The following is an 82,342-nucleotide window of genomic DNA, read 5'->3' as shown; positions in this document are numbered from 1 at the left end:
GAGATGCCCCTGAAGAGCCCCGAGATGTTCGAGGACGTGGGCATCGACCCGCCGAGCGGCGTCCTGTTGCACGGTCCGCCCGGCACCGGGAAGACAATGCTTGCGAAAGCCGTCGCCAACGAAACCGACGCGACCTTCATTAAGATGGCCGGCTCCGAACTGGTCCACAAGTTCATCGGCGAGGGTGCGAAGCTCGTCCGCGACCTGTTCGAACTGGCCCGTCAGGAAGAGCCTGCCGTCGTCTTCATCGACGAGATCGACGCTATCGCGGCCAAGCGAACGGAGTCGAAAACCTCCGGTGACGCCGAGGTCCAGCGGACGATGATGCAGCTGCTCTCGGAGATGGACGGCTTCGACGACCGCGGTGACATCCGAATCATCGCCGCGACGAACCGCTTTGACATGCTCGATCGGGCCATTCTCCGCCCCGGCCGCTTCGACCGCCTCATCGAGGTTCCGAACCCCGATGTCGAGGGTCGCAAGCAGATCTTCCAGATCCACACCCGCAGCATGAACGTCTCCGACGACGTGGAGTTCGAGGCCCTGGCCGAGGAGATAACGGATGCCTCCGGTGCTGACGTGAAGGCAATCTGTACCGAGGCCGGGATGTTCGCCATCCGCGACGACCGCACCGAGGTCACGATGGCAGACTTCCACAACGCTTGGGAGAAGATCCAGCAGGAAGAGACCGACGACGAGGACGTCTCCCGGACGTTCGCCTGATTTCGGTTAGCGCTTCTCTCCGATTCTCCGCGCTTTTGCAGGTCAGTAGTCACTGCTTCGACCCGCAGTTGCGCTGCTGTCCCCGCCCATTTCAGAACACAGTTACCACTCCGGTCCCGAATTACTAGTATGGCCGTCGCAGACACACTCCAGTCGCGTGCCCGCGCTCGTCCGCGGCTTGTCACCGCTGTTGTCTCGGTCGTTGGCTACGCGCTCGTGTTCGGCGCGTTCGGCGGCGTGTTACCGCTGCCGGAGTTCTCGAAGGACATCGTTATTCTGCTGGGTGATGCAATCGCTGTCGTCAACAGTATCGCCCTGCTCGCAATCATCGCTGGCGTCTACTTCATCAAGAACAACCAGGTGCGGAAACACCGCGCGGCGATGTTGACCGCGTTCACGCTCATCATGGTGTTCCTGACGCTGTACATCCTCAAGGTCGGCGGCGGCTTCGAGAAGGAAATCGTCGCCGAAGGGTTCGTCTGGACGGCGTACATCGCGATGCTCGCCATCCACATCCTGCTGTCCGCGGTTTCCGTGCCCGTCGTCGTTCACGCCGTCGTCCTCGGGCTGACTCACTCTCCCGCCGAGCTCAGAGAGACGATCCACGCCCGTGTTGGTCGCATCGCCGTTTCCGCCTGGGGGTTGAGCCTGTTCCTCGGGCTCGTCACCTACGTCATGCTGAACCACATCTACGGCTGGGTCCCCCGGTAGGCGACCGCTGTTGTGGCGCGTTCGGTGGCGAACGATTTTGCCGGCCGCCGCCGTAGGCCACGGCAATGACCACAATCAAGGACAGCGTCCACGACCACATCGAGGTCCAGGGCGTCGCGGCGGCGTTGCTCGACACGCCGCCGGTCCAGCGGCTCCGGCACATCTCACAGCTCGGCACGGTGACGCTCGTCTACCCCTCGGCGAACCACACCCGGTTCGAACACTCGCTTGGCGTCTATCACCTCGCGGACCGGGCTCTGTCCCACCTCGGCATCGAAGGCCAGCAGGCCGAACGGGTCCGAGCCGCGGCGTTGCTCCACGACGTGGGGCATTCGCCCTACAGCCACAACGTCGAGGCACTCATCCATCGCCGGACGGGTAAGTACCACGACGATGTGGACGAACTACTCGGCGACGGCCCCGTCGCGCGCGTGCTCGCCGACCACGGCCTCAATCCGGACCGCGTGGCCGGCCTCGTCGCCGGCGAGGGCGAACTGGGCCAACTCGTCTCCGGCGAACTGGATGTCGACCGGATGGACTATCTCGTCCGCGACGCCCACCACACGGGCGTTCCGTACGGGACGATTGACCACGAGCGGCTGGTCCGGGAGCTGTGTTTCGTCGACGGCGAACTCGTCTTAGACGAAGGGAACGTCCAGACGGCCGAGTCGCTCCTGCTCGCGCGGGCGCTGATGAACCCGACCGTCTACCAGCACCACGTCGCCCGCATCGCTAAATCGATGCTGCGGCGCGGGACCGAGGAACTGCTCGCAGCGACTGATACGACCGCCGAGACACTTCGCCGGTGGGACGACAACGACCTGCTCGTGGCGTTGCGGCAGTGCGAAGCGACGGCGGCGTACGCGCGGCGGCTGACCCAGCGGGACCTGTACAAGCGCGCCGTCTGGGCGGAGTGGCAGTCCGTGCCCGACGAGGTGCTGGCGGCCGACCACGACACGGTCGGCGCGATGGAACAAGCTATCGCCGAGGAAGCGAACGTCGACAGCGACGCCGTTGTACTCGACATTCCGCCCGAACCGTCGATGACCGAATCCAGCAGCCGCGTCCTCGTCAACGGTGAGGTCCGCCGGCTCGGCGAGCAGTCGACGCTGGTCAACGCCATCCGCGCCGCCCAGCGCGACCAGTGGCGGCTCGGCGTCTATGCGCCGGAAGACGAGAGCGAGCGGGTCGGTGCGGCGGCGATCCGCGAACTCGGACTCGACCTCGACGGGGCCAGAGTCCGGGACGTGCGGACGGGTATCCATGCGACCCTCGATGAGTTTAACTGAGCGAGCGGGCGAACAGGGAACATGATTCTTGAAGGGACGATTCTGACGGGACGGTCGTTCGAGGCTATCGAGGGCCGCGTCGTGGTCGAAGACGGAGACATAGTCGCCATCGAGGAAGCTGCGGTCGACAGCGACGACATCGTAGCGCCGGCGTTCGTCAACGCCCACACGCATATCGGCGATTCCATCGCCAAGGAGGCCGGCGAGGGGCTCTCGCTGGAGGAACTGGTCGCGCCCCCGGACGGTCTGAAACACCAGTTGCTCCGCGATGCGAGCCGGGACGAACTGGTGGCCGCGATGGAGCGGACGCTGTCGTTCATGGAACAGTCGGGAACCGGCGCGTTCATCGAGTTCCGGGAAGGCGGCGTGGAGGGCGTCCGCGCGATACGGGACGCGCTAACCGGCGCGGACCTCGAAAGCGTAATTCTCGGGCGCGAGACGACCGACGCGATGGAGCTGGCCGACGGGTTCGGCGCGAGCGGGGCCAACGACAGTGAGTTCGGGGCGGAGCGACGCGCGACGCGACAGGCTGGGAAGCTGTTCGGCATCCACGCGGGCGAGGTCGATAGCTCCGATATCAATCCCGCCCTCGACCTAGACCCGGACTTCCTCGTCCACATGGTTCACGCCGAGTCGCTGCATCTCGAACGGGTCGCCGACAGTGAGATCCCCGTCGTCGTCTGTCCCCGGTCGAACATCGTCACCGACGTGGGCCGCCCGCCGGTCGAAGAACTGGCGGACCGGACGACGGTCGCGCTCGGGACGGACAACGTCATGCTCAACAGCCCGTCGATGTTCCGCGAGATGGAGTTCACCGCGAAGCTGTACGACCTTTCGGCTCGCGAGGTGTTGCGGATGGCGACGGTCAACGGGGCCGAGATCGCGGGGCTTGGCGGCGGGCTCATAAAGACTGGACAGCCAGCGCGCCTGCTGGTGCTCGATGGAGACTCTGACAATCTCTCAGGAGCACGGAACCCCGTTCGGGCTGTCGTTCGCCGGGCGGACACGGCTGATGTCCGGCACGTCGTCCACTCCGGGGCGGAATAATTCTTATCACTGCGGGAATAGTATTCTCGGGTAATGCCCTCCACCACTGACCGCGCCCTGAGTACACCACTGAAAATACTCCTGTATGGCCTGCTAGGGCTCGTCTCGTTCCTTGTTCTTATCGCGGCTGTGAGACTTGCGTTCGGACTGTTCTTCGGCCTCATCGGCATCATACTGGGGCTTCTCTCTCTGGCCGCCACCATCGGGTTTCTGGCGGCTGTCGGCTACGCCGTGTACTGGGTCGTGTCGAACGTCTTCGGTCAGGACGAGACGACGGCATCGACTACTGATGTGTCACGAACGCAGGTCACCCGCGCGACAGATGCGGCCAGTGACAGCGAGACAGACCCCGTCGAACGGCTCTCAGAGCGCTACGCCAACGGGGAGATAACCGAAGCTGAACTCGAACAACGGCTCGAACAGGCCCTCGATGGGACCTCTCTGGACGGCTCCGAGGCACCAGAGTCAGAACGGAACCGGGAGCTGAACTGAGCCGCCCCTCGATTGGTTGTTGTATGTTATCTGTTACCAAACTATATCCTTACAGCCAGTCAATAGTACAGTATGTACGACAGGATACTGGTGCCGACGGACGGATCGCCGGGGTCGCGTGCAGTACTCACACACGCTGAAACGCTCGCAAAGACGCACGACAGCGAGATTCACGCGCTGTACGTCATCGATACCGGCCGGTTCTCCACGCTCCCGAACGAACCGACATGGGAGGGCGTTACCGACTCGCTCCACCGCGAGGGCGAGATGGCGCTGGACATGGTCGAGCGTCTCGTTGCCGACGCTGTGACTGTCACGCGAGCTACGGCTGAGGGAAGCCCGAGCCAGGAAATCGTCGACTACGCGAGCCAGCACGGCTGTGACCTCATCGTGATGGGGACCCACGGACGTGGCGGCATCGACCGACTGCTCCTGGGAAGCGTCGCCGAGCGGGTCGTCCGGTCGGCCCACGTCCCAGTCGTCACCGTTCCGGTGGAGACGACGATACAAGACATCTTGGAGGACGAGCAGCCCGCCGGCGTCCCACGGTAACGTATCCCTCGTCGTAGCGCTCACTCCGCAATCGGGCGGAGGTGCTCACAGTCCCCCGCCGAGACGACTTCTCTCCCTGATTCTGTCTCGATGACGAGCGCGCCCGGGAACTGGATATCCACGGCTTCGCCCTCGATGGAGCCGCCCGGCGTCTCGACCCGGACCTGTTTGCCCAGCGTCGTCGCGTACTCCCGCCATGCTTCGACGACGTTCGCTGAGTCCTGACGGAGTGCGTCGAACTCCTCCAGTAGCCGCTGTGCGAACAGCCGCCTGTCGACCGGCTCGTCCCGTTCGGCCGAGAGGCTGGTCGGATTCGCGTCGTCGGGCAAGTCCGCGGGGTCGACGTTCGCGTTGACACCGATGCCGACGACGACCCAGGAGACGCGGTCGGCCTCACCCTCCATCTCGGTGAGGATGCCGACCAGTTTGCGCTCCTCGTCGCTGTGGCGGACGAGCACGTCGTTGGGCCACTTGATGCCGGCCTCGACGCCGGCCTCGCGGGCCGCCCGCGTTACCGCGACAGCGGCCGCGAGCGTGAACACCGGCGCGTGGGCCATCGGCACGTCCGGCCGGAACAGCACAGAGAGCCAGATTCCGCCGCTCGGCGAGTGCCACTCGCGGTCGAGTCGCCCCCGGCCGCCGGTCTGTTCGTCGGCAAGCACCACGGTATCTGACGCCCCATCTGCCGCAAGGTCTCGGGCGCGGGCGTTCGTACTCGGGATGCTGTCGTGGTACTCGACCGAGAAGGGTGCGTCAAGGCCGTATTCGACCGCGCTCGCCCCGAACTCCGGGACCGAGTCGAGGCCGTAGCCTGCGTCGTCGCTACGGATCTCAAACCCCTCGTCGCGAAGGGCTTCGACGTGCTTCCAAACTCCGGAGCGAGAGATGTCCAGTTCGTCGGCGAGGGTCGGCCCCGAGACAGGGCCGTCAGCCAGTGCGTCGAGTACCCGGTGACGTGTTTCGTTCATAGACGGGGCTTCGACCGGCCGGAATAAAAGGCGTCTGTCGCGCGGCGGTCAGTCCGCTCGCTCACCCGATCACGAAGAGCAAGTCGCCCATGTCGACAGACTCGCCCTCGCTGACGGCCACATCGTTGATCGTGCCGCCGCGCTCGGCGACGATGTCGTTCTCCATCTTCATCGCTTCGAGCACACAGAGGACGTCGCCGGCCTCGACCTCGTCGCCTTCCTCAACGTTGACCTCCAGAATCGTCCCCTGCATCTCCGCAGCGACTTCCTGCCCTTCTGCAGTGCTGGCACTGCCGCCGCCGCTGTCAGAACTACTGCCGCCCCGTGGCCGCTGTGGCTGGTTCCCGCCGTCGGCGTCCACGTCGCCGACGTTGATCGGGGGTGCGCCGCGCTCTTCGAGATCGACCTGGAAGCGCTTGCCGTTGACCTCCACGGTAAACTCACGTTCGACGACCTCCTCGTCTTCGTCGCCGTCGGATTCGGTGACAGTACCCCACTTCTCCTGTGCCTCTTCGATACGCGTCCTGTCGAGTTGTTCGTCGAGGTACTTCGTCGTGTGTGTGCCACCGACGAACTTCTCGTCGGTGAGCATCAGGCGGTGGAACGGAATGACGGTCGGGATGCCCTCGATGTCGAAATCTTTGAGCGCCCGTTTCCCGCGCTCGATACACTCCTCGCGGTCCTCGCCGTAGGTGATGAGTTTCGCGATCATCGAGTCGTAATCGGTGACGAGGTCGTCGCCCTGCCGGAGCGCATCGTCGAGGCGGACGCCGATACCGCCCGGCGGGTCGTATGTGTCGAGGCTGCCGCCGGTTGCGGGCGCGAAGTCGTCAGCGGCGTTCTCGGCGTTGATGCGGAACTCCATCGCGTGACCCTCGATTTCCACGTCGTCCTGATCGAAGGTGATCTCCTCGTCCATCGCCACCCGCAGTTGCCACTTGACGATATCGATGTCGGTGATCTCCTCGGTGACGCAGTGCTCGACCTGAATGCGGGTGTTGACTTCGAGGAAGTAGAAGTTCGCCTCCTCGCCGAGCAGTTCACCCTGCTCCCGGTCGGTGTCCTCTTCGACGAGGAACTCGACAGTGCCGGCGTTGTAGTAGTCTGATTCGCGGACGCCACGGCGGGCGGCGTCGCCGATCTTCTCGCGGAGCGCGTCGTTCAGGGCCGGCGACGGCCCCTCCTCGATGACCTTCTGATGGCGGCGCTGGAGCGAACAGTCACGCTCGCCCAGGTGCCTGACGTTACCGTGGTGGTCGGCGATGATCTGAACCTCGATGTGCCGGGGGTTCTCCAGATAGCGTTCGAGATAGACGGAGTCGTTCGAGAAGTACGCTTCTCCCTCCCGCTTTGCGCTTTCGAGTTGCTCTTCGGCTTCCTCGGGGTCGTGGACGATCTTCATCCCGCGGCCACCGCCACCGCCCTCGGCCTTGATGGCGACCGGGAAGCCGTTCTCCTCGCCGAACTCGATGACTTCCTCGGGGTCCTCGACGGGGTCGGTTGTCCCCGGGACGATGGGCACGTCGGCCGACTGCATGATCTTGCGAGCCTTTGTTTTCTCGCCCAGTGCTTCCATCGACTCGCTTTCGGGGCCGACCCAGGTGACGCCCTCCGTCTCTTGGACGCGTTCGGCGAAGTCGGCGTTCTCCGCGAGGAAGCCGTATCCGGGGTGGATGGCGTCGGCGTCGGCCTGCTTGGCCGCGTCGATAATCGCTTCTTGATCGAGATAGGAGTCTGCGGCACGGGCCGGGCCGACGTTGTACGCCTCGTCCGCATACCGGACGTGCCCGGCGTGCTTGTCGGCGTCAGAGTAGACGGCCACTGTGCCGATGCCCAACTCCTCGCATGCGCGCATCACGCGCACCGCTATCTCCCCGCGATTAGCGACGAGCACCTTATCGAACATACGCCCTCATACTGAGAGTCGGCCCATAAAACTATGCGCAGATAGTGGTAATCTTACATATATAATTATGTTAGTATGGAACATGACCACAAATTCAGTCAGAGCGCCGCCGATCAACTGACAGAAGAACTGTCCGCAGTTAGAACCGTTCGGTGCGCCCGGCGGCACTCCAGGGATCGGTTGGCGCATCCGAGCGAACCCGAACAGACCGCTTCTGCGTGGCTTCCACGCGCCCGGAGAACGACCACTGCTTGCCATCCCAAGAGTCACCGTCGTCTGCCGCCGCAGCCGCCGCGGCCGCTGCCGCCGCGCGCTGGCGGTCTGTGAGGTGTGCCCCGATAGCGACGGCGATCGCAGCCGCCTCATCCGTCGACGCATCGTCGAGTTGGGCGGCGATCTCCGCGATCAGGTCCGTATCGACAGCCGAGTCAGTGTCAGCCGCCATCGTCACAGTGGGATGTTGCCGTGCTTGCGGTCGGGCTGGTCCTTTCGTTTCCCCCGGAGGAGGTCCAGATCGTCGATGAGCCGCGGGCGGGTCTCCTGGGGTTCGATGACGTCGTCGACGAAGCCCCGTTTGGCCGCGGTGTAGGGGTTCGCGAAGGCGTCGCGGTACTCGTCGATGAGTTGCTGCCGGCGGGCCTCCACGTCGTCTGCGTCCTCCAGTTCGTCGTCGTAGAGGACGTTGACCGCGCCCTTCGGCCCCATTACGGCGATTTCGGCGGTCGGCCAGGCGTAGTTCATGTCCGCGCCGATGTGCTTCGACGCCATCACGTCGTAGGCACCGCCGTACGCCTTCCGCGTGATGACGGTCACCAGCGGCACGGTGGCCTCGGAGTAGGCGTACAGGAGCTTCGCGCCGTGGTTGATGATGGCGTTGGTCTCTTGATCTTTGCCGGGCATGAACCCGGGTACGTCGACGAACGTGAGAATCGGGATGTTGAACGCGTCACAGAACCGGACGAAGCGCGCGCCCTTCCGCGAGGCATTGATGTCGAGCGTGCCGGCGTTGACCCGCGGCTGGTTGCCGACGACGCCGACGCTGTGGCCGTCCATGCGGGCGAACCCGATGACGATGTTGCGCGCGAAGTCCTCGGCGACCTCGAAGAACGAGTCCTCGTCGACGATGCGCCCGACGACGTCCGTCATGTCGTAGGGTTTCTGTGGCGCGTCGGGCACAGCCGTCTTCAGCGCTTCGTCCCGCCGTTTGGGGTCGTCCCAGGGTTCGACCCGCGGCGGGTCCTCGACGTTGTTCTGGGGGAGATACGAGAGGAGATAGCGAATGTCGTCCATCGCGTCCTTCTCGTCGGCGGCCGTGAAATGGGCCACCCCGGACTCGGAGGCGTGGGTCTTCGCCCCGCCGAGTTCGTCGAAGCCGACCTCCTCGCCGGTCACCGTCTCGATGACGTCCGGCCCAGTGATGAACATGTGGCTGGTCTCCTCGACCATGTAGACGAAGTCCGTGATGGACGGGGAGTACACCGCGCCGCCGGCACACGGCCCCATGATGGCCGAGATCTGTGGGACGACACCGCTGGCCTGCTGATTGCGGTGGAAGATGTCGGCGTAGCCCGCCAGCGAGTCGATGCCCTCCTGAATCCGTGCGCCGGCGGAGTCGTTCAGCCCGATGATGGGCGCGCCCGTCTCGATGGCCTTGTCCATCACCTTACAGACCTTCTGTGCGAACGCCTCGCCCAGCGACCCGCCGAAGACGGTGAAGTCGTGGGCAAAGACGTACACCCGGCGGCCGTCGACTTTGCCATAGCCGACGACGACGCCGTCTCCCGGTACTTTCTTGTCGGCCATGTCGAAGTTCGTCGAGCGATGTTCACGGAGCGAGTCGATCTCGACGAAGGTGCCGTCGTCGAGGAAGTAGTCGATGCGCTCACGCGCGGTGAGTTTCCCGCGGTCGTGTTGCGCCTCGATTCGTTCCTCGCCACCGCCTCGTTCGGCCTCGGCTTTTCGTTCCCGAAGGTCCTCGACACGGTCATCGTGGCTCACGCGATATCACTTCTCCCGGACCGGAGCATATCCGACTCCTTGCGGGCATCCGAGAAAAGCGTTATCAAACTTAACCATTATTTCTCGTATTCGATAACCGAAACCGGCGGAGTTTTGAGCGATGGCCTATTGAATCCGCGCGTGAAGAACGTCACGGCCCGCCAGCACAACCCCTTCGGCTTCGACGCCCCGTGTGAGCCGTTTGTGCCGGGGTACGGCGACGCCAATGCCCACTTCCACGTCATCGGGGACCACCCCGGCGTCCACGGTGGCGCGACGTCCGGCATTCCCTTTACCGACAACCCCGCGGGCGAACGTCTCCAGCGGGCGCTTGTCGAGGCCGGACTGCTCGCCGAGGTCGGCACTCCGCCGACCGTCGAAAAGACGTATCTGTCGTACCTGTACATGTGCGGCGGCGACCCGCCGACAGAGGCGGACTACGACGACCTGGAGCCGCTGTTCGACACGGAACTCCGGGCCATCACTGCTCACGTCCTCCTACCCGTCGGCGAGCGCGCCACGCGACACGTGTTCGCGAACACGACATCGGAGCCGACCGAGTCGGTCGACATGGACGCGCGGCACGCCACGGAGGTCGTCGGCAGCGGCTGGCTCGTCTATCCAATCAAGGAGCCCGCGGAGTGGAGCGCTGAGGACGAGGACGCCCTCGTCGACGCGCTGACTGCGCTGCTGAAGACCGACTATCGCCGCGAGGCGGACCTCGGGCGGTTCCTGCCGAACGACGATCCGTATCTGGTCCGGTAGCTGCGTCGCAGCTGATTTTTACAGCGGTAACGGCTTCGGCGGTTCGAAACAGGGGTGTTACAGCGACCACTCGTCCGACAGCGGCTCCGCGGACGCCCAGTACGCGTCGAACGTCTCGATAGCCCACTCGCGGACGGCCGGCGCGGTCGTATCGATCGACGCCTGCAGGACACCGTTGTTGTCCCGCAACAGCAGATGCACCACGTCGTCGGCGATCATCACGGCGAGTGGCACACCGTCGTTTCGGACTTGGACTGACGCATCCGGTTCGGCACGCAGCGATTCGAGCCGATTCCGGAGCCGGTCGTCTGCTGCTAGTGCGTCTATCGCGCCGGGTGAGAACACGCCCGAGAACCGCTGCTCGCCGGCGGTGACCCGCTCCTGCACGACTCGAATCGCCTGGTCGTTGAACGCATGGGAGAACGTTCGCACTTCCTCGGCGTCCCGAAGCAGGTCGAGCAGTCGCTGGACCGGCGCGTTCGGGCGCGTCTGGCTCGGGACGGTTATCCTCGCGTCGGCCAGGTGTTGCAGGTCGAAGTCCATCGCATCGGTAGGCAGATACTGGACGATGTCGCGCAGCCGCCGCTCGGTTTCGAGGCTGCCGAGCAGGTCGGTGAACCCGTCAGCGACGATGCGACCCGTCGCCGTGGCGACGTATTCGCCCCCTGTTCGGCGAATCCACGACCGCTCTTCGAAGTCGGCGATGATACGCCCGAGCGTCGCCTGTGACGCGCCGGTTTCGGCCGCCAGTTCCCCGCGTGAGTGCGGTTCCGATGCCAGAAGTCGTAACACCTCGACCCGGTTCGAGGAGAGCGCGAGGAACTCGATCTCTTCGAGCGCCGATTCCATACCGCCGTGTTGGGAGTTCCATCCTAAAGCGCTTTCGCACTATGAAACAATTTCATACCGTGCATATCCGCCATGGGTGTTCGTCCGTTTCGCGTTATGTAAGATTTTCTAAACGGGCCTATAAGTCCCGATATCATACTGTAGAGTACGATGACTCAGGTTTCTCAACGTGCTTTCTCTGTCGGCTGTGAAGTTGTTTCAGAAAAAATATACGAGGTGGTGGTATGATTTCGCGCCGGACGTTCGCCCTCGCTGCCGTTGCCAGTGTTCTGCTTGGCGGGACCTTCGTCGGCGCGAAGGCCGGACTGTCGTACCTCCCGCCGCTTCTGTTCGTCTCCCTCCGGTTCGACATCGCCGCCGTCGTGCTCCTCGGCTACGTCGTCGTGACGCGGTCCCGGGACGAACTACTCCCACGGACCCGCGGCGATGTGCTGGGGATTCTCTCGACGGGCCTGTTCGCGCTCGGTCTCGCGAACGCACTGATATTCGTGGGCCAGCAGTCTGCCACCAGCGCGGTTGCCGCTATCATCTTCAGCCTCAATCCGATACTGACGCCGGTGTTCGCCGCTCTCCTGCTCTCCGACGAACGACTTTCGGCCCGCGGCGGTCTCGGGATGGTCATCGGCCTGCTCGGCGTCGGTCTCGTCGTCAGTCCCGACCCGGCGATGCTCCTGAGCGGGGGCATCGGCAAGCTCATCCTGTTCGCTGGCGCGACCAGCGCGGCGCTGGGTAGCGTCCTCATCCGGTGGTCCGGCGGTGGCCTGTCGAGTACGGTCCGGACCGCGTGGGCGCTCCCCGTCGCCGCTGCGCTCTGTCACTCGCTGAGCATCGGCATGGGCGAATCAGCGGCCACGGCGGTATGGTCCCCGACTGCGATTGCGGCTCTGCTGTACGTCGGAATATTTGCCGGAGCAATCGCTTACATCGCCTACTTCGGCCTGCTCGATGTCACCGGCGCAATTCAGGCCAACCTCATCTTCTACGTGGTTCCCGTCGTGTCGACGCTCGGCGGGTGGGCCTTGCTTGGCGAGGCGATCACCCCGACTGCAGTGGCAGGCTTCCTGATTATCTTCACCGGGTTCGTGGTACTCGGCAGCGAATCGGTCGACATCCGCGCACTGCTCCCGGGTACTACCGACGAGGCTGACACTGTGTCCGAGAGTCTCGGGATGGCGGACGAACCGCGCGGGTTCGAGTCCGACTGAGATGGACGTAGGGCTTCATATACTTGCTATCACCCTCGTTTAGACTGGACAGTACACTGTGCCCGCCGGCCACAGAGATTCGGTAAAGTATTCACCACGCCGTCATGTATACCCAAGAACATGAGTGTCGGGGAAAATACACGCATTCGGCGACTATTGATACCGATAGGCGGATTGGTGCTCGTGTTTCAGTCGATAGCGTTTGAAGGGACCTTCGGACTTGTGGAGAGTCCCGGTGTTTCCGGGATCCTCAGGGACGTGTTGAGCGGTGGTCTATTGCTGGTGGCAACGGTCTGTCTTTTCGGTGGCGTGTATCTACGCCTACGCGATCTGTGAGAGACATGCAGCCCTACTCCACGTCCGCGCAGTCTGCCACGGCTGAAAAATCCCACGACGACCACACATATCGAGCGGTCATCGCGAACTGCCGAGAAGTAGGTCCGCGGGAAACCAACTCCGTTCGTCGTTTATATCGGCGGGATGATCGCGGGGTCCTCAGCGAGGAACAGTGTCTGCAGGCCGAGGGCCAGCGTCAGGATGACGCCGAGGATGACCACCGTTCGGACCATCCAGAGCCAGGTCGGACCGAACGCCCGGAGCCCGCCCGTCCCCTGCCGGAGTTCTGCAACTGCGTCGGAGGAGAGCACCCAGCCGACGAACACCAGAATGAGCAGCACTGACAGCGGGAGGAACAGCTTGTACGCGAGCGTGTCGAACCAGCCGAACCACGCCAGGTCCCAGGCCGACGGCAGCCCCAGAACGAACAGTCCAATCCCGAGCATTGCCGACAGTGACACCCGTGAGTACGACGTGTTGTCGACACCGTAGGAGACTGCGACCTCAAGGAGGCTGATGGCAGAGGATATCGCGGCGATGAGGACAACGCCGAAGAACACGACGCCGAGGAGTCGCCCTCCGGGAAGCTGTGGGAACGCCGACGCCATCGCAACGAAGATAGCCGACGGACCGCTGGTGTCGGGGCTGACGTTGATGGCGAAGAGAATCGGGAACACGACCAGCCCGGCCAGCACACCGACCATCGTGTTCGTCACGACGATGATGCCGCCGTCGACCGGGAGGCTCTCGTCGTCACCGATGTACGAGGAGTAGGTAATCATGGCCGCCATCCCCAGCGAGAGGGTGAAAAACGCCTGTCCAACTGCGAACGGGATCAGGTCGCCGGCGTTCGCCGCCAGCGTGGAGAAGTCCGGTGAGAGGAAGTAGCTGTAGCCAGCCCCTGCACCCTCAAGCGTGGTGACCCAGGCCGCCATCCCGAGCATGAGGAGGACGATGCTGGGGACCATCACCTTTGTCGCCTTCTCGATACCGTCCTCGACACCCACTGCGACGATGCCGACACAGATCAGCAGGAACAGCGCCTGTCCGGCGACAGCTTCGGGGCCACTGGAAATAGCGCCGAAGTACTCCGCGGAGTTCCCGAAGTATGCGCCCGTCGCGCTTCCGAGAATATACCGCATGACCCACCCACCGACGACGTTGTAATACGAGAGAATCCAGAAGCCTGTAAAGACCCCGAGGCCACCGACGACCCGCCACTGCTTGAATCCGAGTTCAGCGAACGCGTCGACGGCGTTACGGTTCGTTCGCCGTCCGATGATGAACTCTGCCAGCATTGCCGGGAAGCCGATGAGCAACACGGCGACGAGGTAAAAGACGAGGAACACTGCCCCGCCGTTTGTCGCCGTCTTGAACGGGAACTGCCAGATGTTTCCGAGACCGACTGCGCTACCGATCGCTGCGAGAAGGAACCCGAGCCGTGAGGCCCACGTTTCTCTGTCACTCATTGTGATGCGGCATATTCTTTTGGGGTATAAAAACCACCATGATTCAGGTTCGCAATACCACCCTGTGATATCAGTATAAAGACACTATCTGTGAAGCCAAACAGCAGCAGTCGGGAGATTCGCGCTGATCCCGCTCTGTTCGCCGTTTCTCGACAATACGGATACGTAATTACGAGAAACGCGTGATTGTGGCCGAACAGTAGGCAGACCAGATACAGCCAACAATATCAGACCTCGCCGTACACCGGCACCACCGCACCGCTGGTCACGGTTGCGGCGTCAGAACAGAGGAACAACAGCACGCCGGCGATATCTTTCGGATCGACCCACGTCTCGAAGTCAGCATCGGGCATTATCTCGCGGTTCATCGGGGTGTCGATGACGCTGGGCATGACGGCGTTGGCTCGCACGGACCCGAGGTTCTCCGCCGCGATGGTCTCCGTTAACAGTCGGACGCCGGCTTTCGACGCTCGGTAGATCCCGTCACCTTCACCACCCTCTAGCGACGACCGCGCGGAGACGGAGACGATAGCGCCCTCGCTAGCCCGCAAGTGTGGAATCGCGTGTTTCGACGCCAGAAACATCGTCTTCAGGTTCACGTCGAACAGGAAATCGAACGTGTCCGCATCCGTCTCGTGGATCGGTGTGCCGCCGCGCCACGTTCCGGCGATGTTCAGCAAGTAGTCCAGTTGCCCGTGTTCGTCGACGACCGCGTCGATGGTGTCAACGACGTCGTCTTCGTCGCTGAAGTCCGCTTGGTAGAAATCCACACTTTCGGGGTCGGAAAGCAGGAAATCCTCGGTGTTCGGTTCGATAATATCACCGCCACAGACGGTCGTTCCGGCTTCGACGAAGGCGTTTGCGACCGCACTGCCCAGCGCTCCGCCGACGCCCGTAATCAGTGCTACCTTACCGTCGAAATTAAATTCTACTGACATGCCTGTGTCGACGGATGGCAGGGAAATAAAAGCTCATCCCCAGAAACCCGAAATCTGAGTCCGTGACCCGATGACGAGCGTTAGCGCCGGCCGGACGACGGCGTGACAATGAGTTTGCCGAGGAAACTGTCGTTGAGTACGTCGTCGTGAGCGGCTGAGACCTCCGCAAGGTCGTAGCGGCGGGCGATGACCGGCGTCAGCTCGTCGTCGGCCATGAGCGTCGCTAGCCGGTCCAGCACCGCGCCGAACTTGGGCGTGTTGAACATCGAGACGTGGTGGACGCTGAGTGCTTTCGCCCGGCAGCGAGGGACGTCCTCGAACGTCGCCGCGAGGTCGGTGTTTCCGATGGCGGCGATTCGCGCGCCCTGGGCGGCCACCTCGGCGTCGAACGCGAGGTAGTCGTCGAGGCGGTGGTCGAGAATCACGTCCGGCGCGCCGGCATCGACCACGGCGTCGGCGAGGTCGTCCCGGCTGTAGTCGAACACGTCGTCCGCGCCGAGGTCGGCCAGCCGGTTGTGGTAGGCCGGTGATGCTGTCGTCGTCACCTGTGCCCCGTTCGCCGCAGCCAACTGGACCGCAACGTGGCCGACACCGCCGCTCCCGCCGTGAATCAGCGCCCGCTCAGCCGGCTCCAGCGCGCAGGCGTCGACGAGCGTCTGCCAGCCGGTGACGCCGATGAGCGCGACGGCCGCGCCTGCCTCGGCGGACACTCCTTCGGGGAGCTGTGCCAGATGCGATTCGGGAACAGTGACGTACTCCGCACAGGTCCCTTGGAGCCAGTTGCCCAGTCCGGTCGCGAACGCCCGGTCGCCCTCGGTGACGGTAGCCACGCGTTCGCCGGTCGCGGTGACGGTCCCGGCACAGTCAGAGCCCGGTATCCAGGGCAGTTCAGCTGGTTCGTAGTCACCGGTCCGGAAGTACGTATCGACCGGATTGACCGCCGCTGCCTCGACTTCGAGCAGGACCTCCTCCGGACCTGGTGTAGGCCGTTCGATGTCGTCGACGCGAAGCACACCCGGTCCGCCGTATTCGTGGAATCGTACAGCACGCATTGGGACAGGAGTCAGGTGGCATCGGCAAAACCTTTCCCCACAGACCGGACGGCCCCGAATATGGGACTCAACATATCACGGTACGTTGAGTGACATCGCCGACAGCGAACAAGCTCGGTCACTGTTCACTTCGGCGACTATAGGTGTGTTATCAGAGCAACAGAAAGCCCCCATGGTAGCTGTTCAGAGGCGATAGATGTCCACAGTTGGGTGCAGTGCTTATCATCGGTGAGAATTGCGTAACAACCCTTTATTAGCATGTTTGTGTAAAATTGGATGATGGAATCAGATAGGGACTCGCCACTCCCAAGTTTTATTGCTGGCAGTTACGCTGCTAGGCTCGGGTTGGCGCTTTCATTCGCGATAATTGTCATTATCGCCGCCGGAGTCCTGACAAGCGCACAGGCGTCCGCCACTCTCGAGGAAGACGTTGCGGACGACATCACGGCGCTGTCAGAGACGCAGGCCGCACAGTTAGATGATTGGCTGACGACATCGCGCCGGGATGCCCGGTCGGTGTCGCGACTCCCAGTGTTCACTGATGGGACGAACACGGAGAAACAGCAACGACTGGAGGAGTTACGGTCCAACGAGGAACTACCGCCCGGTGTCGTCGCAGTGCACTACTTCGACACCGAGACAAACGAGATTCGCGCCAGTTCGAATCAGGACTTCATCGGGGTCAACGCTGCTGAGCAGGGCGCACCGTTTGCTACGGACCCGCCGCAGTTCGACGGTCCCGACGACACGCACGTGACGGAACCGTTCTCTGTCTCGGTCGTGGACCATCCGATAGTTGCCGTCGTTTCGCCGGTCCCCGGAGACGACGACAGAGCGCTCGTGTATATGATCGACCTCCGCGAAAAGGCTGATCAGATATCGAACCAGCGCGATGGGTCGTTTACTACGGTCGTCAACACTGACGGCAAGTTCGTTTCCCATCCCAACACCTCGACGATCGGGTCGACAGCTCCGATCTCGGAGATGGAGTCCAACCCGTTGGGTACGCTCGAACCCGGCGAGAGCGCCTTTCACGAAACAGACAGTATGCTGATGGGACTGAGCCGACTCAAATCACAGGACTGGGTCGTTATGGTTCACGCTGATCGCCAGAACGCGTACGCCCTGAGCGAGCAAATCAACTCCGACCTCATCGGGCTCATTTTGCTTGCCGTCGTCAATCTCGGACTCATCGGAGTCACAATCGGTGGGAACACGATCGCCTCGCTGCGGCGGCTTTCGGTGAAGGCCGAAGCGATGGCAGAAGGTGACCTCGATGTCGACCTCGATACGTCGCGTGAAGACGAGTTCGGAACGCTGTACGCGGCCTTCGATAATATGCGGGCGAACCTCCGGACACAGATATCCGAAGCCGAAACTGCCAAGCAGGAAGCCGAGGAGGCCAAAGAGCAGGCACAGGCCGCCCGTGAGGATGTCGAATCCGAACGCAACGAGATGGAGGCGCTGACCGGCCACCTCGAACTCAAGGCACAGCAGTACAGCGACGCGCTTGAGGCCGCCGCAAACGGCGATCTCACAGCACGGGTGGACACGGACAGTATGAACGATGCGATGGCGGAGGTCGGCGAGGACATCAACACGACGCTGGATGCGCTCGAAGACACTATTGCCGACATGAAGACGTTCGCGACCAACGTCATCCAGTCCAGCGACCGCGTCAACTCGAACGCGGAACGAGTTGACCGGGCCAGCAAGCAGGTGTCGAAGTCGATCAACGAGATTTTCGAGGGCACGACCGAACAGAACGAAGGCCTCGAATCGGCGGCCGCCGAGATGCAGAACCTCTCTGCGACCGCACAGCAAGTCGCGTCCTCCGCCCAGCAGGTCGCCGACACGTCCCAGTCGGCCGCAGAGGTTGGTGAGGACGGCCGCGAAGCCGCACAGGAAGCTATCGCGGAGATGAGCGCCATCGAAGATGAGACCGGCGAGACCGTCGAGGAGATCAACGCGCTTGACGACGAACTCGATGAAATCGGCGAGATCGTCGGCGTCATCACGAGCATCGTCGAGCAGACGAACATGCTCGCGCTGAACGCGTCTATCGAGGCCGCCCACGCCGACGGGGATGGGGAAGGCTTCGCCGTCGTCGCTGACGAGATCAAGGGCCTCGCAGAGGAGACCAAAGAGGCTGCTGCCGACATCGAACAGCGAATCGAAGGCATCCAGGAGCAGGCCGGCGACACCGTCGAGACGATGGAGTCGACCAGTAACCGGATTACTGAAGGCGTCTCGACGGTCGAGGAGACTGTCGACGCGCTGGAGACCATTGTCGAGTACACGGAAGAGGTCGACACCGGCATTCAAGAGATCGACCGGGCGACCGAGGAGCAGGCCCGGACTGCACAGGACGTGATGGGGACCATCGACGATCTGACGACGATCAGTCAGCAGACGGCGACGGAGGCCGACACCGTGGCCGGTGCGGCACAGGACCAGTCCGCGTCCATCGACGAAGTGTCGGACTCCGCGACGGAGCTCCGTCAGCGTGCTGACGACCTCGACTCGCTACTGGACCGCTTCACCGTCGAAAACACCGCCGGGACGGGTACTGATAGCACGGCTGCGCTGGGGGACGACTAACAATGGCAACGATAACGACCTGGTTCACGCTGGGACTACTGGGTGAACTGCTCGGGACGGCGGTGCTGGCGTACGGCTACACGCTCGTCCCCGAAAAGGTACGGAAGCGGTATCTGCTGCTGATCGCGATTCCGGGTATCGCCATTGTCGCCTACGCGTTGATGGCCCTTGGCTTCGGGTCGATACAGAGTGAGGGCCACGCTGTGTACGTAATCCGTTACGTTGACTGGCTGTTGACGACGCCGCTCAACGTCTGGTTCCTGGCGCTACTCGCTGGCGCGAGTCGGCAGGATACGGTGAAGCTCGTTGTATTGCAGGCATTGACCATCGTCTTCGGATTCGCCGGTGCAGTCACTTCGTCGCCGGTTAGCTACGCGTTGTTTGCAGTCGGTGGAGCGCTGTTCGGCGGCGTCATCTATCTCCTCTACCGGAACATCGCAGCGGCTGCGAAGTCGACCCTGTCCGACATAGAAATCAGCCTGTACCGCACCCTCCGAAACTTCGTCGTCGTCCTCTGGCTCGTGTATCCGGTCGTGTGGCTGCTCGGTGCGGCAGGACTGGGGCTCATGGACGTCGAGACTGCGACACTCGTGATCGTGTACCTCGATGTGGTCACGAAGGTCGGCTTCGGCGTCATTGCCTTGCTGGCGATGATGGACCTCGGCTCAGTCGGCGAGACTGCTGAGGAGCCGACGGCGGTTGCGGGAGACTAGCGAGGGGTGCGACCGCAGGGAGCGGCCCTCGTTGGTGTGAACGACCTTCTTGCTGTGAAGTCCAGTTTTGTATGAGGCGCTACACGCGTATACGACGACACCAGTGGCCTGTCAGGACTGTTCTTCACTGCCGGTCCCAGTAGTCTCTGCCTCGTCAGTCGCGCCGGCCGCCTCGGCCGCATCGACGGTATCGAGTGTGTCTGGAAGCCGGTCTTTGATCAGCCAGAACGTCAGCCGGTAGACGCCGTACCCGAGCAGGACGAACAGCACGAGGTCGATAAGATACAACTCGACGATTTCGAGGAGCGAGACCTCGCTGAGCGCGAGGTTCCCGGTCAGGATGAGAAACTCAAGCGTGGCGAGGATGAATAACGCGGGTGCAAAGAGGATCACCAGTCCGATGACGAGCAGTGCAATCCGTTTCTGCGAGGGGGAAGCAGGCATATCTACAGTTCGCTGCCCAGACAGATAGCTCTACACGTTACTTGCTACCAGTCCTGTACTGACTTCCTATGTTATAGCTGGCAGTACCGTGGAGTGAACGGCGGACAGCGAGGCTATCGAGTGAAAAGAAGCGCGCCGGTCAGTGAATGCCCATCGCTTCGATCTGCTCCTGATACCGGTTCCGGATGGTGACTTCCGTTACCTGCGCCACGTCAGCGACCTCGCGCTGGGTCTTCTTTTCGTTACACAGCAGCGAAGCGGCGTAGATGGCCGCGGCGGCGTAGCCGGTGGGTGATTTCCCCGAGAGCAGGCCCTGCTCGGCGGTCGTATCGATGATTTCGTTGGCCTTCGACTGGACCTCCTCGGAGAGTTCCAGTTCGGAGGCAAAGCGCGGGACGTACTGCTTGGGGTCGACCGGTTCCATCTTCAGCTCGAGTTCCTGGGCGACGTACCGATACGTCCGCCCGATTTCTTTCTGCTCGACCCGGGAAACGTCCGAAACCTCCTCTAAGCTGCGTGGGATGCCTTCCTGTCGACAGGCCGCGTACAGGCAGGCTGTGGCGACGCCCTCGATGGAGCGACCGCGGATGAGGTCCTCGTTGAGCGCACGCCGGTAGATGACCGAGGCCACCTCCCGAACCGACCGAGGGACGCCGAGCGCGCTGGCCATGCGGTCGATCTCTGAGAGCGCGAACTGCAGGTTCCGTTCGCCGGCGTCTTTGGTTCGGATGCGCTCCTGCCACTTCCGGAGGCGGTGCATCTGGCTTCGTTTCTCAGAGGAGAGCGACCGACCGTAGGCGTCCTTGTCCTTCCAGTCGATCTGTGTGGTCAGCCCCTTGTCGTGCATCGTCTGGGTCGTGGGGGCTCCGACGCGTGACTTGGACTGGCGTTCGGAGTGATTGAACGCCCGCCACTCCGGCCCGCGGTCGATGTTCTCGTCCTCGATGACCAGACCACAGTCCTCGCAGACGAGTTCACCACCGCCGTCGCTAGATATGGACTCCGACTCACACTCGGGGCAGGTCTGCTGGCCCGTGCTCTCGGACTCCTCCTCGCGTTCCTCCTGTTCAGAATCCCGCTGGCGCGTCGGCCGTTCCATGTGTTCTTTTACGGAGAAAAGCCAATCACTTATAAATGTTTGGGCGAGCATGATACTTTTGCCTGATTTGGACACCGACTGCGAATGCTAGGTGGAATAATTATGTTAAATTTACCTAGAACTGTCTACGTTTCGAGTCACTGCAGAGTGTAACGGGATAGGGAACCCGCCTCGCTCTTGAGACAACGATGGAGCGCAGACGGCCGGCGCTGTTCGCCCGGCACATCGCGCTCTTTTAGTCCGGGACTCTCCCATCGTGAGATATGAGCAAAGTCAATATCGGGCTTCGGGGCTGGCGTTTCGACGAGGGCGTACTCGGGCCGGACGGGCGAGTTCGCCCGCTCAAGACGATGGAGCCGGAGACCCGACAGCGGTTGCTGGTGCTTGCAGAACGAGTGGTCGACCCCTGTGACGCCTGCTGGCTGATTCACGGGGACGAAGACATCGAGCAGTGCAACGTCGCGGACGCTATTTACGGGGAGCCGATGGGCGAGGTTGTCGTCTGCTCGGCCCACGAGACGGACTTCATCTACTGGTTCCGCGAGGAAGGTGGCGAGGCCTACGCCGGTGATACTGACCTGGCCTCGGCCTTCCACGAGTGGTTCCTCGACGGGAACCGCGCCCCTGAGGGGTACGTGGGCCTCGAACACGTCGATGAGGACCCGACGGCGCTGCCGGAGGCCCCCGACAGGGACGAAGCGATCCCGGGGCTCGAAGAGGAGGTCGAGCAGATGGACGAGGACGACCTCGACACGATCGATATGGATCTCAGCGATCTGGACGTATGATTTCAGTCGCCGTCGTCGATGCGGAGACACCGGGCAACGTCGGCACTATCGCCAGGTCGATGAAGAACTTCGGCCTGTCGGAGTTGCTACTTGTCGACCCGCCGGAACTGGACCCCGATGGCGAGGCGTACGGTTTTGCCGGACAGGCCCGCGACGACATCCTCCCGAACGCCCGGACGGTGACGTTCGACGACATCGTCGAGAACTACCACACCGTCGCGTGCACGGCGACAACGAACGAGGACCCGGCAAACCACGTCCGGTATCCGGCGACGACGCCGGCTGACCTGGCTGACTCGCTCCGGGACGTCGAGGGCGATATCTGCGTCGTTTTCGGCCGCGAACGGGTCGGGCTCTCCAACGACGAACTCGCACGGCTGGACGTCATCTGCTCTATCCCGGCCAGCGCGTCGTATCCGGTGTTGAATCTTGGCCAGGCAGCTACCATCGTTCTCTACGAACTCCGCGAGCTGACTGTCGCGGAGACCCAGCACCCCGAGGAACTGCATACGCTCGCCGAGACGCCGGCCGTCGAGGGACTACACGAGGAGTTCGACCGGTTCCTCGGCGCTATCGGTCACCCCGAAGAGAAACAACACAAGGCCCGGCGGCTGTTCCGTCGGGTGCTCGGGCGTGCGCAACCGACCGGTCGAGAGACGAAGACGCTTCGCGGCCTGTTCCGGCAGGCCCGACAGCGAATCGAGCGTGCCGAAGACGACTAGCGTTCAGTCGAGTTTCTCGGGGCCAGTTCCGGAGTCAAACAGCGCGCCGATGACGGCGTCGTGGGCCTTCCGCAATCGGTAGTGCAAGGTCGGCGCGGAGATGTCGAGTGTCTCAGCCAGTTCCTCCGCAGCGCTCCCCCGTGGCCAGTCGTAGTAGCCGCGTGCGTAGGCGGTCTTGAGCGCGGCGGCCTGTTTCGGTGTCAGCCGGTCGCGTATCCGTGTCCGAAAGTCAGTCACGGTCGAGACCGGCTGGTCGACGTACTGCTTGCTCCGGAGTTCTGTCCCGGGCGTCCCCTCCTGAATCGCCTCAACGACGGCACGGACGTTGATATCCGGGGCCATCTCCGCTGTGAACCGCAGATCGCCGTCCGCTGCGACGGCCCGCCGCACGGCCCCGCCGTAGTCGACGAGCGTGTCAAGCGGCGATGCGGATATCTCGTCGAGCGCGACTTCGAGCAGGGGCGCTCGGTTCTCCGCCACCGTCTCGACAACAGCACAGGACTCGACCGATGGCGTTTCAGTGAGCGCCTGACACACCCGCTCAGTGTCTACGCCACTGACCCGAACGTAGTGGAGGCTGCTTCCGGAACTGGTCGGGACGCGCCGTTCGAGTGTGAACGAACAATCGAGCATTGCGGAGAGTCCGGCGAAAACGTCGTCGGAATCCGGCGTCAGGAACTCTAGCTTGACGGTCGTCGCCGCCTGTAGTGACTGCTGACTGTGGACGCGCTGGATAGAAAGCGCGATAAGTCGCCCCAGATCGGCCAGGATGTCCGATTCACGACAGCCAATCGTGGCGTCGGTCGATGCGTACACCATCAGTACGCCGTACGTGGTCCCGCCAGTTGCTAGGGGAACTGCCGCGACGGAGCTGTGGTCTGCGATCAGTGGGCGGTCTGTCCCGGTGTCCGACTGGGTCGACACGTCGGCGATGTCCTCGACGACCTGGACCTCGCCGGTGTCGATAGCGTCTATGGCGAGTCTGTGCTCGCCGGGCGAAATCTGCTCCGGCGTCGCCGTGTCAATCCCAGCAGCGGCACCCAGTGTTACCTGCGCGGCATTCCTACGGCTCCCGGCCCACACGGCCTGATATAGATCCGATTCAGTGAGGTGTGCACACACTGCTGATTCGATTTCCTCGCGGGTCTGTGTGTCCTGTAGCGCCTTCGCTATCTCTCGGCCCAGGACGTTGAGCCGCTGTGCCTGTCTGAGTTCGTCTCGCTGGCGTTCGAGTTCGGCCTGGCGGTCCTTGTGCGCAGTGATGTCTCGCGCGACGAAGATGACGGTATCGAGGTCGTACGCACGACTTTCCAGCGGTGCGACCCGCGCTTCGAACCACCGCGTACCACCGGGAGCCTGCAGTTCGTACTCCACGGACTGGAACGACGCGGTCCGCAGGGCTTCACGGACGGTCGACAGTAGCGAATCAGCAGTGTTGCGGGGAAGAAACTCGTGCAGCGTCTGCCCGACAAGCGTGTCTGTATCGTCTACCTTCATCATCGTCTCGGGATCGGTCAGACAGTCGAGAAACCGCCCTTCCGCGTCGATGATGAAACTGGGGTCCGGAAGAGCGGTGTTCAACGCATCACGCTGTTCCGTGTGGCGCTGTCGTTCGAGTTCATAGCCCGCCCAGTCGGAGAGCAACCGGACGAACGTCAGGTCCCACTGCGTGAACTCCGCTGTGCGCGGCTCCAGTCCGTAGAAGCAGAGTGTTCCGTACACTGCCCCATCGACGACGACGGGCGCACCGATGTAGTTCGCAATGCCCCACTCAGGATCAGCGAGGTCCGGGGCATCCGCCTCGATGTCCTTGATCGCGAGCGGCTCGCGGTGTTCGACGACGTGCCTGCAGTTCGGGAGGTCATTGATGCTAGTCGTTCTGCCGGCTTCGAGGTCGGCAGCCGCCGGTGCACTGACTGCCTCGAACACATACTCGTCGCCGTGGACTCGGGAGAACGTCCCAAACGGCGAGCCGAGTGTCTCACAGCCGAGCTCTAACAGCGCGTTGAGTTGTTCCGTGAACGTCCGGCTCGAATCGGTACAGATGCCGTAGGCCGCTTCGAGCACCCACTCCCGTTGCTTCCGGGCCGTGATATCGATATGTGCGATGGACGCGAACGTCGACCCATCGATGGTGAACGGGGCAGCGTACAACCGGAACCACCGTTTCGACGATGGGGCGTGACACGGATATTCGAGTTCGAACGAGGATTGCTCGCCAGCGAGGACGGCCCTGATCCCGTCGGCTGCTTGTTCCCCGGTCGTGTCATCAGCCATGTCCGCAATGTCGAGATAGTTCACGCCGAGCGTATTCGGTGTCACCTCTGTGCCGTTTGCCCGGCCGAACTCACTCCATGTCTCGTTCGTCGAGAGAATCACCCCGGACGCATCTACGATCGCAAACATGAGGGGCAGTGTATCCATGGCTGGCCCGTACAGGGCTGGGATATCATGGCAATCCATGACACTTGTGACCATGAGACAAGTGTGGCGGCAAGCTACTTAACGCCCGGTGTCGAGTTAGAATAGTAATATTTGGTCGGGGAACACGTCTACGATGAATACTATGAAGAGACCGACTTCCAGTGCTGTATTCGGGCTGATTTGAACACAGGCTTGGTAAACCAACTACCAGCTGTCCACATACTAACCAATTATCGATTGCCCCGGATATATCATCCATGAATCCGATTCGCCCCGATTTATTCTAGGGACCTAGAGAGAGTGCTTAGGACAGTTACCGCTGTAGCGGCGCACAGGATACTCAACATTTCACTATGGATTCCACTGCCAATCCAGTTCGCGTCGAACTGTTCGTCCGGTCCCTCTGTCCGAAAGACGCAACGCAACAACAACACTACGTGCTTGACCGGTTACAGGCGCTCGAGGACGCAGGTCGTATCGAGGACCTGTCGATACTGATCTGGGGACGCCGGATCGAACCGCGACTCGCACAGCGGACTGCGGAGGGACGACACCTGCTGGAACGGCTTTCCATGTTCGAACAGTGGGAGCGCGACTCCGATGCCTCGCTTGACGCCTTCGACTGGGAGCACCCGCTGACGAACATGGTTTCTGACGACTCGGTCAGCGTCATCACGCTGCCGACGCTTGCCCTCGCTGAATACGTTGACGGTGACCTCCAGCACGTCGCCCCTTGTACGCGGGATGGAACGGTTCACCGCGTCGCCGACCGTGTCAACCGTCTTGCGGATACCGCAGACCTAGCCGATACGCTTGAACATGAGCATACCGTGGTACAATAGCGTTCGAACTGCTCCCACACCAGACACACTACTCGTCCCCCTCCCAACTAAAATGAATACGAAGCAAACCGAGATTCCGGACTCGCTTCCACTGGACGACCGACTGTCGCTCCTGTCGTCGCACTACCGGCGGTACCTCTTGTACGGGCTTTCACAGTATACGACACCAGTTTCACTGGCTGTGCTTACGGACACGGTGACCGAATTCGAACACGGGACACCGGCCGAACAGTACCGCGACGAGCGGCTCAAAATTTACACGTCCCTCTATCACAACCACCTTCCGCGGCTGGTCGATGCTGGTGTCGTCCAGTACAACCAGTCGGAAGATCTGGTCGATATCGGGCCGAACGCGCCGGCCCTCGTCCCGCTGCTCGAATCGACAATCGACCATGACCTGTCGGCGAGCGGTAACGGGCTGACACCGAACGCCGTCGATGTCGACGCCTTACAGCGCGAGCAAAGCCATTAAGCCCGCTTCTGTATCTCCGAGCGCAGCACGTCGCTCACCGTATCGCCGTCAGCTTTGCCACGGAGTGCGCCCATGCACTCGCCCATCAGCGCCGAGAACGCGCCCATGCCTTCCTCGGCGACTTGGTCCTCGTGGCGCTTGACGACCTCGGCAACGGCGTCACGGACCTCTGACTCGTCGACACCGCCCAGTCCTTCCTGCTCGACTGCCGCCTCCGCCGTCAGAGACGGGTTCTCGGCGAGTGCCGTCAGGAGGTCTTCTATCCCCTCACGGGGCACATCTCCGTCGTCGACCAGCAGGATAGCCCCTTTGAGGTGTTCGTCAGTGAGGTTTCCGACGGGCACGTCGTCGCGGCGGAGTTCGGTCAGCGTCGACTCAAGCGTGCCGGCGGCCAGCGTCGGGTCGACACCTTCGCCCGCCACCAGTGCCTCGAACAGCGGCCACCGCTGGCCGTAGGCGACCTGTTCTGCGAGGCCGGAGCCGAGGTCGAACTCGTGCTCGTACCGGTCGACCTTCTCGGTGAGCAGCTCCGGGGTCTCGACTTCGGTTACGTCGGGCTCCACCGGCGGCACGTCCGTCTCGGGATACATCCGTGCCGCCCCGGGGAGCGGGCGGAGGTACCGCGACGTGGCGTCCTCGTTCGCGTCTCGCGTTTCCTCCGGGACGCCTGCAAGCGCCGTCTCAGCGCGCTCCGCAACGGCGTCGATGGCCAGCTCGGCGGTCTCCGGGTCATCAGCGACGATAGCGACAGCGTCCTCGGGGCCGGCCCCAACAGCGTCCCGTAGCGCCTCGACTTCCGCCTCGGTGACGCCGTAGGCCGGGAGTTCGTCGGTGTGGAAGATGCCGCCAGCGCCGTGGCGCTTGGCGTGGTCGGACAGTTCGGTCCCGAGCCGGCGGTCGGGCTGGATCTCTCGGCCGACGAGCCCGTCGAAGCCGGACAACAGGAGGCCCTGTACTTTGCCGCCCGAGGAGAGTGCGCCTTCGATGACGCCCGAATCCGTGTCTTCGAACACCTCGGTCACGTCCTGTGACTCGCCGACGGTAGCGTTGCGCTCGGCGAGTTCCTCGGCGATGTCAAGCAGTTCGACCTGCCGGCGAACCTCGTTGCGGACGAGGTCGTCGATGTCGTCGAGACTCTGGACGCCTTTCAGCTCGATCCGTGCGCCGTCCTCGATGGAGACGTTCACGTCCTGTCGGATGGTCCCGAGGCCGCGCTTGACTTTCCCAGTCGAACGCAGCAACATCCCGATCCGCTCGGCGGCCTCGCGGGCCTGCTCGGGCGACCTGATGTCCGGCTTCGTGCCGATTTCGACTAGGGGGATGCCCAGTCGGTCGAGCGAGAAGCGGACGCCGTCGTCGGTTTCCTCGATGCGCTGGCAGGACTCCTCCTCCAGTAGCATATCCTCGATGCCGACCGGGCCGGCGCTCGTCTCGATGGCTCCATCGTTGGCGACCAGCATCGAGCGCTGGAACCCTGTGGTGTTCGATCCGTCGACCACAATCTTTCGCATAACGTTCACCTGGTCGACGACGGACATATCGAGTAGCTGGGCGATTTCGAGCGTCGTCTCCATCGCCTCGCGGTCGACGCGGTGGGGTGGCTCGTCGTCCTCCTCAACGAGACAGGTCGTGTCGTAGGCCAGGTACTCGAACTCCCGGTCGACCATGCTCTCCTCCAGCGCCGCCTCGTCGATCTCCCCGAGTTCGCTCTTGGTCGGGTGCAGATAGCGGGTAAAGGAGCGCTCGCTCTCCTCCGGTTCGCGGATCGTCGTCGGACAGTCACAGAACAGTTTCGTCGCGGTATCGAGTTGCTGGTGGATCTCCAGACCGGCGACGAGCCCCAGCTCCTCGTAGTCGTATTCGGTCATTGTCGAGGTGTCCGGGACCGGGGGCCAAAAAACGCACCCTTCCCGCGCTCGCCGCCGCGCTTTTGGCTGTCTCGCCCTCACCGCCTGTATGCGCTGGCTGTCGACAGCCGCGGTGGCCGTCCTTCTCCTGACAGCCGGCTGTAACGCCTTCGTCGGCGCTGACACCGCCGATCAGGGCACTGTCACGCCGGCCCCGGTCCCGACAGCAGCGGAGTCGGGTACGGCGACGACGCTGACCCCGCCGCCCGGCGTCACGACAGAGCGCCTCGAAAACGTCGCGCTCCTGTCGGCCGCCCACCGGCAGGCGCTCAACGGCACCACCTACACCCTGCACGAACGCTACAGCGAGTTCACAATCGGGAACGACAGCAGTTCTGTCCGGCGCGAAGAGACTGTCGCCGTCGAATCACCGACGCGGTACCGCGACGAGATGGTAAGAATGACGACTGACTCGAACGGGGCCGTCGAGCGGTACGAACAGTCGACCTACGCCGACGGCACCAACTGGTACGAGCGCCGTGACAACGGCACCGTCGAGCGCCAGCGCGGCGAGGTCCGGTTCAGCCGCGATAAGTACGCCTACAGGACCGCGTTCTACCTGAATCGCTACGCCGTGGTTAACCGGAGTGCTACGGCCGTCGTCACACGGGACGGCAGCCGAGCCTATCGGATTCGTGGTTCCGGCGGCGAGATTCCGACGACGGAACGGCTAGAGGAGTTCCACATCGAACTAGTAGTCGAACCCGATGGCCTCGTGAGTCGATTCGATGTCCGGTATCGTACAGCGGACCGCCTCGTCGAATACACCTTCTGGTACGAGGATGTCGGCGAGACGACGGTGAAGCGGCCGGCGTGGCTCAACGAATCTACCCCGGCAGGCTGAATGGGGTCGGCACGCGACAGTGCACGCCAGCGGCTACAGGCGGTCCGTCTCGGTTCGAACTTCGTCGGCCCCGGACGTGCTCCCGGCCCGGTCGTCGTAGTACTTCCGACCGATGAAATCGTCGTCGAGGTTCCCGACGAGGGAGTTGTATAGCCCCTCTGAGGACTGATACGTGGCTTCGCTGGTCCGAGCCAACACCTCACTCATCTCTACGGAATCGCCGTTCTGGGCGACCAACTCGACATCGCCGAGCTGCTGGACGATAGTGGCGTGGTCCGCCGGGAACTCACAGGCCTGGTCAAACAACTGCAACGTTTCGGAGTAACGCATCTGTGTGATAAACAGCGTATTCATAATTAAAAAAGATTATGAATATGCACTGTCCAGTCGCGCCTTTGGCGACCAAACGGGGTTCACAGGGTGGGACATGACGTTTCAACCCACTTGAGCGGGGAAAGCATATCCGAATCTATGACATATGTTTTCACATGTTAGTCAGGACGGCAACGCCGAACGACGTGACGGCCATCAGTCGGATCGCCACGGCGGCATGGGAGACGGATTACCCGGACATCCTTTCGCGCGAAACGGCCGAAGACGGCGTTCGTGACTGGTACGGCCCCGAACAGCTCGAATCGGAACTGGTCGAATCGCAAACTATCCTGCTCGTCGCCGAGCGCGACGGGAGCGTCGTCGGATTCGCGCACGCGACGTGGCACGAGACCGACCGTGAAGGGTACATCCTCCGGCTGTACGTCCATCCCGACCACCGTCGGAAGGGTATCGGCCAGACCCTCTTGGAGCGGACCTGCGACGAACTGTTCGAGCACGACATCGACCGGATCAACGCGATGGTTCTCTCGGCGAACGAGCCGGGAGCCGAGTTCTACGAGGGGTTCGGGTTCGAGTTCGCCGACGAGAGCGAAACCGAAATCGGCGGCGATCACTACCCCGAAAGCCGCTACGTCCTCGACGACGAGTCGCGGGTCTAGACGTATCGGTCGCGGCGGCCGGGTGCTGTTTCCCCGCGATGACGGTTGTCCGTCAGTACAGAACCGATCAGAAAACAGAGACGCAGCGGACCACGCTATTGTTCGCTGCTCGCGTTACCGAGGGTCTCGCCCTTCGCTACTGCTTCATGGTGTCGTTCCGGGACGAGATCCCGCACTCCGTTCGGTCTTTCGCTGCTCACAGGTCACTCCGTTCCTTGCTCCACTAACGAGGGCCGCGCTTCGCGCGCCCCTCGCTACTCCTCCACGGCACCTCACGGTGCCGTTCCGGTACGAGAGCCCTCACTCTGTTCGGCCTCTCGCTACTCGTCGCCCAGGATGCCACGCTTCGTCATCTTCTCGGGGTCAAGCACGTCGTCGACCTCGTCCTCGTCGAGATAGCCCTCTTCGAGGACGACTTCGCGGATGGTCTTCTCCTCGGCGAGCGCCTTTTTCGCTACCTTGCTCGCCTTGTCGTAGCCGATGGCGGGGTTGAGCGCCGTCGCCAGCGCCATGCTCTGTTCGACGCGCTCTGCGCAGTGGTCGGCGTCGGCTTCGAGCTTGGCGACGAACTTCTCGCCGAACACCGCGCTGCTGTTGGCGATGAGCTTGGCCGACTGCAGGAAGTTCGAAGCCAGCACGGGCTTGTAGAGGTTCAGGTCGATCTGTCCCTCTGCGGCACCAGCCGAGATGGCGGCGTCGTTACCGACGACCTGCTTGTGGACCTGATTGACCGCTTCGGCGACGACAGGATTGATCTTCCCGGGCATGATCGAGGAGCCGGGCTGGTTCTCCGGCTGGTCGATCTCGCCGAGGCCGTTGCGGGGCCCGGACGCGAGCAAGCGGAGGTCGTTGGCGATCTTATTCAGTGAGCCGGCGACCGTCCGGAGCGCGCCGTGGGCTTCCGACATCGCGTCGTGGGCGGCCTGCGCCTCGAAGTGGTTGTCCGCCTCGCGGAAGTTGAGGTCGGTCTCCTCGCTGATGTACTCTGCCGCTTTCGCCGGGAACTCGGGATGAGTGTTCAGGCCAGTCCCGACCGCAGTTCCGCCAAGTGCGAGTTCGGCGAGGCGACCGTGAACGTCCTGAACGCGGGAGATGCCCTTCTCGACCTGCGTTCGGTAGCCGGAGAACTCCTGGCCCAGCGTCACCGGCGTCGCGTCCTGCAGGTGGGTTCGTCCGGTCTTGACGACGTTGTCGAACTCGTCTTCTTTCGCTTCGAGCTCGTCACGCAGCGTCTTCAGGCCCGGAATCACGTCTTTCTCGACCGCTTCGAGAGAGGCGACGTGCATCGCCGTCGGAATCACGTCGTTGCTGGACTGGCCGAAGTTGACGTGGTCGTTCGGGTGGATCTCGCGGGTCCCGATTTCCCCGCCGTACAGCTCCGTAGCGCGGTTGGAAATGACCTCGTTGGCGTTCATGTTCGACGACGTGCCTGACCCGGTCTGGAACACGTCGACGGGGAACTGGTCGTCGTGTTCGCCAGCGATGACCTCGTCGGCGGCCTCGACGATACAGTCCGCCTTGTCCGCCGGGATCGTTCCGAGGTCGCGGTTCGCCTGCGCGGCCGCTTTCTTGACGACGCCGAGCGCTCGGACGAACCGTCGCCCGAAGGTCACGTCGCTGATCGGGAAGTTCTCGACGGCGCGCTGTGTCTGTGCGCCCCAGTACGCGTCGGCTGGCACCTGCATCTCACCGAGGCTGTCCTGCTCTGTCCGGTACTCGTCGGTCATACGTCCGGGGGGTGGACCGCCCGGTCGTAAAACCCACCGGTACGAGTCGGGACACCACTCGGCACAGCCCTGTAACCGCCGGGACAGTCACTCACGGGGCACCACGAGTCCTCAATCGGATGGCGGAGACCGTGGGGCTCAGAACTCAGGACTTGGATAAACGTGTATTATCATTCGGAAATATTAAGTAGAATCTCTCTCCACTTACCATGAGTTCGACGCCACAGCGACGTTCATGACCAATGCCCCCACAATACCCGGTGACGGTGGTGTGTTGCTGCCGTCGTCGGCTGTCGGGGCCCGATGGGACACCGACGGACGTGACACCTCGCAATCGATCGCAGCCGGTGTACCCGCCGCGTTGCAACCGCTCGCCCGCTCGGCACGACGACGGGATGGCACACCCGTCACCTGGCGTTCCCACGCCGTCTGCCAGCCTGTGTTGGTGCGACAGGCTGGAGAAGTCGCGTGGTCTCCACGCGTGCTGGCTGGCGAGCCTATGTGACTGACGACACATCCGTCGGGACGATGGACGGCGAACTCACGTCGGCGAACACTGACCAACCATGCGCGAGATACTCAGTAGACTCCTCGCCACCGGGGGTAGGCTCCGGTCGGCGGTATCGAGAGACGAATCGGACGGCGACCAACTGGCAACAGACGGCGGGGCGACGGTGAAGACGACCCGGCGGGACTCGCTCCGGAACTCACTGCCGGTCGAGTGGGAACTCATCGAATCCGCCCCGTTCTGGCTGCCGCCAGTCCTGTTTGCGGGCTTTTTTGTCTACGGCGCTATCGCCTGGAACTTCCTCCTGTCGCTGACCGACTACAGCGGCCTGGGTGGTGCGCAGTACGAGAACCTCGATTTCAGCATGTACACTCGCATGCTGAACGATGGGGCGTTCTGGCAGGCGGCACAGAACACGGTGGTGTTACTCGTCGTGTTCACCGTTCTCTGCCTGGCGCTTGGCCTGTTCGTGGCCATCCTCATCGATCAGCAGATACGCTTCGAGAACACGTTCCGGACCATCTACCTGCTCCCGATGAGCCTCTCGTTTGTCGTCACGGCGACGATGTGGGCGTGGGTGTACAACGCCCGCAACGGCGTACTCAACCAATTCTTCCGACTGTTCAACCTCGAAGGGGCCATCGTGGGACTGCTCCGGCCGGCCGGGGTCAACGCCGAGGTCATTCAGTGGCTCTCCTGGAACACGACCGCACTGGCAGCGGTCATTTTCGCACTCATCTGGCAGTTCAGCGGCTACGCGATGGTGGTCTTCCTCGCCGGCCTCCGAGCGATTCCAACCGAGCACTACGAGGCTGCGCGGGTCGACGGCGCTTCGACGGTTCGCATGTACGCGCGGGTCATCATCCCACAACTCCGCGCCTCTGCGGTGTCGGCGTCGGTGGTGCTGATGGTGTTCGCGCTGAAGGCGTTCGACTTCATCTACGCGCTTCGTGGCTCACAGCCGGGGTCGAACATGGACATCTTGGCGACGATGATGTATCGGGTCGCGTTCGACAGCACCCAGTGGGCGTACGGGTCAGCCGTCGCTATCGTGCTGTTTGCCCTCGCACTGCTGGTCATCGGGCCGTACCTTTACAGCGAATACCGACGGGGTGAACTATGAGTATCAGCGACGGGAATTTCATCGACAAACTCCGCAGTACAGAGAACAGCCGTATCGGCCTGTATGCCCTCCTGCTGGCGGGCATCGTCTTCTATCTCTTCCCGGTGGAGACCGCCGTGATGACGATGTTCAAGACCGAGAGCGCGTTCGCTAGGACGCTCCCGTTCGCGCCGCCGGGCGCTGACGGCTTCACGCTCGACGCACTTGCCACCGCTTGGAACACACTCCGACCGGGACTGGTGAACTCGCTACTGATGGCGATTCCGGCGACGATCATGTCGGCGCTGCTCGGGAGCCTGACCGCGTACGGACTGACGACAATTAGCTGGCGCGGCCAGGTCGGCGTGGTCGTCCTCATTATCGCGGGCATCTTCATCCCCTATCAGGCCGTGCTGGTCCCGCTGTCACAGTTCTGGTTCCGGGTGCTTCCGGGGCTGCTTGAAGGGTTCATCAACACTGTCTTCGGTCTCATCACGGGCGGCAACTGGCAGTATCCGAGCCGTAACGGGTACGTACAGTTGCTGCAGCTCTCGGTCACCCACGCCGCGTACGGGATTCCGATCTGTACGCTGCTGTTCCGGTCGTACTATCAGAGCATCTCCGACGAGATGATCGAGGCTGCTCGCCTCGACGGCGCGAGCGCGTTCAGCATCTACCGCAACATCATCCTTCCGCTGTCGCTGCCGATGTTCGCGGTGACGCTCATCTACCAGTTCACGCAGGTGTACAACGACCTGCTGTTCGCGCTCGTACTCGTCAACGAACCGGGTTCGCAGGTGGCGACCCAGCGCCTCGCGGCGCTCACTGGTGGGGTCGTCCAGTCGTTTAACACCACGATGGCAGGGGCCATCGTCGCAGCACTTCCGACGCTGCTCGTCTACATCGTGTTCGGCGAACAGTTCGCGAAAGGCGTCGCTGGAGAGTAATCACGGAGGTATTCACAATGGCACAACTCACACTGGACGAGGTAACGAAGACGTTCCAAGACGACGACGGCGAAATCATCGCGGTCGACGAGGTATCGGTCGACATCGAGGACGGCGAGTTCCTCTGTGTCGTCGGCCCATCGGGCTGTGGGAAATCGACGACGCTGCGGATGATTGCCGGGCTCGAAGATATCACGCGCGGGGAAATCAGGCTGGACGGCCAGATCATCAACGACCAGCCGCCGGCCCGCCGAAACGTGGCCATGGTGTTCCAGTCCTACGCCCTGTATCCACACATGACTGTGCGGGAGAACATGGCGTTCGGGCTGGAGGAGTCGACGGACATGCCCGACGACGAGATCAACGAGCGTGTCGAGAAGGCCTGCAAGGACATGGGCATTTTCGAGCTCATCGACCGCAAACCCGGCGAACTCTCCGGCGGCCAGCAACAGCGCGTGGCGCTCGGTCGTGCTATCGTTCGAGACCCCGAAGTGTTCCTGATGGACGAGCCGCTGGCGAACCTGGACGCGAAGCTCAAAGCCGAGATGCGGACCGAACTCCAGGAACTCCAGCAGGATCTCGATGTGACGACGGTGTACGTCACCCACGACCAGACGGAGGCGATGACGATGTCCGACCGCATCGCAATCCTCAACGACGGCGTCCTCCAGCAATGTGCGACGCCGCTCGAGTGTTACCACGAGCCGAACAACCTCTTCGTCGCCGGCTTCATCGGCGAGCCGTCGATGAACTTCTTCCCGACGACGCTGGAGGGGTCGACGCTCAAGGGCGAGTGGTTCGAGTACGAACTCAGCGACGAGACGGTCGCCGCTGTCGAGGGGACGACCGACATTACCCTCGGCATCAGACCCGAAGACATCGAGTTCGTCCAGAGCGATACGGGTTCGAACGTGTTCGATTCGACTGTCCACGTTGTCGAGCCACGCGGGAACGAGAACACGGCCCACCTGCAGTTCGACGAGTCGATGGATGATCAGTTCATCGCGACGGTCGGCGGGATGAAACAGCTCAAATCCGGCCAGCGCGTCAAGGTTCGATTCCCCGAAAACGCCATCCACCTCTTCGATACGGCCAGCGGAGAGGCCATCCGGAACCGCACGCTCGACGAGATCGAAACGGTCGAATCAGTCGTCTGAACTGAAACCGTCGTGGCCGTCCTTATTCTGCTGTTGGTCGCTCGTGAGCGTCTGCTGTCACGCCCAGCGGTCGAGTCCGGTCTGGACAACCGAGTCATCAATACGTTCGAACCCGCGAGCGACCTCGTCAGCGTCGACCTCCCACTGCTCGGTGACGAACGCTCGGGCGGCATCGATATCCGGCTCGATGCTGTCCGGAATCTCGTAGTCGTCAGTCACTGCGGGGTCGAGAAACAGGTCCCGGATGCGGTCGGCGTGGTCGATGTGCTCCCCACGGGCCTCAAGCACCGCGTAGAGGTCGCCATGCTCGTGGAGATCTTTGACGGCTGTTTTGGGGCCGATACCGGAGATACCCTCGTTGAAGTCCGTCCCCATCAGAATCGCCGCGTCGACCAGTTGCTCCCAGGAGAGGTCGTGTCGTTCAAGCGTGGCCGCAAAGTCCATCAGCTCGGGGTCACCCTTCGACGTGATCTGCCGGAGCGTCATCGGCGCACCGAACAGGAGCGCGTCGTAGTCTTCAGTTCCGACGTAGTCTACGTCGCCCCGCCGGGCCATCACCGACGCCTGCCCCTCGCCTTCTGCCGGGGCGTCGACGATAGGGACGTCGAGCAGTTCCAGCAGGTCCCGCGTCGTGTCGACGATAGTGTCGGTCAGCCGCTGCGTGCGTGAGTCAAGCTTGGCGACGCGGGTGCTGTCGCCCGCTTCCCGGGCCGCCTCCAGCTCGGATTCGTATTTCTCGCGTTGCTCCCGCCGCTTCTCGACCTCGTCGTCTTTGAGGTCCGTGACCGCGCCGTCGAAGACGAACACCGGCGTGAGGTCGTGCTCGAAGAACTTCGGCAAGCCCTGCACGACGCCGATGAGGTTCGCCACCTCCTCGCCGTCGCTGGTGGTGTATTTCGACTCACTGGTGAACTTCACCGTCGTCGTCAGATAGCGATAGAGCCAGTTGTGGGCGTCAACGGCAACGACACTCCCGCCGAGGTCGTCGAACGACACGTCCGACAGGGCCGCGAGCGACCGTAAATCAGCGTTTCCCATTGGCAGGCCTTTGGCCGACAGCGGTTTGAATCTCTCGGAGACGACGTATTACTCCGTGATGGCGCAGTCGGTGCCGGTCGGGCGACTCAGTCGGTCCGTGGGGACGGCTGTTCGGCCCAGTCGTCGAGGACTGATGGCGGGTCGGCGTCGGCCTTCGTCGCGAGAAACGACTCCTCTTCGGGCGAGAGGTCGCGCTCTCGAAACAGGTCCAGCCCGTCCTGATACCGCTCGGTGCTACGGTCGCCCGGCCAGACGAGATCGAGTTCGGCCATCCCCGACTCCGCGCCGCTGAAACAGAACCCGGCCCGATAGGCGGCCTGATACGAAAACGGATTGTTGACGCCGATGGACACGCGCTCGAAGCCCCGATCCGTGGCCCGTTCCCGGACGAACCGGAGAAGACGGGCACCGAGCCGGTCGCCCTGCCGGTCCTGCCGAACGGTGATGTACCGGACACAGAGGGTATCTGCATCTGTCCGGTCGGCATCGAACGCGGCCGCGGCTACGACCCCATCGTCCCCGACGACAGCCTTTCCGGTCGAGGTCATCACGAACTTGCCCGCATACGCGAACTGCTCGTGGTCCAGCCGGAGCCGATGCCCGTTCTCGGGCCAGCCGAGCAGCGTGAACTCCATAGTCCAACTGGACGGGCCGCCCACTGTAATCAGTACTGGTCCCTGTTTTATCACACCAACCGCCGTCGTCGTTGAATCCGGGAGAGCGAAGTGCCCGGAGCCGAAACTGCCTGTATGAGCGTCTCGACGGTGGGGAACGGTCGTATCGAACTGTCCACTCGGACGGCACTGCTCGCTGTCGGCGACCTGCTGGCGATTGCCGTGTTCGTTGGCGTTGGCGAGCTGACCCACGGTATCAATCCGATACTCAATCCGGGTCGGTTCGCCGGGACGCTGACGCCCTTTTACGTCGGCTGGCTCCTCGTCGCGGGACTTGGGGGACTGTACACCGCCGGCGCGACCGCGACGATTCGAGCGGCTCTCGGCCGCACTATCGTGGGGTGGGTACTAGCGGTCGGGATCGCGCAGGGGCTCCGGTCAACGGCGGTGTTCCCTGGTAGTGCGGCGCTGACGTTCGCACTCGTCTCGGTGTTCGTTGGTGGGACGCTGTTGTTGCTCTGGCGCAGTGCAGTTACAATCGTAAAATAGGCGGCCCGTAGTAGAACTGGGGTGTCGATGACGGACTATCGCAGGTCGGCGACTTCGAGCGACTCTGTCGACTGAATCCATGCCTGATGGTTCTCCCGGTCGTAAATTACGAACTCTTCGTCTCCGATGTTCAGCTCGGCGTATCGTCGTTCTTGATCGTCGGTCGCGGCGTCCGTCGTGTTGTCCGTTGCGTTCGTGCTCATTGTCTCGTTTGGAATCGGTGTTCCGTTTTTCTCCGGTTCAACGTATTCTGGCGTACGTAATAAGGACATGGACCCAGTTATCACCGGAGAAAATAGCCCCCCTTACGACACCACGTATCCTCTAATCTAGTTCTCAAATTCTGAAAACGACTGTTTTGGTGGGTCCTATCCCGAGGAGCGGAGAGTGGTTGCAGTGGTTCCGATATGCCGATTTATAGCCACTTGATTTCATCTTTATGGGGAGATAGTACAGTCTGCCTGTGACCGCGGGCCAGCGATAGCAGGCCGTCCCCGTCCTTATATTGTGAGATGGTCACAAGGACAAGAGTATATTAATCTTTTCCCCGTATCCAACTCATAACTTATGAAGTTGTTACTCAGCGGCTACCAAATAAATTTGCAGGGGCCATTACGTGTATTATGCCGTATTTTAGGGAAACATTCATATACCCCTCCACCGTAGAATAATTCATACTTATGACGGGTTATTACGACATCATTCTCGGACTCATTCCGCTCGCCATGGCCGGCATCACCGCAACTCTGTTCGTTGCCGGCTTCGAACTGACGACGGCGATTCCGATGGCTTCTGTCGTAACAGTCGGTCTCATCGGCCATGCGATGTTCGTCCGTGCCCCCGTCGACCCGGTTCCGAACGACGCGTCGACTCAGCAGGGCGCGCAGTCGGACCCGCTACAGACTGCGGACTGAGCGCTGTCCCACCCGTCTACTTTCGTATTTTCGATAGATATCCAGTGACCGGTCCCGGGTCGAACAGATTGGCACTGCCGGGCAGTATAAGAGTCGCTCGCCCAAACGACGGAGTATGACGACAGATGCGACAGCGCTGTTCTTGCAGAGTGACGAGGTCGCCGACCTCGCTGAACCCACCGAGTACGTCGACGCCGTCAGAGAGGGGTATCGCCAGCGTGGCGAGGGTGCCCCGGCGACGCCCAGAACAACGCTGTTCTCGGACGAGCCCGCCGGCATGTTGACGGGCTATCTCGCGATTCTTCCCGACACCGGTGCGATGGGCGGGTACACCTACGCGGCCGGTTTCAGCGGGCAAGACGCACACTTCACGCTCCCGATATTCGACTCCGACAGCGGCGACCCGCTCGCTGTCCTCGACGGTGCGAGCATGAACCCGCACAAGACCGGCGCGGCCGGGGCGGTCGGTGTCGACGCACTGGCCCGCCGTGACGCCAGCGACCTCGCAGTGATCGGCAGCGGTGCACAGGCTCGCGGCCAGGTCCGTGCGACGGCGACAGTCCGTGATTTCGATCGCATCGAAGTGTACTCCCCGACGGCCGGTAGCCGGGAGTCCTTTGCCGCGGAGATGAACGATGCACTGGACCCGACAGTGGCTGCCGTCGCGTCCCCGTCCGCAGCAATCGAAGGCTCCGATGTCGTTATCACGGCTACCAGTGCGAGCGAACCGGTGTTCGACGGCGACCTACTCGAACCGGGAACCCACGTGACTGCGATGGGCCAGTACCACCCCGAGAAGAACGAACTGGACGCAACGACAATCGAACGCGCAACGTACGTTCCGGACCTGCGCGAGCGGGTGACACAGGACGCCGGGTCGTTCATCAACGCCCTCGATGCGGGCGTCATCGACGAGGACCACGTCCACGCCGAGCTAGGTGATATCGTCGCCGGCAACGCACCCGGGCGGCAGTCTCCCGAAGAGGTCACCGTGTTTGATTCGGGCGGCACGGCCATCGAAACCGTCGCTGCGGGCCACATGCTGTATGAGCGGGCGAAGGCCGAGGGCCGCGGTGAGGAGATCGATTTCGCGCCCGCGAGCAAAGCCCTGACTGGGCGGTAACGGTCGCTGGAACGCCGATTAGAGGTACGGTCCGAGACCGAGGGCGTCGATCAGACTGATACCGGCGGCGAGCGCGCCGACGATGTAGCCGGCGATAGTTCCACCGTTCAATAGCGGGAGTCCCGCGTGTGCGCGCCCTTTCAGCACCATCCACAGTAGTACTGTCAGACCGACGTAGGACCCGATCATCGCGGTCAGCGCCGGCAACGGGACGCCGAATACCGACAGTACGTCCGACGAGGCGAAGAACGCAGCGCTGGCGACGAGTATCGACGGGATGATGGCGTCACCGAGACCGATAAACAGCGCATCGCGCTCTAGCGGGTCGGCGTGAACGTCAGCACTTTCGTCTGCTTTGCCAGTCTCTGTCGCTTCGTCGGGACGTTCCGCCGGCTGGCTCCCATCCGCAACTGTCGGACCGTCCGCGTCGGTTCCGGATTCTGTGGTCACCGGCTCCTCGGTCGCGTCGTCCGCTGCTGGGGGACCGTCGCTCGTCTCGTCTTCCGCCGTCGGGTCCGGCGCCGTTGCGTCGAGATAGGAGTACGACAGCGTCATCGGGATCACGAGGACGACAGGGACCTTGAGGTCCATGACGCCCGAAGCCAGCGTGAGCATGTGCTCAGTCCCGTAGACGCTGATCGCATCGTACACGGCGAGGACTGTCAACAGGACGAGCGCTGGCAACACCCCGAAACTGATACCGAACAGGCCGGCGGCGGCAGCCCCCATCACGGCACCGGCGCTGTCGATAACGTACCACTCCGGATAGATCAGCAGCGCCGTTCCCAGACCCAGCGCTAACAGGACGGCGACGACGTTGAGGCCGGCGAACGTGAACACCGGCGGCACCAGCACCTGAAACACGTACAGAGAGAGCCAGGCCGCTGAGAAGACGATGAGCCCGCGAATGAGCTGATCCACGTCGTAGCGGAAGGCAAGCAACATAACCGCCGTCGCGACCAGAATCGCCCCGATGTACATGAGGCTGTTCGTGGGGTCAGACGGGTCCTCGACGGCCTGGTAGCCAGCCGATTCGAAGGGCTGGACTAGCGCCAGCGCGCCGAGCTGGACGAACAGGAAGATACCAGCGATGAGGCCACACCCGCCGAGGATTCGCCACCGTCGCTCCATGCACACACGTGCTGCAGGAACCGGTTTGAGCGTTACGAAGCAGAGGTGGATAGGCGCCAGCGGTTCGGAGGACTGTTACCGCGCGTACAGGACCGTGCCGACCAGCACCGGGAGATGCACGCTGTCGTTCGGCGAGACTGCGAGGTACGGGCGCTCGACCGGACCGAACACGTCGACGACGGAGCCAACCGTCTGGAGTTCCTCGTCGACCACGTCGGTCCCCACAGCCGCGTACTCGTCGTCGGGCGCCCGAACGACGGCCAGTCCCTGTGCGACCCGCGAGACAGTGCCGATGCGTTTCATTCACGGAGCGCCTGCATATAGGCCGCCACGGCCCCGAGCAGGTCGCTTTTGGTCGCATCGTCCGCGTCCTTGACGACGACCCGCCCGCGGGCCTCGTACTCGCGTGGATACGTCTTGTCCCGTTCGATGACTGCGTCGTAACCGACCTGCTGGACGGCCTTGGCGATCTCGTCGACAGTCGGCTCTTCGACGGCCAGGTTAAGTGACACGCGACGCCCGTCGCTGCGCGAGTGGTTGGCGTCGAGTGCCACCGGCCAGATAACGTTCTCGACCATACCGGGAGTGGCCGCCCGTGGCATATATGGGTTATCGTCACCGTCGATAGGAGATGAAATGATAATTAGACTAAATATATGAAGAATCAAGCTTACATACCTCTGTAATCTATCCGTGGCATATGGTAAAGAAAGGGTTACTCGCTATCGCCGCCGTGGTGCTCCTCGTAGTTTTAGGGACGGGAGTCCTTATCGGAGCACAGTTCGCGGGCGGGACAGCGGATACGTCGACACAGACAGCTGATTCACAGAGCGACGACGGCGGCGGCGGTAATGGCGGTAGTTCAACGGCGACGGCAACAGCCGGTAACAGTACGACGCCAACACCAGCGGCGGAACCAAATGGAACAGTGACCGAGACAGCAACTCCACGGCAGGAGTCGATCCCGGCACGGGAGTTCAACGAACAGAACGTCTCGAAATACGTCCGGCAGTTCCTCAATGAGGAACGCGAGGCCGCAGATGTCCCGCCGTTCGAATCGGGACTTCGGACAGAAGAAGACCTCAACGAGATGGCAAAGAACCACAGCGAGCAGATGGCCATCGAAGGGAATGCGATCCACAAGATCGACGGCGTCTCCAGTAAAGACCGGTACGAAGACACCGGCCTCTACGACCGGTGTACGTTCGACTCTGCAGAGGGCGAGTACATCGAGCAGCCGGGCCGAAATCGATTCGAAGCGGTTGGGAAGACAGTCGCCGGACAAACATATGAGGAGGGCGGCGAGGAGCGATTCCACGCCACCGACAAGGAAGTCGCCAGAAAGATTGTGGATGACTGGATGACGTGGCCGGACTACCGCGAACGACTTACGCTCCGCAACGCCAATCTCGTCGGCATCGGCGTGGAGATAACCGATACCGGCAACGTGTACGCGACTGCCAACATCTGCGGCTAACGGCTGGACGGGCGTACCGAGACACTGACAGCCGGGTCGTTTGTGAGCGCTGTGTGCTGCCACTGACACCTCTGTCTAAGTTCTACATTTCCCCAAGCGAACAGTGCCGTCGGTACCTCGCTACTCTCTGTGGCGACCCGTTTGGAAACCACTGGTGGCAGAACTCGATCAATCAACGGAACTCCACTAATACTATCTCCTGTGGCTAAGCCGGGTACAGCCGTCATACCGCTCACAAAACACTTAGATATACCATTTCACCACTTATTATGAATCGCCGACAACTCCTCTCACTCTCAGCACTTTCCATACCTCTCTCCGGTTGCGCCGAGTGGGATGGTAATGGCACAACCGAAAGTAACTCCCCAGCACCGGAGGCGACAGAAACGCCGGGCAAAACCGCCACTGAAACCGGGACGTCGCCTTCCACGGTATCGACACCGGAGTGTTGGCCATCGATGTGTGATGGGTCAAAGCTCGTAGAAGTCCAAGTCGTTGGTGCGTTCTCGGGTACTGTTGTCCTACTAGCCACATGCCAGGACAAAGAAGTTTCAATTCCACCGGGGGGATCAGTCCAGATTAACCGCGATACGGGCACTCAGACCTGTCGAATTGTGCTCTCTGTCGACGGCAAGCAGGAATTCAGTGATACGGTTACGGCCACCAGAGCGTGGATCTGACAGTCGGTTCAGACGGCGAAGTAACTGACAGATAGATTGTTCAGTAACGGACTGGCGGGCCGCTTTGGCTCTCTTACTCGACTTGGTCTGACTCCCAGTCACCGCACCGAAATACATGGTCTGCTGGACGGGTGGAATGGTCCGCAGTTCGGTCAGTTCTCGGACGGAAAAAGCCGCTCAGTTACGCGTTACTCGCCGCTGCTTTCGGAGTCGCCACCGCTCTTCTGCTCTGCCAGCCAATCCTCGTATTCGTCCTGCGGGACGACCTCAACGGTCCCGAGCATCTGTGAGTGTCCAGAGCCACAGTATTCAGCACAGTAGAGCTGATAGGTGCCAGTGTTATCTGCGTTGGTCCGGAGGCGGTTGTACTGGCCGGGGAACGCGTCTGATTTCAGTCCAAGTCCAGGCACGTGGAACGCGTGTAGCCAGTCCTTCGACGTAACCCGCAAGGATACGTCCTGATTGGCCGGTATCTTCAGGTCCGTCGTGGTGGTCACTTCCGCTTCACCGTCCCAGCTCGACTCGTTGTAGTAGAACGTCCAGCCGTACCGCTGGGCTTCGACGGTGATGAGTTCAGTGTCCTGTTCCTGCAGTGCGGCTTGGTCACCGGCCTCGGCGGTGACGTACGGGCTCGCCATCACCTGGTAGGAGGTGACGCCGACGAACAGAAGAATGATCGCCGTCGCGATGGTCCAAGTGACTTCGAGTCGGCGGTTCTCCTGCGTCGGAAGCGCCTCTTCCTGATTACGGAATCGCCAGACGGTGTAGATCAGAATCCCTTCGACGAGGACCGTAATCGGGATCGCCACGTACAGGAGGTTCATGTTCAGCCCCCAGATGAGGCTATCCGTCGTCGAGTCCTGAATCTGTGCGGCGGCGGCCGGCTCGGCGGCGAGCGCGAGCAACGCAGCACCGAACAGAGCGACCAGACCGGCGCGTTTCCGGGTCATGGATGCGGCTTAGGATTTCGGGGATAAATAACTGCTGTCTTCGCCGCAGGCCCCCGATTTGCAGCGATAGGGCAGCGGAGCGGCTCCGGACAGAGACAGCGGAATCGCGAGGTCTAAGTGGCCAGCATCGAAGGATACAATAATGGCAGAGAGCCGGACCTTCACCGGGCTGCTCGCCGCGACCGCCGTCGGCGTGTACTTGCTAGTTCTCGCCGGCGCGACAACGACGCTTACGGATGCGGCGGCAGCCTGTACTACATGGCCGCTGTGTGACGGACCGGTCGACGTAACGAACACGGCCCTATTAGTCGCCTGGGGACATCGACTCGTCGCAGCCGCCGTCGGACTCCTCGTTGTGGCTGTGGCCCTTATCGGGCTCCGATCCGGCTGCCGCGGCCGTGTCAAGGCAGCTATCCTCCTTGGCACCGCGCTGTACCCGGTCCAGATAGCGCTCGGCGCCGTCGTCGCGACGAGCACCGAGACGGCACTCCCCGGTGCCCACCTCGCTCTAGGAATGGGCATCTTCGGCTCGTTCGTGCTGGCTCTCGCGTGGCACCTCGAAGCTGAGACGGGCAGTGATGACGAGACTCCAGTGAAGAACCCGACGCCCGCGCCGGAACCGACCGGAGACGAAATCGGTGGCCGGACCACCACACTCTCTCTCCGCGAACGGCTCATCGGGACCGCATCCGCGTACTTCCGCCTGATGAAGCCCCGGCTGATGTGGCTCTTGTGTCTGGTCGCTGCGGCCGGAATGGCACTCGCCGCCGGGCAGACGCTCACTGTTCGGACGGTGTTGCTCACGCTCGGGGGCGGCGTCCTCTCTATCGGCGCGTCGGGGACGTTCAACCACGTCCTCGAACGCGACATCGACAAGCGCATGGACCGGACCTCGGACCGTCCCATCGCAACCCACCAGATCCCGGTCCGGAACGCGCTGGCTTTCGGCCTGCTCCTGTCGCTTGCGTCACTGTGGCTGTTCTGGCAGGTGAACGCGCTCGTAGCGGTCCTCGGGCTGACTGCGATTGTGTTCTACAGCGTCATCTACACGCTCGTGTTGAAGCCCAACACCGTCCAGAACACTGTCATCGGCGGAGCCGCCGGCGCACTGCCGGCGCTTATCGGCTGGGTCGCCGCTGACGGGTCGGTCGGTCTTCCGGGCGTCGTCCTCGCCGTGGTCATCTTCCTTTGGACGCCAGCGCACTTCTACAACCTCGCGCTCGCGTACAAGGACGACTACGAGGCGGGCGGCTTCCCGATGATGCCGGTTGTCCGCGGCGAGACGGAGACGCGCAAGCACATCGTCTACTATCTCGGGGCGACGCTCATCTCAGCAGGTGTTCTGGGTGTGCTCACGCCGCTTGGCTGGCTGTACGCCGTCACGTCGGTGTTGCTGGGTGCGGTGTTCCTCTGGGCCGTCATCCTGCTCCACCGCGAGCAGACCGAAGCGGCGGCGTTCCGGGCGTTCCACGCGTCGAACGCCTACCTCGGGGCGGTCCTGATCGCCATCGTCGTCGACGCACTGGCACTATGAGCACCACGACAGCGACTCTCAGAGATGCAGTCCCGGACACGCGCTCGCTGGTGACCTGGGCAGCCGTGTTGAACGCGGAGTTCATCCTCGTTCTGGGCTACGTCCTCAACACGGCCCAACCCGCGACGGACCCATTCCTGCTGGTGTTCCCGTTCATCTGGCTCAACATCGCCGGTCTCGTGTTTCTGCGAGTGCGGCCGGAACTGACCGACCGTCGTCGGACAATCGGCAGTGCGGTTATCGCTCTCGGCTATCTGCTCGTACTGGGGTACGTTGGCGGTGTGTACGGCACGGGTGGCCAGGGAACTGGTCTCCGATTGGTCACGCAGGCCCCGCCCGGGTTCTCGCCGACGGTCGTGTTCAGCGGTGCGACCCTCAGCGTAGTGCTCATCCCCTGGAAGATCGCCGGCTATCTGGCGCTCTCGTATCTGGTGTTCGTGACTGCCGTCGACGCGAGCGGCGGCGCGGTAGGCGGTATCGTCGGCCTCTTTTCGTGTGTCTCCTGTGTCCTCCCGATCATTGCGTCGATACTGGGTGGGTTCGTGGGCGTCGGGGCAACGCTGTCGCAGGCGGCCCTGTCCCAGTCGTATGGGCTCTCGACGATGGTGTTCGTCACCTCGGTCGGACTGCTGTACGGCGTCCACCGTTTCGACGTGACACTCGTTGGTCGGCTCCGAACACTGATCGACCGATCATAGAGCTTTCAGGCCAACGGACCTGAAGACCGGTATGAGCACCGTCGAAATCGAATACTGTGTTCCATGTGGATTCCGCGAGCGAGCAGTAAACGTCCAGCAAGCGATTTTATCCGGACTTGAGCGTGAACTCGACAGCGTCCGACTGGTCATGGGCGACCACGGCGTGTTCAGAATTAGTGTCGACGACGAGACCGTCTACGACAAAGCCGAGGCTGGCGACGAGTTCGACGTGGACGCCATCGTGCGTGAGATCAGATCACACGTTATGTAGCAAGTCACAGTGTACTGTCAGCGGACCCCTGCGGTGAAGCTGCCATTCGTGTGTGACGCTACACCTCACAACAAACTATTTATTGTTTTGCTGTGACATCTTCGGCAAATGGCGACGAAAACCGAGTTCTGTGACCACTGTGAAGAGACGAACCCAGTCGTCACGGACAAGCCGTGGCTCCCCGCTGTCTGTCTTGAGTGTGGCCGCAACGTGTAGCCGATAGTCGCGCGAGAACGGAACTGCTTTCGGCCACCCGACCGGACGAGGGCGCATGGACGAGGTACTGGTCGCGTCGGATGTCGGGCGGCGCTACGGCGAGACGGTCGCACTTGACGGCGTGTCGCTGACGGCGACCGCTGGAGAAGTGCTCGCGCTGGTCGGTCCCAACGGGGCTGGCAAGACCACGCTGGTACGAGCGTTGACCGGAACGACGGACGCGACTGGCGAGGTACAGCTGTTCGGCCAGTCGCCCAGAACGGTCGCCCGCGACCGAATCGGGCTGTTGCCACAGTCGTTTTCGCCCCACGAGCGACTGACGGCGCGGGAACTGCTCGAATACTACGCCGGCCTGTACGACGATACCCGCGATGTCGAGGCCGTCCTCGACGATGTCGGTCTGGCCGACACCGCGAGCACCACATACGAGAATCTCTCGGGCGGGCAGCAGCGACGGACCTGCGTCGCGACGGCGCTCATCAACGACCCGGATCTGCTCGTACTGGACGAGCCGACGACCGGTATCGATCCGGCCGGTCGGCGTGACCTCTGGCGACTGTTGGAGGGACTCGCCGACCGCGGCGTGACGATACTCGTCACGACCCACTACATGGAGGAGGCCCAGCGGCTCGCGGACCGCGTTGGCCTCCTCGCAGACGGGACGCTCATCGCACTCGACTCGCCGGAGCAGCTCGTGGCCGAGCACGGTGGCGACAGCCAGCTCATCGTCGATGGCTCCTTCGGCGACGCTGCCGTCTCAGCCATCGACTACCCGGCGGAGACAGCGATCCGGAACGGCCGGCTGGTCGTCTACGGCATCCGCCCGGAGTCTATCGGCAACATCACTGAGCAACTGGGGCAGGCGGGCATCGAGTACGACAGTCTGACCTGGAAACAGCCGGACTTGGAGGACGTGTACCTCGAACTCACCGGGACGGCCGTCGGCCAGCGCGGTGAACCGCAGCAGACGGAGCCGGTCGCAGGTGGTGCACAATGAGCCGGTTGGGGCGACTCACGGCAGAGACGCGCGCGGCGTCGCTGGCCTTCCTCCGGCGACGGACGGCCGTCTTCTTCACGTTCTTCTTCCCGGTCATCATCGTCGTTATCTTCGGCGTGCTGGTCCAGACCCAGCCGGGCGGCGGCGGGCTGTTCACCGAGCCGCCGAGCTTCTACGCGCCGGGGTATCTGGCCGTCGTCGTCCTGTTTACCCCGCTTTCGCGCGTCGGGAGCGAGGTGGCGCGACATCGGGACGGCAACCGCTTCGAGAAGCTGGCGACGACGCCACTGACCCGGACCGAGTGGCTGCTGGCACAGACGCTCGTCAACGTCGTCATCATCGGTATCGCCGGTCTCCTGATTCTAGGCCTGATGGTGTGGCTCACCGGCGCGACCATCCGACCGTCCGGCCTGTTACTCCCCTTTGTCGGCCTCGGCGTCGCGCTGTTCTGTGCCGTCGGGGCGATGTTGGGGAGCCTCGCGGACTCACAGGACGGCGTCATCGCAGCGAGCAACGGCCTTGCACTTCCGCTGCTCTTCCTCTCGGAGACGTTCGTCCCACAGACTCTCCTGCCTGCGTGGCTGCCGACGTGGCTCTCGCCGCTGACATACTTCTCGCGTGGCGTCCGTGCGGCGACGACCGGCACTGGTGATGCGCTCGGCCCGCTTGCCGTTCTCACCGCCTGCGCTGTCGTCGGCTTTGTGATCGGTGCGCGGTTGCTCCCACGGACAGACTGAGCGCCGACCGAACTTTTCTATAGGCGCGCGACCGACGACAGCAGGTCGGACAGTTCCGCCGCAGTCGCGTTCCCCGCTTCGATAGCGTCTCTGGGGTCACGACCCATCTCCTGCACGGTCTCGATGGCGCGGTCGGGGCCGTAGTCGTAATGATACACCAGCCATGCGGCGAGCACCTGTCCGGTCCGGCCGATGCCGGCCAGACAGTGAACGACGACTCGCTCCTCTGACTCGCAGGCGTCAACCAGAAACGGCAGGATCTCGTCGTGAAGGCGGTCTCGGGGGATAAGTCGGTGGTCGGGAACCGGTACGTGGCGGACTGATGACGCTCCGAAGGCCTCCCGATAGCGCCGGAGGTTAGCCCCAGCGTCGTCGAGCTGTTGGCCGGGAAGCAGACAGCAAATCCGCTCGATGTCGTGTGCCTGCATGTGTTCGATCCAATCATCGATAGCGTCCTGCTGCGTGGCGGCCGTATGCCAGCCGGGCGCACAGGAGCCGTAGACGTACTCTTCGTTGGAGGTTGCAGGCGCGAAGCGGTGTGGATTCACGATGGGCATAGCACCCGTTATCCTGCCTATCCTACCGACCCCCTTCACTCTACCCTCCCAGTTCTCAGCTGTGATTCTCCGAATAGAAGTCGGTCTCTGCGAGATCACATTTCGGCCCTATCCGGTTTCAGTGACCACGTTTATACTGTCAGTTCCCCCTACGTCGAGACATGGTGACGTTTCTTGCCGGCGGGACGGGAACGCCGAAGCTCCTCGCCGGTGCCGACGACGTGTTTTCGCCGACGGCGACGACTGTCGTCGCCAACACCGGTGACGATATCGAACTGGGGGGGCACCTCGTCTGTCCGGACCTCGATACCGTCCTGTTTCTTGACGGTGAGGTCCTCGACCGAAAGACGTGGTGGGGGATCGCCGACGACACCGCCGAGACACACACTGAACTGACGCGGCTGGCCGACGCCGCCGGGCTCGACGGTGGCCCACGATACCTCCCTGATGACGCACAGACTGCGGGCCGAGACATCGCCCGCTGGCGACGGTTCTCCGGTGTCGCAGAGTTCATGCACATCGGCGATCGGGACCGCGCAGTCCACGTCACGCGCACCTCGCTGCTTGACGAAGGGTGCTCACTGACAGACGCGACGCGGACGCTTGCGGACGCGTTCGAGCTGGAGCGGACGCTGTTACCGATGAGCGACGACCCTGTCGCGTCTATCATTCACACCCCGAACGGCCCAATGCACTTTCAGGAGTGGTGGGTAGGACACAACGGAGAACCCTTGGTCGAAGACGTGGAGTTCCGAGGCTCTGAGACGGCCAGCGCAACCGACGCAGTCCTGACTGCACTCGACGATACTGTGGTCATTGGTCCGTCGAACCCTGTGACTTCGCTCGGGCCAATGCTCGCTATCGACGACATCGAACAGGCACTGCACGAGACAACGGTGGTCGCCGTCTCGCCGTTCATCGAAGACACAGTGTTCTCGGGGCCGGCGGCTGACCTGATGGCCGGCGTTGGACTTGAGCCAAGCACCGCCGGTGTGGCCGAGGCCTACCCCTTCGCTGACGCGTTCGTACTTGACGACGACGATTCGACGCCGCTTGACGTACCGGCCGTCCGAACTGACACGACCCTCAACGACGCGGCCGACGCCGAGCGGGTGAACCGCACGGTCGAGACTGCTCTTTCGGAGGTGGCCTGATGTTCGAGCCGCGCGTCGCCCTCGCAAGTCTGAGCGGGGAGGCCGACGCTTCGTGGGCCCGCGCGGTCGAATCCCACGTCGGGTGTGCGGTCCTCGGCGGTATCGCGCTCGATGACCGGACCCGCGAGGCCGCCCGAGCGATGACGGACCGCGACCGCTCCGAGTTCCTGCCGGACGAGCCGATCGCGTTCGTCGACGACCAGTTGGCTGCGCTCGCAGACGCACCGCTGCGTCCGGCGTTCAACGTCCGGAGCGCGACACTTGATCCTGTGTCGCGTGCCGCTGCCGTCTGTCAGCGCCACGGGGCAATCGTCGAAATCAATGCCCACTGCCGGCAAGACGAGATGTGCGCCGCCGGTGCCGGCGAGTCGCTGCTCCGGGAACCGGACCGACTGGCGGCGTTCGTGGAAGCAGCAGCGTCGACAGGGGCGACAGTCTCGGTGAAGGGGCGTGCCGAACTCGATGGCGTTTCGCTCCCAGGCGTTGCACAGACTATCGAAGATGCCGGCGGTGACATGTTCCACGTCGATGCAATGGACACGGAACCGGTCATCGCCGACGTGGCCGACGCCACCGACCTGTTCGTCGTGGCGAACAACGGCGTTCGCGGGACGGCGACCACACGAGAGTACCTCTCGTATGGTGCTGACGCCGTCAGCGTCGGTCGTGCGAGCGACAGGCCGGAGCTACTCGGCGAAGTCCAACAAACGACAGCGGAGTGGTTCACGTCGGAGGTGTCACCGTGACCGGGCGGTCTGTTGCACAGAACGCCCAGCTGGCACTGTTACTGGAGGTCTCCGGCACGCCGAAACCGGGTAACGTCGACCGCGAGCGAGAGTACGACGACCTCCGGTTCGAGCACTTCATGGCCGGCGCTGTGGGGGCGCGTTCGGGACTAGACCAGGCCGCCGCGGGCGACTCCATCGGCCCCGCGTTCGAGACAGCCGTCGAAGGAATGGCAGGCCAATCGGGTGGGAATACACAATTCGGGGCGCTGCTGGTGCTCACACCGTTAGTGGCCACGGCCGCTGACGGGCGACTGTCACCGTCCGGCGCGGACGCTGTGGTCCGTGAGACGACCGTCGAGGATGCGGCGGCGTTCTACCGCGCGTTCGAGCACGTCGATGTGGCTGTCGACGACCCGCCAGACGGGCTGGAACCGCTCGACGTTCGCCGTGGAAGCGATGCGGTTCCCGAACTCCGGGCGCGCGATATGGCGCTGTTCGACGTGATGGAGTCCAGTGCCGATATCGACGGCGTGGCCGCGGAGTGGGTCTCCGGCTTCGAGCGCGTCTTCGAGGCTAGCGAGTGGCTACTGGACAGGTCTGGTCCGGTCGCCAACCGCGCGTCCGAGGTCTTCCTCGAACTGCTCGCGGCGGAACCGGACACGTTCGTCGTCACGCGTCAGGACCGCGAAACCGCCGAGGAGGTCCAAGAGCGGGCACAGGCTGTTCTCGACGGCGACGGAGACGCAACCGATCTCGCCGAGGAGTTCGTCAGGCGTGACATCAATCCCGGAACGACTGCCGACCTCGTTGCGGGTTCGCTGTTCGTCGCGCTGGAACGGGGGCTCGACGTGTGACGGGGGACTCCACTGAGGATGGTAGCATGGACACCGGTGGCTCTGGGACGGAGTGGCCCGTCACGCTCGCTGGCGTCTCCGAGACAGTCGTCACAACACTGGGCCCGAACGAGCGCTGGAACGTGGCTGCGCTGGGCGTTCATGCACCAGATGGCGATGGGCCAGCCACGGCGACGACGTGGGGCCGAACCCGGACTTGGCGGAACTTCCGGGAGCGAGAGTGTGGCTACGTTCAGTTCACACGCGATCCGGTTGACTTCGCCGAGGCGGCGCTGTCGGTCCGCGAGGAGGACGACCCCGTCCTCGACAGCGCGGACGCCTGGGTACAGGTTAATATCGAACAGCGTGACTTCGGGACGGAGGGCGACACACAGTGGGTCGAGTGGGCGTTGCACCCCGTCGACAGCGCTGTTGAGCGCCGTGTCGTCCCGACGACGAACCGCGGCCACGCCGCCGTCGTCGAGGCGACCGTCGCGGCCTCACGGCTGGATGTACCGAGCTACGACCGAGAGACGCTGCTGGATCGTCTCGCGTACTTCGAGTCCGTGGTCGAAACAGCCGGTGGTGAGCGCGAGCGCGCGGCCTTCGAGCGCGTCCGCGACCTAGTCGACGCTGACTGGTAGGGGACTCCGAACGGAATTTGGGGCATGCAGGCGACACACAACGGTCCGAGACAGGCTGTGTCGCACTCTTGCGGGACCTGCCACGGCGACGATCAGCGCACGGTTGCGGGTCGTCGCCCCCCTACTGATAAACATTCGCGTGCGTGGTCCGTTCCGAACCCTTTTTGAGTGCGACCAAGCAAGTAGCGCGCATGGCAATCAAACCCGCCTACGTCAAGAAGACCGGGACGCTCCTCATGGAGCGATACCCTGACGCCTTCGGTGCAGACTTCGAACACAACAAAGACGTCGTCGAGGAACTGACCAACATCGAGTCCAAGGGTGTCCGCAACCGCATCGCAGGCTACGTGACCCGGAAGATGAACAACCCGGTCGAAGCGTAACTCGGTTCTTTCTCTCTGTCTCCCGCGGCATCTGAGCTGCTGCTCCCTCCAGCCACTGCCCGCTACTGTTCGGGCTGGGCGCGCTGGCTGTCGCTCTGGCGCTTCCGGTGGATGATGCCCTGCATGTTCGCGGTGCGGGCAGCGATGTCGCGGAACGACTCGCCGACGTCGCTGTCCTCGTCGAGCACGAGCGGCTCGCCGGTGGCTCCGCCCTCCCTGACTTCGGGGTCAAGCGGGATCTCGCCAAGGAACGGCATCTCCGTTTCGTCGGCGAACTCGCGGCCGCCACCGCTGCCGAAGATGTCGTGCGTGCCACCACAGTCCGGACAGACGAACGACGACATGTTCTCGACGATGCCCAGCACGGGGGTTTCGTGGCGACCGAACATCCGGAGTCCCTTCCGGGCGTCGTCGAGGGCGACTTCCTCCGGCGTGGTGACGATGACAGCCCCGGAGACGGGCACCTGCTGGAGCATCGTCAGCTGCGTGTCGCCGGTCCCCGGCGGCAGGTCCACGACCATGTAGTCGAGTTCGCCCCAGAGCACGTCGTCCCACAGTTGCGTGAGGACGTTGTCGACCATCGGGCCGCGGAAGATGACCGGGTCGTCCTTGCCCACGAGGAAGTCCATGCTCATCAGCCGCATCCCGTGTTTCTCGACGGGAATTATCTCTTCGTCCTCTGTCGCTTGCGGCTGTTCGTCAGCATCGAGCATCCGTGGGACGTTCGGCCCGTACACGTCGGCGTCGAACAGTCCCACACGGGCACCGAGCCGTGAGAGGCCGGCAGCGAGGTTCACCGCGACGGTGGACTTGCCGACGCCGCCCTTGCCCGAGGCGACCGCGATGACGTTTTTGACCTTCGGGAGCGGGTCCTCCGCTTCCGGGACGCCGCGGTCGACACTCGCCGAGAGGTCGATCTCGCGGTCCATGTCACCCAGCGCCTCGCGGACCTCGTTCGCGATGCTCGTCTCCGTCGGCGAATACGGCGCACCGAGCGCCAGGTCGATGCTGACCTCGTCGTCAGTCACGTCGATGCTGTTGATCAGCCCGAGCGAGACGATATCGTCGCCAAGATCCGGGTCCTCGACCGCTTGCAGGCGCTCGCGTACGTCATCTGTATTCATGCACAGGGTTAGGCTCTGGAGGTGCGATAAGGATTGTGACACCGCCGGACACGGCAGTAACCGAATTGGCGGCATCGAGATGTGCTGGCTCCAGTTATCGTAGCTCTCGCGTGCGCAAGCGCATGAGATCAAATACAAAAATCGGTACAGCAGCCGTCTCGGACTCAAGGCCGTCGAAACACGTAGATGCTGCCGTCGTCAAGTTCGGCGCGTAGCTCACCGCTGTCGTGGTCGAACACGAGCCGCTCCGGCGTCCCGGCAAAGGAGTGTAGCGGCATGCCGGTGTCTATCGCGCCGTCGGGGGCCACTGTGACGTGTGTGCGGCCGCCGAAGTCGGCCCGGAGCGTCCCGTCGTCCGCCTCGGTCACGGCGTTCGGTCCCGCGAACCGTTCCAGCTGGCCGCGAACCGCCGTTCGGTCGGTCGGGTCGATGCCACCGCCACCGTCGGTGATATGCCGGCGCATACGTTGACATGTGGTCCCAGTGACGAGTGTATTGTGCCGGCCCCACCAACGACCTGAGGCCTGTTACTCCATGCCTCAGTGGGTATGCCTTACAATGACGCGCCCGGCCCCCTTCGTTGCGTTTAAATACAACCCCGGAATAGAATCGAATAGACTCGTGTAGGGGGACCGGCCCCCGAGTCCGCGTGCTGCGGGCGCGAGTGTCATAGAACGCGTGTCGTGGTAGCCAAGCCTGGCCCAAGGCGCAGGGTTGCTAACTCTGTGGCGTACAGCCTCCGGGGTTCGAATCCCCGCCACGACGCTCACCCATCAGTACCTACATATGAGTGCAGAAGACCCCAACGCGGGCGAGGACGCGGATGCCGAAGAGGAGGAGGACATCCGCTATTTCGTCCGTATCGGACAGACAGACCTCGACGGGACGAAATCCGTCGAGCGAGCACTGACAGAACTGAACGGTATCGGCCACCGGGCCGCCCGAATTATCGCCCAGAAGGCGGACGTCGACCGGCGCGCTGTCTTCGGCAAGCTCGACGACGACGTCATCGAGCGCGTCGTCGACCGTGTCGAGAACTTCGCCGACGATGTGCCCGAGTGGATGACCAACCACCAGAAGGACTACTTCACCGGTGAGACCACCCACGAGACCGGCAACGACCTCCAGCTTACCCGCCGGCAGGACATCAACCGCATGAAGATGATCGACTCCTACCGCGGTGTCCGCCACAAGCGCGGCCAGAAGGTCCGTGGACAGCGTACCAAGTCCACCGGCCGAACGGAGGGGACCATCGGCGTCAACGTCGAGGCGATCAAGGAAGAGCAGGCTGAGGAAGCCGCTGCGGAGGATGACGAATAATGGCGCTTGGTTCAAACACGAAGTTCTACGAGACGCCGAATCATCCCTTCCAGGGCGAACGCATCGCCGACGAGGCCAACCTCATCGGCCGCTACGGCCTGAAGAACAAAGAAGAGCTCTGGCGCGCACAGTCCGAGCTTCGTGGCTACCGCCGTGAGGCCCGGAAGCTGCTGGGCAGCGCCGGCGAGCACGAGACTGAGTCTGCGGAGTTCCTCGCTCGGCTCAAGCGCTACGGCATCCTCAACGAGCAGGACCAGCTCGACGACGTGCTGTCGCTCGACGTGACCGACGTGCTGGAACGTCGCCTGCAGACGGTCGTTTACCGCAAGGGCTACGCGAACACGCCCGAACAGGCCCGTCAGTTCATCGTCCACGGACACATCGTGCTGGACGACGCTCGCGTCACCCGACCCGGCATGACGGTCGAAACCGCCGTCGAGAGCTCGGTCGGCTTCGACGAGCACAGCTCGCTGTCGGACGAACTCCATCCTGAGCGCGCGGAGGCCCAAGAATGAGCGAAGACACCGAAGACATCTGGGGCATCGCCCACGTGCACGCATCGTTCAACAACACGATCATCACCATCACCGACCAGACCGGCGCGGAGACGCTCGCGAAGAGCTCCGGCGGGACGGTCGTCAAGCAGAACCGCGACGAAGCGTCGCCGTACGCGGCGATGCAGATGGCCGAGGTCGTTGCGGAGAAGGCCCTCGACCGTGGCGTCGAAGGCGTCGATGTTCGGGTCCGCGGTCCCGGCGGCAACCTCCAGACTTCGCCCGGTCCGGGTGCGCAGGCGACGATCCGCGCACTCGCCCGAGCAGGCCTGGAGATTGGTCGCATCGAGGACGTTACGCCGACCCCGCACGACGGCACTCGTGCACCCAAGAACTCCGGATTCTAACCAATGACACAGGACTACGAGGTTGAGTTCGTCGAACGCGGCGAGCGCGAGGCCCGCATCCTCGTGCGCGGCATCACGCCCGCCTTCGCCAACGGCATCCGGCGAGCGATGGTCGCGGACGTACCGACGTTCAGTATCGATACCGTCCGCGTCATCGAGAACACCAGCGTGATGTTCAACGAGCAGATCGGTCTCCGACTGGGACTGGTCCCGCTGACGACCGACCTCGACGACTTCGAGATCGGCGACGAGGTGACGCTGTCGCTGTCCGTCGACGGGCCGAGCACGGCCTACTCCAGTGACCTCGTCTCCTCGGACCCGATGGTCGAGGCGGCCGACGACAACATCCCGATCATCGATCTCAAGGAGGGCCAACGTCTCGAAGTCGAGGCCGACGCCGTCCTCGATACTGGTCGGGAACACGCCAAACACCAAGGCGGCGTGGCCGTCGGCTACCGACACCTCCAGCAGGTGGAGGTCGTCGGCGACCTCGGCGAGTTCGAGGACGACGATCCGAACATCCTGCGTGGCGTCATCGAAGAGCAGGCGGCCGAACACGCCGCCGGCGACGCCACCAACGGCGAACTTGTCGCGACAGACGAGTTCGACAACGACCTCCGGAACCGATACCCCGGCAAAGACGTCGAGGTTTCGGACGTGCCGAACGCGTTCGTGTTCCACGTCGAGACGGACGGGTCGTTCACCACCGAGGAACTGGTCCTGCGCGCGGTCGAGACGCTGCGTGACCGCGCGACCGAACTGAAAGACGCAGTCCAGCTGTAACGATACAATGCCCCGACACACCCCACCACTACCGATGACCGCCCGCTCCCCGAGCGCGAGGACCGAAAGGGGTTTTACGGGGCACGCAAAACGAACAATCGCGCGCAGGGATAGCCAAGTTTGGCCAACGGCGCAGCGTTCAGGGCGCTGTCCCGTAGGGGTCCGCAGGTTCAAATCCTGCTCCCTGCACTTTTCCCACAACGGAGGAATCATATGAGTAAGACGAACCCGAGACTCAGTAGTCTCATCGCCGACCTGAAGTCAGCCGCCCGCAGTTCGGGCGGTGCTGTCTGGGGCGACGTCGCCGAGCGCTTAGAAAAGCCACGGCGCACACACGCGGAAGTCAACCTCGGCCGTATCGAACGATACGCCCAGGAAGACGAAACCGTTGTTGTGCCCGGCAAGGTGCTTGGCTCCGGTGTCCTGCAGAAGGACGTCACCGTCGCCGCTGTCGACTTCTCCGGAACCGCCGAGACGAAGATCGACCAGGTTGGAGAGGCTGTATCACTCGAACAGGCAATTGAAAACAACCCAGAAGGCTCCCACGTCCGGGTGATCCGATGAGCGTCGCAGAGTTCGACGCGGATGTCATCGTTGACGCCCGCGACTGTATCATGGGACGCGTCGCATCACAGGTCGCCGAACAGGCACTTGACGGCGAGACGGTCGCCGTCGTCAACGCCGAACGCGCCGTGATCACCGGCCGAGAGGAGCAGATCGTCGAAAAGTACGAGAAACGTGTCGACATCGGTAACGACAACGGGTACTTCTACCCCAAGCGACCGGACGGCATCTTCAAGCGCACCATCCGTGGCATGCTGCCCCACAAGAAGCAGCGTGGCCGCGAGGCGTTCGAGAGCGTCCGTGTCTACCTCGGCAACCCGTACGACGAGGACGGCGAGGTTCTGGACGGCACGTCGCTTGACCGACTGTCGAACATCAAGTTCGTCACGCTGGGCGAGATCAGCGAAACGCTTGGAGCGAACAAGACATGGTAACGAACACGTCTGGCAAGAAGAAGACTGCCGTCGCCCGCGCGACCGTTCGCGAGGGTGAGGGCCGCGTGCGTATCGACTCGCAGCCGGTCGAACTCGTCGACCCCGAGCTGGCGCAGCTCAAGATGCTGGAACCGTTCCGCATCGCTGAGGACGACCTCCGCGGCGAGGTCGACGTCGAAGTGTCCGTCGAAGGTGGCGGCGTCATGGGGCAGGCAGACGCTGCCCGAACCGCCATCGCTCGCGGACTTGTCGACCACACCAACGACGCCGAACTCCGTGACGCGTTCATGGAGTTCGACCGCTCGCTGCTGGTCAACGATGTTCGCCAGTCCGAACCCAAGAAGTGGGGCGGCCCCGGTGCGCGGGCCCGCTACCAGAAATCGTACCGCTAAGGTGATACAGGTATGATGGTACCGGTTCGGTGTTTCACGTGCGGTAACGTCGTCGGCGAGCACTGGGAGGAGTTCAAGGCCCGCACCCGCGAGGCCGAGGAGCCTGAGGACCCGGAGAAGGTTCTCGACGAACTCGGCGTCGAGCGGCACTGCTGTCGCCGGATGCTCGTCTCGCACAAAGACCTCGTCGACATCGTCTCACCCTACCAATGAACGCACAGGAAAGCCGCTACGAGAAGGCCCGAAAACTCGGCGCGCGAGCGCTGCAGTTGGCCCACGGTGCTCCCGTGCTCATCGAGACGGAACACACCCAGCCGATACTCATCGCCGCCGAGGAGTACGACGCTGGCGTCCTACCGTTTACGGTCAACAGGAGTGATTAACGATGACGCTCATCACTGACATCCGACTCNCCCAGCCGATACTCATCGCCGCCGAGGAGTACGACGCTGGCGTCCTACCGTTTACGGTCAACAGGAGTGATTAACGATGACGCTCATCACTGACATCCGACTCCGCCGCGTCCTCGACTCCCGCGGGAACGCGACCGTCGAGGCCGACGTTCTCACCGAAAGTGGGGGCTTCGGTCGTGGCAAGGCACCGAGCGGCGCAAGCACGGGCGAGTACGAGGCCATCGAGCTCCCCGCCAACGAGGCCATCGCCAAGGCTCGCGAGGAGGCACTCCCGCGACTCATCGGTGAGGTCCACGCCGGGAACCAGCGCGATGTCGACGCGGCGCTCCACGCCGCCGACGGCACCGACGACTTCTCCGGCATCGGAGCCAACAGCGCCGTCGCCATCTCGATGGCGGCTGCAAAGGCCGGGGCCGACGTGCTGGGCGCACCGCTGTACCAGCACCTCGGCGGCACGTTCCGGGGCAACGAGTACCCGACGCCGCTGGGCAACATCATCGGTGGCGGCGAGCACGCCGCGGATGCCACGAACATTCAGGAGTTCCTCGCGGCCCCCGTCGGCGCGCCGAGCGTCGAAGAGGCCGTCTTCGCCAACGCCGCGGTCCACCAGGAGGTCCACGACATCCTGGCCGACCGCGACCTGCCAGCGGGCAAGGGCGACGAAGGAGCCTGGGCACCGTCGGTTTCGGACGACGAAGCGTTCGAGATCATGGACGAGGCCGTCGAGACCGTCGCCGACGACTTCGGCTTCGCAATCTCGTTCGGCCTCGACGTTGCCGGCGCGGAACTCTACGACGACGATGAGGACGGCTACGTCTACGACGACGGCGTCAAGTCCACCGAAGAGCAGATAGAGTACATCGCCGAGAAGGTCGAGGAGTACGATCTCGTCTACGTCGAGGACCCACTCGACGAGAACGATTACGAGGCCTTCGCGGATCTGACCGCACAGGTCGGTGACCAGACGCTCGTCTGTGGCGACGATCTGTTCGTCACCAACGTCGAGCGCCTGCAGGCCGGTATCAACGCCGACGCCGGGAACTCCATCCTGATCAAGCCGAACCAGATCGGGACACTTACCGACGCTGTCGACGCCATCGAACTGGCGACGGCAAGCGGCTACGAGTCCGTCGTCTCCCACCGCAGCGGCGAGACGGAAGACACGACGATCGCACACCTCGCTGTCGCCACTGACGCACCGTTCATCAAGACCGGCGCGGTCGGCGGCGAGCGCACAGCCAAGCTGAACGAACTAATCCGTATCGAGGACAACGCAGTATGAGCGGCAACGAAAAAGAAGGTCTCGACGCGTCCGATTCCGACTTCGACCCGTCCGACGAGGACGACGAAGCGGTCGACGCGGAGACCGAAACGGAAGCTGAACAGCCCGCCGACGACGCCGAAGAGGCGACAGAGGCCGAACCAACCGACGACACGGACGCCGACGAAGCGGCCGACGCCGACGAGGCCGCCGGCCCACAGCTGGACGAGGATGTCATGCCCGACGAGCAGTCGGAAGCTGACCTCCTCATCCCTGTCGAGGACTACCTCGGTGCCGGTGTCCACATCGGAACCCAGCAGAAGACCCAGGACATGGAGCGGTTCATCCACCGCGTCCGGACCGACGGGCTCTACGTGCTGGACGTTTCGATGACTGACGAGCGCATCCGCACCGCCGCGGACTTCCTGGCCAACTACGAGCCGGAGCAGATTCTGGCCGCGTCGTCGCGCCAGTACGGCCGGTTCCCGGCCGAGAAGTTCGCCGAAGCGATCGGCGCACGCGTCCGCACTGGCCGGTTCATCCCCGGCACGCTGACCAACCCCGACTACGACGGCTACATCGAGCCAGACATCGTGGTCGTCACCGACCCGATCGGTGACGCCCAGGCTGTCAAGGAAGCCATCACGGTCGGCATCCCGGTCATCGCGATGTGTGACTCCAACAACACCACGTCGAACGTCGATCTGGTGGTCCCGACGAACAACAAGGGGCGCAAGGCGCTGTCGGTCGTCTACTGGCTGCTGGCCAACGAGACGCTCGACCGCCGCGGTGCCGAGCCGACGTACGGACTCGACGACTTCGAGTCCGACCTCTAACGTCGCTGAACTGTTTCGTTTTCTCAATACTGGGGCGCGAGTCGCAACGCCGGAGACACCAACACAAAACCTACCACGAGCCCCGGAGTAGCTCCGGGCAATGGGAGAGGGAGACACCTTTGTCAACGCCGTTATCGGAGCTGTCGCGACTGCGCTGCTGAGTGGGTTCGTCCCGCTCGCGCCGTTGCTCGGTGGTGGCCTCGCCGGCTATCTCGAAGGTGGTGAGCGAGCTGACGGGGTTCGCGTCGGGTTCCTATCCGGCGTCATCGGACTGGCGATATCGCTGGTCTTCTTCGTGCTCGTGTTCGTCTTTCTGGCCGCGGTTCTGGCGATCGCTCCCGAAGCACTGGGCGTGTTCGGCGCGATGGGGCTGCTCGTACTCGTTCTGGGAACACTTACGACGGCCGCGTACTTCCTCGGTCTGAGCGCCCTCGGCGGCTGGCTGGGTAACTACGTTAAGTACGACACGACCATCGGCGACTGACTGGCCAGCGGCGCTGTCGGTAACTACATCACTGCGGCCGCCACTACTGCGAACGCATATGCGTGAGTCGGTGACCAACGCCGGTCTCGGGGCGCTCGTCACGATTGCTCTGTCGTTCGTTCCGTTCTCGTCGGTGGCTGGCGGTGCTGTGGCCGCGGCGAACAACGGCGGCGGCTACTGGACGGGGCTCTGGCTGGGAACGCTGGCCGGCGTCTGCGCGATAGTCCCCCTGCTTGCCCTCTTCATTCCGGCGCTGTACATCGCCGGCCTCCTCGGGTTCGGGATTCCGCCTGGAGCACCCGGATACGACCTGTTTCTGGCGCTTGTGTTCGCGTTCTTTCTGCTGTACACTGTCGGCCTCAGCGCCCTCGGTGGTCTCGGCGGCGTCTGGGTAAGGGGACACACCGACTGGCAACTAGACGCCGATCGCTGGCTCTAAACGTGCCTGAACCGCTCTCTTCCCGACATTTGGCATACCATTCAAGCGTGTCCGACACTAACAGTAGTCGATGTCAAAGACGCCGCCCGGACCGAAGGGCGAACCGTTGTTCGGCAGTAGTCGCACGTACGCTCGGGACCCGTTCCGGTTCATCTCGGCGCTGGAGCGGGCCTACGGCGACGTGGCCCGATTCGACATGGGGCCGATGGATACGGTCATGCTCTGTGACCCGACAGCAATCGAGCGCGTGCTGGTTTCGGAGGCCGACCAGTTCCGCAAACCCGACTTTCAGGGCGACGCGTTGGGGGACCTGCTGGGTGACGGGCTGCTGTTGAGCGAAGGCGAGACCTGGGAGCAGCAGCGAAAGCTCGCGAACCCCGCGTTCTCGATGGCCCGACTGTCGGGGATGGCTGACCGGATCACCGGCCACGCGAAGGACCGCATCGCCGACTGGTCCCACGGCGATGTCATTGACGCCGAGCAGTCGATGACCCGGGTCACGCTGGACGTGATTCTGGACCTGATGATGGGTGTCGAACTCTCTGAGCAGCGAGTCCAGACCATCGAGGAGCAACTGCTGCCGCTGGGTCAACGGTTCGAACCGGACCCCATCCGGTTCGCCATGCCACAGTGGATGCCGATGCCGGACGACGCCGAGTTCAACCGCGCCGTGCGGACGCTGGACGAGGTGCTGGACGACATTATCGAGGTCCGCGAGGACTCGCTCGGGACGGATGAGGACGGTCCGATGGACTTCCTGTCGGTACTCCTGCGTGCCCGTGACGACGGGAACCAGTCGCCCGAGCAACTCCGTGACGAGATGATGACGATGCTGCTTGCGGGCCACGACACGACGGCACTGACGCTGACCTACACCTGGTTCCTGCTGTCGGAACATCCCGAGGTCGAACAGCGCGTCCACGAGGAACTGGACGAGGTCATCGGCGATGACCGGCCGGGGATGGAACACGTCCGCGAACTGGACTACCTCGAATGGGTGATCCAAGAGGCGATGCGGCTCTACCCGCCCGTATACACTATCTTCCGGGAGCCGACAGAGGATGTGACGCTATCGGGATATGATGTCGAGGCCGGAACGACGTTGATGGTCCCACAGTGGGGTGTTCACCGCTCCGAGCGGTTCTACGATGACCCCGAGACGTTCGACCCGGAGCGCTGGAAGCCCGAGCGAGCGAACGAGCGGCCCCGGTTCGCCTACTTCCCGTTCGGTGGTGGCCCGCGCCACTGCATCGGGAAGCACCTCGCCATGCTTGAAGCACAACTCATCACTGCAACGACGGCCAGCCAGTACCGACTGGAGTTCCAGGGAGAGACGCCACTGGAGCTGTTACCGTCGTTGACCGCCCATCCCCGGCAGAAAATGTCCATGCGCGTGCAGGAACGGTAACACGCACGTCGACACGACCGCTCCGGCGTCGTTGCCGGTTGCTACAGAGTAGGTTCGGCGTGCCAGTTGATTTGGTCACCAGCTATTTACTGCAGAGTCCCGTGTAAGCGTGCAAGAACAGCGGCCCTGCACGTCGCATCGGTGACCGATTTCGGCCTCGGTCACTACGGGAAGACCACGGCCGCAACTAATCACCTACCCATCATGACACTGCTGCAGACCATCTCTGGCGACAATCGTCACACGCTGTTTGCAGTCGTCCTGCGCCCGGCCCTGTCTATAGACCGTTCACAGAGCTACATCGCTCCGGTAATCCTTGGTCGGTGGAGTGACAGCTATCCCGGCGCAACGACCGGACTCGAACGGGATGCCGAATGACGCCTGAAACCGCTGGCGTCGGGGACGCCAGGGTCCGGGTCCTCTACGTTGGCACCGATTCGGACGACACCGAGACGCTGTCGACGGCTCTCGAACGCGAGTGCGACAGTCTCATGGTCGAAACGGTGCGCACTGCTACCGAAGCTGTGGCGAGGTTGGCTGACGATACCGTAGACTTCCTCGTCTCCGACTACGACCTGCCCGAACGGAACGGCATTGAGCTTCTGGAAACGGTCCGCGACGAGTACCCGGCCCTGCCGTTTATTATTTACACCGCACAGGGGAGCGAGGCAGTCGCCAGCGAGGCAATTTCGGCCGGTGTCACGGACTACCTCAGGAAAGAGCCGGGTGCTGAACAGTATGCCGGGCTGGTGAACCGAATCAGAGACGCCGTCGACCACTCTCGCTCACAGCAGGCGGTCAGCGAGCGGAACCGAGCGCTCCAGAGCTACGAGCGGATGGTCAACTCCATGCAGGAGGCAGCCTGTATTTACGATGCCGAAGACCGGTTCGAAATCGTCAACGAGACCATCGCAGAGTGGTACGACACGACGCGCAATGAGCTCGAAGGACAGACCAGTAGACTCGTTCCGCGTATTCGAGCCGAGGGTGAGACAGACTGTTACCAGGAACTGCTCGACGGAACGCGGGAGAAACTTAGCGGCGAAATCGAAACGGAGTTCCCCGGCCACGGACACGCGGTGGTCGCGTACCAACTAACGCCGCTGGTCGTCGATGGTACTATCGACGGCATCGTCGGCGTAGCTCGGGATGTTACCGAGCAGAAAGAGCGCGAACGGGAGCTACTCCGGAACAAACGCGCGATAGACGAGGCCCCGGTCGGCGTCACCATCACTGACCCCAACCGGCCGGACAACCCGCTGATCTACGCTAACGACCACTACCGCGAGCTGACTGGCTACTCGCTCCCGGAGCTGCTCGGGAAGAACTGCCGAATACTCCAGGGCGAGAACACCGACCCGGAGCCTGTCGACGCACTACGGGACGCTATCGACGCAGGGGAGCAGGTGTCGGTCGAACTCCGGAACTATCGAAAGGACGGGACGGAATTCTGGAATCGGGTTCGGATCGCGCCGGTTCGCGACGACGACGGCACAGTCGTCAACTACGTCGGGTTCCAGCAGGATATCACGGAGCGGAAACGCCGTGAGAAACGATTGGAGGAAACGTCGTCGCGGCTCGAAGCCCTCTTCGAGAACTCGCCCGACATGATCGACGTGTTAGACGCCGACGGCACGATTTGCGACGTGAACCGGCGGTTCTGCGCGGAACTGGGGTACGACGAAAGCGAGGTGCTTGGACGGCCGATCTGGGAGTTCGACCGGACGTTCGGTGCCGAGGACGTGCAGACCCAGCTTTCCGGGTTCAGTATCGACGAGCGCCGCAAGTTCGAAGGTCTGTACGAACGCCTCGACGGGTCGACGATGCCGGTCGAAGTACATCTGCTCCGACTCAGCCTCGACGGCGAGGACCGGTTCCTGGCGATCAGCCGCGATATCACGGAGCGCAAGGAACGCGAACAGGAACTCGAACAGCAAAACGAACAGCTCGAACAGTTCGCCAGCGTCGTCAGCCACGACCTGCGGAACCCGCTGACCGTCGCGCGCGGACAGCTCAAACTCCTCCGTGAAGAGTCCGATAGCGAGCATATCGACGCCATCGACGGGGCACACCAGCGCATGGATACGCTCATCGACGACCTGCTCACGCTCGCACGCGACGGCGCGTCACCTGCGTCGCCCGTCGTGGTCGACCTCGAACCGTTCGTCCGGACGTGCTGGCAAAACGTCGATACGAGAGCCGCGTCGCTCCGCACTGACATAGCCCGACCCATCCGCGCCGACGAGAGCCGCCTCCGCCAACTATTCGAGAATCTCGTCCGCAATGCGATCGAACACGGCGGTGACGACGTGACCGTGACCGTGGGCGAACTGGCCGACGGCTTCTACGTCGCGGACGACGGTCACGGTATCCCTGTGGCCGACCACGGAGACGTGTTTGACGCCGGCTACTCGACAGCAGTCGAGGGGACGGGCTTCGGCCTGAGCATCGTGAAACAGGTCGCTGACGCCCACGGCTGGACGGTCCGGGTCGTCAGTGGGACCGACGGCGGCGCACGGTTCGAATTTACCGACCTTGACACTGTGTCCGAATAGGGCTCCGACTGTCGACTCCGAAAACGCCTAACGCCCTGGGTGCACACGGGCGGGTATGGTCACGTCGAGCGCTCCCGGGAAGGTGTACCTGTTCGGGGAGCACGCGGTCGTCTACGGCGAGCCGGCGGTGCCCTGCGCCATCGAGCGACGGGTGCATGTGACGGCAACCGAGATCGACGAGGGACTGCGCATCCACGCGAACGACTTGCAACTGGACGGCTTTACCGTCGAGTACTCCGGTGACGGGGAGAGCCATCCGGACGTGGATGTCGCCGAATCGCTCGTCGAGGCCGGGATGGGTTACGTCAACGAAGCGGTCGCACAGGCCCGTGACGCGGCCGATGCGCCTGAAGCGGGCTTCGAGATATCCGTCGAGGGCGACATCCCGCTTGGGGCGGGGCTGGGCTCGTCGGCCGCGCTCGTCGTCGCCGCAATCGACGCGGCGACGAGAGAACTCGGTGTCGAACTGTCGGCAAGCGAGATCGCTGACCGCGCCTACCAGGTCGAACACGAGGTACAGGACGGTCAGGCCTCGCGGGCGGACACATTCTGCTCGGCGATGGGCGGAGCGGTCCGCGTGGAAGGCGACGACTGCCGGCGGCTGGACGGCATCGACACGCTCCCCTTCGTCATCGGCTACGACGGCGGAGCCGGCGATACCGGGGCACTGGTTGCCGGTGTCCGGGACCTGCGCGGGAAGTACGATTTCGCCGCCGACACCGTCGCGGCAATCGGCGACATCGTCCGTGAGGGTGAGTCAGTGCTTGGAACGGGCGACTACGAACGGCTCGGGGAGCTGATGGATTTCAACCACGGACTGCTCTCTGCGCTGGGCGTCTCCTCGCGGTCGCTGGACTCGATGGTGTGGGCGGCCCGCGACGCCGACGCACACGGCGCGAAACTCACCGGGGCCGGTGGTGGCGGCTGTATTGTCGCGTTGGACGAGACGGACGACGCGCTCACGGCGCTGAAGTACACGCCGGGGTGTGAGGACGTTTTCCGGGCCGAACTGGACACTGACGGAGTCCGGCAGGAATGACGGTCGTCCTCAAACTCGGCGGGAGTGTCATCACCGAAAAAGACGAACCTGAGACGGTCGACCGGACTGCACTGTCGGCCGCAGTGTCAGCTATTGCCGGCTCGGCAGTCGGCGAGGATATCGTCATCGTTCACGGCGGCGGGAGCTTCGGCCACCACCACGCCGCCGAATACGGCGTCAGCACGACCGAGGGAACCCACGATGTCGAGGGCGTACAGGCCATCCACGGCGCGATGTGCCGGCTCAACGCCGCCGTCGTAGATGCACTCTCCGAAGCGGGCGTTCCGGCCGTTCCGGTCCATCCGTTCTCGGCGGCCGCACGCGACGCTGACGGTGATCTCTCGCTGCCGACGGCGCAGGTCACGACGCTACTGGCGGAGGGGTTTGTCCCAGTCCTCCACGGCGACCTCGTTGCACACGCTGGCGCGGGCACGACGGTTTTGAGTGGCGACGAACTGGTCGTCGAACTCGCGCCCGCCGTCGACGCGGACCGGGTCGGTGTCTGCTCGACCGTTCCCGGTGTTCTTGATGAAGACGGGGACGTCATCGACCGTATCGCGGCGTTCGAGGCTGTAGCATCGGCCCTTGGTGGGAGCGACGCGACGGACGTGTCGGGTGGAATGGCCGGCAAGGTCCGTGCGCTGCTCGCACTCTCGGCCCCGGCACTCGTGTTCGGCCCTGACGCACTCCCCGCGTTTCTCGCTGGTGAGAGTCCGGGGACGACTATCGCTGGTGATGACGACTTGTGAGACTGCTACTGCTGTCGGCGACTGGTCCGTCCCGGCGCGTGATGTCGTCGATATCGAGCCAACACTGGCTTCTGAAGCGGTAAATCTGCTCAGCCTCGACAAACTAGTAAATTAAATATCACTTCATCAACTGTCGTAACATATTTGTCCTCTGTTATCAATTATGCGACTATGTCTGCAGTAGGTCTGACCGACGTCTATCGATACGGAACGAGGTTTCTCGGGATATTGCTTGTCGTCGCCGGCGTCGGTGGCGGCCTCATCGCTGCAGGGTACGTGTTGATACAGAACGGCTCGCTCGGCTCGCTCTCGGGGAACGCGGGCTATCGTGCGGTACTCGGCATCGTCGTCGGGGCGCTCGGTGGACTCCTGTTGCTCTCCGGCGTGCTCGGCTTGACCCACAAGCTCATCGCCGACGCAACGATGGCAGGAACGCTCGCGGCACAGACAGCACGGCGTGATGTGGGCGATGTGGCAGCCGCCAGTTCCTCGGCAAGCGACCAGCCAGCAACTGAATCAACCGATGACAGTGTTGCACCCGCTACCGAACCGGCTTCGGAGCCCGACGAGCCGACGCCAGAGCCGGCTGAGCCTGAGCCGGCGGTTTCTCAGGATACCGAGCCGGCTGCTGACCCGGCGGCTGCCGAGCCGGCGACCGGCGAGCCCGAAGTGTCGGAACCGGTTGCTGACTCCGAACCGGACACTGACGCGTCCGGAGAATCGGGAATCCACGCATCCGCACAGCAACACTCCGACCCTTCCGACGCGGCAACGCCGTCTACTACGTCCGACACTGCGGCGGCCGGGATTGACGACGCTGCGGTGACGGCGGCCGACGAAGATCCGCTGAAGGATGCTGACTCGGCGACGGCTGATGAGCCGGTGGCAGACGATCCTTCAGTGACAGATATGGGTCCCTTGGAAGCCGACGACACGGCAGAACCACCGTCTGTCGACGAGACGATGGCCTCGGCGACAGACGAAGACGCAGCGGAGACAGCAACGGCGGCTCAGGATGAACAGATATCGGAGCAACAGCCGGCCGAAAACGCTTCTGGACCGGAGCCTGAGGCGGTGGACGATACCACTGCGGAGCCATCCCCGACGGATCTCGCCGGTGACTCGGAAGCGGTAGAACCCCAGTCCGAACCCAACGAGCAGTCGGACCGCGACCTACTTACTGAGGACACCGCCGAGGAACCGGAGCCCAGCACGGAACCACAGGAATGGACGCCGCCGGACCCTGCGGAGTTCGACACGGGGAGCGGGGAACCCGCGGCGGCTGACGACTGGGGGGAGGACGAGCCAGCACCAGCCGACGACCGGAAAACCGAACCTGAACCCGATACCGAACCCACCGGCGTCGACTCATCCGATGCTGACGAAGCGGACCAGCACGACGCCGTGACTCGGGACACCCGACTACTCAATGACTCCGGTGAGACGGACACGTCCGGTGGCCCACGGACGACGGACGACCTGTTCGGCGGCGCTGATGATGACCAATCCGGAACCGAGATTGACGAAAGCGTACAGGACGATGCGGAGTCCCAGGACACGGAGACGGCTGACGAGGACTCGACGCTCGCAGACGACGGCGTCACTGGCTTCGACGTCTCCAGTGACGACGATCCGCTCTCGGACCCCCTAGACGACGAGTAGCGACGAACCCACACCGTTTTAAGAAGCGCCGTTGTAGACCGACGTAACCGAGCGCACGGCCGCCCGTGGACTGCGGTTCGGCGGCCGGCAGACGGCGGATGTAAGTTGCGGGACGGAAGTCCCTCCCACTGCGGTTGCACAGGCTACGGGCGTACCCGACTGGCCTGGAGCGCCGACGCGGACGAAGTCGCCTACATTGCAGATACCGTCGTTGCCGTGCCCCACCGGATGCCCGCGGCCGGCTTTCCACTCGGAGCTACAACCATGGAAGTCGAAATTGCGACAATTGGCGGTTACGAGGCTGTAGGCCGACAGATGACGGCCGTCCGTGCAGGGGACGACGTCGTCATCTTCGACATGGGCCTGAACCTCTCGAAGGTACTGATTCACGACAACGTCGAGACGGAACGGATGCACTCGCTGGACCTCATCGATATGGGTGCCATCCCGGACGACCGGGTCATGTCCGACCTGGAAGGCGACGTGAAGGCTATCGTGCCGACACACGGTCACCTCGACCACATCGGCGCAATATCCAAGCTCGCCCACCGCTACGACGCACCTATCGTCGCGACGCCGTTCACCATCGAACTCGTCAAACAGCAGATCAAGAGCGAGGAGAAGTTCGGCGTCCAGAACGACCTCGTAAAGATGGACGCCGGCGAGACGATGTCCATCGGCGAGCGCAACGAACTGGAGTTCGTCAACGTCACACACTCCATCATCGACGCTATCAACCCCGTCCTCCACACGCCGGAAGGCGCGGTCGTCTACGGGCTTGACAAGCGGATGGACCACACGCCGGTCATCGGCGACCCCATCGACATGAAGCGGTTCCGCGAGATCGGCCGCGAGGGCGAGGGCGTCCTCTGTTACATCGAGGACTGTACGAACGCGGGTAAGAAGGGCCGCACACCCTCCGAATCCGTGGCGCGTCGCCACCTCAAAGACGTGATGGACAGCGTCGCCGACTACGACGGCGGTATCGTCGCGACGACGTTCTCCTCACACATCGCTCGTGTCAAGAGCCTCGTCGAGTTCGCCGACGACATCGGCCGCCAGCCGGTGCTGCTCGGTCGCTCGATGGAGAAGTACTCCGGCACCGCCGAACGACTCGACTTCGTCGACTTCCCGGAGGACCTCGGGATGTACGGCCACCGCAAGTCTGTCGACCGGACGTTCAAGCGGATCATGAACGAGGGCAAAGAGAACTTCCTCCCGATCGTCACCGGCCATCAGGGCGAGCCACGCGCGATGCTCACCCGCATGGGCCGCGGCGAGACGCCCTACGAGCTAGATGACGGCGACAAGGTCATCTTCTCGGCCCGGGTCATTCCGGAGCCGACAAACGAGGGCCAGCGCTACCAGTCCGAGAAACTTCTGGGCATGCAGGGCGCGCGCATCTACGACGACATCCACGTCTCGGGCCACCTCCGCGAGGAGGGCCACTACGAAATGATCGACGCGCTCCAGCCGAAGAACATCATTCCGGCCCACCAGAGCCTCGAAGGGTTCGCACCGTACGTCGACCTCGCGGAAAACATGGGCTACAAAGCCGGACGGGACCTCCACATCACCCGCAACGGCAACATGATCAAGCTCACCGAGTAAATCGATGTCCGAACGCCATCAGCAGGTCGAAGACGCGATTGTCGCCCGACGAGACCGGGTCAACGATGCCCTCCCAGAGGACCTTCCGGTACAGAAGCCGGACCACCTCTACGAGGCGTCGCGATACCTGCTGGACGCGGGCGGGAAACGACTCCGCCCGACGGTCCTGCTGCTGGTCGCGGAGTCGCTACTTGATGTCGACCCGCTGACGGCAGACTACCGTGACTTCCCGACGCTCGGTGGCGGGCAGGCCGACGTGATGTCGGCCGCCCTCGCCATCGAGGTCATCCAGACGTTCACGCTTATCCACGACGACATCATGGACGACGACGCGCTCCGCCGCGGAGTGCCGGCCGTCCACAAGGAGTACGACCTCTCGACGGCGATTCTCGCCGGCGACACGCTGTACTCGAAAGCGTTCGAGTTCCTGCTCGATACGGGCGCGGCCCCCGAACGAACCGTCGACGCGAACAAACGACTCGCAACGACGTGTACCCGCATCTGTGAGGGCCAGTCCCTCGACATCGAGTTCGAGCAACGCGATGTTGTCACGCCCGAGGAGTACTTAGAGATGGTCGAACTCAAGACGGCCGTGCTGTACGGCGCGGCCGCCTCGATTCCGGCCACACTGCTGGGGGCCGACGAGGAGACAGTCGATGCCCTGTACAACTACGGGCTCGACGTGGGCCGCGCGTTCCAGATTCAGGACGACCTGCTTGACCTGACGACACCCTCGGAGAAGCTGGGCAAGCAACGGGGCTCGGACCTCGTCGAAGAAAAGCAGACGCTGGTGACGCTGCACGCCCGTCAACAGGGTGTCGATGTCGGCGATCTGGTCGACACGGACTCCGTCGAGGCCGTTTCGGAAGCCGAAATCGACGCGGCCGTCGAGCGCCTGCGCGAAGTTGGGTCCATCGAATACGCCCGCCAGACCGGGCAGGACCTCATCGCGAGCGGCAAGCAGAACCTCGAAGTCCTCCCGGACAACGAGGCCCGCTACCTGCTTGAGGGCATCGCAAACTACCTCGTCGAGCGCGACTACTGAGCGCGCTGACGGTCAGTTTTCCCGCGTCGCTTCGACCCTGACTGGTGCTGGTCAGCAACTAAGACACGTCGCTCCCTAGCGACGCCTGTGACCCGATTCCTCCTCTACGGCGGCAAGGGCGGCGTCGGCAAGACGACCGTGGCGGCAGCGACTGGCTACCAGCTCGCGGCGGCGGGCCACGAGACACTGGTCGTCTCGACCGACCCCGCGCACTCGCTGGCCGACGCCGTCAAGACCGAGGTCGGCGGCGACCCGACAAAAATCCGGTCGGGGCTGTGGGGCGTCGAGGTCGATCCACAGACGGGTATTGACCGTTACCGGTCACTGTTCGAGGCGCTGGCGTCGGAATTTTCCGATGCCGGTATCCGGATGGACGAAGAGGAAATCGCTGACCTGTTCACGACCGGCGTAATGCCCGGTAGCGACGAACTGGCAGCCATCGAGGGCATGGCGACGTACATCGAGAGCGACCGCTGGGACCGCGTGGTGTTCGACACTGCCCCGACCGGTCACACACTCCGCCTGCTTGACCTCCCATCGGTGATGGACCGCGGCGTTGCCACGGCGATGGACCTCCGGGATCAGGTTCATCGGAAAGTCAACACTGCCCGGACGATGATGTTCGGCCCGATGGCGAGCCGGCGCGATGACGGCCCCGACGATTTTACCGAGATGCGCACGCGGATGGAACGGGTCGGCACAGTGCTTCGAGACCCCGAACAGACCGCGTTCCGGGTCGTCACGATTCCCGAAACGATGGCCGTCCGCGAGACGGAGCGGCTGGTTGCGAAGCTCCGCGAGTTCGACGTGCCGGTGACGACGCTGGTCGTGAACAAGGTCATCGCGGATGCCGGCGACTGCCAGCGGTGTCAGGGCAAGCAGGCGGTGCAGGAGGAGGCGATTGCACAACTCCGGGAGTCGCTGCCCGGGCTGGATATTTGGACGATTCCCGACCAATCCGGTGAGGTGACCGGCATTGAAACGCTGGAGAAGGTTGGGACACATCTCGGAGGGTGAGCAAAACGTCGTGCAGGAACAGGCATCCGCGCGAGCAAAGCGAGCGCGGTTCATCGGAACCGAACTCGGTGGGGTTCCGGCCTTTTTCGCCACCGAAAGGCTCGCTTCGTTCGTCTTTCGAGCCTTGCTTCGTGGTTCGAGAGAGCTTCGCTCTCTCGTCATTACGAGGGGCGCTTGCGCCCCTCGAACGACTCCGCTCAGCAAGACCGCGTTTTTCGAGTCGAGCGGGACCTTCGGTCCCGCTGCCCATTCGAACGGGCGTATTGCGCCCGTGAGCAGAGAGCCGTCCCGCAGCGAGCGAAGCAAGCGAGGAACGGTGACGATGAAAAAGGTGGTCCGACGGCGTTTTGACCCTCCCAGTCGCAGGTTCCGGTAATGGACGACGAGCTGCGAGACCGAATCAGGGAGGCGGCGGAGACGAACGCCCTCCTCAACGCGGTCAAACACGACAGCGAGGCACAGGTCGGCGCAATAATGGGCCCGCTCATGGGCGAGAACCCGGAGTTCCGCGAGCATGGCGACGAGATTCCGGGCGTCATCGCGCCGGTCGTCGAGCGAGTCAACGGGATGGATGCCGCGGAGCGCCGCGAACGGCTTGCGGAGTTAGCGCCCGACAAGCTCGAGGAGTTAGAGAGCGAGGACGAGGGCGAGGACCACCCACTACCGGACCTGCCCAACGCTGAGGAGTACGACACCGTCCGGATGCGCGTCGCGCCCAACCCCAACGGCCCGTGGCACATCGGCCACGCGCGGATGGCCGCTGTCGTCGGGACGTACAAGGACCGCTACGACGGGGAGTTCATCTGCCGCTTTGACGACACCGACCCCGAGACGAAGCGACCGGACCTCGACGCCTACGACGCAATTCTGGATGCCATCGGCTATCTGGGCTTCGAACCGGACGACGTGGTCAACGCCAGCGACCGCGTCGAGACCTACTACGAGTACGCCCGCGAACTCATCGACAAGGGTGGAGCCTACACCTGCTCGTGCCCGCAGGGTGAGTTCTCCGACCTGAAGAACAACGGCGAGGCTTGTCCGCATCGCGACAAGGACGCCGAGACCACGCGCTCGGAGTTCGAGGCGATGGTCGACGGCGAGTACGACAGCGGCGAGATGGTGCTGCGGGTCCGGACCGATATCACCCACAAGAACCCTGCGCTGCGGGACTTCGTCGCCTTGCGGATGGTCGACACACCCCATCCGCGCGAAGCGGCCGAAGAGTACCGCTGCTGGCCGATGCTGGACTTCCAGAGCGGACTGGACGACCACCTGCTGGGGGTCACGCACATCATCCGCGGCATCGACCTGCAGGACTCCGCAAAGCGCCAACAGTTCGTCTACGACTACTTCGACTGGGAGTACCCGGAAGTCATCCACTGGGGCCACGTTCAGGTCGACGCCTACGACGTGCCGCTCTCAACGTCGAGCATTGCCGAACTCATCGAGGATGGTGAACTGGCGGGCTGGGACGACCCGCGAGCGCCGACCGTCGCCAGCCTCGAACGTCGCGGTATCCGCGGCGAGGCCGTCGTCGATGCGATGATTCAGCTGGGCACGTCCACCTCGAACGTCGACCTGGCGATGTCCTCGATCTACTCGAACAACCGTGACCTCATCGACGACGACTCGGACCGGGCGTTTTTCGTCCGGGACAGCGACGACCACGGTGGCCTCGTCGAGCGCCAGATCGTCGGCGGGCCGGACGCCGGCGAACCGCCGCTGCACCCGGACTACGAGGAGCGTGGCCGCCGCGAGATTCCGGTGACGAACGGCGTCGCCGTCGAAGGTGACGACTTACCGGATCACGGCGAGCGCGTCTGGCTCAAGGGGTACGGCTGTGTACGCCACACTCGCGATGCCTTCGAGTACACCGGCGACGACATCGACGCTGTCCGCGAGGAGGGCGTCGACGTGATTCACTGGGCACCGGCTGACGGCCCGCGACTCCGCCTCCGGACGATGGACGGTGACGTGTCAGGTGTGGCCGAACCGGGACTGCTCGGCTACGACGCTGACGACGTGGTCCAGTTCGAGCGTATCGGCTTCGCCCGACTCGACGAGGTTGCCGACGAGGCCGAAGCGGAGTCTGTCGCGTACTTTACACATCCCTGAGGCTGTCGTCGCGGTCCGTGGTCGGGTCCTCTGTCTCGACGCCGCTGAACTCGAAGCGAGCACCGCCGTCTTCGCTATCGGTGACCGTTAGCTCCCAGCCGTGGGCCTCGGCAATCGTCTCTACTATCGCCAGACCGAACCCAGTGCCGTCGTCGTCGGTACTGTAGCCCGATTCGAGGACGTCGTCGCGCTGGTCCGGCGGAATCCCCGGGCCGTCGTCGGCAACGTAGAACCCATCTGAGGTAGCGCCGAGCGTGATGGTAACCGTCCCTGCACCGTCGGTCGCCGGGCCTGCTTCGGGCGTGGAGTCGTCCCTGCCGTGTTCCACGGCGTTCTGGATGAGGTTCTGGAACAGTTCGGCCAGGCGTTCACGGTCGGCCAGCACACGTTCTGGCGGGTTCTGAACGCGGCGTTCGGCCGCGCTCGTGGGTGCGGCGTTCCACGCCTGTACGAACGTCTCCCGAAGCGCCACCGGTTCGGGATCGCTGATGTCACGCCCTTCGCGGGCCAGCGTCAGAGTGTGGTCGATAAGTCCCTCCATTCGGTCCAGAGCCGCCGCCGCGGCCGTTATCGACTCGCGAACCTCCGAGCCGGCGTCCTGCGAGGCCAGCTCCAAGTGGCCACTGGCGACCTGCAGGGGGTTCCGGAGGTCGTGGGAGATGAGGCTGGCGAACTCGTCCAGCCGTTCGTTCTGGAGTTCCAGCTGTCGCTCCCGACGCTTCCGCTCGGTGATGTCCGTCACCACGGAGACGCTGCCGACCACTGAGCCACTGAGGTCGCGAATCGGGGCGGCGGCAAGGCTCACGTCGACACGGCTTCCGTCCTTTCGTTCGAGTTCCGTCTCGTGGCCCGACAGGCGCTCGCCTTCGAGTACCCGGGCGTGACGTTCGGCCGTCTGCCGTCGGTTCTCGTCCGGGATAACCGGAACCCTGTCGCCCAACACTTCGTCGGCACGCCAGCCGAACAGCTCCGTCGCGGCGGGGTTCCAGACCTCGACAGTCGCGTCGGTGTCAAGCGCAACGATCGCGACCGGGGCAGCCTCGACGAGCGTTTCGAGCCGCTCAGTCGTCACTGCGAGTTCGGACTCGATTTCCTTTCGCCGCGAGATATCTCGGACGATGCCGACGCGGCCGGACTCACCGCCGGCCAGTTCGATGTCTGCCGCATCGACTTCACAGGGGACCTGTTCGCCGGTAGCGGTCCGGATCAGGAACTCCGCCGAGCCGTCGTCCATCGGTTCGGTTTCCATCTGTCCCAGCACTGTCTCGAAGCGCTCGCCGACGAGACTGTCCTCGACGGTGCCGACCAGTTCGGCGAACGGGTCGTTGTACGTGACAAATTGGTCGTGCTCGTCGAGGACGTAGACGGGTTCGCTGACGCCCTCGAAAATCGTCTTGTACTGCGCCAGCCGTTGCTCGCGTTGCTTCCGCTCCGTGACGTCTCGGAGAACGACGAGCCGGCCAACGAGCCCGTCGAACCGGTCGGTAAACGGCGTCACTTCGAGTTCGACGAACCGCTGCTGACCGTCCACGGAAAGCGCGAGTTCCGACCAGTCCGACTGCCCGTCGTCCGCAATCGCGAGACTGTCCCAGGTCGGAATGACGGCGTCAACCTGCTGGCCCACGAGCGTCTCCTCGGGGCCAGCGAGGAGGGTTTCAGCTGCCGGGTTTGCATGGCTGATGCGGCCGTCGGTGTCCACGACGAGCGTTCCGTCGCCCATCTGTTCGACGATAGTTTCTTGCGCCGCCGGCACCGGGTCGAGTGTCTTGAACGTGTAGAGGCCGGTCGTCATCGCTATCCCGGAGACGCCCCAGGCGAAAATCGTGGCGTCCTCGGGTATCTGCAGGAAATACTGCTGGGTCAGTGCAACGGTCCAGGGAGCCAGCGCCGCGACGAGGACGGCCGCGGCCTGTGTTCGGTACAGGTGTCGCGAGCGGACGAACAACTGTATGAGAACGATTGTTCCGGCAAGCGCCGCGATCAGAATCGTTGCCATATGAGCGATAAACACTGGCGTGAGCCCGGCCCCCGGAGCCACCACCAGCGACCCTACCGAGCCGCTGGGCGGGAGATCAAACAGCGATATATCCGGCAAGAAGAACACGGCCACCAGCACCAGCAGGTCAAGCGACAGCAGCCCAACGGCTCGCCGCGTCACCGTTCGGTCGAAGTCGGCGTACTGCAGTGCGGCGGACAGCCACGCGATGGCAACCGCACCCTGCGCGACGGTCGCGACCTGCCGGGCAAGCAGTTGTGTCGACAGCGTCGTCGCACTGATGTCGACGGCGTAGCTGGCCGCACCGACCGCTAGAGCGAGGTGAAACACCACCATCGGCGTCCCGCCAGGCTCCTCGCGCTTACGCCATGCGAGCAACAGAAAGACCGCAGAAAGAGCCGCCAGGACCCACAGAACCGTCACAAAGCGGCCGTACATCGTTCCACAGTTTATTGCCGTGTTATCACTTTATTTTATCGGTCGATGGCGTACTGATAGTAAAAAAAGCGTTTGCTGTGGTCAGTACCCTCATTCATCGAATCCAGGATTGTCGAAAGCGGATAGCGTCGGGCTTATGTCCGCGACGGCCCGACTGTCGCCCGTGACAGACCGCGCCCCGGAGTCAGTGACAGTGCAGCGTGATATCCCGTTTCACGAGGTGGACGGCGAGACGCTGACGCTCGACCTGTACGACGCAGCGGCGGCTAGCGGCCCGAAACCGGTCGCCGTGCTGGTCCGCGGCGGCGCGTTCACTTTCGGCGACAAGGGCGAGTTCTCCCGCCACGCGCTCGATCTCGCCGCAGACGGCTTCCTGGTCATCGAGCCGCAGTATCGGCTCGCACCGGAATCGACGTTCCCGGCGGCGCTGGTCGACGTGAAAGCCGCTATCGAGTGGGCCCGGGCGGAGGGCGAAAGCTACGGCGCGGACACCAACCGAATCATCGGCGTCGGTCATTCGGCGGGCGCGAACCTCGTCCTGCTGGCCGCCCTAACGGCGGACGAGCCCGCGTTCGAACCCGAACTGTACCCCGGCGCGTCCTCGGCGCTGTCGGCCGCCGTCGGCTACGCCGGCGTCTATGACTTCCACGCGCTGGACAACGCTACCGATGTTACCGAAGGCGAGGGCCACCGCGCGTACCTCGGTGGCGGGCCCGATGATGAACCTGCGGCCTACGACCTCGCCTCACCGGTCGGGCAGGTGAACACCGACGCCCCACCGACGCTGTTGCTCCACGGCACCGACGACGATGTCGTGCCGCCAGCCCAGTCCGAACTGTTGGCCGACGCCCTCGGTCCCATGACCGATGTGGTTCACGAGACAGTGCCGTCGGACCACGGCTTCCCCTTCCACGGGGCCCAGTACGACGACGTGTACAAGCGGACTGTCGAGTTCATCCGGCGAGTCGGAACCGGCGGACCGGACACTGGCGACGCGACAGGGACGGGTGAGGACACCGGCTTGCCTGGCGGCAACCTGCCCGGGCCGACCGACCGCATCGACGACCTCGGACCGGCGGATACTCGGGGACCGGATCGCCGCGACGGCCCCGGATTCTGACGGTCAGGTCGAAAAGTTAAGTAGCTCGCAAAAGTGAGATAAGATACCAATGGCCATAGACCCGGAGTTCGAGGAGAACCGCGACGTTGTCGAACAGCACGATGGACACGATGTCTGGGGACCGGTCGACGAACCCGAGGAACTGGGCATCCACGGGACACACGTCGCCGTCGACTTCGATATCTGCATCGCCGACGGCGCGTGTCTAGAGGACTGCCCCGTCGACGTGTTCGAGTGGGTCGACACGCCGGACCATCCGGAGAGCGAAATCAAGGCCGACCCCGCCCACGAGGAGCAGTGCATCGACTGCATGCTCTGTGTCGACGTGTGTCCGGTCGACGCCATCGACGTGGACCCGGGCCGCGCCGGTCGTATCTGAAGCTATTGGAACCCCTGTTTCCGCGGAATTGCAGCATTCTACGCCCCAAATATAAATGGCTGATAGCTGTCAGTCTGTCGTCATATAGCGCGTTGTCCGGATTCTACCGCCCCTGAGACAGCTACGCCTACCTGTCATCCAGATTTGTAAACATACATTTATTATAGATTCTTGTGTGAGATACACTCACGAGGGTCGTGATAGCATGCATACAGTCGTGATGACGAAAGGCGTACCGGACTTCCGCGAGGGACAGGTGTCGTTCGACGAGGACGGCCATCTCGAACGGGGAAAGACACCGACGGTGATGAACCCCAACGACAAGCACGCGCTCCGGGCGGCGTTCCAGACGAAAGTCCGCAACGGCGGGCACGTCTCGCTGATGAGCATGGGACCGCCGGGGTACAAAGAGGTCTTACAGGAGGGAATGCGGGACGTGTACGCCGACGACCTGTACCTCCTCTCGGACCGCGAGATGGGGGCCGCGGACACCTGGGCCACCGCGATGACCGTCGCCACCGGCCTCCAGAACCTGGACGAACAGCCGGATTTGGTGTTTGCCGGGTTCAAGACGGCCGACGGCGAGACCGGCCACACCGGCCCCCAGACCTGCTGGTGCTTGGACTGGCCGATAATCACCCACGTTCTCTCGCTCGATATCGACGAGGACGCCGGCACCGTCCGGGCGAAGCGGCTGGTCGACGGCGATATCTCCGAGATTGAAACGGTCGAAGCGCCGATGCCGTGTTTCATCGTCGCCGACCCCGAGTTCGAACCGACCTATCGGAAGGCGAGCCACCGGCTGAACCACAAGGACCTCCGCGAGGAGACTCAGGAACGGGCCGAGGAGTACGAGGACCACCTCACGGTCTGGGACCACGAGGACCTCAACCTTGACCCGGACTACATCGGGCTGGACGGTTCCCCGACCATCGTCTCCGGGGTTGACCCGATTCCGAAGGCCCCTTCGGAGCGGGAGGCGACGATGATCGAGGCCGACGAACGCGAGGCGCTGGAACCGGTACTGGACGAACTCACCCCCTACGCGGCGGGTGACTGACTATGCCTGAAATCGATCCCACAGAACACGAGATCGCCGAGTTGGGCCCGAAAATCAAAGACGTCGACGACGCCGACGAACTGCGGGCGATGCTGGCGCTAGAGGAAGACGGCGAGGACCGGGTCCCGGTCAAGACGCTCATCGAGGATCGCATTGAAAAAGTCGAAAGCGAGGGCGACGGCGAAATCGATCCGAAAACCGTCGACCTGTCGGACCTCACTGTCGCCGACGTGGCGAACATGGTGCGAGAGGTCGACGACACCGACGTGCTCCGGGACTTGCTCGAACGCGAGAAAGCGGGCCAGGACCGCAAGACGGCGAAATCCCAGATAGAGAGTCGAATCGAGTCCGTCGAGGGGACCGAGGAAGCCGAGGGTGAGGAGACGGCGGAAGTCGAGTACGTCCCGCCGGAGGAGAAGTACCCGGACCTCGACCACCCAACCAACGACAAGCAGTGGGTCGAGGGGACCGTCGGCGCGGAGTACCGCGATATGTGGGTGTACTGTGAGACACAGGCCGGCGAACTCGTCGACGTGTCGAAGGAGATGCTCGGGAAGGCCCGCGAACTGATGGACGACTACAACGCAGCGTACGACGAAGAGGAGCGCGTCGTCGCCGTGCTCATCGGGGCCGACGCGGGCGACCACGTTGAGGATGTCATCGCCTGCGGCGCGGATCTCGTCGTCTATCACGAGGACGACCGCCTCGACCGCTTCCGCCATCAGCCCTACACCGAAATCTTCTGTGACATGGCTCGCGCCGGCGGCGACCTCGCCGCCGAGGGCCGTGAGGAAGTCGAGTGGAAGGATTACCACGAACCGCGCTACACCGTCTTCCCGGCGACGAACAACGGTCGGGACCTCTCGGCGCTCGTCCAGGGCGAACTCGACTCCGGATTAGCATCGGACTGTTCGGGGCTGTACATCGAGAGCACGATGATCTCGAACCCCGCGAAAGTCGGTACCGCCGGGGACAAGGAGGAGTTCGAGCGCGTGTTGCACATGAAGCGCCCGGACTTCTCCGGGTTCGAGTATTCGACGATTCTCTGTATCGACAAGCCCAACCGGGACTTCCACCCGCAAGGGGCGTCGGTGATCCCGGGGAGCTTCGAGATGCCCGACCCGGACTACGAACGCGACGGCGAGGTCGTCGACTACGAGATGGACCTCGACGAGGCGTGGTTCCAGGTCGAGGTCGAGGAGTACGACCGCCTCTCCGGCGGCGTTGACCTCACCGGCCACGACGTCATCGTCGCTGTGGGTCGGGGCATCGGCGACGACCCGACGCGGGGCATCGAGCAGGCGTTGGACCTCGTGGATGCCTTCGAGGACGCCGATCTGGGGCTCTCCCGGGGCGTCATCACTTCGTCGTACTCCTTCGACGGCCACGTCGAGCAGTACGTCACCGAGGAGCGCCAGATCGGCGAGTCCGGGCAGGAAGTCGAACCCGACGTGTACATCGCAGCGGGTATCTCCGGGGCGATCCAGCACAAGGTCGGCTGTGACGAGTCCGATACGATCATCGCTATCAACACCGACCCGGACGCCGATATCCGTGACTTCTCGGACTACCTCATCGAGGGCGATCTGTTCGAGGTGTTGCCGCAGTTGACCGAGGCTGTCGAAGCCGGTGAACTCGGCGCGATGATGGAGGCCAGCGATGACTGACGCTGTCGAGGAGTACGAAGCGGTCGTCGTCGGCTGTGGCCCGGGCGGGGCCGCCGCGGCGGCGACGCTCGCGCGGAACGGCGTCGAGACGCTGGTGCTCGAACGCGGCGTCGATGCCGGCTCGAAGAACGTCTCCGGCGGGCTCATCTACGCCGAGGAATCGGCCCCCTACACCATCGACGGGCTGTTCCCGGGCTTCCGCGAGGAGGCGACGGAGCGACCGGTGACGGAGAACATCATCCACAACATCGCCGGCGACAAGGTGAAGTCCTTCGACATCGGCGGCCTGCACCACCACGACACGGCGTGGGCCGACGCAGTACTCCGCCGGAAGATGGACTCGTGGCTCGCCCAGCAGGTCCACGAGCGCACCCGCGAGACCGGCGGCGGCCTGCTGACTGAGGTCCACGTCACCGGCCTGCTCCGCGAACGGGGGGAGATCGTCGGCGTGACGACCGAGGAACTGGACCCGATCAAGGCCGACATGGTCGTGGCGGCCGACGGCGTCAACTCGGAACTCGCCCGCGATGCCGGGCTGATGGACTGGGAAGAGCCGGAGGAGTGGTTCCAGGGCGTCAAGGCCGTCGTCGACATGGAGCCCGAACTCATCAACGCCCGGTTCGATGTGGCCCCCGACGACGGCACAGCCCACCTGTTCTCGGGTGACCTGTTCGACGGCGTCCGCGGCGGCGGCTTCCTCTACACCAACGAGT

Annotated in this window: 86 protein-coding genes and 2 tRNA genes (1 of these 88 cut by a window edge); 63 read left to right on the top strand and 25 right to left on the bottom strand. The window is 63.3% G+C overall.

The genetic code is table 11. The features are described from left to right. The 6 genes from C443_RS08875 to C443_RS08850 form a co-directional block, all read left to right on the top strand. On the top strand, positions 1-723 hold a 723-nt coding region (locus tag C443_RS08875), incomplete at its 5' end, for an AAA family ATPase (protein ID WP_005535694.1). Positions 724-852: 129 nt separating this feature from the next. After that, on the top strand, positions 853-1,434 hold the full coding sequence (locus tag C443_RS08870) for a DUF420 domain-containing protein (RefSeq protein WP_005535693.1): 582 nt from the start codon (positions 853-855) through the stop codon (positions 1,432-1,434). A 65-nt stretch (positions 1,435-1,499) separates the two neighbouring features. Beyond that, positions 1,500-2,723 (top strand): HD domain-containing protein, encoded by a 1,224-nt coding sequence (locus C443_RS08865; RefSeq protein WP_005535691.1) that lies wholly within the window; start codon positions 1,500-1,502, stop codon positions 2,721-2,723. Between the two features lie 21 nt (positions 2,724-2,744). Further along, positions 2,745-3,770 (top strand): amidohydrolase family protein, encoded by a 1,026-nt coding sequence (locus C443_RS08860; protein WP_005535690.1) that lies wholly within the window; start codon positions 2,745-2,747, stop codon positions 3,768-3,770. 33 nt (positions 3,771-3,803) lie between these two features. After that, complete coding sequence (locus tag C443_RS08855) at positions 3,804-4,262, top strand: SHOCT domain-containing protein (protein ID WP_005535689.1); 459 nt, start codon at positions 3,804-3,806, stop codon at positions 4,260-4,262. A gap of 72 nt (positions 4,263-4,334) precedes the next feature. Continuing rightward, complete coding sequence (locus tag C443_RS08850) at positions 4,335-4,814, top strand: universal stress protein (RefSeq protein WP_005535688.1); 480 nt, start codon at positions 4,335-4,337, stop codon at positions 4,812-4,814. A 20-nt stretch (positions 4,815-4,834) separates the two neighbouring features. On the opposite strand, the gene C443_RS08845 is transcribed toward C443_RS08850, so the two are convergent. From C443_RS08845 to C443_RS08830, 4 genes are all read right to left on the bottom strand, one after another. Further along, complete coding sequence (locus C443_RS08845) at positions 4,835-5,782, bottom strand: biotin--[acetyl-CoA-carboxylase] ligase (protein ID WP_005535687.1); 948 nt, start codon at positions 5,780-5,782, stop codon at positions 4,835-4,837. A 61-nt stretch (positions 5,783-5,843) separates the two neighbouring features. Further along, positions 5,844-7,688: an acetyl-CoA carboxylase biotin carboxylase subunit gene (locus C443_RS08840; protein WP_005535686.1), complete on the bottom strand. Its 1,845-nt coding sequence runs from the start codon at positions 7,686-7,688 to the stop codon at positions 5,844-5,846. A 139-nt stretch (positions 7,689-7,827) separates the two neighbouring features. Next, the gene (locus C443_RS08835) at positions 7,828-8,133 is read right to left on the bottom strand and encodes a hypothetical protein (RefSeq protein WP_005535685.1); all 306 of its coding nucleotides are present in this window, start codon (positions 8,131-8,133) and stop codon (positions 7,828-7,830) included. A gap of 2 nt (positions 8,134-8,135) precedes the next feature. Next, complete coding sequence (locus C443_RS08830; protein WP_005535684.1) at positions 8,136-9,686, bottom strand: acyl-CoA carboxylase subunit beta; 1,551 nt, start codon at positions 9,684-9,686, stop codon at positions 8,136-8,138. A gap of 141 nt (positions 9,687-9,827) precedes the next feature. Here C443_RS08830 and C443_RS08825 point away from each other — a divergent pair, with 141 nt between their 5' ends. Next, a complete protein-coding gene (locus tag C443_RS08825; RefSeq protein WP_005535683.1) occupies positions 9,828-10,451 on the top strand; it encodes a uracil-DNA glycosylase family protein in 624 nt (207 codons plus the stop codon). 57 nt (positions 10,452-10,508) lie between these two features. Here the strand turns inward: C443_RS08825 and C443_RS08820 are convergent, their stop codons facing one another. Then, on the bottom strand, positions 10,509-11,300 hold the full coding sequence (locus tag C443_RS08820; RefSeq protein ID WP_005535682.1) for a helix-turn-helix transcriptional regulator: 792 nt from the start codon (positions 11,298-11,300) through the stop codon (positions 10,509-10,511). A 224-nt stretch (positions 11,301-11,524) separates the two neighbouring features. Between C443_RS08820 and C443_RS08815 the strand changes: the two genes are divergently transcribed. After that, positions 11,525-12,505: a DMT family transporter gene (locus tag C443_RS08815; protein WP_005535681.1), complete on the top strand. Its 981-nt coding sequence runs from the start codon at positions 11,525-11,527 to the stop codon at positions 12,503-12,505. 467 nt (positions 12,506-12,972) lie between these two features. Here C443_RS08815 and C443_RS08805 read toward each other — a convergent pair whose 3' ends face one another. The 3 genes from C443_RS08805 to C443_RS08795 form a co-directional block, all read right to left on the bottom strand. After that, the gene (locus tag C443_RS08805) at positions 12,973-14,310 is read right to left on the bottom strand and encodes a sodium-dependent transporter (RefSeq protein ID WP_005535678.1); all 1,338 of its coding nucleotides are present in this window, start codon (positions 14,308-14,310) and stop codon (positions 12,973-12,975) included. A 227-nt stretch (positions 14,311-14,537) separates the two neighbouring features. Continuing rightward, positions 14,538-15,248 (bottom strand): SDR family oxidoreductase, encoded by a 711-nt coding sequence (locus C443_RS08800; RefSeq protein WP_005535677.1) that lies wholly within the window; start codon positions 15,246-15,248, stop codon positions 14,538-14,540. An 80-nt stretch (positions 15,249-15,328) separates the two neighbouring features. Then, on the bottom strand, positions 15,329-16,300 hold the full coding sequence (locus C443_RS08795) for an NADPH:quinone reductase (protein WP_005535675.1): 972 nt from the start codon (positions 16,298-16,300) through the stop codon (positions 15,329-15,331). 345 nt (positions 16,301-16,645) lie between these two features. On the opposite strand from C443_RS08795, the gene C443_RS08790 reads away from it, so the two are divergent. Continuing rightward, entirely contained in the window at positions 16,646-18,901 is a 2,256-nt protein-coding gene (locus C443_RS08790) for a methyl-accepting chemotaxis protein (RefSeq protein WP_005535674.1), read from the top strand. 2 nt (positions 18,902-18,903) lie between these two features. Then, positions 18,904-19,614 carry a sensory rhodopsin II gene (gene sop2, locus C443_RS08785; protein ID WP_005535672.1) on the top strand — a complete coding sequence of 237 codons (711 nt, stop codon included), beginning with the start codon at positions 18,904-18,906 and terminating at the stop codon, positions 19,612-19,614. Between the two features lie 111 nt (positions 19,615-19,725). Here the strand turns inward: sop2 and C443_RS08780 are convergent, their stop codons facing one another. Together C443_RS08780 and C443_RS08775 are read right to left on the bottom strand one after the other, a co-directional pair. Beyond that, the gene (locus C443_RS08780; RefSeq protein WP_005535670.1) at positions 19,726-20,058 is read right to left on the bottom strand and encodes a hypothetical protein; all 333 of its coding nucleotides are present in this window, start codon (positions 20,056-20,058) and stop codon (positions 19,726-19,728) included. A 139-nt stretch (positions 20,059-20,197) separates the two neighbouring features. After that, a complete protein-coding gene (locus tag C443_RS08775; protein ID WP_004518753.1) occupies positions 20,198-21,157 on the bottom strand; it encodes a transcription initiation factor IIB in 960 nt (319 codons plus the stop codon). Positions 21,158-21,420: 263 nt separating this feature from the next. Between C443_RS08775 and C443_RS08770 the strand changes: the two genes are divergently transcribed. Both C443_RS08770 and C443_RS08765 read left to right on the top strand, forming a co-directional pair. Further along, positions 21,421-21,945: a hypothetical protein gene (locus C443_RS08770; protein ID WP_005535668.1), complete on the top strand. Its 525-nt coding sequence runs from the start codon at positions 21,421-21,423 to the stop codon at positions 21,943-21,945. Then, positions 21,942-22,667, top strand: coding sequence for an RNA methyltransferase (locus C443_RS08765; RefSeq protein WP_005535666.1), 726 nt, complete (start codon positions 21,942-21,944; stop codon positions 22,665-22,667). Before C443_RS08770 ends, C443_RS08765 begins: the two co-directional genes overlap by 4 nt. Before the next feature lie 3 nt (positions 22,668-22,670). On the opposite strand, the gene C443_RS08760 is transcribed toward C443_RS08765, so the two are convergent. Then, positions 22,671-25,145, bottom strand: coding sequence for a bacterio-opsin activator domain-containing protein (locus C443_RS08760; protein ID WP_049943967.1), 2,475 nt, complete (start codon positions 25,143-25,145; stop codon positions 22,671-22,673). Between the two features lie 299 nt (positions 25,146-25,444). Between C443_RS08760 and C443_RS08755 the strand changes: the two genes are divergently transcribed. Continuing rightward, positions 25,445-25,933, top strand: a complete 489-nt coding sequence (locus C443_RS08755) for an HTH domain-containing protein (RefSeq protein ID WP_005535663.1) — start codon at positions 25,445-25,447, stop codon at positions 25,931-25,933. Positions 25,934-25,985: 52 nt separating this feature from the next. Further along, positions 25,986-26,405: a DUF7344 domain-containing protein gene (locus C443_RS08750; RefSeq protein ID WP_005535661.1), complete on the top strand. Its 420-nt coding sequence runs from the start codon at positions 25,986-25,988 to the stop codon at positions 26,403-26,405. Here C443_RS08750 and gatE read toward each other — a convergent pair. Next, positions 26,402-28,273: a Glu-tRNA(Gln) amidotransferase subunit GatE gene (gene gatE / locus C443_RS08745; protein WP_005535660.1), complete on the bottom strand. Its 1,872-nt coding sequence runs from the start codon at positions 28,271-28,273 to the stop codon at positions 26,402-26,404. The two genes, C443_RS08750 and gatE, sit on opposite strands and share 4 nt — an antisense overlap. An 88-nt stretch (positions 28,274-28,361) precedes the next feature. On the opposite strand from gatE, the gene C443_RS08740 reads away from it, so the two are divergent. Continuing rightward, positions 28,362-29,156: a DUF7537 family lipoprotein gene (locus C443_RS08740; RefSeq protein ID WP_005535658.1), complete on the top strand. Its 795-nt coding sequence runs from the start codon at positions 28,362-28,364 to the stop codon at positions 29,154-29,156. Positions 29,157-29,189: 33 nt separating this feature from the next. Here the strand turns inward: C443_RS08740 and C443_RS08735 are convergent, their stop codons facing one another. Continuing rightward, positions 29,190-29,486, bottom strand: coding sequence for a DUF5789 family protein (locus C443_RS08735; protein ID WP_049943979.1), 297 nt, complete (start codon positions 29,484-29,486; stop codon positions 29,190-29,192). Positions 29,487-29,644: 158 nt separating this feature from the next. Between C443_RS08735 and C443_RS08730 the strand changes: the two genes are divergently transcribed. Beyond that, positions 29,645-30,148, top strand: a complete 504-nt coding sequence (locus C443_RS08730) for a GNAT family N-acetyltransferase (protein ID WP_005535655.1) — start codon at positions 29,645-29,647, stop codon at positions 30,146-30,148. Between the two features lie 320 nt (positions 30,149-30,468). Here C443_RS08730 and C443_RS08720 read toward each other — a convergent pair whose 3' ends face one another. Then, the gene (locus tag C443_RS08720) at positions 30,469-31,875 is read right to left on the bottom strand and encodes a class II fumarate hydratase (protein ID WP_005535652.1); all 1,407 of its coding nucleotides are present in this window, start codon (positions 31,873-31,875) and stop codon (positions 30,469-30,471) included. Between the two features lie 566 nt (positions 31,876-32,441). Here C443_RS08720 and C443_RS08715 point away from each other — a divergent pair. The 3 genes from C443_RS08715 to C443_RS08705 are packed head-to-tail and all read left to right on the top strand — an operon-like array spanning position 32,442 to position 35,589. After that, on the top strand, positions 32,442-33,506 hold the full coding sequence (locus tag C443_RS08715) for a carbohydrate ABC transporter permease (protein WP_005535650.1): 1,065 nt from the start codon (positions 32,442-32,444) through the stop codon (positions 33,504-33,506). Next, entirely contained in the window at positions 33,503-34,432 is a 930-nt protein-coding gene (locus C443_RS08710) for a carbohydrate ABC transporter permease (protein WP_005535649.1), read from the top strand. Before C443_RS08715 ends, C443_RS08710 begins: the two co-directional genes overlap by 4 nt. A 17-nt stretch (positions 34,433-34,449) precedes the next feature. Further along, a complete protein-coding gene (locus C443_RS08705; protein ID WP_005535648.1) occupies positions 34,450-35,589 on the top strand; it encodes an ABC transporter ATP-binding protein in 1,140 nt (379 codons plus the stop codon). A 57-nt stretch (positions 35,590-35,646) separates the two neighbouring features. Here the strand turns inward: C443_RS08705 and fen are convergent, their stop codons facing one another. Both fen and C443_RS08695 read right to left on the bottom strand, forming a co-directional pair. After that, positions 35,647-36,627 (bottom strand): flap endonuclease-1, encoded by a 981-nt coding sequence (gene fen, locus C443_RS08700; RefSeq protein ID WP_005535647.1) that lies wholly within the window; start codon positions 36,625-36,627, stop codon positions 35,647-35,649. Between the two features lie 86 nt (positions 36,628-36,713). Beyond that, entirely contained in the window at positions 36,714-37,262 is a 549-nt protein-coding gene (locus C443_RS08695; protein WP_005535646.1) for a GNAT family N-acetyltransferase, read from the bottom strand. Between the two features lie 114 nt (positions 37,263-37,376). Between C443_RS08695 and C443_RS08690 the strand changes: the two genes are divergently transcribed. Next, positions 37,377-37,790, top strand: coding sequence for a DUF3054 domain-containing protein (locus C443_RS08690; RefSeq protein ID WP_005535645.1), 414 nt, complete (start codon positions 37,377-37,379; stop codon positions 37,788-37,790). Between the two features lie 35 nt (positions 37,791-37,825). Here the strand turns inward: C443_RS08690 and C443_RS21670 are convergent, their stop codons facing one another. Continuing rightward, positions 37,826-37,993, bottom strand: coding sequence for a DUF7331 family protein (locus C443_RS21670; protein WP_004518770.1), 168 nt, complete (start codon positions 37,991-37,993; stop codon positions 37,826-37,828). 477 nt (positions 37,994-38,470) lie between these two features. Between C443_RS21670 and C443_RS08680 the strand changes: the two genes are divergently transcribed. After that, positions 38,471-38,704, top strand: a complete 234-nt coding sequence (locus C443_RS08680) for a hypothetical protein (protein ID WP_005535639.1) — start codon at positions 38,471-38,473, stop codon at positions 38,702-38,704. 115 nt (positions 38,705-38,819) lie between these two features. After that, positions 38,820-39,827, top strand: coding sequence for an ornithine cyclodeaminase family protein (locus tag C443_RS08675; protein ID WP_005535637.1), 1,008 nt, complete (start codon positions 38,820-38,822; stop codon positions 39,825-39,827). 18 nt (positions 39,828-39,845) lie between these two features. On the opposite strand, the gene C443_RS08670 is transcribed toward C443_RS08675, so the two are convergent. The 3 genes from C443_RS08670 to srp19 all read right to left on the bottom strand — a co-directional run bounded on the left by C443_RS08670 (position 39,846) and on the right by srp19 (position 41,536). Further along, on the bottom strand, positions 39,846-40,958 hold the full coding sequence (locus tag C443_RS08670) for a presenilin family intramembrane aspartyl protease PSH (RefSeq protein ID WP_005535636.1): 1,113 nt from the start codon (positions 40,956-40,958) through the stop codon (positions 39,846-39,848). Positions 40,959-41,033: 75 nt separating this feature from the next. Then, complete coding sequence (locus C443_RS08665; protein WP_005535634.1) at positions 41,034-41,261, bottom strand: H/ACA ribonucleoprotein complex subunit GAR1; 228 nt, start codon at positions 41,259-41,261, stop codon at positions 41,034-41,036. Beyond that, positions 41,258-41,536, bottom strand: a complete 279-nt coding sequence (gene srp19, locus C443_RS08660; protein ID WP_005535632.1) for a signal recognition particle subunit SRP19 — start codon at positions 41,534-41,536, stop codon at positions 41,258-41,260. Before srp19 ends, C443_RS08665 begins: the two co-directional genes overlap by 4 nt. A 122-nt stretch (positions 41,537-41,658) precedes the next feature. Here srp19 and C443_RS08655 point away from each other — a divergent pair, with 122 nt between their 5' ends. Beyond that, positions 41,659-42,435: a CAP domain-containing protein gene (locus C443_RS08655; RefSeq protein ID WP_005535631.1), complete on the top strand. Its 777-nt coding sequence runs from the start codon at positions 41,659-41,661 to the stop codon at positions 42,433-42,435. Positions 42,436-43,303: 868 nt separating this feature from the next. On the opposite strand, the gene coxB is transcribed toward C443_RS08655, so the two are convergent. After that, positions 43,304-44,065 carry a cytochrome c oxidase subunit II gene (coxB, locus tag C443_RS08650; RefSeq protein ID WP_005535629.1) on the bottom strand — a complete coding sequence of 254 codons (762 nt, stop codon included), beginning with the start codon at positions 44,063-44,065 and terminating at the stop codon, positions 43,304-43,306. A 142-nt stretch (positions 44,066-44,207) separates the two neighbouring features. On the opposite strand from coxB, the gene cyoE reads away from it, so the two are divergent. The 5 genes from cyoE (at position 44,208) to C443_RS08625 (ending at position 48,518) form a co-directional block, all read left to right on the top strand. Next, positions 44,208-45,599 (top strand): heme o synthase, encoded by a 1,392-nt coding sequence (gene cyoE, locus C443_RS08645; protein ID WP_005535627.1) that lies wholly within the window; start codon positions 44,208-44,210, stop codon positions 45,597-45,599. Further along, positions 45,596-46,297, top strand: coding sequence for a DUF7546 family protein (locus C443_RS08640; protein ID WP_005535625.1), 702 nt, complete (start codon positions 45,596-45,598; stop codon positions 46,295-46,297). Before cyoE ends, C443_RS08640 begins: the two co-directional genes overlap by 4 nt. Positions 46,298-46,328: 31 nt before the next feature. After that, positions 46,329-46,568 carry an Rdx family protein gene (locus tag C443_RS08635; RefSeq protein ID WP_005535623.1) on the top strand — a complete coding sequence of 80 codons (240 nt, stop codon included), beginning with the start codon at positions 46,329-46,331 and terminating at the stop codon, positions 46,566-46,568. Between the two features lie 271 nt (positions 46,569-46,839). After that, positions 46,840-47,781, top strand: a complete 942-nt coding sequence (locus tag C443_RS08630; RefSeq protein ID WP_005535621.1) for an ABC transporter ATP-binding protein — start codon at positions 46,840-46,842, stop codon at positions 47,779-47,781. Beyond that, positions 47,778-48,518, top strand: coding sequence for an ABC transporter permease (locus tag C443_RS08625; protein ID WP_005535620.1), 741 nt, complete (start codon positions 47,778-47,780; stop codon positions 48,516-48,518). Before C443_RS08630 ends, C443_RS08625 begins: the two co-directional genes overlap by 4 nt. A 17-nt stretch (positions 48,519-48,535) precedes the next feature. Here the strand turns inward: C443_RS08625 and C443_RS08620 are convergent, their stop codons facing one another. Further along, entirely contained in the window at positions 48,536-49,075 is a 540-nt protein-coding gene (locus C443_RS08620) for a protein-tyrosine phosphatase family protein (protein WP_005535619.1), read from the bottom strand. 161 nt (positions 49,076-49,236) lie between these two features. Here C443_RS08620 and cofD point away from each other — a divergent pair, with 161 nt between their 5' ends. The 5 genes from cofD to C443_RS08595 all read left to right on the top strand — a co-directional run bounded on the left by cofD (position 49,237) and on the right by C443_RS08595 (position 52,817). Continuing rightward, complete coding sequence (gene cofD, locus C443_RS08615; protein WP_005535618.1) at positions 49,237-50,229, top strand: 2-phospho-L-lactate transferase; 993 nt, start codon at positions 49,237-49,239, stop codon at positions 50,227-50,229. Continuing rightward, on the top strand, positions 50,229-50,975 hold the full coding sequence (locus tag C443_RS08610) for a tRNA-dihydrouridine synthase (protein ID WP_005535617.1): 747 nt from the start codon (positions 50,229-50,231) through the stop codon (positions 50,973-50,975). Before cofD ends, C443_RS08610 begins: the two co-directional genes overlap by 1 nt. Beyond that, the gene (locus C443_RS08605; protein ID WP_005535616.1) at positions 50,948-51,811 is read left to right on the top strand and encodes a triphosphoribosyl-dephospho-CoA synthase; all 864 of its coding nucleotides are present in this window, start codon (positions 50,948-50,950) and stop codon (positions 51,809-51,811) included. Before C443_RS08610 ends, C443_RS08605 begins: the two co-directional genes overlap by 28 nt. 26 nt (positions 51,812-51,837) lie before the next feature. Beyond that, on the top strand, positions 51,838-52,434 hold the full coding sequence (locus tag C443_RS08600; protein ID WP_005535615.1) for a DUF447 domain-containing protein: 597 nt from the start codon (positions 51,838-51,840) through the stop codon (positions 52,432-52,434). Positions 52,435-52,625: 191 nt separating this feature from the next. After that, the gene (locus C443_RS08595) at positions 52,626-52,817 is read left to right on the top strand and encodes a 30S ribosomal protein S17e (protein ID WP_004516807.1); all 192 of its coding nucleotides are present in this window, start codon (positions 52,626-52,628) and stop codon (positions 52,815-52,817) included. Between the two features lie 62 nt (positions 52,818-52,879). Here C443_RS08595 and C443_RS08590 read toward each other — a convergent pair whose 3' ends face one another. Further along, positions 52,880-53,941 (bottom strand): Mrp/NBP35 family ATP-binding protein, encoded by a 1,062-nt coding sequence (locus tag C443_RS08590; protein WP_005535611.1) that lies wholly within the window; start codon positions 53,939-53,941, stop codon positions 52,880-52,882. A 164-nt stretch (positions 53,942-54,105) separates the two neighbouring features. Continuing rightward, positions 54,106-54,405 (bottom strand): hypothetical protein, encoded by a 300-nt coding sequence (locus C443_RS08585; protein ID WP_005535610.1) that lies wholly within the window; start codon positions 54,403-54,405, stop codon positions 54,106-54,108. 216 nt (positions 54,406-54,621) lie between these two features. On the opposite strand from C443_RS08585, the gene C443_RS08580 reads away from it, so the two are divergent. From C443_RS08580 to C443_RS08460, 25 genes are all read left to right on the top strand, one after another. Continuing rightward, positions 54,622-54,706: transfer RNA gene (locus C443_RS08580), tRNA-Ser, on the top strand. Positions 54,707-54,727: 21 nt separating this feature from the next. Beyond that, positions 54,728-55,261, top strand: coding sequence for a 30S ribosomal protein S13 (locus C443_RS08575; RefSeq protein WP_005535607.1), 534 nt, complete (start codon positions 54,728-54,730; stop codon positions 55,259-55,261). Then, on the top strand, positions 55,261-55,776 hold the full coding sequence (locus C443_RS08570) for a 30S ribosomal protein S4 (protein ID WP_005535605.1): 516 nt from the start codon (positions 55,261-55,263) through the stop codon (positions 55,774-55,776). The genes C443_RS08575 and C443_RS08570 overlap by 1 nt, the downstream gene beginning before the upstream one ends. Further along, positions 55,773-56,162 carry a 30S ribosomal protein S11 gene (locus C443_RS08565; RefSeq protein WP_005535604.1) on the top strand — a complete coding sequence of 130 codons (390 nt, stop codon included), beginning with the start codon at positions 55,773-55,775 and terminating at the stop codon, positions 56,160-56,162. Before C443_RS08570 ends, C443_RS08565 begins: the two co-directional genes overlap by 4 nt. Before the next feature lie 3 nt (positions 56,163-56,165). Beyond that, entirely contained in the window at positions 56,166-56,945 is a 780-nt protein-coding gene (locus C443_RS08560) for a DNA-directed RNA polymerase subunit D (RefSeq protein WP_004963344.1), read from the top strand. Between the two features lie 104 nt (positions 56,946-57,049). Continuing rightward, positions 57,050-57,134, top strand: a tRNA-Leu gene (locus tag C443_RS08555). Positions 57,135-57,158: 24 nt separating this feature from the next. Beyond that, positions 57,159-57,509 (top strand): 50S ribosomal protein L18e, encoded by a 351-nt coding sequence (locus tag C443_RS08550; RefSeq protein WP_004516800.1) that lies wholly within the window; start codon positions 57,159-57,161, stop codon positions 57,507-57,509. After that, the gene (locus tag C443_RS08545) at positions 57,506-57,943 is read left to right on the top strand and encodes a 50S ribosomal protein L13 (protein ID WP_004593558.1); all 438 of its coding nucleotides are present in this window, start codon (positions 57,506-57,508) and stop codon (positions 57,941-57,943) included. Before C443_RS08550 ends, C443_RS08545 begins: the two co-directional genes overlap by 4 nt. Next, positions 57,937-58,335 carry a 30S ribosomal protein S9 gene (locus tag C443_RS08540; protein WP_004516798.1) on the top strand — a complete coding sequence of 133 codons (399 nt, stop codon included), beginning with the start codon at positions 57,937-57,939 and terminating at the stop codon, positions 58,333-58,335. The genes C443_RS08545 and C443_RS08540 overlap by 7 nt, the downstream gene beginning before the upstream one ends. 12 nt (positions 58,336-58,347) lie before the next feature. Beyond that, complete coding sequence (locus C443_RS08535) at positions 58,348-58,548, top strand: DNA-directed RNA polymerase subunit N (RefSeq protein WP_004516797.1); 201 nt, start codon at positions 58,348-58,350, stop codon at positions 58,546-58,548. Continuing rightward, a complete protein-coding gene (locus tag C443_RS08530) occupies positions 58,545-58,718 on the top strand; it encodes a DNA-directed RNA polymerase subunit K (RefSeq protein WP_004516796.1) in 174 nt (57 codons plus the stop codon). Before C443_RS08535 ends, C443_RS08530 begins: the two co-directional genes overlap by 4 nt. Positions 58,719-58,824: 106 nt before the next feature. Then, positions 58,825-60,030, top strand: coding sequence for a phosphopyruvate hydratase (gene eno, locus C443_RS08525; protein WP_005535589.1), 1,206 nt, complete (start codon positions 58,825-58,827; stop codon positions 60,028-60,030). Beyond that, positions 60,027-60,845, top strand: a complete 819-nt coding sequence (gene rpsB, locus C443_RS08520; RefSeq protein WP_004593551.1) for a 30S ribosomal protein S2 — start codon at positions 60,027-60,029, stop codon at positions 60,843-60,845. Before eno ends, rpsB begins: the two co-directional genes overlap by 4 nt. 100 nt (positions 60,846-60,945) lie before the next feature. Then, on the top strand, positions 60,946-61,329 hold the full coding sequence (locus C443_RS08515; protein WP_005535588.1) for a DUF5518 domain-containing protein: 384 nt from the start codon (positions 60,946-60,948) through the stop codon (positions 61,327-61,329). Positions 61,330-61,387: 58 nt separating this feature from the next. After that, the gene (locus C443_RS08510; RefSeq protein ID WP_005535587.1) at positions 61,388-61,768 is read left to right on the top strand and encodes a DUF5518 domain-containing protein; all 381 of its coding nucleotides are present in this window, start codon (positions 61,388-61,390) and stop codon (positions 61,766-61,768) included. Between the two features lie 70 nt (positions 61,769-61,838). After that, positions 61,839-63,176, top strand: a complete 1,338-nt coding sequence (locus tag C443_RS08505) for a cytochrome P450 (protein WP_005535586.1) — start codon at positions 61,839-61,841, stop codon at positions 63,174-63,176. A 141-nt stretch (positions 63,177-63,317) separates the two neighbouring features. Further along, positions 63,318-63,554, top strand: a complete 237-nt coding sequence (locus tag C443_RS08500) for a hypothetical protein (RefSeq protein ID WP_005535585.1) — start codon at positions 63,318-63,320, stop codon at positions 63,552-63,554. After that, positions 63,551-65,731 carry a PAS domain S-box protein gene (locus C443_RS08495; protein WP_005535584.1) on the top strand — a complete coding sequence of 727 codons (2,181 nt, stop codon included), beginning with the start codon at positions 63,551-63,553 and terminating at the stop codon, positions 65,729-65,731. The genes C443_RS08500 and C443_RS08495 overlap by 4 nt, the downstream gene beginning before the upstream one ends. Before the next feature lie 55 nt (positions 65,732-65,786). Then, positions 65,787-66,770: a mevalonate kinase gene (gene mvk, locus C443_RS08490; RefSeq protein WP_005535583.1), complete on the top strand. Its 984-nt coding sequence runs from the start codon at positions 65,787-65,789 to the stop codon at positions 66,768-66,770. Beyond that, positions 66,767-67,519, top strand: coding sequence for an isopentenyl phosphate kinase (locus C443_RS08485; protein ID WP_005535582.1), 753 nt, complete (start codon positions 66,767-66,769; stop codon positions 67,517-67,519). The genes mvk and C443_RS08485 overlap by 4 nt, the downstream gene beginning before the upstream one ends. 171 nt (positions 67,520-67,690) lie before the next feature. After that, on the top strand, positions 67,691-69,181 hold the full coding sequence (locus tag C443_RS08480) for a hypothetical protein (RefSeq protein ID WP_005535579.1): 1,491 nt from the start codon (positions 67,691-67,693) through the stop codon (positions 69,179-69,181). Between the two features lie 264 nt (positions 69,182-69,445). Continuing rightward, positions 69,446-70,792 (top strand): ribonuclease J, encoded by a 1,347-nt coding sequence (locus C443_RS08475; protein ID WP_005535578.1) that lies wholly within the window; start codon positions 69,446-69,448, stop codon positions 70,790-70,792. Between the two features lie 4 nt (positions 70,793-70,796). Next, the gene (idsA3, locus tag C443_RS08470; RefSeq protein ID WP_005535576.1) at positions 70,797-71,837 is read left to right on the top strand and encodes a geranylfarnesyl diphosphate synthase; all 1,041 of its coding nucleotides are present in this window, start codon (positions 70,797-70,799) and stop codon (positions 71,835-71,837) included. A gap of 87 nt (positions 71,838-71,924) precedes the next feature. Further along, positions 71,925-72,854: an ArsA family ATPase gene (locus C443_RS08465; protein ID WP_005535575.1), complete on the top strand. Its 930-nt coding sequence runs from the start codon at positions 71,925-71,927 to the stop codon at positions 72,852-72,854. 375 nt (positions 72,855-73,229) lie between these two features. Continuing rightward, positions 73,230-74,969 carry a glutamate--tRNA ligase gene (locus tag C443_RS08460; protein WP_005535573.1) on the top strand — a complete coding sequence of 580 codons (1,740 nt, stop codon included), beginning with the start codon at positions 73,230-73,232 and terminating at the stop codon, positions 74,967-74,969. Here C443_RS08460 and C443_RS08455 read toward each other — a convergent pair. Next, positions 74,956-77,403: a PAS domain S-box protein gene (locus C443_RS08455; RefSeq protein WP_005535571.1), complete on the bottom strand. Its 2,448-nt coding sequence runs from the start codon at positions 77,401-77,403 to the stop codon at positions 74,956-74,958. The two genes, C443_RS08460 and C443_RS08455, sit on opposite strands and share 14 nt — an antisense overlap. Before the next feature lie 136 nt (positions 77,404-77,539). On the opposite strand from C443_RS08455, the gene C443_RS08450 reads away from it, so the two are divergent. The 5 genes from C443_RS08450 to C443_RS08430 form a co-directional block, all read left to right on the top strand. Further along, positions 77,540-78,523: an alpha/beta hydrolase gene (locus tag C443_RS08450; RefSeq protein WP_005535568.1), complete on the top strand. Its 984-nt coding sequence runs from the start codon at positions 77,540-77,542 to the stop codon at positions 78,521-78,523. Between the two features lie 49 nt (positions 78,524-78,572). Further along, on the top strand, positions 78,573-78,902 hold the full coding sequence (locus tag C443_RS08445; protein WP_004593526.1) for a 4Fe-4S dicluster domain-containing protein: 330 nt from the start codon (positions 78,573-78,575) through the stop codon (positions 78,900-78,902). 205 nt (positions 78,903-79,107) lie between these two features. Further along, on the top strand, positions 79,108-79,962 hold the full coding sequence (locus tag C443_RS08440) for an electron transfer flavoprotein subunit beta/FixA family protein (RefSeq protein WP_005535565.1): 855 nt from the start codon (positions 79,108-79,110) through the stop codon (positions 79,960-79,962). Between the two features lie 2 nt (positions 79,963-79,964). Further along, complete coding sequence (locus C443_RS08435; protein WP_005535563.1) at positions 79,965-81,629, top strand: electron transfer flavoprotein subunit alpha/FixB family protein; 1,665 nt, start codon at positions 79,965-79,967, stop codon at positions 81,627-81,629. Continuing rightward, positions 81,622-82,342, top strand: the beginning of a protein-coding gene (locus tag C443_RS08430) for an FAD-dependent monooxygenase (RefSeq protein WP_005535561.1). 941 nt of this gene lie beyond the right edge of the window; the window shows 721 of its 1,662 coding nt (coding positions 1-721); it begins with the start codon at positions 81,622-81,624; its stop codon lies beyond the right edge, outside the window. The genes C443_RS08435 and C443_RS08430 overlap by 8 nt, the downstream gene beginning before the upstream one ends.

The organism is Haloarcula argentinensis DSM 12282 (genome assembly GCA_000336895.1).
Taxonomy (GTDB): Archaea; Halobacteriota; Halobacteria; order Halobacteriales; family Haloarculaceae; genus Haloarcula; species Haloarcula argentinensis.
The sequence above is the reverse complement of the archived record's forward strand: the minus strand, read 5'-3'. Positions and strand labels throughout refer to the sequence as shown.

Coding starts and splice junctions, on each gene's coding strand:
- C443_RS08675 (WP_005535637.1), top strand. CDS start 38,820: ATGACGACAGATGCGACAGCGCTGTTCTTGCAGAGTGACGAGGTCGCC.
- C443_RS08610 (WP_005535617.1), top strand. CDS start 50,229: ATGTTCGAGCCGCGCGTCGCCCTCGCAAGTCTGAGCGGGGAGGCCGAC.
- C443_RS08590 (WP_005535611.1), bottom strand. CDS start 53,941: ATGAATACAGATGACGTACGCGAGCGCCTGCAAGCGGTCGAGGACCCG.
- C443_RS08705 (WP_005535648.1), top strand. CDS start 34,450: ATGGCACAACTCACACTGGACGAGGTAACGAAGACGTTCCAAGACGAC.
- C443_RS08845 (WP_005535687.1), bottom strand. CDS start 5,782: ATGAACGAAACACGTCACCGGGTACTCGACGCACTGGCTGACGGCCCT.
- C443_RS08820 (WP_005535682.1), bottom strand. CDS start 11,300: ATGGAATCGGCGCTCGAAGAGATCGAGTTCCTCGCGCTCTCCTCGAAC.
- C443_RS08530 (WP_004516796.1), top strand. CDS start 58,545: ATGAACGCACAGGAAAGCCGCTACGAGAAGGCCCGAAAACTCGGCGCG.
- C443_RS08435 (WP_005535563.1), top strand. CDS start 79,965: ATGCCTGAAATCGATCCCACAGAACACGAGATCGCCGAGTTGGGCCCG.
- C443_RS08730 (WP_005535655.1), top strand. CDS start 29,645: ATGTTAGTCAGGACGGCAACGCCGAACGACGTGACGGCCATCAGTCGG.
- C443_RS08585 (WP_005535610.1), bottom strand. CDS start 54,405: ATGCGCCGGCATATCACCGACGGTGGCGGTGGCATCGACCCGACCGAC.
- idsA3 (WP_005535576.1), top strand. CDS start 70,797: ATGTCCGAACGCCATCAGCAGGTCGAAGACGCGATTGTCGCCCGACGA.
- C443_RS08505 (WP_005535586.1), top strand. CDS start 61,839: ATGTCAAAGACGCCGCCCGGACCGAAGGGCGAACCGTTGTTCGGCAGT.
- C443_RS08765 (WP_005535666.1), top strand. CDS start 21,942: ATGATTTCAGTCGCCGTCGTCGATGCGGAGACACCGGGCAACGTCGGC.
- C443_RS08755 (WP_005535663.1), top strand. CDS start 25,445: ATGGATTCCACTGCCAATCCAGTTCGCGTCGAACTGTTCGTCCGGTCC.
- rpsB (WP_004593551.1), top strand. CDS start 60,027: ATGAGCGGCAACGAAAAAGAAGGTCTCGACGCGTCCGATTCCGACTTC.
- C443_RS08780 (WP_005535670.1), bottom strand. CDS start 20,058: ATGCCTGCTTCCCCCTCGCAGAAACGGATTGCACTGCTCGTCATCGGA.
- gatE (WP_005535660.1), bottom strand. CDS start 28,273: ATGACCGAATACGACTACGAGGAGCTGGGGCTCGTCGCCGGTCTGGAG.
- fen (WP_005535647.1), bottom strand. CDS start 36,627: ATGGGAAACGCTGATTTACGGTCGCTCGCGGCCCTGTCGGACGTGTCG.
- C443_RS08775 (WP_004518753.1), bottom strand. CDS start 21,157: ATGGAACGGCCGACGCGCCAGCGGGATTCTGAACAGGAGGAACGCGAG.
- C443_RS08680 (WP_005535639.1), top strand. CDS start 38,471: ATGACGGGTTATTACGACATCATTCTCGGACTCATTCCGCTCGCCATG.
- C443_RS08760 (WP_049943967.1), bottom strand. CDS start 25,145: ATGGTCACAAGTGTCATGGATTGCCATGATATCCCAGCCCTGTACGGG.
- C443_RS08835 (WP_005535685.1), bottom strand. CDS start 8,133: ATGGCGGCTGACACTGACTCGGCTGTCGATACGGACCTGATCGCGGAG.
- C443_RS08750 (WP_005535661.1), top strand. CDS start 25,986: ATGAATACGAAGCAAACCGAGATTCCGGACTCGCTTCCACTGGACGAC.
- srp19 (WP_005535632.1), bottom strand. CDS start 41,536: ATGGTCGAGAACGTTATCTGGCCGGTGGCACTCGACGCCAACCACTCG.
- C443_RS08715 (WP_005535650.1), top strand. CDS start 32,442: ATGCGCGAGATACTCAGTAGACTCCTCGCCACCGGGGGTAGGCTCCGG.
- C443_RS08600 (WP_005535615.1), top strand. CDS start 51,838: ATGGACACCGGTGGCTCTGGGACGGAGTGGCCCGTCACGCTCGCTGGC.
- C443_RS08805 (WP_005535678.1), bottom strand. CDS start 14,310: ATGAGTGACAGAGAAACGTGGGCCTCACGGCTCGGGTTCCTTCTCGCA.
- C443_RS08575 (WP_005535607.1), top strand. CDS start 54,728: ATGAGTGCAGAAGACCCCAACGCGGGCGAGGACGCGGATGCCGAAGAG.
- C443_RS08485 (WP_005535582.1), top strand. CDS start 66,767: ATGACGGTCGTCCTCAAACTCGGCGGGAGTGTCATCACCGAAAAAGAC.
- cyoE (WP_005535627.1), top strand. CDS start 44,208: ATGGCAGAGAGCCGGACCTTCACCGGGCTGCTCGCCGCGACCGCCGTC.
- sop2 (WP_005535672.1), top strand. CDS start 18,904: ATGGCAACGATAACGACCTGGTTCACGCTGGGACTACTGGGTGAACTG.
- C443_RS08625 (WP_005535620.1), top strand. CDS start 47,778: ATGAGCCGGTTGGGGCGACTCACGGCAGAGACGCGCGCGGCGTCGCTG.
- C443_RS21670 (WP_004518770.1), bottom strand. CDS start 37,993: ATGAGCACGAACGCAACGGACAACACGACGGACGCCGCGACCGACGAT.
- C443_RS08640 (WP_005535625.1), top strand. CDS start 45,596: ATGAGCACCACGACAGCGACTCTCAGAGATGCAGTCCCGGACACGCGC.
- C443_RS08540 (WP_004516798.1), top strand. CDS start 57,937: ATGGTAACGAACACGTCTGGCAAGAAGAAGACTGCCGTCGCCCGCGCG.
- C443_RS08570 (WP_005535605.1), top strand. CDS start 55,261: ATGGCGCTTGGTTCAAACACGAAGTTCTACGAGACGCCGAATCATCCC.
- C443_RS08560 (WP_004963344.1), top strand. CDS start 56,166: ATGACACAGGACTACGAGGTTGAGTTCGTCGAACGCGGCGAGCGCGAG.
- C443_RS08630 (WP_005535621.1), top strand. CDS start 46,840: ATGGACGAGGTACTGGTCGCGTCGGATGTCGGGCGGCGCTACGGCGAG.
- C443_RS08655 (WP_005535631.1), top strand. CDS start 41,659: ATGGTAAAGAAAGGGTTACTCGCTATCGCCGCCGTGGTGCTCCTCGTA.
- C443_RS08635 (WP_005535623.1), top strand. CDS start 46,329: ATGAGCACCGTCGAAATCGAATACTGTGTTCCATGTGGATTCCGCGAG.
- C443_RS08860 (WP_005535690.1), top strand. CDS start 2,745: ATGATTCTTGAAGGGACGATTCTGACGGGACGGTCGTTCGAGGCTATC.
- C443_RS08480 (WP_005535579.1), top strand. CDS start 67,691: ATGTCTGCAGTAGGTCTGACCGACGTCTATCGATACGGAACGAGGTTT.
- C443_RS08440 (WP_005535565.1), top strand. CDS start 79,108: ATGCATACAGTCGTGATGACGAAAGGCGTACCGGACTTCCGCGAGGGA.
- C443_RS08710 (WP_005535649.1), top strand. CDS start 33,503: ATGAGTATCAGCGACGGGAATTTCATCGACAAACTCCGCAGTACAGAG.
- C443_RS08535 (WP_004516797.1), top strand. CDS start 58,348: ATGATGGTACCGGTTCGGTGTTTCACGTGCGGTAACGTCGTCGGCGAG.
- C443_RS08545 (WP_004593558.1), top strand. CDS start 57,506: ATGAGCGTCGCAGAGTTCGACGCGGATGTCATCGTTGACGCCCGCGAC.
- C443_RS08800 (WP_005535677.1), bottom strand. CDS start 15,248: ATGTCAGTAGAATTTAATTTCGACGGTAAGGTAGCACTGATTACGGGC.
- C443_RS08460 (WP_005535573.1), top strand. CDS start 73,230: ATGGACGACGAGCTGCGAGACCGAATCAGGGAGGCGGCGGAGACGAAC.
- C443_RS08815 (WP_005535681.1), top strand. CDS start 11,525: ATGATTTCGCGCCGGACGTTCGCCCTCGCTGCCGTTGCCAGTGTTCTG.
- cofD (WP_005535618.1), top strand. CDS start 49,237: ATGGTGACGTTTCTTGCCGGCGGGACGGGAACGCCGAAGCTCCTCGCC.
- C443_RS08865 (WP_005535691.1), top strand. CDS start 1,500: ATGACCACAATCAAGGACAGCGTCCACGACCACATCGAGGTCCAGGGC.
- C443_RS08550 (WP_004516800.1), top strand. CDS start 57,159: ATGAGTAAGACGAACCCGAGACTCAGTAGTCTCATCGCCGACCTGAAG.
- C443_RS08795 (WP_005535675.1), bottom strand. CDS start 16,300: ATGCGTGCTGTACGATTCCACGAATACGGCGGACCGGGTGTGCTTCGC.
- C443_RS08620 (WP_005535619.1), bottom strand. CDS start 49,075: ATGCCCATCGTGAATCCACACCGCTTCGCGCCTGCAACCTCCAACGAA.
- C443_RS08495 (WP_005535584.1), top strand. CDS start 63,551: ATGACGCCTGAAACCGCTGGCGTCGGGGACGCCAGGGTCCGGGTCCTC.
- C443_RS08455 (WP_005535571.1), bottom strand. CDS start 77,403: ATGTACGGCCGCTTTGTGACGGTTCTGTGGGTCCTGGCGGCTCTTTCT.
- C443_RS08740 (WP_005535658.1), top strand. CDS start 28,362: ATGCGCTGGCTGTCGACAGCCGCGGTGGCCGTCCTTCTCCTGACAGCC.
- C443_RS08670 (WP_005535636.1), bottom strand. CDS start 40,958: ATGGAGCGACGGTGGCGAATCCTCGGCGGGTGTGGCCTCATCGCTGGT.
- eno (WP_005535589.1), top strand. CDS start 58,825: ATGACGCTCATCACTGACATCCGACTCCGCCGCGTCCTCGACTCCCGC.
- C443_RS08510 (WP_005535587.1), top strand. CDS start 61,388: ATGCGTGAGTCGGTGACCAACGCCGGTCTCGGGGCGCTCGTCACGATT.
- C443_RS08735 (WP_049943979.1), bottom strand. CDS start 29,486: ATGCGTTACTCCGAAACGTTGCAGTTGTTTGACCAGGCCTGTGAGTTC.
- C443_RS08695 (WP_005535646.1), bottom strand. CDS start 37,262: ATGGAGTTCACGCTGCTCGGCTGGCCCGAGAACGGGCATCGGCTCCGG.
- C443_RS08595 (WP_004516807.1), top strand. CDS start 52,626: ATGGCAATCAAACCCGCCTACGTCAAGAAGACCGGGACGCTCCTCATG.
- C443_RS08855 (WP_005535689.1), top strand. CDS start 3,804: ATGCCCTCCACCACTGACCGCGCCCTGAGTACACCACTGAAAATACTC.
- C443_RS08690 (WP_005535645.1), top strand. CDS start 37,377: ATGAGCGTCTCGACGGTGGGGAACGGTCGTATCGAACTGTCCACTCGG.
- C443_RS08515 (WP_005535588.1), top strand. CDS start 60,946: ATGGGAGAGGGAGACACCTTTGTCAACGCCGTTATCGGAGCTGTCGCG.
- C443_RS08475 (WP_005535578.1), top strand. CDS start 69,446: ATGGAAGTCGAAATTGCGACAATTGGCGGTTACGAGGCTGTAGGCCGA.
- C443_RS08870 (WP_005535693.1), top strand. CDS start 853: ATGGCCGTCGCAGACACACTCCAGTCGCGTGCCCGCGCTCGTCCGCGG.
- C443_RS08850 (WP_005535688.1), top strand. CDS start 4,335: ATGTACGACAGGATACTGGTGCCGACGGACGGATCGCCGGGGTCGCGT.
- C443_RS08720 (WP_005535652.1), bottom strand. CDS start 31,875: ATGACCGACGAGTACCGGACAGAGCAGGACAGCCTCGGTGAGATGCAG.
- C443_RS08450 (WP_005535568.1), top strand. CDS start 77,540: ATGTCCGCGACGGCCCGACTGTCGCCCGTGACAGACCGCGCCCCGGAG.
- C443_RS08565 (WP_005535604.1), top strand. CDS start 55,773: ATGAGCGAAGACACCGAAGACATCTGGGGCATCGCCCACGTGCACGCA.
- C443_RS08840 (WP_005535686.1), bottom strand. CDS start 7,688: ATGTTCGATAAGGTGCTCGTCGCTAATCGCGGGGAGATAGCGGTGCGC.
- C443_RS08665 (WP_005535634.1), bottom strand. CDS start 41,261: ATGAAACGCATCGGCACTGTCTCGCGGGTCGCACAGGGACTGGCCGTC.
- coxB (WP_005535629.1), bottom strand. CDS start 44,065: ATGACCCGGAAACGCGCCGGTCTGGTCGCTCTGTTCGGTGCTGCGTTG.
- C443_RS08445 (WP_004593526.1), top strand. CDS start 78,573: ATGGCCATAGACCCGGAGTTCGAGGAGAACCGCGACGTTGTCGAACAG.
- mvk (WP_005535583.1), top strand. CDS start 65,787: ATGGTCACGTCGAGCGCTCCCGGGAAGGTGTACCTGTTCGGGGAGCAC.
- C443_RS08770 (WP_005535668.1), top strand. CDS start 21,421: ATGAGCAAAGTCAATATCGGGCTTCGGGGCTGGCGTTTCGACGAGGGC.